This window comes from Sphingopyxis sp. UBA6723 (assembly GCF_002454115.1).
GTDB lineage: Bacteria > Pseudomonadota > Alphaproteobacteria > Sphingomonadales > Sphingomonadaceae > Sphingopyxis.
The window spans coordinates 742,748-827,471 of the sequence record NZ_DKIH01000013.1; the positions used below are offsets into that span (position 1 = coordinate 742,748).

Below are 84,724 nucleotides of genomic sequence, written 5' to 3' on the forward strand. Positions count from 1 at the left end.
GGCCGATCTCGACGCGGCGGCGCGCGCTGCGATGGTCGATGAGGTTCTGAGCGTGCTGGACGACCCGGCGCATGCGGCGCTGTTCGGGCCGGGCTCGCTCGCCGAGGTGCCGCTGTCGGCGGTGGTCGACGGCGTGGTGGTGGCGGGTATCGTCGACCGGCTGCTGGTTACCGATGATGCGGTGACGGTAATCGATTACAAGACCGGGCGGCATGTGCCGGAGAATGCGTCCGCGGTGCAGCCCACCTATCTGCGCCAGATGGCCGCGTATCGCGGCGCGCTGGCGGCGATTTTTCCGGAGCGGCGGATCGATGCGGCGCTGCTGTATACCGCCGGGCCGCGGCTGATCGCGCTGGACGATGCGCTGCTCGATGCGCACAAGCCCGGCTTGGCGGCAACCAAGGCGAATTTGGGCGGTTGAGGTCTTGAGCCGAAGGGTGCGACGCCTTAGCTTGAGGATAACCGAATTTCAGGAGTTTTTATCATGGGTACCAAGGCAATCAGCGACGACAGCTTTCAGGCTGACGTCCTCGACAGCGACACCCCCGTACTTGTCGATTTCTGGGCCGAATGGTGCGGCCCGTGCAAGATGATCGGCCCGTCGCTCGAGGAAATCGCCAATGAGCTGGGCGAAAAGGTCGTGATCGCAAAGCTGAACATCGACGATCACCCGAACGCCCCCGCCAAATATGGCGTGCGCGGCATCCCGACGATGATCCTGTTCAAGAATGGCGAAGTCGCCGACACCAAGGTCGGCGCGGCGCCGAAGAGCGCGCTCAAGGGCTGGCTCGAAGGCGCGCTTTAAGCCAATTTCCCCGACGTCGGATTGCCGACGTCGGGGGTCATCTTTTGGTCAGTCGCGCCAATAATTTAGCCGTTCAGAGCCGTCGAAATCGGCCCGATGTCAGGCAGCAATTGCGGAAACCTGAGGCCTGAGCCACACGGACACGGATCTTGGCGACCGAGTTTTTCGATGAGTTCCTTGTCGCCGTGGACGAAGCGGTGTCCCCGCTTGACCTGCGTTTCCGACGGATAACCTTTACGCCGCTTCGAACTGATCTCGAAAGCAGGGCAGGTCGGCGAAGTCTTTTTGGCGTACCATGACGGCCTCCTGTGGTCAGCGCGCCTGATCGCGCGCAGGCGGCGCCTTACCAGAATGTGCTCAGCTCCGATAGTCTGCGTTGATGCTGATGTAACCGTGCGTCAGGTCGCAGGTCCAGACGGTCGCGCGGCCTTCGCCCAAGCCAAGGTCGGCGCCGATGCGGATTTCCAGACCTTTGAGGTGCGCCGCGACGGGGGCCTCGTCATAGCCGTCGACCGGCAGGCCGTCCCTCGCCACCCAATGATCGCCGAAGCGGATCGCGAGCTTGTCGCGGTCGGCGGGTTCGCCGGCCTTGCCCACCGCCATCACGACGCGGCCCCAGTTGGCGTCCTCGCCCGCAATCGCGGTTTTGACCAGCGGCGAGTTGGCGATCGCGAGCGCGACGCGCTTGGCACTGTCGTCGCTGACGGCGCCGCTCACCTGAACTTCGATGAACTTTGAGGCGCCTTCGCCGTCGCGCACGACCTGCTGCGCGAGGTCGAGCGCGACCTGTCGGATCGCGGCGTAGAGCGCGTCGGCGCCGGGATCGTCGCGCGTGGTAAGAGGCGGATTGCCTGCCAACCCCGTCGCGAACAGCAGCACGGTATCGCTGGTCGAGGTGTCGCTGTCGACGGTGATGCTGTTGAAACTGCCACCGGTCGCTTCGCTCAGCATCGCCTGCAACAATGCGGGCGCGACCGCGGCGTCGGTGAAGATATAGCCGAGCATCGTCGCCATGTCGGGGGCGATCATGCCGGATCCTTTGACGATCCCCGCGACGTGAACGGTCTTGTCGCCAACGACCGCGGTGGCGGCCGATCCCTTGGCGAAAGTGTCGGTGGTGCAGATGGTTTCGGCGGCGGCTTCCCATGAGCAGGGCGCAGCGGTGAGCGCGGCTTCGACCCCGGCGCGCGCCTTGTCCTTAGGCAGCGGCACGCCGATGACGCCGGTCGAGCTGACGAAGACTTCGCTTTTCGCGCAGCTCAGATGATCGGCGACCTGCGCCATGATCTGTTCGACCGCCTCGCGGCCGCGATAGCCGGTGAAGGCGTTGCTGTTGCCCGCGTTGACGATCAGCGCGCGGCCGATACCGCCTTTGACCTGCTCGCGGCCGAGCTCGACTTCGGACGAGCAGCAGACGTTGCGGGTGAAGACGCCCGCGACCGTCGTGCCGGGCGCGAGCTCTACATAGGAGAGGTCGCAGCGGTCCCAATTCTTGTATTGCGCGCGCGCGACGCGGAGGGTGACCCCGGCGATGTCGGGGAGCTTGGGGAAGGATGCGGGGGCGAGGGGGGAGCGCGTGGTCATCGGAGGCGCATAATCGCTAATGGCCTAAAGCAAAACCCCTCCCGCTTGCGGGAGGGATCTGTAGATTTTCACGTCGCCCCCGCGAAGGCGGGGGCCGCTGGAGGTTTACGCATCGACGCCGCGTCAGGACGCCCGCGGCCCCCGCCTTCGCGGGGGCGACGACCGCTTACGCCGGAATGCCACTGATCGACTTTATTTCCATAAAGTCCTTCAGCCCGAACACGCCGCCTTCGCGGCCGTTGCCCGATGCCTTGTAGCCGCCGAACGCCGCGCCGGGGCCTGGTCCCCACGCGTTGACCGCGACCATGCCGGCGCGCAGCTTCGGCGCCACGGCGGCGGCCTGAGCGGGGTCGCCGGAGATCACCGCCGACAGGCCATATTCGGTGTCGTTGGCGATATCGACGGCTTCGTCGAGGTCGCCATAGGCCATGATCGTCGCCACGGGGCCAAAGATCTCCTCATTCGCAATCCGCATATCGCGGGTGACGCCCGAGAACACCGTCGGCTTGACGTAATAGCCGCGGTTGACGTTGCTCGGCAGGCCGGTGCCGCCGGTTTCCAGCGTCGCGCCCTCATCGATCGCTGACTGGATCAACCCCTGGATCTTGTCGAACTGCGCCTTGTTGACGACGGGGCCGATATGGCCGCCTTCGCTCATCGGATCGCCGACCGACGTGCCGTCGAACATCGCCTTGATCACGCCGACCGCTTCGGCCTCACGCTCTTTCTGCACCAGGATGCGCGTCGGCGCGATGCAGCTCTGGCCGGTGTTGACCAGCACGCCCTGCACTGTCGGTGGCAGCACCGCGGCGAAATCGGCGTCGGGCAGGACGATGTTCGGCGACTTGCCGCCCAGTTCCTGATGGACGCGCTTGACGGTGTCGGCCGCCGCCTTGGCGACGAGGATGCCGGCGCGGGTCGAGCCGGTGAAGCTGACCATTTCGATGCCGGGGTGCGCGCTGATCGCATTGCCGACGGTCGGGCCGTCACCCTGGACGAGGTTGAACACGCCCGGCGGGACACCCGCGGCGTCGAGGATTTCGGCAAAGATCGTCGCGTTGCCGGGGCATTCTTCGGAAGGCTTCAGCACCATCGTGTTGCCCGCGGCGAGCGCCGGTGCGACCTTCAGCGCGATCTGGTTGAGCGGCCAGTTCCACGGCGTGATCATGCCGACGACGCCGATCGGTTCGTACGCTATGACGCCCGCGGCATATTTTTCGGTGAAGTTGAAATCCTTGAGCGCAGCGATGGTGCCAAGGAAGCCGCCAATCCCGGCGCCGACCTGTGCCGTACCCGCGAAGCTCACCGGGGCGCCCATTTCGCTCGCCATCGATTTGGCGAGATCGGGGGCGCGCTTCTTATATTCCTCGACGATGCGATTGAGGAGGTCGAGCCGCTCTTCGCGCGTCGTCTGCGACCAGCTTTTCAGCGCTTCGCGCGCCGCAGCGACGGCATCGTCGACGTCGGCGGCGGTGCCGAGGACGATCGTCGAAGCCGCTTCTTCGGTCGCCGGGTTGATCACGTCGTGCGGCTTGCCGCCCTTGCTGTCGACCCACTGGCCGCCGATATAATTCTGCTTGAGGTGCGTTGCGGTGTCGCTCATTTTCTCTCTCCCAATCGGCGTGTCTGAATACGTCTCGGATTGCTACCTAATCACTGTGGCGGATGAATCAAGTTCATCGCTCCTTTATCGTCACCCCGGACTTGATCCGGGGTCCATTCCTCGTTCGTAGCATGGACCCCGGATCAAGTCCGGGGTGACGAAGCGGGAAACGACACGCGCTACCGCTTTTCAGCACTCAGCCGTGACATCAATATGGCAGCGCGGGTCGCCTGGCGCGCGATGCTGGGCAGGTCGACGGTTTCATCGGGACCATGATCGCCGGTGCTGTACGCGCCTAGCCCCGCGAGTGAGTCGACGAACGGCGCGACGAAGCTGATGTCGGCGGCGCCGCGCTTCAGCGGGTCGAGCGCCGCCATTTCGGGCAGGCCCAAGTCCCGGTTCACGGCGTTGAGCCGAACGAGAAGCGCGCGATTGCCGTCGGTCGGCGCCATCGCCGGATAGCCGCCGGGATCGAACGCGATCGTTGCTGAGGTGCCGGGCGCGTGGTCGGCGACGATCGCCGCCATCTTTGCCTTCACCCGCTGCGCCTGTTCGACCGACAGCGTCCGCAGGTCGCCGCGCGCGACCGCAGTCGATGCGATGATGTTGGTTTTGCCGGTCGCATTGGCGCGGATCTTTCCGCCGTCGAGCGCCGCCTGCTCGCCGCCTGCGACCAGCCCGACGTTGAAGGTCAGATTGGGTTCGGGCAGTTCGGTGCGGAAACGGTGGATCACCCGCGCCAGTTCATAGATCGCACCGTCGCCCGCCGCGGCGCTGAAGATGCCCGAACTATGCCCGGGTTTGCCGGTGGCGGTCACCGTCCAGCTCTCCGACGACCGCCGCGCGACCGAACTCATGTCGGCGCCATTCTCGCGGATCAGCCCTTCGAAACACAGCGCGATATCGCTGCGCTTGCCCGCGGCGATCAGGTCGGCGCGCGCGATGTCGATCGGGTCGCCCGCATCCTCTTCGTCGCCGGTCATGTGAAATTCGATATTGGCGTCTTTCAGCGTCCCCGCCGCGTGCATCGCGCGTAACGCCGCGAGCGCGACGACCATGCCGCCCTTGTCATCACCCGCGCCCGGTCCCTTGGCCAAGTCGCCCCTGCGCTCGAAGCGCTGGAACGGCGAATCGGATTCGAACACCGTGTCGAGGTGGGCAATCAGCAGCAGGCGCTTGCCATCGGGCTTCCCCTTGTGCGTCGCGATCAGATGCCCGGCGCGGCCGGTCTCGCGCATCGGTTTCCAGATTACCGTGAAGCCCAGTGGTTCAAGCTCGGCGCGCATCATCGCTCCGACCTTTTCGACGCCCTCCAGGTTCAGCGAGCCGCTGTTCTGGTTGACCAGCTTCTCCAGCAGCGCGATCGAGCGGGGTTGCTCGGCCTCGACCATTGTCGCCATCGCGCGTTCAGCCTGGCTCAACTGGGCCTGCGCCGCTGGGGCGAGTGCGAGTTGAAGCGCGATCAGGGCGGCGAACGGCAGCGATTTCATGGAGGACTCCTCTGGACGCCGCCCTTGTGCCGCCTGCACGGGCCGTGGGCAAGCGGTCAGCCGGGACGAACCATGAAAATGCTGCCGCCGATGCTGACGATAAACAAATTGCCCGCGCTGTCTTCGCCGAACGAGGCGATCGAGCTGAGCGTTCCGGCGTCGGGGGCAAAATCCTCGTTGCGCCGCGCAAAGCGCGACGAGGCGAGCGTCTGTCCGGCGGTCAGGCTGGAAAACGGCACCGACCAGATATTGCCCGAGACGAAATCGGCAAAGACATATTGGCCGGCCAGCGACGTCACGGGTCCGCGATAGACATAACCGCCGGTGACCGAACGGCCCTGCCGCGGCCCGGTCCCGTGGCCATATTCGGCGACGGGCGGCGTCAATCCGGCGGGGGCGGTGCCAGTGTAGCTCTGGGTTCCCTCCAGAAAGCGCCAGCCGAAATTCAGCCCGGGTTGCGATGTCGTCACCATGTCGATTTCTTCGACCGCGCCCTGACCAACGTCGCCGATCAACAGCGTCGCGCCCGAAAAGGAGGCGCGAAACGGGTTGCGGAGGCCAAAGGCAAAAACATAGGGATCGCCGCCGCCCGGCAGAAATGGATTGCCGGGGGCGGGGGCGTAACTGTTGCCGCCCGCGCCGACCGCAAAGCGCAGAATCTTGCCGAGCTGCACATTGCGGTTCTGGGCATTGTTGTTCGGATCACCACCGCCGCCGCCATCGCCGACCGCGACATAGACATGGCCATCGGGACCATAGCCTATCCAGCCGCCGTTGTGGTTGTCGAAGCCCGGGTGTGGAATGTCGAGCACGGTGTCATAGCTGGTCGAGCTGTTCGGCTGGCCCAATATATAACGCCGCACCTGGACATTGCCGTTGGTCGCGGTGGCGACGACAAACAGCCGCTGTGACGTCGCATGATCGGGATAGGTCGCCAGCCCCAACAGCCCGCGCTCGCCGCTGGTCGAAATGTCGGTGATGTCCAGCACCAGCGTACGGCTGCCGTTCGCCGGGTCGAAGCGATAGACGTCGCCCCCCTTTTCGACGACATACACATTGCTGCTGCCGGGGATGGGCGCGACATAAAGTGGCTGGCTGAAGCCGGTGCCCACGCGCACCACCGATATGCCCTCACGGCTGTTGGTAACGGTGATGTTCACCGCTTGCGTCACGCTCGCCTGACCGTCGCTGACGCGCAGCACGACAGCATAGACATTGTCGCCGTCGGCATCCCCGGGCAGGTCGAAATCGGGCGCGGGGCTGAAACTGAGCGCGCCCGCCGCGGTGATCGCAAAGCGCGCCGCATCGGCACCACCGTCGATGGTGAAAGTCAGCATGCTCCCGTCAGGATCGGTCGCGGTCGCCTGATAGGCGGCGGTGCTGTTCTCGGCGACGCTCGCGGTTTGCAGCGAGGTGAAGCTGGGCGGCGCATTGGCCGCAGGCGGGGTCCCGCCGCCGCTGCTCCCGCCACCCCCGCACGACACGAGCATCAGAGAGGTCAGGAGGAGAGAGACGCTTTTCCGCATGGCCAACAGCCTTTCGCGATCAGACCCACCCCTGCCGCAACCTGCCATTGGTCAAAGCCGACCGCAACCCCGCCGGTTTACCATGGTATCCCGGCATCCAGCGCCATCAGGCGGGCCCTTTTGCCTCTTCGAAATCGTCGAGTTTGCCCAGCGCGTCTTGCGCGATCTTGCGCAGTACCAAACGGTTGACCGTCAGCCCCTTGGCACCATCGCCGCTCAGATCGTCGATGGCAAAATCGACGCGGGTGCGATCGGGCGCCAGCTCTTCAAAGGTGAATTTGAGCCCCGTCGTCAGCGCACCGTCATCGACGTTGTAGATCAGATGCGCCTCACGGGGTATTTCCATCGCGACCGCCAGCTTGATCTTGTAAGCGTCGGGTCGCTCGTCGGGGACCATTTTGTCGAACCCCGGATCGCCTTTTTCCGCAACTAGCTCGTAAAGGCGCGTCGACCCGCCATTGGTGACCATCGGCATGCCGGTAAAGGCGCTGCCGTCACCGAACATTTTTGCGAACACCTCCTCACGCGGCGCCGCGACCGTGCGGGTTTGGTTGGCGAGTTCGGCCATCTTGCCGCAACCCGCGGTCAGCAGCATCGCGGCCATCAAAAAAGTCGAGCGTAGCATCGCAATCCCCCCTGAAATGCTGAATTCTTATAGCGATGACAGCTTACAAAAGCGTCAACGGCCGCTTTGGCCCGATGTAAAGAGTGTTGGCGTTATTATATTTGGCATACCCAACCCAGATCGGGGGTGCTAAGTGAGCACTCGTGATCAATTCTCAAGACTGATTGACGTCCTGCTTCCTCGTGGGGGATATGTTTTGGCGCTCTGGGAAGCCTACATCGACGAGAGCGGCGACGAGGGTAGCGACGATGTTTTCGTCGTGTCGGGTTACCTGTTCCGAAGCGATAAAGCCGTCGTAATGCAGGAGAAATGGGCACGCGCATTGCGCCGCGTGGGCGTCCCCTATTTCCACATGGTTGATTGCGCCCATGGAAGCGGAAAGCACTACAAAGACTTGAAACCTGAAAAGCGGGATTGGCTTGCCAGAAGGTGCATCGATCTAATTAAAAAGAATTCGGAAACTGGTATTTCATTTGTTGTAAATCCACCAAAATGGGGATTCAAATCAGGCCGAGAAGATTTTGATAACTCCTACGCATACATCATGACCATGCTCATTGGTCACTTTTTCACCCATATCAACCGTAACGATGCTGATCCTGACGCTGCCATTTTTATTGAGCAAGGCCATTCAACTCAGTCGTTGGCGCGGAAGCATTTAGACTTTGCGATTCTTCCTGACAAGGTTTTCCCAAGCGGTCGCCTGCCCTCATTCTCCTTCGTCGCCAAGGAACAGGCATGTCTTCTACAGGCGGCGGACTTGCTAGCTTGGCAAACTGCAAAATACGTAAAAGATGTCGTGAATGGAAAAGACACGATCAGAAAAGACTTCGAAGCCCTAAATGAAGTCGATCATCATACCTTCTATTTGTACCATCATGATGGTGTAAATGTCGTCAGGGATTATAGATTAATCGGCAACAGGCCAGCATTTCACAAACTGATCCGATCAATTTTCAGCGATGATGAAGCCGAAAAAGAGTTTCTAGATAAAGCCCACAAGATGCGTCACTTCGGCAAAGCCGAATGGAATGAAGAAAATATCAAAAAATTCCTTAATGGGAGTCGGTTTGCCTTTTGATTCCTTGGCTTCGCATTAGGCGCTCAAAATTATCGTCGGCTTCTGTGGGACTTAGTTCGCCAGCGTCGATTAGCTCGCGGACAGCCTTTTTGAACCGCGCGCTTTGCTCGGCTTGCGTCTCCTGATTTTTCTTCTTTGGCATGACACTTAGGCCCCTCGACCAGTCGTTTCATAGGTGAGCCGCTTGCCAACGACACCAGCCAACAGGCGGTCGGCGCGGTCGGAGTCGTTGCAGCCCAAAGCCTGACGATTGCTGTAGCGGAAGTCAAATTCGGCCAGATAGCGGTGAAGGTGCTTCTTCTGGCAGTGCTGGTAAACGCCCTTCATGCCGCGCTTAAAGATGCTGAAGAAGCCTTCGATGGTGTTGGTGTGGATAGTCGCGTCACCCTTGCGGACATATTCGCCATGTGCGTGGGCAACGCTGGTATGCACTGCATAGTCGCGACCGATGGTACGATAGTGGCGGGCTTCATCGGTCATCAAATGCGCTTCCGGCGAGACATACGCGGCGACGATCTGGCCAACGCTATCAGCCGAAAGATTGCCGGTGAAAACGACCGATGCCGAACGGCCAGTCGCGCGGTCGATCAGCGATACAACCTTGTTCATATGGCGGTGCGGGTGACGGGTTTTCACGGCGTCGGGATCGCGGCCAAGGAAGGTTTCGTCAGCTTCGACCATGGTGCCGCCCGCGCCGAAATCGCCGATGGTGTCATTGGTCATCGCTTCACGGATGCGATGCGACATGAACCAAGCGGTTTTTAGGGTGACGCCAAGGGTGCGGTGAAGCTGGTTGCTCGAAATGCCCTTCTTGCTGCCAGCGATCAGATACATCGCCTGCAACCAGATATGCAGGGCAACGTGGCTGCTTTCAAAGATGGTCCCGATGCGAACGGTAAAGGGCTTGCGGCACTGATAGCACTTGTAAAGGCCAAGGCGAGTGGACTTGCCACCCATCTTACCGATGCGTTCCACGCCACCGCAATGCGGGCAGGTCGGACCCTCCGGCCATACGCGCGCCTCGACATAGGCGAAGGCGGCTTCTTCATTGTGGAAGTGCGGGGCAGAAAGCGCGGAAACCATCGAATTAACTCCTTATGGGGAGTTTTTGGCAGTTTCACGTGGGTATGTCAAGTATAATAACGCCAGAGTGTTTGACAGGCGGGCATCATAACTGTAAAGAGCTCTTGACAGGCAAGGGAGCGACTGTGGAGAATCGGGTCCGCGAATATCGCGAAGCGGCGGGGTGGAGCCAGGGCGAACTGGCCCGTCGCCTTGGCGTGTCGCGCCAGACGATCAACGCGGTCGAAACCGACAAATATGACCCCAGCCTGCCGCTGGCGCTGCGCATGGCAGGCCTGTTCGCGCTCGAAGTGCGCGAGCTGTTCATCGACCATTGGACCGCGAAGGAGTAGCAAGATGACGACGCAGGCAAGCAAGGCGGCGGGATGGCGCAAGATGGCGATCCAGGCGATCATCGGGGCGATCGCCGGCGCCAGCGGCATGTTCGCGATGTTGGCGTTGATCGACGCGCAGGGCGGCCTCGACTGGGCGCCCTCGGCAATCATCCTGCTCGGGGTCGGGTTCATCTATGCGCTGATGGGGTTGTTCGTCGGCATCGGGACGGTGGCGCCGCGGCTGGTCGGGCAGCGCCTGCTCAACGTCGCCGACGCCGATGAAATCGTCGAGGAGCGCGCCAATATGGGCGCCAGCGCGATCGGCTGTATCATTATGGGGGCTGCGTTGATGCTGTTGGCGCAGGCCGTGGCGGCCGACGCTGCGGGCGCCGCAGCGCTGGTCAGCCCAGCCGCTGCCTTCTGGATCCTGCTCGCGGTGCTCGGCGGCTTCACTCTGGTATCGCTGTGGATGTGGAAAAGTTTCGACGAATTATGGCGCCAGCTTACCGTCGAAATCACTGCGTTGACCGGTAATGTCCTGCTGGTCGTCGCAACTGTCTGGGGCAGCGCGGCCGCGGCCGGTCTGGTCGCCGGTCCCGGGCCGCTCGATCTGGTGTCGCTGTCATTCGGATCGATGCTGCTCGCCTGTTTCGTCATCACCGCCCGCCGCGGCATGATGGTCCCGCGATAGGGCTGGTTTTGACCGGGCGTGGTGGACGAATCTTTTCCCCTCCCTGGAGGGGAGATGAATGTCTTAAGGCCACCCCAAAAAAGGTCTTTCCTACTTTTTCCGGCTATGCCAGCCTTCAACCGCCTCCTTGATGCTGCAGACCCACCGGTCGCTTGCGGACGGACAGGGCGATGTGAACCAGTCGCGTGCCTTGGCGTCTTCAACACAGCGCAGGGTCCGAATCGCGGTGTGCACAAGGCTGAACTTTGCTGAACTTTGGATCGTCACGCGGTTCGCGATGACCCATGTCCGCTTGCCATCCCAAGGCCGTCATCGGCACGATGGTAACAAAAAAGGGCGCCCGGTTCCCCCGAACCGGACGCCCCCCCTGGCGTCGCTGACCCTCGCGGATCAGGCGCTGTAGTACATGTCAAACTCGACCGGGCTCGGGGTCTGTTCGACGCGATACACTTCGTCCCACTTCAGCTCGATATAGGCTTCGATCTGATCCTTGGTGAACACGTCGCCCTTGAGCAGGAAGTCGTGATCGGCGGCCAGGCTGTCGAGCGCTTCGCGCAAGCTGCCGCACACGGTCGGGACTTCGGCCAGCTCCTCGGGCGGCAGGTCATAGAGGTTCTTGTCCATCGGATCGCCCGGGTGGATCTTGTTCTGGATGCCGTCGAGGCCCGCCATCAGCAGCGCCGAATAGCAGAGGTACGGATTGGCCATCGCGTCGGGGAAGCGGAATTCGACGCGCTTCGCCTTGGCGCCCGCACCATAGGGGATGCGGCACGAGGCCGAACGGTTGCGGCTCGAATAAGCGAGCAGCACCGGCGCTTCGAAGCCGGGGACGAGGCGCTTGTAGCTGTTCGTCGTCGGGTTGGTGAAGGCGTTGAGCGCCTTGGCGTGCTTGACGACGCCGCCGATGAAATAGAGGCACATGTCTGAAAGGCCGGCATAGCCGTTGCCCGCGAACAGCGGCTTGCCCTTTTCCCAGATCGAGATGTGGGTGTGCATGCCAGATCCGTTATCGTCCTTGATCGGCTTCGGCATGAAGGTTGCGGTCTTGCCATAAGCATGCGCGACCTGGTGCACGACATATTTGTAGATCTGCATACGGTCGGCGGTTTCGGTCAGCGTACCAAAGGTGAGGCCGAGTTCGTGCTGCGCCGCGGCGACTTCATGGTGATGCTTGTCGCATGGCAGGCCCATTTCCAGCATGGTCGAAACCATCTCGGCGCGGATGTCGACGGCGCTGTCGACCGGCGCGACGGGGAAATAGCCACCCTTCGCGCGGGGGCGGTGGCCGAGGTTGCCGCCTTCATAGCTGCGACCGGTGTTGGTCGGCAGTTCGATATCGTCGATTTCGAAGCCCGACTTGTTATAGCCGGTCTCGAAACGGACATCGTCGAACATGAAGAATTCGGCTTCGGGGCCGACATAGACGGTGTCGCCGACGCCGGTCGAGGCGACATAAGCCTCGGCGCGCTTCGCCGTGGTGCGCGGGTCGCGGGCATAGCCTTCGCCGGTCGAGGGTTCGACGATGTCGCAGAAGATGACGAGCATCGGGGTCGCCGAGAAGGGATCGTCATAGACCGCGTCGAGGTCGGGCTTCAGGATCATGTCGCTTTCATTGATCGCTTTCCAGCCTTCGATCGACGAACCGTCGAACATCAGCCCGTCTTCGAGCTCGTCCTCGCCAAGCACCGAGGCGACCATGGTCAGATGCTGCCACTTGCCCTTGGGATCGGTGAAACGCAGATCGACCCACTCGATGTCGTTTTCCTTGATCCGGGCGATGATGTCCTTGGGCTTCGTAGCCATGGTCTGAGCTTCCTTCTTGCGATGATGACCGGTTGCACCGGCTTAGTTGAACAGGGTGGGGAGCAGTTGCTCTAGAGCGCGTCCTCGTTGCGCTCGCCAGTGCGAATGCGCAGCGCCGTTTCGACCGGGATGACGAAAATCTTGCCGTCGCCGATGCGGCCGGTTTGAGCGGCGGCGGCGATCGCCTCGACAACGCGTTCGGCCATGCTGTCTTCGACGATGACTTCCAGCTTCACCTTGGGCAGGAAATCGACGACATATTCGGCGCCGCGATACAGTTCGGTGTGACCCTTCTGGCGGCCGAAGCCCTTCGCCTCGGTCACGGTGATACCGCTGACCCCGACTTCGTGCAGCGCCTCCTTCACTTCGTCGAGCTTGAACGGCTTGATGATCGCCTCAATCTTCTTCACGCTTTTCGTCCCCCTTTGGGCATTTCGCATCGCTCGCAGTCAGAGCCGGATCAGGCCTGCCTGTCCGGTTCGCACCTGTGAGTCGCTGCGAGGCCCCGTCATCTTGCACCAATCAAGAGCCGTGCCAATTGGCGAATCGCAAGCTTTCGGTAAGATTTGTGACAGGAAGTTGCGTGGTTGCTTAAGGGGTGAGCAATGGGCGCCACGCGGTGCCTAAAAAAGCGGCAAGCGCGTACTCATTCCTCCCTGTCGCGCAGCGAGGGGGAGGTGGCAGCGCGAAGCGCTGACGGAGGGGCGATAACGCTCCCGTTGCAAAGCCCCTCCACCATTCGCTTCGCGAACGGTCCCCCTCCCCATCGCTGCGCGACAGGGAGGATGTTCAGTTCACCGCCCCATCGGTGCCGCACTGTCCGCCAGGTTCGCCTTGGTCCAGTTCGACCGTTCGATGACATAGGCGCGGATCGCTTCGGCGTCCTGCGGGGTCAGCACCTTGGCAAAGCTGACCATGCCGCGGTCCTTCAGCGCGCCGTCGATCACCACGCCCTTCCACGCCTCGGCATTGGCGAGCGTGCCCGAGACGCGCAGGTCGGGGGTAAAGCCGTTACCGATTGCGCTGTCGCCGTGACACACCATGCAATAGCGCCCGAACTGCGCCTTGCCCGCGGCGACCGTGGCCGCGCTCGCGGTCATCGGCGGCGGGTTCCAGGCCAGCGTCGTCGTCGCGGGCGGCGCGGGCAGTTTGCCGGTGCCGCCGATCTTGAGCACGACGAGGCGCGGGATATTTGGAACCTTGCGCGTCGCGCCGCCCGCGACCCCGGCGACGAGCGGGAAGGCGCCGCCCTTGCTGGTCATGAACGCCACATATTGGATGCCGTTCACGCGGAAGGTCGACGGCGCGCTCACGATCCCCGACTGCATGTCGAGGTCGAGCAACTGCTTGCCGGTGTCGGCGGTGTAGGCACGGAAGCGGCCGAGGCTGGTGCCTTGGAACACGAGATTGCCCGCCGTGGTCATCGTGCCGCCGTTCCACGCGGCGGGATGATCGACCGCCCAGGCGACCTTGCCGGTGCGCGGGTCGAAGGCGACGAGGCGGCCGGTGGTCGCGGCGACCGCGGCGCGATACGCGGCCTTGTCGTCGGGCAGCATCGTCTTGTTCAGCGAGGCGCCGACATTGAAGCCCAGAACCTTGCGCCGGTCGAGCTCGTCCATGTCGGCGAGATAGCCCTGCGGGATCTGCTGCGCCGGAATATAGACGAGTCCGGTCGCTGGATTGTAGCTCATCGGGTGCCAGTTATGCGCGCCGAGCGCGCCGGGGATGGCGATGAAGGGCTTGCCGGTCTTGTAGAAGCGCGCCTCGGGATTTTCGATCGGGCGACCGGTGGCGAGGTCGTAGCCTGTCGCCCAGTTGATCCCGTCGACAAACGGCTTGGCGTCGATCAGCTTGCCGTTGCTGCGGTTGATGGTGAAGAAGAAGCCGTTCTTTGGTGCGTGGTACAGCACCTTGGTCGGGGTGCCGTTCACCGCCTGCTCGGCCAGGATGATCGGCTGGGTCGCGGTATAGTCCCATGTCTCGCCCGGGGTTTCCTGATAATGCCATTTATAGGCGCCGGTACTGGCATCGACCGCGACGATGGACGACAGGAACCAGTTGTCGCCTTGGCCATTCGACCTTGTGCCATGGTTCCACGGATTGCCGTTTCCGACGCCCAGATAGATCTGGTCGAGATCCTTGTCGTAAACGATCGCGTCCCACACGGTGCCGCCGCCGCCCGAGGTCTGCCATTCACCCGTGTCGGACCAGGTGGCGTTGGCTTTGGAAGCGAATATGTCGTCCGATGCGGCGCCGTCCTTGGCCTTGGTGGGATTGGGTGCGGTGTAGAAGCGCCAGCGCTCCTTGCCGGTATCGGCATCATAGGCGGTGACATAGCCGCGCACCCCGAATTCGGCGCCGCCATTGCCGATCAGCACCATGTCCTTCACGACGCGCGGCGCGCCGGTGATCGTATAGGGTTTCGAAGCATCGACCGTCAGCGTCGACCACAGCTCCTTGCCGGTCGCCTTGTCGAGCGCGATCAGGCGGCCGTCGATCGTCCCGACAAAAACCTTGTCGCCCCACAGCGCGACCCCGCGATTGACGACGTCGCAGCAGGCGTTGACGGCTTTCTCGCCCGGAACCTTGGGGTCGAATTTCCACAGCGGCTTGCCGGTCGCGGCGTCCCACGCGCTGACCTTCGACCAGGCGTGGCTGACGTACATCACCCCGTCGACGACGACGGGGGTCGCTTCCTGCCCGCGGGCATCTTCCAGATCGGTGGTCCAGGCGATGCCGAGCTCGCCGACATTCTTGTCGCTGATGTCGGTGAGTGGGCTGAAGCGTTGTTCGTCATAGCTGAAACCGATGCCGGCCCAGTCGTCGCCATTGCCGCCGGTCTTGAGTAAGATCTCGCTGGCCTTTTCGGCATCGTCGAGCGACCCGCTGGTGATGCTCTCATTTTTCGACGCGTTGCATGCCGCCAATGCCAGCGCCGCGCAGCCCAGCAGCGCGGCCTTCAAGACCCGTTTCGCCATTCATGCTCTCCCGTTCGACGCCTATGCTTGACGTTAACGTCAAGACTGCGCGCGAAGACTGATTGGTGCAAGCAGGAAAATGGAGTGGGGAAAGAGGCACCCGCTATTCGTCACCCTGGACTTGATCCCGGGTCCACGAAGGTCGGCGCGGCATTGAAAGTCATGGATCCCGGATCAAGTCCGGGATGACGAGGTGTAAACCGCTTTGTCGATCAGCACCAGGGCGGCGCGTTCAGACCCTTCGGGCTCGCGGTGAAAATCTCGCAGCCGGTCTCGGTAATCCCGATGCTGTGCTCGAACTGCGCCGACAGCGAACGGTCGCGGGTCACCGCAGTCCAGCCGTCGGCAAGCATCTTCACCGCATATTTGCCGGTGTTGATCATCGGTTCGATCGTGAAGAACATGCCGGGCTTGAGTTCCGGCCCGGTGCCGGGGCGTCCGGCGTGGACGACTTCGGGCGCGTCATGGAACATCTGGCCGAGGCCGTGGCCGCAGAAATCGCGAACGACCGAATAGCGGTGGCGCTCGGCGTGGGTCTGGATCGCGTGCGCTACGTCGCCCATCCGGTTGCCGGGCTTCGCCTGTTCGATGCCGAGCATCAGGCATTCATAAGTCACTTCGACGAGCCGCCGCGCCTTGATCGGCACGTCCCCGACCAGATACATGCGGCTGGTGTCGCCGTGCCAGCCGTCGACGATGCTGGTGACGTCGATATTGACGATGTCGCCCTCGCGCACCGGCTTGTCGTCGGGGATGCCGTGGCAGACGACATGGTTGATGCTGGTGCAGCAACTGTGCGTGAAGCCGCGATAACCGAGCGTCGCAGGAATGCCGCCGCCGTCGAGCATCATCGTGCGGACGAGGTCGTCGATTTGGGCGGTGGTCACGCCCGGCTGAACAAAGGGGACGAGCGCGTCGAGGATTTCGGCCGACAGCCGCCCCGCCTTGCGCATGCCGGCAAAGCCCGCCTCGTCGTGCAGCTTGATCGTGCCGTCGCGCACGGGGGTGGGCGCGCCGGCGTCGGCGGTGGTTACGGAGACATAGTCGTACATGGGAAAAGATATAGGCGATATGGCGCCTAATTGCGAGGGGGGCTTTTTAAGCCCCTCCCCTTCAGGGGAGGGGTTGGGGTGGGGTCTGTCAGCATAGCGCTAGGCCGATAGACCCCACCCCGCTCGACTAAAGGCCCGGCTACGCCGGACCAAGTCTCACTGCCCCTCCCCTGACGGGGAGGGGCTCAACTTAGCTTACTCCGCCGCCTTCTTTGTCTTATCGACCTTCGCCTTGCCCTTGCCCGCTTTCGGCGGCGCCGAGACGATTTCGAACGCCAGCGGGTTGCCGACCTTGGCGTCGTCGCCGGTCTTCATCTTGACCTTGACCTCGCCGCCGTGGACGAGCTTGCCGAAGAGCAGTTCCTCGGCGAGCGGCTGCTTGATCTTTTCCTGGATCAGGCGGCCCATCGGGCGCGCGCCGTACAACTTGTCATAGCCCTTGCCGGTCAGCCATTCGCGCGCCGCATCGTCGAGCTGGATGTGGACGTTGCGGTCGGCGAGCTGGAGTTCGAGTTCGAGGATGAACTTGTCGACAACGCGCGCGACGACTTCGGGCGGCAGATAGCCGAACGGGACGATCGCATCGAGGCGGTTGCGGAATTCGGGGGTGAACATGCGCTTCACCGCCTCTTCCTGCACATCCTCACGCGTCGACTGGCCGAAGCCGATCGATTCGCGCGCCATGTCGCTGGCGCCCGCATTCGTCGTCATGATCAGGATGACGTTGCGGAAATCGACGGTCTTGCCGTGGTGGTCGGTCAGGCGGCCGTTGTCCATTACCTGGAGCAGGATGTTGAACAGGTCGGGATGCGCCTTTTCGATCTCGTCGAGCAGCAGCACGCAATGCGGGTTCTGGTCGATCGCATCGGTGAGCAGCCCGCCCTGATCGTAACCGACATAGCCCGGGGGCGCGCCGATCAGGCGGCTGACCGAATGGCGCTCCATATATTCGGACATATCGAAGCGCTGGAGCGGAATGCCCATGATCGACGCGAGCTGTTTGGCGACCTCGGTCTTGCCGACGCCGGTCGGGCCGCTGAATAGATAATTGCCGATCGGCTTTTCGGGATCGCGGAGACCCGCACGGCTGAGCTTGATCGCCGACGAGAGCACCTCGATCGCGGTGTTCTGACCAAAGACAACGCGCTTGAGGTCGGTCTCGAGGCTGGCGAGAGTCGCCTTGTCGTCGCTCGACACCGATTTGGGCGGGATGCGCGCCATCGTCGCGATCACGGCCTCGATCTCCTTGGCGGTGATCGTCTTCTTGCGCTTCGACGGGGCGACAAGCATCTGCATCGCGCCGACCTCGTCGATCACGTCGATCGCCTTGTCGGGCAATTTGCGGTCGTTGATATAGCGCGCGCTCAGCTCGACCGCGGCGTTGATCGCGTCGGGTGTGTAGCGCACCTGGTGGTGGCTCTCGAAGGCGCTGCGCAGCCCGGCGAGGATTTTCTTGGTGTCCTCCAGCGTCGGTTCGACCACGTCGATCTTCTGGAACCGGCGCAGCAACGCGCGGTCCTTTTCGAAATGGTTGCGGAACTCCTTGTACGTCGTCGAACCGATGCAGCGGATGACGCCGCCCGACAGCGCAGGCTTGAGCAGGTTCGACGCATCCATCGCGCCGCCGCTCGTCGCGCCAGCGCCAATGACGGTGTGGATTTCGTCGATGAACAGGATCGCGTGCGGCAGGCCTTCAAGTTCGGTCACGACCTGTTTCAGCCGCTCCTCGAAATCGCCGCGATAGCGCGTGCCTGCGAGCAGCGCGCCCATGTCGAGCGAATAGATGACGGCAGGCAGCAACACCTCGGGCACGTCGCCCTCGATGATCTTGCGCGCCAGCCCTTCGGCGATCGCGGTCTTGCCGACGCCGGGATCGCCGACATAGAGCGGGTTGTTCTTTGACCGGCGGCACAGGATCTGGATTGTGCGGTCGACCTCGGCATGGCGGCCGATCAGCGGGTCGACCTTGCCCACCTTGGCTTTCTCGTTGAGGTTGACGGTGAACTGGTCGAGCGCGGTTTCTTTCTTGTTCTTGCCGCCGCTGTCCTTGTCCTTCGTTTCTTCCTTTTCCTCGGGTTCGGCCTGCGGCGAGGGTTTGCCGCCCTTGCCGACGCCGTGGCTGAGGTAGGAGACCGCGTCGAGGCGGGTCAAATCCTGCTGCTGGAGGAAATAGACCGCATAGCTTTCGCGTTCGGAGAAGAGCGCGACGAGCACGTTGGCGCCCGTCACCTCATCCTTGCCCGACGACTGGACGTGCAGGATCGCGCGCTGGACGACGCGCTGGAAGCCGCTGGTCGGCGACGGGTCGCTGTGCCCCTCGACCTTCAAACTGTCGAGTTCGGTGTCGAGATAATGGACGACCGCCGATTGCAGGTCGTCGATCGCGACGCCGCAGGCGCGCATCACTTCGGCGGCATGGTCGTCGTCGATCAGCGCGAAGAGCAGATGCTCCAACGTCGCATATTCGTGGTGACGCTCCGATGCGGCTTTCAGCGCATTGTGCAGGGTCTTTTCGAGGCTCTCCGAAAAGGACGGCATGGACTTTTCTCCTTGCGAGGCCCGCCGGGGGAGAGAGGCGGCCCCTAGGAACACAAGGTGGCGATGCCGCCGCCGCCCTGCAAGGGAAAAGCGGATGGCGTTTGTGAAATTACGATGACGGGGGTTGCGGTATGGTTAACGGAGCGTTGAGATTTGGCCGCCGCCAGGGCGGCGTGATATTCCAAAGTTCAGGAAAGTTCAGCCTTGTGCACCTCCCGATTTGGACATTGCGGCGTGCCGTCGCCGCATCGTAGGCCGGGCCGGGAACGCTTTATCCACCAAATGAAAGAGCGGGATGAAGGCTGACACAGCCGGGTAATGTAGGAAAGGCCTTTTTGACGGCGATGTCTGCTGGGGGTGGAAAGCGGACCCAAATCTTCGTCATCCCGGACTTGATCCGGGGGCCGTGACGCCTAGCACCGCGCTATGCCGAGAGCGCGGATGGATCCCGGATCAAGTCCGGGATGACGATATTAGAAGAACTTGGGCCGGAACCTTCTGCTGATACAGTGCGCCCTACGAAGGCTCGACATTTCCAGCCCGCCCGTCTTTTAGAAATTTGACGATGAACAGGCCAATTAGCACTGCTTTGCAGCCTGCATTCAGCAGGCGCGATCCTTCTATGCTGTAGAGGTATGCGTCGAGACAAATCACGGCGATCATCGAGAAGAACAGAAGAACATTCCACTTCGACCTCATCTCATTCTCCCTACTTTTTCCACGCATAGATTGAGATATGCCGGGGCTCCCGCTTTTTCGCAATCGGTCGATTTCGAAAGTTCAGGGTCCGACCTTACCGGCCCGATCGACCATATCCATGAAATCGCGCGCCACATTGCGCTCGCCCTCATCCTTGAACGCGACGTCGAGGTCGGGGGCGACGCCGAGCATGTACATCAGCGCCCACAAAGCGAAGCGGCGGCCGGGGTTGGCCTCCAAGCCGAAGTCGACGCGCATGCGTTCGGTGCCTGCGGCGTGCGCCTCTGGGTGGATTGCCGACAGGTCGGCGGTGCCGAAATAGCGGCGGAGCTGGTCGTCGAAATCCATGGCTCTAGTCTTTGGCGGGTTTTGCTCGATTGGCAAGCCAGCCGGGGTTCTGAGCCTAGCAATGTTCGCCGTTTCTAACAGACGTTCAAAGGCTGTGTGCCCCCGCGAAGGCGGGGGTCCATCATCTGTTGGTGCCATTTCGAACCCACCGGAGATGGATCCCCGCCTTCGCGGGGAAACGGCTCCGTGAGAAAACCGACCGCTTGGATTCTCGCCCGGTTGTCATTCCTACGGACGCCCGATAGGGCGGCCACCGTGAAGACCAGCATCGACATCGGGACCGACGCCGCGGGGCAGAGCGTGCGTATCGACGTGCAGGAACTGCTGGCGACGCGTCTGCTCGTTCAGGGCAATTCGGGATCGGGCAAGTCGCACCTGCTGCGCCGCATCCTCGAGGAAAGCGCGTCGTTAGTGCAGCAGATCGTAATCGATCCCGAGGGCGATTTCGTCACGCTCGCCGACGCGTACAGCCATGTCGTGATCAACGGCGGCGATTATGATGAGCGCGAGATCGCGGCGATGGGCGCGCGCATTCGCGAGCATCGTGCGTCGATCGTGCTCAGCCTGGAGTCGCTCGATATCGAGGCGCAGATGACCTGCGCCGCGGCCTTCCTGAACGCATTGTTCGATGCGCCGCGCGAGCATTGGTTTCCGGCATTGGTGGTGGTCGACGAGGCGCAGATGTTCGCGCCGAGTGTCGCGGGCGATGTGTCCGATACGGTTCGCCGTGCGAGCCTGTCGGCGATGACGAACCTGATGTGCCGCGGGCGCAAGCGCGGGCTGGCGGGGGCGATCGCGACGCAGCGGCTGGCGAAGCTCGCCAAAAATGTCGCCGCCGAGGCGAGCAATTTCCTGATGGGGCGCACGTTTCTGGACATCGACATGGCGCGCGCCGCGGATTTGCTCGGCATGGAGCGGCGGCAGGCGGAGGCGATCCGCGATCTGGAGCGCGGGCATTTCTTGGGGCTCGGCCCGGCGATTTCGCGCCGCCCGCTGTCGATCCGCATCGGCGCGACGCAGACCGTGACGCGGATGGGGACGCACAGCCTGATGCCACTGCCGGTGGCGGGGGGCGACGACATGCGGTCGATGCTGTTCACGGAAATGGACGCGCCAGTGGCGGCGCGCGTATTTGCACCCGAACCCGAACCCGTCGCGGCGAGCGAAGTGCTCGAACGCATCGCGGCGGTCGAGGGGCTGCATGAGGACCACGACGCCCCGATCGTACTCGACATCGTCGCCGCGGTCGAAGAGGCCGAGCAGAGCGACGCGGTTGTGATCGAAACATTGCGGGAGATGCTCGCCGACCCCGACAGTGCGTTTCAGCCCGAAGCCTTCCTCTATCAGGATTTCTCGGTGCGCTGCCGGATGGCGAAGCTGAAGAAGGTGCCGCTCGACCTCGCCGCGTTCCGCCGCCGCTTTGCGCTGGCCAAGGGCGGGGTGTTCGATCCGTCGGAGGGCCGCTGGGCGGAGGCGTTGCGCGTCGCCGAGCGGCTGCCCGACGATATGCTGGCGCCGTTTTTGCAGATCGCCCGTGCGGCGATCGACGGCGAACCCTGTCCCGACGACGATGTGCTGGGGCGGGCGTATGGCAGCCACTCGCCGGGGCGCATCCGGCGGCTGGTCGACTATATGGAAAAGCAGGGCGCGATTGTCGTGCGTTCGGATTTCGGCGGGCGGCGGTCGATCGGTATTCCCGAGCTGGGGCTGAGCACCGAGGCGGAGTAGCCGAGAGCGGCGACACGCCCCATCAGTCGCATATATATCCCCTGCCACCGCCCTCGCTGCAAACAAGATAGATGCCGTCTTCCGAACGACGGAGCCGAAGTTCGACCTCGCGATCCGTCGGCATATCGTCATGTGAGATGTACCGAATTTTGATAACCGGCGGCCTAAGGCGCCCTGTTACAACGCGCGATATCGTGAACCGCGCGGTAATCCGGACATTCATTCCGAATTCGTCGAGCACCTCATAAGCGAGGCCTTTTTCAACCTTCCCCATAACGACAAGATCATTCACCTGGCTGCCGGTCTCGGCGTCGGCTGTCGTGCCGGCAACCGATGCCAAGACTGCGGCTACCAAGTGCGCGAGCGGCCCCAAGGACATTCTACCCCTTTTTGAACAGTGCGTCGGCGATCGCCTTGTGGCTCGTTGCCGCGTTGCGGTGCGCCTTGACGCGCTCGATCTCACCCTCAAGCGTCGCGATACGGTCATCGAGTTCGCTCACCGACAGCGGGTCGAGCGGTTGCCGAGTCAGCGCCGCGAGCACATCGTCGCGGCGGCGGGGAAGGTCGTCATCGTCCATGGCGTATCCTCCTGAAAATCTGCGCGACTGTTGACCCGCGTCGTCCGGCTGTCAATAAGGTCGGGCAGGGGCGGGGAATTGACGGACCAGTGGGGGGACTTTCTGACGTGACCAGCTTGCCAGAGCGTATGACCGCCATCGCCATCAGCGCGCCGGGCGGACCGGAAGTGTTGCAGCCTGAACAACGCCCGGTGCCGCAGCCGGGACCGGGCGAGGTGCTGATCCGCGTCGCCTCCGCGGGGGTCAACCGCCCCGACGTGCTGCAACGCATGGGCTTTTATCCGCCGCCGTCGGGGGCTTCCGACCTGCCGGGGCTGGAGATTGCGGGGACGATCGTCGCGGTCGGGCCGGGAGGCGATCCCGAATTGCTGGGGCAGGCGATGTGTGCGCTGGTCGCGGGCGGCGGCTATGCCGAATTTTGCCTTGCGCCGGTTGGCAGCTGTCTGCCGGTACCCAAGGGCTTTTCGATGGCCGAGGCCGCGGCGCTGCCCGAAACCGTCTTCACCGTGTGGCACAATCTGTTCGAGCGCGCGTGGGTGAAGGATGGCGAGACGGTGCTGGTCCATGGCGGTACGAGCGGCATAGGCACGACCGCGATTGGCCTCTGCAAACTGTTCGACATCCGGGTCATCGTGACGTGCGGCAGCGCCGATAAATGCGCCGCGGCGCTGGCGCTCGGCGCCGATCTGGCGGTCGATTATTCGACCGAAGATTATGTCGAGGCGGTGAAGGCGTTCACCGGCGGCAAGGGCGTCAACGCGGTGCTCGACATGGTCGGCGGCGATTATGTGCCGCGCAACCTGGAGTGCCTTGCCGACGATGGCCGCCACGTCACCATCGCGTTCCTGCGCGGCGCGAAGGTCGAGATCGACATTTCGCAAGTGATGCGGCGGCGGCTGACGATGACCGGATCGACGCTGCGCGCGCGCAGCGCCGATTTCAAGGCGGCGCTGGCGGACGAGATTCACCGCACCCTATGGCCGCGACTGGGCGAGGGGGCCTGGAAGCCAGCGATGGACCAGAGCTTCCCGCTCGCCGAGGCCAGCGCCGCCCATGCGCGAATGCAGGCGGGCGCGCATGTTGGAAAGATCGTGCTGATGGTGTGAGCGTCGAAAATGGACGCTGCACCGCGCCCCCTTGCCCCTGTGGCCAATCCGGTTTACAGCCGCCGCCATTATTCGGCCGCTCCGTGAGGGGCGGCCCTTTTATTTCCGCTTGGAGAAAATCGCCATGGCCACCGCCGACGCCACCCCGTTGATGCCGCATGCGACCGCCGCCTGGCTGGTCGACAACACGGGCCTGACCTTTGTTCAGATCGCCGACTATTGCGGCATCCACATCCTGGAAGTGCAGGCGATCGCCGATGAGACCGCCGCGACCAAATATACCGGCCGTGATCCCGTCCGCGCGCACGAGCTGTCGATGGAAGAAATCGAAAAGGGTCAAAACGATCCGAACTACAAGCTCAAGATGAGCAAGCAGGCGCAGGACACGATCCGCCGCACCCGCGGCCCGCGCTACACGCCGGTCAGCAAACGCCAGGACAAGCCCGACGGCATCGCGTGGATCCTGAAGAACCACCCCGAAGTGTCGGACGGCGCCATCGGCAAGCTGATCGGCACCACCCGCAATACGATCGGCGCGATCCGCGACCGCAGCCATTGGAACAGCGCCAATATCGTCGCCAAGGATCCGGTGACGCTGGGCCTCTGCTCGCAGCGCGAACTTGACGCTTTGGTTGCCAAGGCAGCGAAAAAGGCGGGGATCGAAGCGCCGACCGACAACCGGTTCGAAGGCGACCGCGAAGCGCTGCTCGAAGAACTGCGCGCCGAACGCACCGCCGCCAACGAAGCGCGCGCGGCCGAAGAAGCGGCCGACGCGGCAAGCGACGCGGCGGCAGACTGACGCGTGGCAGCGGGGCAGGATGACGACAATATCCCGGCAGCCAGCGGCTCGCCGGACGCCTCGCTGACCCAGGACGACAGCTTTACATCGACCAGCCACGCCGGCCTTACCTACCCATGGGGCGATGCCGCGCCAGCGGCGGGTGAGACGATCCGCATTGCGCCAGGGATCAGCTGGGCGCGCATCCCGATGCCAGGGTCGCTCGGTCATATCAACAGCTGGCTGCTCGACGACGACGCTGACGGCGATGATGGCGTCGCGATCGTCGATACCGGCATCTGTCTGACCATATGTTCCGACGCGTGGAAGGCGCTCTATGCGGGGGCGCTGAACGGCAAGCGTATTACGCGCGTTATCGGAACCCACCTGCACCCCGACCATATCGGGCTCGCGGGCTGGATCGCGAAGAAGCGGGGCGTGAAGCTGTGGATGACGCGGGGCGAGATGCTGACGGCGCGGATGATCGTCGGCGACACAAGCGACACCGTACCCGACGAGGCACTGGCGCAGTGGCAGGGCGCGGGCTGGACCGAAGCAGCGATAGAGACGCATAAGGCAAGTGGTTGGGGCCGGTTCGGGATGATGGTTTTCCCGCTTCCGCGTTCATATGTGCGGATCGAGGATGGCGACCGGATCGACCTGGGCGCGCACCAGTGGCGCGTCGTGGTGGGGTCGGGGCATAGCCCCGAACATGCTTGCCTGTGGAACGAGCGCCAGGGTGTGCTGGTGTCGGGCGATCAGGTGCTGCCGCGGATCAGTTCGAACGTGTCGGTCAACATCACCGAACCCGATGCCGATCCGCTGGGAGAATGGTTGGCGTCGATCGACAAATTGCTCGCCACCGTTCCCGCCGATGTCACCGTTTGCCCCGCGCATGGCGAGCCGTTCAAGGGACTCCATGTCCGCCTGATGGCGCTGCGCGACGAGCATCGGATGCGGCTCTATAATCTGGCCGAGGCCGCTGCGAAGGCGCCGATGCGCGCGGTCGACAGTTTTCCGCTGCTGTTCAACCGCCCGATCGGCGAACATAATATGGGTCTCGCGACCGGCGAGGCGCTGGCGCATCTGAAGCGCCTGGAGGTCGAAGGCCGGGTGTGGCGTGAGGATCGCGACGGGGTGTGGTGGTATCACGGGGTAACGTGATGCCGCGGTGCCGATGTCGGTTTAGGGGTGGATACCGGACCATACTCTAATTCCGTTCGTGTCGAGCGAAGTCGAGACACCCTTTGGAAACGCAAGACGTCGAGGTGTCTCGACTTCGCTCGACACGAACGGAATTTAAGGGACGGCTTGTACGTATTCGGTCGCTAGTCGCCACCCACCCACCCTCAATCCCGCCGCTGCATGATCCAGCTGAACGCCATCGCGTTGAACATCGTATAGAGCCCGTACAGCATCAGCGCGGCGAACCAGTTTCGCGTCGCTATCGCCATTGCGCCGACCAGCAGCAGGAATTCGAAGATATAGGTGATGTGCGGCCCCGCCTTGTCGGCGAGCGGCTTGACCATTTGCTGGATCAGCGGGTCGTCGCTTTCCATAAAGGCGCGGTGCATCGCGAAATTGGCGATGCCGGCGCAAAAAATCGCGATGAGGGCTATAACCATAGGTTTGCAAATGGGGGAGGCGGGGTGGAAATGCCAGCCACTTTCGGGCTATAGCGAGGCATCGGACGCGCCGGGGCGGCGCCAATGATCGAACGAACCCGGCTTCTGCCTCCCCAGAGAAGGACTCTTCGATGGCATCTTTCCCCAGCTTGGCGGCTATCGGCCTGCTGGCCCTCATAATTCAGCCGGCGCACGCCGCGCAGGAACCCGCGAACCCGCCGCAGCCGAACCCCGCGCTTGCCGACCCGGTGCTGGCGAACCCGGTTCCGACCTTTGAAGTTCCGCTCGATCCGCCTTTGCCCGATGCGGTTCGCGCGATGATCGACGCCGCTTTCGCCAGCGGCCAGAACGACGATGTCGAAGCCGTCGCCAAATTCGCGCGCATGACGCACCCCCGCAATGTCGGGGAAATCGATGCGATGCTGGCCTTTTATCGCAGCGGGCATCCGCCAATCGTGCCGCCCGATCCGGTGCGCAATATGCTCGCCGCCGCGATCGCGAGCGGCAAGGATGCCGACGTCGAGGCGGTCGCCAAGCTGGCGATGGATACGCATCCCGACGATGCAGCGGAGATCGAGGCGCGGCTGGTCGCCTATCGCGCCGAACGCCAGCGGCTGAAGGACGAAGCGGCGGCGGCGGCGCGCGCCAAACTGGCGGCGGCGAAGTTCTGGCAGAACTGGAAAGGCGAGGGGCAGATCGGGGCGTCGCAGAGCAGCGGCAATACCAAGTCGGCGGGGCTGAGCGCGGGCGTGGCTTTGTCACGCCAGGGCATCGACTGGACCCACAAGCTGCGCGCGCAGGCCGATTATCAGCGCACCAACGGGCGCACGTCGGTCGAACGCTATCTGGTCGAGCTGGAGCCGCAATACCGGATCAACGATCGCGCCTTTGCCTTTGGCTTTGGGCGCTGGGAGCATGACCGGATATTGGGTTATGACACGCGCTGGAACGTGTCGGGCGGGCTTGGTTACAAGGTGATCGACGGCAAGACGGTATCGCTGAGCCTGAAAGGCGGGCCGGCGTGGCGCCAGACCGATTTCATCAGCGGGATCAGTGACAGCGAGCTGACGGCGCTCGGCGGGCTCGACTTTGGTTGGCAATTGTCGCCGACCCTGCGGCTGACACAGGTTGCTTCGACGATCGTCGGCGAAGCGAACAGCTCGACCAATTCGCTCACCGCGCTCAATGCGAAGCTGACCGGGGCGCTGTCGGCGCGCATTGCTTATGCGGCGCAGATCGACACCAGCCCCCCGCCGGGCATCGAACGGGTCGATACCCAGACGCGGTTTACGTTGGTCTATGGCTTTTAGAGCCTGAATCCTTCTTGTCGCGAAGCGATGGGGAGGGGGACCGTTCGCGAAGCGAAGGGTGGAGGGGCCTTGCGACGGTTGCGCCAATGCCCCTCCGTCAGTCCTGCGGACTGCCACCTCCCCATGGCTGCGCCACAGGGAGGAGCGATCGGCGCCTATTTGATCGCCGCCAGCGTGTAGAGAAACTCGGCATAGCCCATCGTCGCATCGACCAGGCCCGCGACCTTGGGGTTGGTCGAATCGATCAGATAATATTCGTCGGGGGCATGGGCGCCCGCGCCGTGGCCGGTGCCGAAATGCCCTGCCGGGATCGATACCGGCGGCGCGGTGAAGGTCGCGCCGGGCCAGCTGCCCGCGAGCCGTGCGTTGACGTTCGCCTGAACCCCCAGCTTTTTGTAGGTCGCCAGTTCGGTACGGATCAGGCGGCTGTTCTCGTCGGCCTCGGTCGGGTCATAGCCGCCGCTGACATTGACCTCGACATCGGGGAAGCCGCGTTTGTCGAGATGCGCGCGCAGTTTCTGTTCCGCCTCGGCGCGGGTCTGATTGGGGACGAGCCGCAAGTCGAGTTTGGCAACCGCGCGGCCAGGCAGGATCGTCTTGCCGCCGGGGCCGGTATAGCCCGCGACCAGCCCCTCGATATTGACGGTTGGTTCCTGCGCCAGGCGGATCAGCGCGTCGTCATAAGAGAGGTTGTCGATCCAGTGGGTGATACCAAGCGCCTGTTTCTGCTGCGCTTCGTCGCCCAGCTTGGCGGCTTCGCGGATCAACGCCTTTTCGCGGGGCGTCAGCGGGCGGACATTGTCGAACCAGCCGTCGATTGCCGGGGTGTTGCCGTCGGGCGTGACGAGGGTATTGAGCGCTGCGACAAGCCGCCATGCGGGCGAATCGACCATCGCCTTCAGGCTGGAATGCACATCGCCCTTGGGTCCACGGCCCCATTTTTCGCCGCTGGCAACCAGTTCGAGTTCGATGATGCCCTTCGATCCCAGGTTGACCGAGACATTGCCATTCTTGTCCTGCCAGCTGGCGGGAATGAAAATGCCTTCACATTTCCTGAGCGCGGCCAGGACATTGGGTTTGGTCGCGACCTGGCGAAAGTGGGGCGATCCGATCTCTTCCTCGCCTTCGCAGATCAGGACGATATTGACCGGCAACTTGGCACCCGCCGCGCGAATCGCGTGCAGCGCGGCGAGGAAGGTTGCCTCCGGCCCCTTTTGATTCACCGCGCCGCGGCCCATGATCGCTTGGCCGAAACCCGGTCGTTCGACCATTCGCCCTTCCAGCGGCGGCGACGACCATTCGGCGGGGTCATATTGTTTGACGTCATACATGAAATAGATGCCGAGCGTGCGCGGGGCGCCGACGTCGATCGTCCCGAACACGCCGGGATGGCCGTCGGTCGGTACGATCTCGACATTGCTGAACCCCGCATCGCGCGCGAGTTCGGCCATATAGGCGGCGCCCTCGGGCATGTTGAGATTTTCGGCGGCGATCGAGGGGAGGGCGATCCAGTCGCGGATGCGTTTGATTGACGCGTCCTTGCCGGCTTCGGCCGCTTTGCGGATCGCGGCCGTCTGGCTGCTCGCGGCGAGGACGGGGAGCGGGCGCATGACCGCGGCACCCGCGCCCAGCATGGCCGCACCGCGAATCAGATCGCGGCGGTTCGGTCGGTCGTTACGGAAATCCATGGCTTGCCCCCTTGCGGTATCTGCGTTGGGGGGAGTGTTGGCGGATTGCGAATAGAAGGCAAGTGTCGCGCGAATGAGGCGCCGATCACGCTGCGTTGTGAACCGCATAAATCTCTGGACGATAGCGCGGCTCGGGCGGCGCCTCACCCCGGTCGGCAGCGACTTTCAGCCACAGGCGCATAGCGATTTCGATCTCGTGCGCGGCCTCCTCGGCCGTGGCGCCATGCGCGCTGCAGTATTTCAGGTCGGGTACGTCGGCTATCCAGCAGTCGTCCGCTGCCGACCAGAACAGATTGATGTGATAATGAATGCTCATGGCTCGATCATATCCAGTCCGTTGCTGTCGATCATATCAAGCAGCTGCCGGATTTGATAGGGCTTCGCGTCCTTACCGCTGGACTGAAGGTTCAGATTGCCTGGCACATCGGGGTGCTGGAAGATGTGATGGCTGCCATTGGTGCGCTTGAGTTCGAATCCGAAGGCTTCGACGATACGGCGCAAATCCTTGAAACTGGCGCGTCCGTTCAAGCGGATGCGGGTGTAGAGTTTGGCGATGCTGGTCACGCGCGATGCTCCGTTTGAAGAGCATCATTCGTAAATGGCGAAGCTGCGGCGTTCGAAATTAAATGTTTGTAATCGAACGCTGACGCCCTCAAACCCCCGCCAGCAACCCCTCATCCTTGATCCGCTGCTGCCACAGCATCGGCGCGTTGACGTGGACGTTCTGGCCTTCGCTGTCGACCGCGACGGTGACGGGGAAGTCGTGAACCTCGAACTCGTATATCGCCTCCATGCCGAGATCGGCGAAACCGACGACCTCGCTGCCCTTGATCGCGCGCGCGACGAGATAGGCGGCGCCGCCGACCGCCATCAGATAGGCGCTCTTGTGCCTGGCGATCGATTGCGTCGCGGCGGGGCCGCGTTCGGCCTTGCCGACGCAGGCGAGCAGGCCTTGGTCCAGCATCATGTCCATGAACTTGTCCATGCGCGTCGCGGTCGTGGGACCTGCGGGGCCGACGATTTCCTCGCCGACCGGATCGACCGGGCCGACATAATAGATGACGCGGTCCTTGAAGCTGACGGGCAATTCCTCGCCCTTGGAGAGCATCTCGGCAATGCGTTTGTGCGCGGCGTCGCGGCCGGTGAGCATCTTGCCATTGAGGAGGAGGCGGTCGCCCTGTTTCCAGCTTGCCACCACGTCGGGGGTGAGATTGTCGAGGTCGACGCGGATCGCCGCGGCGTCGGGTTGCCAGTCGATCTGCGGATAGTCGGCGAGCACCGGCGGTTCGAGGAAGGCGGGGCCGCTGCCGTCGAGCGTCACATGCGCGTGGCGGGTCGCGGCGCAATTGGGGATCATCGCGACGGGCTTTGACGCGGCGTGGGTCGGCCAGTCGGCGATCTTGACGTCGAGCACCGTCGCGAGGCCGCCGAGCCCCTGCGCGCCGATGCCGAGCGCATTGACCTTTTCATAAAGCTCGATGCGCAGCTCCTCGGTCGGATTGCTGGGACCGCGCGCGAGCAGTTCGGTCATATCGATCGGGTCCATCAGCGACTGCTTGGCGAGCAGCATCGCCTTTTCGGCAGTGCCGCCGATGCCGATGCCGAGCATGCCCGGCGGACACCAGCCGGCGCCCATCTGCGGCACCATTTCGAGCACCCAGTCGACGATCGAATCCGACGGGTTCATCATCTTGAACTTCGACTTGTTCTCGCTGCCGCCGCCCTTCGCGGCGACGTCGATCACGACCTTGTTGCCGGGGACCATCTCGACGTTGAGGACCGAGGGGGTGTTGTCCTTGGTGTTGACGCGGCTGAACGCGGGGTCGGCGAGGATCGAGGCGCGGAGCTTGTTTTCGGGGTGGAGATAGGCGCGGCGCACGCCCTCATCGACCACCTGCTGCAGGCTACGCGGGCTGTCGAGGCGGCAGTCCATGCCCCATTTGATGAAGACGGTGACGATGCCGGTGTCCTGGCAGATCGGGCGATGCCCCTCGGCACACATGCGGCTGTTCGACAGGATCTGCGCCATCGCATCCTTGGCGGCGGGCGACACTTCGCGCTCGTACGCCGCGGCCAGCGCGCGGATATAGTCCATCGGGTGGAAATAGCTGATGTACTGGAGCGCGTCGGCGATGGTCTCGACGAGGTCGTCTTCGCGGATGATGACGGTGTTCATTTGCAGCCTTTCGCCCTGTTTGCGGGATTCGCCGGTTTCCCTAGACCTGCATCGCCGGGGTGGAAAGAGGGGTCAGTCGCGGCCCGGATCGACGAGCGGGCGTTTGCGGGCCAGCGCCCGCCAGCTTCCGACCGCGGCGAGCGCAATCAACAATAGCCAACCGCCCGCCGCCGAGGGGATCAGCGCCCAGGCAAAGGCGGCGGGGGTGATGAGTGCCATCACGGTCGGGATGGCGGCAAGGATGGCGACGGTACCGAACAGCGCCCACCAGCGCCCCAATTGCGTCGCCGCGGCCCCGATGACGACATTGGTCAGCGCAAGGAGCAGGAATTTCGCCGCGACAGGATAGGGCAGGCTGGCCATCGCCGGCGAATAATCGCCCGCGGTAAAGGCGGCCTGGATGTCGAACAACAGCCAGTTTTCATACGCATCGCATAGCGCCGCGGCGACCGGGAGCGCCGCGGCAGCGAGCAGCGGGCGCAGACGAAGTTCGCGCCACAGGGCAAGGCAGCCGCTGGCGAGAAAGCCCGCGTAGAGCAGCATATAGAAGTAATCCTGCTCGTTCCCCGCGCGCATCGCGGCCAGGCGGATGACTTGCTGCGGGTCGGTAAAGAAGCCGAAGATTGCTTCGAGGTCGGCTTGGCTGCCGGCAAATTCGAACGCGAGGACGGGCGGCCCATAGCCGGGAGCGATGTCGTGTCCGGTCTGCGGAAAGACCTGCGTCAGATGGAGGCCGAACAGCGCCGCCGCGATGCCGAGTGCCAGCGCCCAGTACCAGAAGCGTGTTGGTGCAAGTGGCCGCTCATGCTGCGCCTCGATCCAATGCTGGAACCCCCCGGCCATCGCTGAAGCCTACCCCGGTCGCACCAGTCGCTGTTCCCCGGCGAAAGCCGGGGCCCAGTGCGTTCGAACGCGACAGTTGGGCCGTACCGCCCTGGACCCCGGCTTTCTCCGGGGAACAGCTCTCACCTGTCTATAGACGATTGGCGCTGCCTCCGGAGCGCGGCGGCACACCCTATTGGCACTCGGCGCATTTGCCGCGCACTTCGATCACCGGGCGCTCGGCGGCGAAGCCGGTGGCGTTGGCGGCGGCGCGGACGCCGGTCGAGAGCTTGTCATCATCGACATGCACCGCGCTGCCGCATTCGTCGCAGATCAGGAAGATGCAGTCGTGCAGGCAGCCGGGATGGCTGTTGGCGACAAAGGCATTGGCGCTTTCGACGCGGCGGACCAGGTTGTTGGCGACGAACAGGTCAAGGATGCGATAGACGCTGTTCGGCGCGACGCGTTTGCCGCGCGCTTTCGACACCATATCGGCGATTTCATAGGCGCTGGCGGGCTTGCCGATGGCGGCGACGGCATCGAAAATCTGTGCGCGCATGTCGGTCCATGCTTCGCCCGCGCCTTCGAGCGCGGTTTGCGCTGCCTTGGCGAGCGAGGCGCCGCTGGCCTCGACGTGCGGATGATCATGCTTGCCCATGGGCGTTTCCTTGTGCCGCGCGGCGATCTGCGCCAGCTCTTGGAGTTAATGTAGGCGGTTTGGGGGGTGTCCGCAAGTTACGGACCAGTCCATTCCGGTGCCGTGATCGGTGGCGTCGTCAGCGTCCGCGTCAGTGTCTGGCGCGGCGGTTGAGATCGTGGCCGAGCGCAACAACGGCGACGCCGATCATCGTCGCCAGCACTTCGCTGCCATCATGCGGCCGCGACAGCGCGCCCGCCATCATGCCGAGCCCGAAGCTGCCGACCGCGAAGGGCATCACATAACCGTGGCTGAGCACGCCCGAGACGAGGGTGATGAGCGCAAAGCCGATCGCGATGATCAGGCCGATTTCGTGGAACAGGTGATTGTCGAACGCGACACCGACCGAGGCGATCGAGGCAAACAGGACGGTGCTGACGAGGCAATGGACGAGGCACAGCCCCGACAGGCCCATCGCCAGTTGGTCACCCGAAAGCGAGGTGAGCGGCCGTTTCTCGCGCGCAGCCCGCACGACCGCGCCGAGGCGCGTCAGAACAGGGGCAGGGCTGGCGACTTGGGTCACCCGATTCTCCGTTGGGGCAGTTGCGGGGCGGGATATGGCATAACATGACCGAGGTTACAATGTCTCATTGTACAATTGGCGATGCTTGTGCCTTCTCCGCCCTGAGCGCCTTGCGATCCAGCTTGCCGATCATCGTCTTGGGCAGGTTGAGCCGCACTTCGACCGCGTTGACCCGCTCGTGCTTGCCGAGCTGGGGGTTGAGCCAGGCGGCGAGGGCTTCGCCCGATATCTCATAGCCTTCTTCCAGCGTCACGAACGCTTTCGGCGCTTCGCCGCGATAGGCATCGGGAACGCCGAGCACGATTGCTTCCTTCACCGCAGGATGCTCGTAAAGATGCGCCTCGATCACGCTCGGATAGACTTTGAAGCCGCCGACCGCGATCATGTCCTTCAGCCGATCGACGATGCGGATATAGCCGCCGTCCTCGACCACCGCGACGTCGCCGGTGCGCAGCCAGCCGTCGGCGGTGAAGCTGTCGAGGTCGGCGTCGGGGCGATTCCAATAGCCCTGCATGACCTGCGGCCCCTTGACCGCGAGTTCGCCGGGTTCGCCGTCTGGGGCATCCTTGGTCGGGTCTTCCTTGTCGAGCAGGCGGATGCGCGTCGCGGGGAGCGGCTGGCCGATCGTGCCGGGACGCACGGGGCCATCATAAGGGTTGGTCGCGACGACGCCCGAGCTTTCTGTGAGGCCATAGCCTTCGACGAGCGAGGCGCCGGTTGTGGCGGTGAATTTTTCGCGCAGTTCGGCGGGCATCGGCGCGCCGCCTGAAATGCAGATGCGTAAGCTGGAGAAGTCGGTCTTTGCGAGGTCGGGATGGTCGAGCAGTGCCTGGTACATCGTCGGCACGCCGGGCAGCGCGGTCGTCTTGCTGCGGGTGATTGCCGCCAGCGCCTGCTTCGCATCGAAGCGCGGCAGCATGGTGATCGTGCCGCCATTAAGGATGGTGCGGTTGAGCACGCAGGTGTTGGCAAAGACGTGGAAGAAAGGGAGCACGCCAAGAATACGATCCTGCGCATCATGGTCTGGATCGATCGCGTTCACCTGCCGCGCGTTGGCGGTCAGATTCTGGTGCGTCAGCTTCGCTCCCTTGGGCGTGCCGGTAGTGCCGCCGGTATATTGGATCAGCGCAACATCCTGTTCGGGATCGATGGCAACCGGCTCGGGGCGGGCATCGTTGGCGATCAGCGCCGAGAAGCGGATGATGCGGGGGTCGGACGGGATAGTGGCAATGTCGGAGCGTTTGAACAGGCGGAAGAGCAGTGCCTTGTGGCAGGCGAGGCCGCCCGCGACCGAGCCGACGACGAGTCGCTGAAGGCTCGACCCGTCGAGCACCTTGATCGCGGTGGGCAGCAGCGCCGCGGCGCTGACCGTGAACAAGGTGTCCGTCCCCGAATCCTCGACCTGCTCCTCCAGCTCGCGCGCGGTGTAGAGCGGCGAAAAGTTAACCACCGTCGCCCCGGCGGCGAGCGCGCCATAATAGGCCGCGACATAATGCGGAACATTGGGGAGGAACAGTCCGACGCGGCGGCCCTTGCCGATCCCCAGCTGTTGCAGCCCGCGCGCGACCCGCGCGGCGCCGCGGGCAACTTCGGAATAGCTGAAACGGCGGCCCATGAAATCGAGCATCGCCGCCGCGCCCCGCCGCTCGACGCTGGCGGCGAACATCGCCGGCAGCGACAGCGGCGCGAACGACTGATCCCAGGCCGTCGGATGCTGATAATCGGTCGACCAGGAAAATTCGCTGTCCATCGCGGGAAAATATCCTCTCATTCTTGTGGCTTTCCTGACACTAGGGTCAGTAAGCCGACATCGCAACCGGGCCGCGCTTGCGGCGCGCGACTGCCGCGGCTAGTTGTGCAGGCAAGGACCAAGGGGACGATCATGAACTTATTGCATTGGCGTTCGACCATCGGAACTTGCGCGCTCGCGTGGGGGGTTTTGATTGCGACGCCGGTCGCGGCGAAGGACAACGATGCCCCGACCACCCCGGTCCAGGTCCAACAGCTTTATGACTGCCGCGCGGTTCCCGATGCCGCCGCGCGGCTCGCGTGTTTCGACCAGCAGGTCGCGGCGCTCGAACAAGCACAGATCGCCAATGACATCACCTTTTTCGATCGCAATTCGGCGCAAAAGGCAAGGCGCGGGCTGTTCGGTTTCACGTTGCGCGATCTGCCCTTCTTTGGCGGAGGCGACGACGACAAGGAAAAGATGACCCGGCTGGAATCGACGATCAAATGGGCGCGCCGCGAAGGTTATAACAAGATGCGCTTTGAAATCGAGGATGGCGCGGTCTGGATTCAGACCGACCAGACCGACTTGCCGCGCGACCCCAAGGCGGGCGAAAAGGTCGTGATCACCCCCGGCGCGGTGGGCAGTTATTTTGCCGAGATTGGCAGTCTGAAACGCATTCGCGTTCGCCGTGAGCGTTGACACCGTCGCGGGTAAAGCAGATCGGGGCAACCGTTGTCAGGCGATCTAGGCGTGCGCGCGACGGGCGATAACCCCCCGTTTGTCTTGCTCGATGACGCGCGGGCCGTTGGGGCGGCGCCCGCGCGACTGTTTCAGAACCCAGTGGAAATTCTGGTCGCGCGGGGCGCGGCGGAGGTTTCTGCCCTGTTCGATGCGCTGGAAATGGCGAGCGCCCGCGGGCTCCATGCCGCGGGCTATATGCACTATGAAGCGGGTAAGGGTTTGGCGTCTGCGTGGCGAGGTGCGCAGCGGCCCGTCGATGGGAATTGCCCGCCGCTTGCCTGGTTCGGGCTGTTCGAGCGGGTTGAACGAATCGACCCCGATGCGGTGCCGGGACTGCTGCCTGATCCCGAAGCTGCGTGGGTCGGCGCAGTGGCACCGCGGGTGTCCCGCGCCGATTATCTTGCGGCGGTCGAGGCGGTGCTGGGCTATATTGCTGCCGGCGACATCTATCAGGCCAATTTGACCTTTCGCGCCGATGTGCCGGTGCTGGGCGATCCGCTGGCGATCCACGCGCGGCTGCGGCCGACGGCGCGCGCGGGTTATGGCGGAGTGATCTGGACCGGCGAGCGGGCCATCGTGTCGCATTCGCCCGAGCTGTTCTTTGCGCTGCGCGATGGCCAGGTGATGGCGCGGCCGATGAAGGGGACGGCGGCGCGATTGCAGGATAGCGATGCCAACGCGGCGGCGGCACGCGCGCTGGCTGACGATCCTAAACAGCGTGCCGAAAATCTGATGATCGTCGACCTGATCCGCAACGACCTGTCGCGCGTTGCGGTGCCGGGGTCGGTCGCGGTGCCCGACCTGTTCCGCGTCGAGAGCTTTCCTACGATCCACCAGCTTGTCTCCGATGTCAGCGCGCGCCTGCCCGATGGCGTCGGCGCGGTTGATGTGCTGCGCGCCGCCTTTCCCTGCGGATCGATCACCGGCGCGCCCAAGGTGCGGGCGATGGAAATCATCGATGAACTGGAGGGCGACGCGCGCGGACTGTACACGGGATCGATCGGTTTCATCGACCCCGACGGCGACGCAGCGTTCAATGTTGCGATCCGCACGCTTGTGCTTGCGCGCGCGGACGACTTGCCAGGCGGTGCAAATCGCGCCACGCTGGGTTTGGGTTCGGGAATTGTCGCCGACAGCCAACCGGCTGAGGAATGGCGCGAATGTCTGGCGAAGGGGGAGTTTGTGGGGGCAGCGGGGGCGCGTTTCGACCTGATCGAAACCATGTTCTTTGACCCGATCGAGGGGGTGCAACGGGTGGAAGGGCATCTGGCCCGGATGAAGGCGAGCGCCGAAACGCTGGGTTTCGCGTTCGACCGGCACGGCGCGCGCAACAGCCTGCAATCAGCGACCTTTCGGCTGCGCAGCGCGGCGCGGGTGCGGATGCGGCTGGCGCCGTCGGGGGCGCTCGCGGTAGAGGTTTCGCCGCTGCCGCGGCTCGCCGAGCTGCCGGTGCCGGTCGCGGTGCGTCCCGCGCCGATGGCCGCCGACGATTTTCGGCTGGCGCACAAGACCAGCCAGCGAGCGGCTTATGACGATGCGCGCTTGGAAAGCGGCGCTGCCGAGGTTGTGTTTGTCGACGAGCCGGGTTTCGTGACCGAGGGTAGCTGGAGCAATATCTTTGTCGAACGCGACGGCCAGCTGCTCACCCCACCGCTGGCGCTGGGGCTGCTGCCCGGTGTGCTGCGCGCCGAGCTGATCGACAAGGGACGCGCGGTCGAATCGCATCTGCGGCTGGCCGATCTGGCGGATGGTTTCTTTATCGGCAATTCGTTGCGCGGGCTGGTCCCGGCGCGGTTGGCGGACGCTACGGCAACGGAATCGCCTGACCTGCACCTTGCATAGGTAAATTATCCCACGCTGCGCTTGCGAAGATCGGGCGGAGGCTTTAGGCGCGGCCCCGCGCAATTTCCGGTCAAATCACCGCCTGTCCGCGCAAGCTACGGAAAGTATCGTCATGTCGCTGAAGCCGCATATATCCGCCGCCCTCAACCGCATCCAGCCGTCGGCGACGCTCGCGATGACGGCACGCGTTTCGGCGCTGAAAGCCGCGGGTGTTGATGTGATCGGTTTGAGCGCTGGCGAGCCCGATTTCGACACCCCCGATTTCGTCAAGGAAGCGGCGATCGAGGCGATCCGCAATGGCCAGACCAAATATACTTTGGTCGACGGCACCGTCGCGCTGAAAGAAGCAATCCGCGGCAAGTTCCGCCGCGACAACGGGCTCGATTTCGGGCTCGACCAGATCACGGTCAATGTCGGCGGCAAGCACACTCTGTTCAACGCGCTGGTCGCGACCGTGGACAAGGGCGACGAGGTCATCATCCCGGCGCCCTATTGGGTGAGCTATCCCGACATTGTGGCGTTTGCGGGCGGCACCCCGGTGGTCATCGAGGGCGGCGCGGCGCAGAATTACAAGATCACCCCGGCGCAGCTTGACGCGGCGATCACGCCCAAGACGCGCTGGGTGATGCTGAACTCGCCGTCGAACCCGTCGGGCGCCGCCTATTCGGGCGAAGAGCTCGACGCGCTGGGCGAAGTCATCCGCCGCCACGACCATGTGATGGTGATGACCGACGATATGTACGAGCATGTCTGGTATGCCGATTTCCAATTCACCACCTTTGCGCAGCGTTGTCCCGACCTGATCGACCGCATTCTGACCGTGAACGGCTGTTCGAAAGCGTATGCGATGACCGGATGGCGCATCGGCTATGCCGGTGGTCCGGCTTGGCTGATCAAGGCGATGGGCAAGCTTCAGTCGCAATCGACGTCGAACCCCTGTTCGATCGCACAGGCCGCCGCCGCCGCCGCGCTCGGCGGCCCGCAGCAGTTCCTCGACGACCGCAACGCCGCGTTCAAAAAACGCCGCGACATGGTGGTCGCGATGCTCAACGATGCGCCGGGGTTGAATTGCCCGACCCCCGATGGCGCTTTCTATGTCTATCCGGACGCAAGCGGTTGCATGGGCAAGAAGACCCCCGACGGCGCGCTGATCGACAGCGACGAGAAGCTGATCGATTATTTTCTCGACAGCGCCAAGGTCGCGGCGGTGCATGGCGCGGCCTTTGGTCTGTCGCCCGCGTTCCGCGTGTCCTATGCGACGTCGGAGGCGGTGCTCAAGGAAGCCTGCGTGCGGATCCAGCAGGCGTGTGCGGCGCTCAGCTAAAGCGCCGCTCACCCTTCGCATAGGAATTCTGTACCGACCGGTCTTGTAATGCCGGGGACGGAACCTATCTGAACATGAACGGCGGTTAAGCGCCCGGTTCACCGGATAGTAAGCCATCCTGTCTAGGGTGACGGACATCACTGCACGGTTGGTCGGGGCGCGCCATATCGTCGGTGTAACCGCAGCGGCCTTGGCCGCGAACAACGATAGATGAAAAAAGAGGCTCCCCATGCTCAATCTCTTCCGCTCCGACTGGTTTTTGTCGATGCTCGCCGGTTTCGCGATTGGCGCGACCTATATCGTGCTCAACCAGCCCGCGCTGCCGATCCCGGCGTGACGCAAGCGCGCGGCGCACCGTTCAGCCGTATCATCGCGACACTGGTCGCGGGGGCGATCGTGGCGCAATGCGCCCCGGCGCAGGCCGAAAGCGTCGTCAAGCTACCCGCTGCCGCGGTCGATCCGGCGGTCAAGGCGAAGCGCTCCACCGCGGTGCTGGCGGGCGGCTGTTTCTGGGGCGTCGAGGGCGTCTTTGCCAACGTCAAAGGCGTGATCTCGGTCGAATCGGGTTATCATGGCGGCAGCGCTGCGACCGCGAAATATGAACTGACCCACGACGGCAAGTCGGGCCATGCCGAGGCGGTGCGGATTGTTTATGATCCGACGCAGGTCAGCTATGGCACCTTGCTGCGCGTGCTGTTTTCGGTGGTCGCCGATCCGACCTTGAAGAATCGTCAGGGGCCGGACGTCGGATCGCAATATCGCGCCGCGATCGTCCCGCTTGACGCGACGCAGCGCCAGGTCGCGACCAGCTATCTGGCGCAGATCGGCAAGGGCCGATATTTCGCCAAGCCGATCGTCGTGCCGGTCGAAAGCTACAAGCGTTTTTACCGCGCCGAGGCCAACCATCAGGATTTCATGCGCCGCAACCCGTCGAACGGCTATATCGTCCGCTGGGACGCGCCCAAACTTGCGGCGTTCAAGCGGCTATTCCCCACCATGGTGCGCGCGACCCCGGCCCCCTGAGCGCGCCGCATTGCCGCCACTCGTCGCGCGGGAAGAATCATTCGTCGCAAACCGCTGGTCCCCTATGCTCGCCTGCGAGACCAAGAATCGGGGATAATATATAAGTCGTCGGCTGCGGGGTTTGCATGGGTTTTCAGTTTTCGGGCCGACCATTCCTGGCGATGGTGACCAGCGCCGCGGTGCTCGCGGGCTGCGTCAGCAGCGCCGCGGTGCCGCCGCCACGGTCGCAGCCTGCCGTTCAGCGCCCCGCGGGTTCGGTAACGGTGCCGATCGGCCAGCCGGTGCGATCGACGATGCCGCGCCCGGTTGGTCCCATCGATCCCGGCTTTCGCCGCCCCCCCGCCGGACTCAGCGAGCGCATCCATTTCCTGTGGCGCGCCTTTCCGGGCAAGACCGGCATCGCGGTGCAGCGCATCGATGGCGAATGGGCGATTGCCGAGCGTGGCGGCGACCTGTTCCCCCAGCAGAGCGTGTCAAAATTCTGGGTTGCGCTGACCGCGCTCGATGCGGTCGATCAGGGTCGGCTGCGGCTCGACCAACAAGTGCGGATCGGTCCCGAAGACTTGACCCTGTTTTACCAGCCGCTCGCCGCGCGCGTCCGTGCGCAGGGGTCGGTGACCATGACCGTGCGCCGCTTGATCGAAACCGCGATCACGCAAAGCGACAATACCGCCAACGACAGCCTGCTGCGCACGATTGGCGGGCCGGGTGTGGTGCGCGCTTTCATAGCGAAAAAAGATTTGGGCGCGATCCGCTTCGGCCCCGGCGAACGCCTGCTGCAAAGCGGCATCGCGGGCATGGCGTGGCAGCAAAGCTATTCGGTCGGGCGCAATTTCGAGACTGCGCGGTCGGCGCTGTCCCCCGCGACCCGCCGCGCCGCGATGGACAATTATCTGGCCAACCCGATCGACGGCGCCAGCCCGACCGCGGTCGCCAGTGCGCTCGCCCGGTTGGCGCGCGGCACTTTGCTCTCGCCCGAATCGACCGAATATCTGCTCGATGTGATGAGCCGGACCAAAAGCGGGCCGAAGCGGCTGAAAGCCGGTTTGCCGCCGGGCTGGAAATTTCTGCACAAGACAGGGACCGGGCAGAATCTGGGCGGGATGACCGCCGGCTATAACGACATCGGCATCGCCACCGCGCCCGACGGCACCCGCTACGCGATTGTTGTATTCATGGGGACCACGACCTCGCCAATCCCGGCGCGCATGGCGCTGATGCAGGCGGTGTCGAGCGCCGTCGCTGAATTTCATGGAAGATAATCGCTGATGCGGATCGCTGTCCTGTCCTTGTCGCTGCTCGCGCTCGCGGCCTGCGCGACCCCCGAAGCGCGGCTGCGCACCGGGCTGGTCAATGCCGGCCTGTCACAATCGATCGCATCGTGCATGGCCGAGCGGATGGTCGACCGGCTGTCGCTGGTCCAGCTGCGCCGCCTGGGCTCGCTGTCGACGTTGAAGGACAAAAGGATGAGCGAGCTGTCGCTTAACCAGTTCCTTCACAAGGTCCGTGCGCTGAAAGACCCCGAGATATTGACGGTGACCACCAGCTCGGCGGCGCTCTGCGCTTTTCGCTAGCCAAGAATATCTGGGACGCTGCGGGGTAGCCTTGCCCGCCAACTTGTGCTTAGGCGGCGGCAATTCTCCCCGCCCCAAGACTCGAAAGGCCCGGCAGACCTCATGAACATCCACGAATATCAGGCGAAAGAACTGCTCGCGAAATATGGCGTCGCGGTGCCCAAGGGCATTGCCGCGATGAGCGTCGAAGAAGCCGTCGCCGCGGCGAAGCAGCTCCCCGGGCCGCTTTACGTCGTGAAATCGCAGATTCATGCGGGTGGCCGTGGCAAGGGCAAGTTTAAGGAGCTCGGCCCCGATGCCAAGGGCGGCGTCCGCCTCGCCAAGACCATCGAAGAGGTCGAAGCGCATGCGAAAGACATGCTCGGCAATACGCTGGTGACGATCCAGACCGGTGAAGCCGGCAAGCAGGTCAACCGGCTGTACATCACCGACGGCGCGGACATTAAGCAGGAATTCTACCTCGCACTGCTGGTCGATCGCGGTTCGAGCCGCGTTGCGGTCGTCGCCTCGACCGAGGGCGGCATGGACATCGAAACCGTCGCGCACGACACGCCGGAAAAGATCCACACGATTACCATCGATCCCGCCACGGGCCTCCAGCCGCACCACGGCCGCAGCGTTGCCGCGGCGCTTGGGCTGTCGGGCGATCTGGCGAAACAGGCTGCCAAGGTTCTGGCCGGTTTGTACGCCGCATTCCTCGGCACCGATGCCGAACAGATCGAAATCAACCCGCTCGCCGTGTGCGAAGGCAAGGATGGCGACGAACTGCTGGTGCTCGACGCCAAGGTCGCGTTCGACGGCAATGCGATGTTCCGCCACAAGGATCTGGCCGAGCTGCGCGACCTGACCGAAGAAGACCCGGCCGAGGTCGAGGCGTCGGAATATGACCTCGCCTACATCAAGCTCGACGGCAATATCGGCTGCATGGTCAATGGCGCCGGTCTCGCGATGGCGACGATGGACATCATCAAATTGAACGGCGAATTCCCCGCCAACTTCCTCGACGTCGGCGGCGGCGCTTCGAAAGAAAAGGTGACCGCGGCGTTCAAGATCATCCTGAAAGACCCCGCCGTGAAGGGCATCCTCGTAAACATCTTTGGCGGCATCATGAAGTGCGACATCATCGCCGACGGCATCGTCGCGGCGGCGAAGGAAGTGAATCTGTCGGTGCCTTTGGTGGTTCGCCTAGAAGGCACGAATGTGCAGCAGGGTAAGGACATCCTCGCCAATTCCGGGCTGCCGATCGTTGCGGCCAATGATCTGGGCGATGCGGCAAAGAAGATTGTCGCGGAAGTCCGCGCGGCTTGATTTACTTGTCTCTCCCCCTGGGGGAGAGGCAGCGAGCCCCGGATCAAGTCCGGGGCGCAGCGGTGAGGGCGGCAACGTCCAGACCCTCACCAAGTCCGACTAGGTCCTGTGGACCAAGTCTCCCTATCCTCTCCCCCACGGGGAGAGGAAGCTAGGTTGACGTTTACGTAAAGCGCAATTATGGCGCAGTGCACAATTTGCTGAGAGGAGCTTTAGGCCCATGAAAATCCTCGTCCCCGTCAAGCGGGTGCTCGATTACAACGTCAAGCCGCGGGTCAAATCCGACGGCACCGGCGTCGATCTGGCGAATGTCAAAATGTCGATGAACCCGTTCGACGAGATCGGGATCGAAGAAGCGATCCGCCTGAAAGAAAAGGGCGTTGCGACCGAGGTCGTGGCGATCAGCGTCGGCCCGGCGAAGGCACAGGAAACGCTGCGCACCGCGCTCGCGATGGGCGCCGACCGTGCGATCCTGGTCCAGACCGACGACGATGTCGAACCGCTGGCGCTCGCGAAAATCTTCAAGGCGATCGCTGACGCCGAAACGCCCGGCCTTGTTATCCTCGGCAAGCAGGCGATCGACGGCGACAACAACCAGACCGGCCAGATGCTCGCCGCGCTCACCGGTTGGGCGCAGGGCACCTTTGCCAGCGCGGTCAATGTCGAGGGCGATCATGTCAACGTGACCCGCGAAGTCGACGGCGGTCTTGAGACGGTGAAGCTCAAGCTTCCCGCGATCGTCACCACCGACCTGCGTCTGAACGAGCCGCGCTATGCCTCGCTGCCGAATATCATGAAGGCGAAGTCGAAGCCGCTCGATACCAAGACCCCGGCTGACTACGGTGTCGACACGGCGCCGCGGGTCAAGACGGTCAAGGTGTCGGAACCGCCCGTCCGCTCGGCGGGTGTCAAGGTCGCCGATGTCGATGAACTGGTTGCCAAGTTGAAGGCGATGGGAGTGCACTCATGAAAACGCTCGTTTGGGTCGAACATGACGGCAAGGCCGTCAAGGACGCCACGCTCGCGGTGGTCACCGCCGCGTCGAAGCTTGGCGAAGTCCATCTGCTCGTCGCGGGTAGCGGCGTCGATGCCGTTGCCAAGGAAGCCGCGCAGATCGCGGGCGTGGGCAAGGTGCATGTCGCCGACAACGCCGCCTTCGATCACAATCTGCCCGAAAATGTCGCGCCGCTCGTCGCCGAGCTGATGGCGAGCCATGATGCGTTCCTCGCGCCTGCGACGACGACCGGCAAGAATATCGCGCCGCGCGTCGCCGCGTTGCTCGACGTGATGCAGATTTCGGAAATCCTGTCGGTCGAAGGTCCGAAGACCTTCACCCGCCCGATTTACGCGGGCAACGCGATCGCAACCGTCGAATCGTCGGACGCGAAGCTGGTCCTGACGGTTCGCGGCACCGCGTTCGACAAGGCCGCGACCTCTGGCGGTTCAGGCACCGTAGAAGCCGTCGGCGCGGGCAGCGATGCCGGCGTCTCGAGCTTCGTCGGCGCCGAAATCGCCAAGCAGGATCGCCCTGAACTGACCTCGGCCAAGATCATCGTGTCGGGTGGCCGCGCGCTGGGTTCGAGCGAGAAATATCAGGAAGTCATCGTCCCGCTCGCCGACAAGCTGAACGCCGCGCTCGGCGCCAGCCGCGCCGCGGTTGATGCAGGTTATGTCCCCAACGACTATCAGGTCGGCCAGACCGGCAAGATCGTCGCACCGCAGGTGTATTTCGCGATCGGCATCTCGGGTGCGATCCAGCATCTTGCTGGGATGAAGGACAGCAAGACGGTCGTCGCGATCAACAAGGACGAGGACGCCCCGATCTTCCAGGTCGCCGACTTCGGCCTCGTCGCCGATCTGTTCAGCGCGGTGCCGGACCTGACGGCCAAGATCTAGGCCGGTCGTGGCTGGCCAACATCCCGGAGTGCCCGGACTCGGCGACGCCCCGTTCAACGCGGGGGGTCGCCGGTCGGCGCGCCCGGCGCCGCGTGGTGGCGAAGAGGATGACGAGACCGCCGAAGACGAAACCCACGGTCGCTCCCTAACGCTGGCGAGCGTTGCGCGCGATGCCCGGCTCGACAAGAAGTTCCTGCTGCTCATCATCCTGTCGTCGGCGATTGCGACGCTGGGCCTGCTGCAAAGCTCGGCGGCGGTGGTGATCGGCGCGATGCTGGTCTCGCCGCTGCTCGGCCCGATCATGGGCGTCGGCTTCGGACTGGCGACACTCGAAACCAATTTGATCAAACGGTCGCTGGTGACGATGGCGGCCGGGATGGCGGTCGCGATCATCGTTGCGATGCTGATCGTCTGGATGTCGCCGATCCAGGACGTTACGTCCGAACTGCGCGCGCGGACCCAGCCGACCTTGCTCGATCTGGGGGTCGCGGTCGTCGGCGGCATTGCGGGCGTCTATGCGATCATGCGCAAGCTGTCGGGGGTGATGGTTGGGGTCGCGATCGCGACCGCGCTGGTGCCGCCGCTCTCGACCGTCGGTTTCGGTCTGGCCACGGGTCGCTTCGACTTTGCGCTCGGCGCCGCGCTGTTGTTCCTGACCAACACGCTGGCGATTGCGTTCGCCGCGACCGCCGTCGCGCGGCTCAACCGCTTTGGGCCGTCGCTGACCCCGCAGCATACCGCGATGCAGGTGATCGGGATCATCGTCACGCTGGGCATCTTGTCGATCCCGCTCGCGCTGTCGCTCAACAATATCGCCCGCGAACTGCGCGCGCGCACCACGGTGCAGTCCGAACTTGATACCCTGCTCGGCGACGGCGACCGCATCGACACGCTGACCGTGCGGGTCGAGAATGACGATATCGCCGTGGACGGCGTCGTGCTGGTCGATCAATATGCGGCGCGGCTCAATCAGCGGCTGGCGGGCAATGTCCGCAGCGAGCTTGACCGCAATGTGCGCGTCAATATCGTTCAGCTGCGCCAGCAGACCAACGCCGCGGTGCAGTTCGAGGAACGGCTGAACCAGCGCATCGCGACGCTGGAGCAGCGCGAAGCCGACAGCCGCACGATCCTGGCCAGCCTGACCGTCGGCGAACTGGTGCGCCGCGACCGGGTGCTGATCGACGCCCAAGCTCGCCGCGTCGTTGTCCAGCGCGACCGCGAGGCCGAGGGCGATCAGGTTGCGGCTGCGGTCGACCGGATCATGGCGTCGGTGCAGGCAGATCACCCGCGATGGCTGATCCAGAATGGCGCGTTGACCGCGGCAGAGGGACCGGCGCCGGAAACGGAAGCCGCAGACGCGCCTTAGTCAAAGCGGCGTGGGACGCGCCGACAGTGTCATTCTTTTGTCATCATGATGCCCTTGAGCAGCCGCAAGGAGTCGATCATGCCCCAGTCCGACAAACGCGCCCTGCTGGCGGAAGGCCTGGCGGCCGGTGACGATGACGCGGCGCTGCACGCGCGGCTGGTCGCGGCGGGCGTTTCGGCGGCGGCGGCGAAATATGAGGTCGACCGGCTCGCTAAGGATCCGATGGCGGCCGAACTCCGCGCACAGGCGGCGCGGATGGCCAAGCAGCGCTGGTTGTTCGCCAACCAGCAGCGACTGGCGTTCGAGGCAGAGGGCGGATTTGCGCTCGACACGCTCGCTGCGCCCGACGCCGACCATTTCTATCGTCACTATTACGAAGCGAACCGGCCCGCGAAGCTGGTCGGGCTGATCGATCACTGGCCGGCGCTCACCCGCTGGTCGCTCGATCATTTCGCGGCGGTTGCGGGCGATGCCGTTGTCGAGGCGCAGGTGGAGCGCGAACGCGACCCGGATTATGAGCTTGCCAAAGACGATCATCGCCGCCTCGTGCGCTTCGCCGAACTGATCGACTGGCTGCGCCAGGACGATGCTAGCAACGACATTTACCTGACCGCCTACAACAGCGGAACCAACGCAGCCGCCTTGGCGCCGCTGTGGGACGATATGGCGCCGATCGCACTGCTCGACGATAACCGGCCTCGCGACGGCTTTTTCTGGCTGGGGCCGAGGGGGACGCTCACGCCCTGGCACCACGACCTGACCAACAATCTACTGGTCCAGGTGATCGGCCGCAAGCGGGTCCGGATGGCGCCGCCGTGGGCGTTCGATCGCATGAAAAACAGCCGTCATTGCTTCTCGGATTGGGGCAATGCGGCACTGCCAGCCGGACCCGGCGACGCCGACACGCCGCCGGTGCTGGAAACGATCATCGGCCCCGGCGAAGCGACTTTCCTGCCGGTCGGATGGTGGCATCAGGTCGAAGCACTCGACCTGTCGGCGAGCATGAGTTTCACGAGTTTTCGCCGGCCCAATGTGCATGTCGAGGATTATGCATCCTATGGCGCTATGTGATCGCGCGGCGCGTCATGGGGTTGGTCGGTTAGCCGGATCGTAAGCTCTATTCGCGATAGCGCACCGATGGCCCTGATCAGCGATTATCAGCAGCGGCAGATGCGCGACACCGAACTGCGGCGGTTCGACCGTTGGTTCGTCGATACCGCTATGGGGCCAGCCTATCGCGGCCGCGACGGAAGGGCGCGGGGGGTGAAGCCTGATGAGGTGGCGCGCTGGCGCGGCGAGGTCGAGGCGCATGTCGATGCGATGATCGCGTCGATCCCGGCGCAGGCCGCGTGGGCGATCGGCGCTCTGCTGATCATCGTGTTTGGCGGTGGGTGGCTGCTCGACCAGTTGGCGATCGCGCCGCGATACCATGCCCCTGCGATCGGGCTGGGGGTGTTCATCGTCGAGGTCGGCATGGTCGGCATCGAAGTCTGGGACTATGTCGCGGGCTGGCGCGCGCGCCGCGACGGCATCGAGGCGGCGGTCGCCGCGCGCGCGCCGCTGCCGATCGACCCGGCGCGGCTGCGCAGCGGGCATAACTGGTTCCAGACGGCATCGATTGCTGCGACCTTACCGATCATCGCGCTCGCCTTCTTCTCGCATCTCGACAAAAGCCTGATCGAGCGGACCGAGTGGTGGGGCTGGCTCGTGCTAACCGGCCCGCTCGCCTGGGCGCTCTATTTCGCGGGCAAATGGTATGACCGGCGGATCGGGAGCCTGCGGCGCTAGACACTTTGGGGCGCCGTCTGATCGCTCCTGCGCGCGTCCTTGGAGCAGTCGCGCTCGGGCGGGGCAAACAAATGTTCGCTTGCCGTTTACGTAAACTGCAAGCATCATCCGACAATGAACAGCCTGAGTCACGCCCTGTCCGGCTTGATGACCCGCATTGTCGGCCCCGGTGCATTGACCGGTCTGGCGCGCCTGTCGGGCGGCGCTAATATGGAAAGCTGGGCGTTCGACTGGGCGGGCGGCGCCTATGTTCTGCGCCGCGCGCCGTCGGCGGATTACATGGTGGGGCGGCCCTATGGACATGCCGACGAGGCGGCGCTGGTGATCGCAGCGCATGGCGCGCGGGTGAAGGCGCCGGAAGTCGTTGGGGTGCTGGCGGATGGCGACGGCATGGGCACCGGCTATGTGATGCGGCGGGTGATCGCGGAGGTGAACCCGGCGAAGATATTGGCCGATCCGCCGCCGTCGCTGCTGACCGATCTGGGGCGCGAACTGGCGCGCATCCACGCCATTCCCGCGGATACCATTCCCGCCGCGATCCCGCTGATGGACACCGCTGCCGCGCTGGCCGAGCTGAAGGCGCGCTTTGTGGACTATGGCGGCGACCGACCGGTGATCGCGCTGGCGATCCGATGGTGCGAGGATCATCTGCCGACGCCCGCCGACCCCGTGCTGGTGCATGGCGATTACCGGATGGGCAATATCATGGTCGATGCGGGCGGGCTCGCCGTCGTGCTCGACTGGGAGCTCGCGCATCGCGGCGACGCGCATGAGGATTTGGCGTTCGGGTGCATGACCGTGTGGCGGTTCGGGCGGATCGATCGACCGGCGTTCGGGGTGGGCAGCCTAGAGCAGTATTTCGCGGCCTATGAAGCTGCGGGCGGGGTAAAGGTCGATCGCGACCGTTTTCGCTTCTGGCTCGTCTATCGCACCCTGTGGTGGGCGCTCGGCTGTTTGCAGATGGGGCAGGCGTGGCGTAGCGGCGCCGATCCGACAATCGAGCGCGTCGTCATCGGGCGGCGAACTGCCGAGCAGGAACTGGACCTGCTGTTGCTCTTGGAGGCGGAAGCGCCCGCGGACGAACGCGACCGCCCGCTGTCGTCGTCGCCGCCTGATGCGCTCCCGCCGGCCGGCGAGCCGACCAACCGCGAGATGGTGCAGGCGGTGCGCGACTGGCTGGCCGAGGAGATCAAGCCCGGCGCCGAGGGGCATGGCAAGTTTCAGGTCGCGGTAGCGATGAATGCGCTGGGGATCGTGATCCGTGACCTGGATGCCGGAGTGCGCGCCGAGAATCGGGCGCTTTCGACAGCCTTGCTCAGCGGAGCGGTGACGCTCGCCGAACCCGGCCTGCTGGCACGGCTGCGCCGCGCGGTGCTCGATAAATGCGCGGTCGACAGTCCTAAATATGCCGCGCTCATGCGGGTGCGCGAAAGCTGGGTATCTTAGGGTGTTCGGGTTCCCTTTTTCCGTTCGTGCTGAGCTTGTCGAAGCACCGTTCTTTCTTTCGACGCTGAAGCGAAGAACGGCCCTTCGACAAGCTCAGGGCAAACGGAGGTAGTGGAACGAGTTCGATAATCGAACCAGGGAGAGAGACATGGATTTTGCGATGCCCGCCGACCTGCAGGCTTATCTGGACGAACTCGACGCCTTTATCGAGGCCGAGATCAAGCCGCTCGAGGACACCGAAGACAATATCCGCTTCTTCGACCACCGCCGCGAACATGCGCGCACCGATTGGGACAATCAGGGGCTGCCGCGCCACGACTGGGAACAGTTGCTCCGCGCCGCGACGCGCAGGGCCGATGCGGCGGGGCATTGGCGCTTTTCGGCGCCGAAAAAATATGGCGGCAAGGACGGGTCGAACCTGTGGATGGCGGTGATCCGCGAGCATTTTGCCGCCAAGGGGCTGGGCCTCCACAACGACCTGCAGAACGAGCATAGCATCGTCGGCAATTTCCCGTTCGTCGAGATGTTCGAGCAGTTCGCGACGAGCGAGGAGCAGAAGCAGGAGTTCATTCTCGGCGGGTTCGAGGGCAAGCGCCGCACTGCCTTCGGGCTGACCGAACCCGACCATGGCAGCGACGCGACGCACATGGAAACGCGCGCCGTCCGCGAAACCCGCGATGGGGTCGAGGGCTGGCGGATCGACGGGCGCAAGATGTGGATCACGGGTATGCATGTCGCGACCCACTGCGCGACCTTTTGCCGCACCGATGGACAGGATGGCGATGCCAAAGGGATCACCTGCCTGCTGGTGCCCACCGGCACGCCGGGGATGACGGTCGACGAATATATGTGGACCTTCAACATGCCGACCGACCATCCGCGGATGACCTTCGACAATGTATGGGTGCCCGACAGTGCGCGGTTGGGGCCTGAAGGCGGCGGGCTTTCCATCGCGCAGAGCTTCGTGCACCAGAACCGCATCCGGCAGGCGGCGTCTTCGCTGGGCGCGGCGGTGTTCTGTATCGAGGAAAGCGTGCGCTATGCGCGCGAACGCAAACCCTTTGGCGAGGCACTGGCGAAGAACCAGGCGATCCAGTTCCCGCTGGTCGAGCTGGCGACGCAGGCCGAAATGCTGCGCCTGCTGATCCGCAAGACCGCGTGGGACATGGACAACACCCCGCACAAGCAGATCGAGCACAAGCTGTCGGACAAGGTCAGCATGTGCAATTATTGGGCGAACCGGCTGTGCTGCGAAGCCGCCGACCGCGCGATGCAGGTGCATGGCGGCATCGGCTATTCGCGCCACAAACCGTTCGAACATATCTATCGCCACCACCGCCGGTACCGGATCACCGAGGGGGCGGAGGAGATCCAGATGCGCAAGGTGGGGGCGTATCTGTTCGGGTATCTGGGGCCAAGGCGGGGGGCGTTGGGTTAGGAGAATCCTCCCTGTCGCGAAGCCATGGGGAGGGGGACCGTCGCCGCAGGCGATGGTGGAGGGGCGGCGACGGTTGCGCCAAAGCCCCTCCGTCAGCCCTTCGGGCTGCCACCTCCCCATCGCTGCGCGACAGGGAGGATTGTTTCGCCCTACCGCTTCCTTACAAACTCCGCCCGCAGCACCAGCCCCCTGATCCCCTCATGGCGGCAGTCGATTTCCTGCGCGTCGCCGGTCAGGCGGATCGACTTGATCACCGTGCCGACCTTCAACGTCTGCCCCGCGCCCTTGACGGTCAGATCCTTGACCAGCACGACCGAGTCGCCATCGGCGAGCAGATTGCCGACCGCGTCGCGCACTTCGGGTCCGGCGGCATCGGCGGCGTCGCGCGCCGCGACGTCGCCCGCCGCCATCCATTCGCCGCTTGCCTCGTCATAGACATAATCATCGTCGGCCATGTTGGTCCTAACCGGGTTTGCGGAAGCGCAGGGCGAACTGGTCGGTCTTGCCGCGGATCGCGGGGTCGAAGACGTTCGTGGTGCGCGGGTCGTCGGCGCGTTTGTAGAGGTCGCTTTCGGCCTCCAGCTTGAACCCGGCCTTGGTCAGCGCGGCGACCACCGCCGCCTTGTCGATGCGGTGCAGGCTGTCGGCCAGCGTCGTGCCGGTGCCGTCGGCAGCGCTGTGATCGACGATCACCAGCGTGCCACCGGGTTTCAGCGCCGCGAACAGCGCGGCGCTCGCCTTGTCGCCGGTGCCTTCGGGAAAGGGCTTGAGGTACAGGTCGTGGAAATTCTGCACCGTGATGATCGTGTCGAGCGGTGCGGCAAAGGCGGGCGCGGCGAACGGACCGGCGACGGCATCGACATTGGCATAAGCGGCATCGACCGCGGCCTGATCGGTGCCATATTGCGCCCTGAAGGCAATGAACTCGGCGGGCTGGAAGGCGTGGACCTTGCCCGCCGACCCGACGGCAGCGGCGAGCAGGCGGGTGACATATCCCCCGCCCATCACAAAATCGCCGACCTGTTCGCCAGGCGCGATCTGCGCGAACGCCAGCAGCTCGGCGGGTTTGCGCGCCGCGTCACGTTCGCGATCGGCGGCGGGGCGCGCCGGATCGGCAAGCGCGGCGGCATAATCGGTCGCCGCGGCTTCTTTGGCGGCGACCGGCGTCGCCGACAGGGCGAGCAGCAGGGCGAGGGTAAGCGGACGGATCATGGCATCGACTCCCGTGGTGTATCGCATCGATATAACAGCATCGCGGGCCGTTCGCCCGTTTATTTGCATCTCGCGATTTTGATGATAGGTTTCTTCGTGAAACTAAAAAGATCGGGAGACTCGGGATGTTTGATCTGGTGATACGCGGCGGCACCGTCGTCGATGGTATGGGCGGCGCGCCCTTTGTCGCGGACGTCGCGGTCGATGGTGATCGCATCGTCGCGGTGGGCGAAAACCTCGGTGCGGGGCGCGACGAAATCGACGCCAGCGGAAAGATCGTCACCCCCGGCTTTGTCGATGTCCACACCCATTATGACGGGCAGGCGACATGGGACCAGGAAATGGCGCCGTCGAGCTGGCACGGCGTCACCACCGTCGTCATGGGCAATTGCGGCGTCGGCTTTGCCCCCGCCAAGCCCGACCGCCACGAATGGCTGATTTCGCTGATGGAGGGGGTCGAGGACATTCCCGGCACCGCGCTCGCCGAGGGCATGTCGTGGGATTGGGAGACCTTTCCCGAATATATGGACGCGCTGGAGAAATTGCCGCGCACGGTCGATGTTGCGTGCCACGTCCCGCACGGTGCGGTGCGCGCCTATGTGCTCGGCGACCGCGAGAAACCCGGCGCGATCCCGACCGAACAGGACATCGCCGAAATGTCGCGCATCGTCGAGGAAGGCATCCGCGCCGGCGCGCTCGGCTTTTCGACCAGCCGCACCGTGCTTCACAAATCGATCGACGGTGAACTCGTCCCCGGCACCACGGCTACGCCTGAGGAACTGATCGCGATCGGCCGCGCGATGGGCCGCGTTGGCTATGGCGTGTTCGAAATGGCGAGCGACCTGAAGCGCGAATGGAACGAGTTTCAGTGGATGGGTGATCTCAGCCGCGAAACCGGACTGCCGGTGACCTTTGCCGCGCTGCAATCGATCGCCAAGGAATTGCCGCTCGAAGAGCAGATCGAAGAGATGCGGCGTCAGAATGCGACCGGCGCGAATATCGTCGCGCAGATCGCGCTGCGCGGCAACGGCATCATCATGGCGTGGCAGGGGACGGTGCATCCTTTCCGTTTCAAGCCCGCGTGGAACGAGATCATCGACCTGCCGTGGGAGGCGCAGCTCGCCAAGCTGAAAGACCCGGCGTTCAAGGCGCGCATGATTGCCGAGGAGAATGTCTGGCCCGAAAGCGACATCATCGATTTCCTGAAAATCGTCGCGCTCGGCTGGCCGGTGCAGTTCGAAATGGACCCCGATTTCAATTACGAGCCGAAGATGGACGAAAGCATCATGGCGCGCGCCACCGCGGCGGGGGTGTCGCCGGGCGAATATGCCTATGATTTGCTGATGAAGGATGATGGCAAGGGCTTCATCTATTTCCCGATCCTCAACTACCGCGACGGCAACCTCAATTTCCTTGAGGATTTGCAGCATGCCGACGACACGGTGAACAGCCTGTCCGACGGCGGCGCGCATTGCGGGACGATCTGCGACGCCGCCTCGCCGACCTTCATGCTGCAGCATTGGGTGCGCGACCGCGCGGGCAAGCGCATCGCGCTCGAACATGCGGTGAAGCGCCAGTGCCGCGATACCGCCTTGCTCTATGGGCTGGAGGACCGCGGCGTGCTCGCGCCGGGCTATCTGGCCGACCTCAATGTCATCGATATGGAGCGGCTGAAACTCGGCAAGCCCTGGCTCGCCTTCGACCTGCCTGCGGGCGGCAAGCGCCTGCTGCAAAAGGCCGACGGCTATGTCGCGACGATCAAGTCGGGCGAGGTGACCTTCCGTGACGGTGCGATGCAGGGGCCAACCCCCGGCGGCGTGATCCGCGGCCCGCAGCGCGTCGAAATGGCGATGGCGGCGGAATAGGCCGATGTTCGACGGCGCCGGGCTGCTCCGCATTGCCTATGCCGCAAACGTCCTGATCCTTGTGCCCGTCTGCTGGGGCATGTTCCTCGGCGGCGGGGTCGCGAGCGTGTTTGAAGGTAAGGTCGAGGAATCGGCGGGACTGCGCCTGCTCGTCGGCAGCCTGTGGTTTGCGATCCTCGCGTGCAGCATCGCGGGGCTCGCGATGCCAAAACTGTTCGCGCCGCTGCTGGTCGTGCAGATCATCTACAAGAGCTTGTGGCTGCTCGTCTTTGGCGCGCCGCTCGTCGCGGCGGGGCGCAGCGGCGATGTGCCGTGGGGCATTTCGGCCAGCTTCATCGCGATCGTCGCTACCTATCCCTTTCTGCTCTGGAAATCGGGCGCGCTCTCCGCCGCCTGAACCATAACCCAAGGATGTCCCCATGAAAGCCATGCAATTGCGTGCCCCCGCCGCGCTCGACAATCTGACGCTGGTCGAACTCGCCGACCCCGGCGATCCGGGACCGGGCGAAATCCGGGTGCGACTGACCGCGTCGTCGCTCAACTTCCACGACTATGCGGTCGTGACAGGGATACTCCCCGCTGCGGACGGACGCATCCCGATGTCCGACGGCGCCGGGACGGTCGAGGCGGTGGGCGAGGGGGTCACGCAGTTCAAACCCGGCGACATCGTGGTGTCGATCTTCTTCCCCGACTGGATCGACGGCGCCCCGCCCGCGACGGCGTTCCGCGGCGTGCCGGGCGACGGCATCGACGGTTATGCGCGCGAAGTGGTGGTGACGCCGCAGCATTGGTTTACGCGCATCCCGCAGGGGTACAATGCCGCCGAGGCCGCGACGCTGACCTGCGCCGGCCTCACCGCATGGCGCGCGTTGTTTGTCGACGGGGTGACGCAGCCCGGATCAACCGTGCTCGTGCAGGGCAGCGGCGGGGTGTCGGTGTTCGCGCTGCAATTCGCCAAGGCCGCGGGCGCACGGGTGATCGCGACCAGCTCGTCCGACGCCAAGCTCGACCGGCTGAAGGCACTCGGCGCCGACGAGCTGATCAATTACAAAGAAGTTCCCGCGTGGGGCGCGAAGACGCTCGAACTGACCGGCGGACGGGGGGTCGATACCGTCGTCGAAATCGGCGGCGCGGGCACGCTCGACCAGTCGATGATGGCGACGCGGGTCGGCGGTCATGTCGCGCTGATTGGCGTCCTCGCGGGTTTTGCGGGGCCGGTGCAGACCGGGCTGCTGATGGCCAAGAATTTGCGCGTGCAGGGGCTGACCGTGGGCAGCCGCCAGCAACAGCTCGACATGATCGCGGGGATCGAAGCGAACGGCATCCGCCCGATCATCAGCGATCACTTCCCGCTCGACCGCCTGGCCGACGCGTTTGGGCATCAGGCGGCGAATGCGCATTTCGGTAAGATTGTGGTGGATATATAGACGTTGTGCCAGCTGCTGGGGTCAGTCGCGCAACCGATCAACGACCAAACAAACGATCTTTCATGTCGCGACATATGCCGTCTAGTCCCGGGAATAGCGATCCATAAGTCATGCCCATCAATTCCAGTTCTCTCATAATCTGTGGTGCGAACGAGGGATCTATATCGCATGCTGACAGGTATGTTGCTCCATCCTCACCCCCTCTCATTTGGATAAAGGCTTCAATGTCAGCTACGTTCGAGACCGTGGACAACGCCTGCTGCGGCGCTGATCTGGGATTGCCTACCGAAATACTCTCTAGGGCTACCAGTTGCGGCGGGGCAGCGTCGACGTAAAACGCCTGCTGACCGTATTTGGCTTCCCAACCCATCTTATCAAATATGTAGATTCTAGGCTTCCGATCGTCGTCGTGCGTGATGTTTTGAAATGCAAAGAATGCAGCTACGAAAGGCGAAAACGTCCAGTCGAGTAACGGTGTGGGGTAGCCGTGGTGTTGCAATAAGCTCCAAACGGCTGCGTTGTGTTCTAAGTTACCGAGCTGAAGCGGGTAACTTAGCTGTTCCATAATTGCCCCAAAGAGCATTCTCACGTCATCAACGATCCAAGCGTTTAGGTCGTTTCGCCATGTGCGATGAAAGGTGGTGGCGAGCTTGCGTGGTCCAGTTTGGCCACGAAAAATGAACTGCCGAGGCTTTTGATCGATTGCCCACTGTCTGAATGCGTCCCACGTCGTTAGGTCAGTACGAGCGACTAGCTGCGATGGGCCTTCAATCTCCGATTTTGTCAGGATTTCTGTTCCAGTATCGTCGCCAACAGTCCAGCTAACGGTCAGATTAGTGCCATTTTCTGAGAAGCTAACATGGATAGCAGGGGGAATTGGCAGCTCGCCGAAGCGCTGGGTAAGCGATTCCTCGGCGCGGCGTCGGTCGTCCACAGACATCCGACCGCCATTTGAGAACAAATAGATCGTATTAACTGTAGTCGAAAGAGGTGCCGTCGTCTGCATCCGGATAGGGAATAGCAAGCCGGGCAATTCGTGTTTCAGGTCGTAGAAAAGATACGCAGCACCAATGAGCACGTCATCACGGCGTTCGATTTCAATTCGGAGAGTACCTCCGAATTCTCCCTCGATTGCCCCAAGCCACTGGCCTTCCATGATACGTTTCTACCCCGCTTAGCCTGTGCGAAAACTAGCAATATACAACTTTATACCTTCACGGGTTGGGGGATGCCACGTCTTCGGTGAGGCGGCACGCAGTCATTTTTCTAAACCCCGCTGCCATGCCCCGCTTCGCCATGGCGGATGCTATCGCGCTTCACTCCGTATTCTGCCCCCCAGCGGTCGGTCATCTGCGCGCGGATCGCCCAGAGTTCGGGGAAGAAGCGATGCCGCGCGCCCGCGTCGAGCAGGTCCACTGCGCGGCCGCTGATCGCTTTCGATCCCATGCCGATCGAGCGGTGGACGAGGTAGATGTGGTGGGCGCGAAATTTCTGGAACAGCTCGTCGAATTCGATCAGCGCCTCGGCGACCATATAGGCTTCGTCATGGGCGTAGCCGGTGTCGTAGATGTCGGTGAGCGTCCGCCCCTGCGGCTCCAGATAGAGCGAGCGATAGGTGTCCCATAGCCCGGCGGGCAGGGTGAGCAGCATCTGAAACCCGGGGCTTTCCTGCCCCGATCCGTTGCCGAGCTGGAGCCGGATCGCCTGATAGTCATAGGGGCTCATCGTTTCGATCAGCGCCAGCTGGTCGGTCATCATCCGCAGCAGCATATGGACGCGGCCGAACAGGGTGATCGCGCGCATGATCTGGCCATCGCGCAAATGCTGATCGATTTCGGCGAGGGTGAAGGCGGCGAGCTTCATCCACAATTCCTCGACCTGATGGACGATCTGGAATTGCAGCTCATCGGGGGTGACGAGGGTGGCGAGGGGTTTCTGGCAGGCGAGCAGGCGGTCAACCGCGAGGTAAACGCCATAGTCCTTGAGGACGGGGGCTTCGAGGCGGGTGTGAATGTCGGTTTTGTCGAGCATGGGGATTTCCCTTGCAGATTGGATGCACTGTATCCCTCCCCTTCAGGGGAGGGCAGCGAGACTTGGAAACTTGTTTCCTAGTCGCAGCGGGTGGGGTTGATCGGGCTTACGCTACGCCGACAGACTCCACCCCAACCCCTCCCCTGAAGGGGAGGGGCTTTGGTCTGTCCCTCAACCCCGCGGATACACCCCCGCGGGCGGTCGCCGCGGCGATCCCGATTGGCCGAGCCATAGCAGGGGCGCGGCGCTCTTCATTTGGTCAACAGGTCCGCGGGCAGCGTCGGTTCGCTGACCAGCTTGGCCATCCGGCGCCACATCTCGTCGCGGCTCGGCCGACCGCGCTCGACATGGGCGCGGACCATCGCCTCGCCGAGGCCGTAGTTGATCACATAGCTGCGATACTGGTCGGTGAAGCTGACCGATTGTTCGGCGCGTTTTTGCGACACCAACAGATATTTCTGGGTCAGCGCGACCGCGGTGGGCCGGTCGATCACGCCGTCGAGATATTGCTGCGCGATCGTCAGCCGCGCGCCGCCCAGTGCCTTCATCGCATTGAGCAACTGCCAGTAGCGGTCGTCCGACGGCACGGCGATTTCGGCGAGCGGCATCAGCACGTCGCGCTCGGTCTCGGCCTTGCTCGCTCCGGGGAAGGCGAGATCGATGCCGTAATTGGCGGTCCCCTCGGCGATCAGGCTTTGCGGGCTATACAGTGGATAGACGCTGAATTCTGTCCAGCCGCGCTCTTTGACCAGTTTCTCCTCCAGCTTCATGTTGAGGAGGTGGTGGCCCGGATAGCCCTCGTGGCAGCCCAGATCGATGGCGCGCGACAGACGGATCGGCAGGTCGGTGTTGACCTGAATGAGGCTGTGATAGGCGCCCTGATAATAATTATAGCCGCTCCAGCTTTTCCCCGTGACGAACTCGAGCCGGAAGCTCTCGCCCTCGGGCATCGGGATATGCGCGAGGCTGCGGCCGCGGCAGCGGGCGATCGCGACGTCGAAGACCTTTTGCAAGCGATCCTTGGGAATGGTGAAGGCGTCGAGATAGGCCTCGACGCGCTCCGCCAGCGCGCCGTCGCCGGGGACGAGCGCCTCGACCGCGGCGAGATGCCGGTCATAGCTGGCGAGGGGTTTGAGTTGCGGGCGGACACCGAACAGCCGTTCGGCCTCGTCGGCGAAGGCGAAGCGGGTGCCCTCCATCATCATCAGCCGCGTTTCGGCGGCGCGCAGCTGGGCGCGCAGGAAAGCGGCGCGGCGGCGATCGAGCGGGTCGGACAGGCGGCGCGCAGCGGTGTCGAGCCGGCCGGTCAGGTCGCGCGTCGCGGCGAGCAACGCCATCTTGTCGCGCGGTGCCGCCTCCGCCGCGGCTTTCAGCTCGGGCGGGCCGTAATAGGCGTCGACATAGCCGTCCTCGTGGGTGCCGATTTCGAGCGTCAACCGGAGGTACGTCGCGGCAATGTCGTTCAGCGCCTGCGCCGAGGCCGGGGCGCGGCGCACGTCGATCGCGGCCACGTCCGATACGCCGGAGCGGGGCGCGGTCTGGCTGGTCGCGCAACCCGAGAGGAGGGTGGCGGCGGCCAGCGGCAGGGCTATCGACCGGAGCATCATGCGCGTACCGGCTCCTCATCTTCGGAGGTGTCCTCGACATCGCCGTCGGCGGCGATCTCGGCATCGGTTTCGCGCTCGACGGCATCATGGTCGGGGTGGAGCGGCGCGAAGCGAAGAACGGCAAAGCCCAGCAGAGCCGCGGCGAGGGATCCCATCAGGACACCGATCTTGGCCTCTTCGATCAGCAGGTCATTGCCGGGGAAGGCGAGCCCGCCGATGAACAGGCTCATCGTAAAGCCGATACCGCACAGCATCGCGACGCCATAAATTTGCAGCCAGGTGGCGCCGCGCAGCTTGCCGGCAATGCCGAACTTAACCGCGAGCCAGACGCTGCCGAAAATGCCGATCTGTTTGCCAAAGAACAGCCCCGCTGCGATACCGAGCGGCAGCGGCGCAAAAATCTGTTCGGCGGTCAATCCGCCGATATCGACCCCGGCGTTGGCGAAACCGAAGATCGGGACGATGGCAAAGGCGACCCAGGGATGGAGGCCATGCTCAAGCCGGTGGAGCGGCGACGTCTGGCTGTCGGGAGCACCGGGGGTGCGCTCGAACGGGATTGCCATCGCGGCCAGCACCCCGGCGATGGTGGCGTGGACGCCCGACAGCAGCATCGCATACCACAGCAGCAGGAAGGCGAGCAGATAGAGCGGCAGGCTTTTGACGCCCTGCCGGTTCATGACGAACATCGCGGCGAGGATGATGGCCGCGGCGCCAAGCGCCATCAGGTTGATTTCGGCGGTGTAGAAAAGCGCGATAATTGCCACCGCGCCCATGTCGTCGACGATGGCGACCGTCACAAGGAACAGCTTGAGCGAGGTCGGCGCGCGCCGACCGAGCAAGGCGAGAATGCCCATCGCAAAGGCGATGTCGGTGGCTGCCGGGATGGCCCAGCCTTGCGCCAGCCCGGGGGTCGACCATGCAAAGCCCAGATAGAGTACAGCGGGAACCACCATCCCCGCCGCCGCGGCGATGAACGGCAGGCGCCGCCGGTCCCAGCTGGCAAGGCGGCCATCGACGAACTCACGTTTGATTTCGAGGCCGACGAGCAGAAAAAACACCGCCATCAACCCGTCGTTGATCCACAGATGGACGGTCATCGGGCCCAGCTTGTCGGTCAGCACGGGACCGGTCTCGGCATGGACCGCGTGGTAATAAACCTCACCCAGCGCCGAATTGGCAATAATCATCGCCAATATGGCCGCGAAAATCAGCAGCATCCCCCCGGCGCTTTCGCTCGCAAGAAAATTGCGGAGCGCGGAAGGCGGGGGATTTCTGCCAATCATGGGTCTAGCATCACTCGTTTTTGGGTTAGGGTCGCCGATGTCCTAGCCCGGTGTCCTCATCTTTACAAATTGGCGCCGTGATTTAGCACTTTGCCATGGGTGGCGTGACGCCACGGTGGCACGAGGCTGGTGGGTGGCGCTATCGACCGCATGGCTGGAATGGCTGGTGCTGGGGGCCAGCCACGAACTGATGCTGTTCGCATCGGTGGGCATCCTGCTGATCGGGCTGGACGACCTGTTGTTCGATGCATTCTGGCTGGGGACGCGCGGCGAGGCCCGGGCGGCGGCGACCGACACAGTGCCGCTGGCAGGAACCATCGCCGTCTTCATTCCCGCGTGGGACGAGCATCGCATCCTGGCCGCGATGCTGCGGCGCGCGCTCGCAGCGTGGGCGGGCGAGGATGTCCGCATATATATCGGTTGTTACCCGAACGATGCCGCGACGCTGTTTGCCATCTCGCCGCTGGTGGCCGCCGACCGGCGGTTGCGGCTGGTGGTGAATGAGCGTGATGGGCCGACGACGAAGGGCGATAACCTCAACCGGCTGTGGGCGGCGCTGGGCGAGGATGAGCGCGCCGAGGATATGCGCTTTGCCGCGATCGTGCTCCATGACGCGGAGGATCATGTCCATCCGGGCGAGATCGCCCTGTATCGGCGTCATTTGACCGACGCCGCGATGGTGCAGATCCCGGTGGTGCCGATCATCGCGCGCGGCGCGCGGTGGATCGGGGGCCATTATGGCGACGAATTTGCCGAAGCGCATGGCAAGGAAATGGTAGTGCGGTCGCGGCTGGGGATGCCCTTGCCGTCGGCGGGCGTGGGCTGTGCGTTGACGCGCCGCACCCTCGCGCTGCTGGCGATCGAACGCGGCGGCGACCCGTTCCGCTGCAACAGCCTGACCGAAGATTATGAGATCGGCATGGTGATCGGCGCTTACGGACTCCGCGCGCGCTTTGTTGATGAAACCGGGCCGACGGGTGACCGGGTGGTGTCGCGCGGGGCGTTTCCCGATCGCGCCGATGCGGCGGTGCGGCAAAAGGCGCGCTGGATCGCCGGGATTGCATTGGCGGGATGGGACCATCTCGGCTGGCCGGGATCGCGCCGCGGCGTCATGGCGGCGCAGTCGGATCGTGTCTGGCTGGCCCGTTGGATGCTCTGGCGCGACCGCCGCGCGCCGCTGGCGGCGCTGGTTTTGCTGGCGGCCTATGCCGGTCTGTTTTTGACTGCTGCTGGCTGGCTGGGGCGCGCCGTTCTGGGTTGGGACGCGGTGATCGTTGGCGACGCAATGCCTATCCTGCTGGCGCTGGGCGCAATGCTGCTGGTCTGGCGGCTGGCGATGCGCAGCCTGTTTGCCGGACGCTGTTATGGCTGGCGCGAGGGGGTGTGGGCTGTACCGCGTGCTTTTGTCGCCAATATCATGGCGATGCTCGCGGCGCGGCGCGCGCTGGTCATTTACTGGCGTATGTTGCGGTCGGGCGAGGTCGTGTGGGACAAGACCGAGCATCGCGAAAGCGACATGACGCCCGACGTCGCCGCCGCACCAGTGATGGCGCGATGAGCGTGCGGCGCCTTGCCATCGGGCGCGACGCCCCGGCGCTGCGCTTTCTGCTGTTCTGCGTTGGTGGGTGGACCGTGCTGCGCGTTGCGGCGCATTGGAACCCCGACGTTCCGCCGCCGCCGCCCGAAGCGGCGACGCCGCCGTGGTCGGTGCCGACGTCCTTTGTTGCGACCGGCTGGCGCAATGGCATCGCTGCACCTGTTCACGATCCCACAGACGATATGGCGCCAGCGCCCCAGTTGGCGGGCTTTGCGCAGGGCGTTGCCGCGCAGCCTCGCACGTTCGACGCGGCTGCAATCGCGCATGCCGAAAGCGGGTTGTCCGGTGATTCCGGGGACGCAGATCGCCACGGCTTGCGCGCGGCACTGATCGCACGGCTTTTCTCCTCGCCACCGGGCGGCGCTATGCGGACGGCTGTGCGGCACAGCAGGGCAGACTGGTACCCGATCAGGGCGTCGGAACAGGCGACGCCCGGGCAAGGCCAGCCATTCTGGATGCGGCGGCAGATGGCGGGTTGGTCGCTCAGCGGCTGGGTTTATGTGCGCGGCGGCGGGGTGCGTTCGCCTGGCGGCGCGGCCGCGGCCAGCCAACTCGGCGGCAGCCAGGCGGGGTTACGCCTCGCCTATGGGTTTGGCGACAGCGGCCGCGCACGCGCCTATGGCCGCTCGACGATTGCGGTGCGGCGCCCGGCCCAGCGCGAGCTGGCCTTTGGACTGGCGTTCGCACCCTTGGCCCATTGGCCGGTCGATGCCGCGATCGAACAGCGTGTAGCGGTGGGCCGCGAGGGGCGCACAGCGCTGGCCGCGATGGTCAGCGGCGGCGTCGGCGATGTCGCGCTGCCGCATGGGTTCCGGCTGGAGGCTTATGGTCAGGCGGGCGTTGTTGGGGCGCAGCGCCGCGACGGATTCGCCGACGGCGCGGTCGTGATCGACCATCGGCTTGGACCGGACGAGGGATCGCCGTTGCGGCTTGGCGCGCTGGCGGTGGGTGCGGCGCAGCCGGGTGCGGCACGCGTCGATGTCGGGCCGCGCTTGACGCTGCGCCTGCCCGACGTTGGCGAAGGCAGCCGGATCGCGCTCGATTGGCGCCAGCGCATTGCGGGCGATGCGCGCCCCGCCAGCGGGCTCGCGCTGACGCTCGCGAGCGATTTCTAGGTCGCGCAAAAATAGCGGTCCAGCCGATTCCCCGCTCTGGAAAAATGGTCTAGGGTCATGGGACTCGGCGCAGTTTTACGCCGCAGACGCATGTTTCGAGGCCCATGGACCTTTATCTTCCCGTCGCCAATTTGTCGGTCAATGCGCTGGTCATCGTCCTGCTGGGCGGTGGGGTCGGGTTTCTGTCGGGCATGTTCGGGGTCGGCGGCGGGTTTTTGACCACGCCGTTGCTCATCTTCTATGGCATCCCGCCGACCGTCGCTGCGGCATCGGCGGCAACGCAGGTCACCGGCGCGAGCGTGTCGGGGGTGATGGCGCATCTGGAACGCGACGGTGTTGACCTGCGGATGGGGGCGGTGCTGGTCGCGGGCGGCTTGCTTGGATCGCTGATCGGTGCCGGATTGTTCGAACTGCTCACCGCATGGGGCCAGATCGATACGGTGATTTCGATCCTGTATGTGGCGTTGCTCGGCACCGTTGGTACATTCATGGGGCGCGAGGCGTGGGGCAGCTTTCGGGCCGCACAGGCCGGATTGCCCGCCCCGGCGCGCAAACGGCGCCACCATCCGATGGTCGCCAATCTGCCGCTGCGCTGGCGTTTCTACCGTTCGGGCCTGTATATTTCGCCGCTGGCGCCGCTGCTGCTCGGGATGATCGGCGGGGTGCTGACGATGCTGCTCGGTGTCGGCGGCGGCTTCATCATGGTCCCGGCGATGCTGTATCTGCTCGGCATGGGGACGCAGGTCGTGGTCGGCACGTCGCTGTTCCAGATCCTGTTCGTGACGATCGCGACGACGATGGTTCACGCGCTGACAACGGGGGCGGTCGATATCGTGCTGGCGGCGCTGCTGCTGCTGGGCAGCGTCGTTGGGGCGCAGTTCGGGGCGCGCTTTGCGCAAAAGGCGCGACCCGAATATCTGCGGCTGGCGCTGGCGGTGATCGTGCTGTTGGTGGCGCTGCAAATGGCGGTCGGGCTGTTCATTCGGCCTGACGAAATTTACTCGGTGCAATGACGCGCGGCGCTGCCTTGATCCTGTGGCTGGCGGCGCTGTTGCTGCCGTCTAGCCCAGCGCAGGCGGCCGATCCGCGGCTGGTCCCCGATGTGTCGAGCCGCGCGATCGACATCCAGTACAGCTTTACCGGCGAGGAATTGCTGTTGTTCGGAGCGATCCTGTATCCCGGCCAGCGGCTGCCCGACGACCGCGCCGACATCGTCGTCGTGCTGAAAGGACCGGTGCGACCGATCGTGCTGCGCGAAAAGCGGCGGGTCGCCGGAATCTGGGTCAACGCCAGCAGCATCCGGCTGCGTACCTCGCCCGGTTTCTATGCGATTGGATCGTCGCGCCCGATCGACAAGCTGGTCGATGAGCGTACCGCGGCGATTTTCGAGCTGGGGTTGGCCAATCTGTCGATGTCGCCGACCGAATTTTCGGAAGCGAGCAAGCTCGAACGTTTCGAGGCCGGCCTTACCGACCTCTATCGTCGCCTCGGTCTGTTCTATGAAAATTCGGCGGCGGTCGAGATTACCGAGGGCGTATTGTATCGCGCCCGCATTCCGGTGCCCGCGCGTGTGCCGGTGGGCACGTATCGCGCCGAGACCTTTTTGATCAGCCGCGGCCGCGTGCTTGCGGTCGCATCGCGCGACGTCCAGATCCGCAAGGCGGGGTTCGAACGCTTTGTCGCGCTGGCGGCCGAGCGCCACGGCTTTCTCTATGGTCTGACCGCGGTCGCGTTGTCGCTGCTGCTCGGTTATGCGGCATCGGCGATTTTCCGCCGTCGTTGAGCCTATATTTACCCTCGCCTGCGATACCCACCGTCGGGACCATTTCAGGCGGGGCATTTTGATGGATATGCAGGGTGGCGGATTTCCCGCCGGTGATTCGACCGCGGCGCAGCATGTGCGGCTCGCCGGTGGCGGCGTGGCCGCTTCGGTGGCGCCGGTGATCAACCATCATCGCGACGATCTGATGATCGGCGAAGTGATCGATATTTCGGGATCGGCCTCGCGCATCCTGCTCGACGCCGCGACGATCGGCAGATTGTCGGGGTCGAGCGATGCCGCGGTGGCGATGGCGGGGCAGGTCGGGGCGCAGGTCAAGGTTCGCGTCGGAAACATCTGGCTGATCGCCAGCATCCGCGACCAGCAACTGCACGAGCGTGGCGAAGGGCTGATCGTCGCCACCATCGACTTTCTGGGCGAAGGCGAAGAAGAAAAAATCACTGGCCGCATTTCGAATTTCCGCCGCGGCGTCACTCGCTATCCGATCCCGGGTAGCCAAGTGTTCGCGGCGACCAGCGCCGACCTCAAGCAAATCTATGCCGCCGATGAGCGCGCGCATGTGGAAATCGGCACCGTCTATCCGACCAAGGATATTCGCGGCTCGCTGTATGTCGATGCGATGCTCGGCAAGCATTTTGCGCTGCTGGGGTCGACGGGGACGGGTAAGTCGACGAGCGCGGCGCTGATCCTGCACAAGATTTGCGAACTGGCGCCGCAAGGCCATATCGTGATGATCGATCCGCACGGCGAGTATTCGGCGGCGTTCAAGGGCATCGGGGCGCTGTTCGATGTCGACAACCTCGCCATGCCCTATTGGCTGATGAACTTCGAGGAACATTGCGAAGTGTTCGTCACCGCCGAGGGCCGCGACCGTCAATCCGACTGCGACGTGCTATCGCGCTGTCTGCTGCAAGCGCGGATGAAGAACCGGCTGGCCGAGGGGATGACCAAGATCACGGTCGATTCGCCGATTCCCTATCTGCTGTCCGACCTGCTGAGCATCCTCACCAACGAGATGGGCAAGCTCGACAAGGCGACGTCGAGCGCGCCGTTCATGCGCATCAAGGGCAAGATCGAGGAAATGCGCGCCGATCCGCGCTATAATTTCATGTTCTCGGGGATGCTCGTCGCCGACACGATGGCGGGGTTCCTGGGCAAGATTTTCCGCCTGCCGTCCGACGGCCGGCCGATCTCGATCATCGACGTGTCGGGGGTGCCGTCGGACATCACCGGCGTTGTTGTTGCGGTGCTGTCGCGGCTGACCTTCGACTATGCGATCTGGTCGCGCGGCGAGCCGCAGCGCCCAATCCTGCTCGTTTGCGAAGAAGCCCATCGCTACATCCCCTCGAAGGACGTCGGGCAGGGGCAGGCGGTGCGCAAGATCCTGGAGCGGATCGCCAAGGAAGGCCGCAAATATGGCGTGTCGCTGGGCCTGATTACCCAGCGCCCGTCCGATCTGGCCGAAGGCGTGCTGTCGCAGTGCGGGACGATCATCTCGATGCGCCTGAACAACGAGCGCGATCAACATTTCGTGAAAGCCGCGATGCCCGAAGGCGCGCGCGGGTTCATCGATTCGATCCCGGCGCTGCGCAACCGCGAATGCATCGTGTGCGGCGAAGGCGTATCGATCCCGATCCGCGTCTATCTCGACACGCTGGCGGAGGACAAGCGGCCTGCATCGAGCGATCCGCTGTTCTCGAAGCTGTGGAGAGAAACCGGCGGCGAGGCGGAAATTCTGGAGCGGGTCGTCAAGCGCTGGCGCAGTCAGGGTCGGTGAGCCGAGTCACGCCCCACAAATTTGCGGCGTGACCGCGCTCTAATCACCCGTATCGGTGGCCAAGTCGCGCGCGACCTTTGGGTCGCGCAGCAATTTTTCGATATGGCTCGCCTCGTCAAAACTCTCATCCGACAGGAATTTCAGCTTCGCCGCATATTTCATCGCCATTCGTTCGGCGACGCTCTTTTGCAACCAGGCGGTGTTGGTGCGCAGCGCCTTCAGCACCGCCTCTTCTTCTTTGCCCAGCAACGACTTCACAAACACCGTCGCGTGGCGCAGGTCCGATGACATGCGCACTTCGGTGACGCTCACCGGATGCTTGGTCAGCTGATCGTCATGCACGTCGCCGCGCGCGAGGATTTCGGACAGGATATGGCGCACCTGTTCGCCGACGCGCAGCGCGCGAACCGTGGGGCCTTTAGTGTCTGCCGCTTTCATGCCGCACCTTTTTCCAGTTCATCCAGCTTCGCGACGATCCGCGCGATCGAGCGCATGTTGCGCGCCGTTCCCTTATGCTCCAGCCGCCGCTCGATCAGCCGCGCGGTCAATTTGCTCTCACCCACCCCGTCGCCATAATCAATATAGAGCGCACGGTCGCCGAGCGCGAGCCGCTCATTCGGCTTGATCCACTTGTCCGCCGCCAGTGCGTCGAATTGCGCCTGCGTCGGCTGCCCGTCGAGGAACATCGTGTGGACGAATTTGTCCTCATTGGTTCCCGCGAACGGATTGTCGGCGATCGCCGCGGCCAGCTCGTCCCGATCACGCACCAGCGCCGCGCAATGCATGTCGAACCGGTCGCTGACCATCAGCGTCAGCTTTTCCTCCAGCCCGCGCGTCGGCCGCGCGGGGTGCGAGAAAATGACATTGCCGCTGGCCACGACCGTCTCGACGTCGGCAAATCCCTCCGCCGCGAACGCCGCGCGCAGGTCGGCCATGGTCAGCCGGTTGCCCCCGACATTGATGCTGCCGAACAGGGCGACGTAGCGAGCCATGCTGACGCTCCTAGATCCGCGCGCGGCGGACGCCTGTTAAAGCGTCCGTTCGCGCATTTCGACTTCGAAGACTTCCAGATTGTCGCCCGCCTTGATGTCGTTGGTATCCGACAGAACGACACCGCATTCCAGCCCGGCGCGCACTTCGGCGACGTCGTCCTTGAAGCGGCGCAGCGATGCGATGGTGGTCGCCGACACGATGACGTCGTCGCGAGTGAGGCGCGCGTGCAGCCCCTTGCGGATGACGCCTTCGAGCACGAGCAGGCCCGCGGCCTTGTCGCGCTTGCCGGCCGGGAACACGTCCTTGACTTCGGCACGGCCGACCACGGTTTCGATCCGTTCCGGACCCAGCTCGCCCGCCATCTCTTTGCGGATTTCGTCGGTCAGGTGATAGATCACATCATGGTACATGAAGCGCACATTTTCGCGCTTTGCGATGTCGCGTGCCTTGGCGTTCGGGCGGACGTTGAAGCCGATGATCGGCGCCTTGGTCGCGGCCGCCAGCGTCACGTCGCTTTCGGTGATCGCCCCGGCGCCCGACTGGAGCACGCGAACGCGGATCTCGTCGGTCGACAGCTTGTTCAGCGCATTGACGATCGCTTCGACCGACCCCTGCACATCGCCCTTGATGATCAACGGGAACTGGATGACGTTGGTCTTGTCGGCCAGCGCCTCGAACATGCCTTCCAGGCTGACCGGAGCCTGCACGGTGCGCTTGCGCGTCGCCTGTTCCTGACGATAGCTCGCGACTTCGCGGGCGCGGGCTTCATTCTCGACGACGGTGAGCGTATCGCCCGCCATCGGGACGCCGCCGAGCCCCAGCACTTCGACCGGCATCGACGGGGTTGCCGATTTGATCTGCTTGCCCTGATCGTCGATCAGCGCGCGGACGCGGCCGCTTTCGGCGCCGCAGACAAAGATGTCGCCGACCTTCAACGTACCGCGACGCACGAGGATCGTCGCGACCGGGCCGCGGCCCTTGTCCAGCTTCGCCTCGACAACCGTGCCTTCGGCGGCGCGGTCGGGGTTGGCTTTCAGCTCCATGATTTCGGCCTGCACCGCGATCGCATCGAGCAATTTGTCGAGACCGGTCTTTTTCAGCGCCGACACTTCGACATTCTGCACGTCGCCGCCCATTTCCTCGACCACCAGCTCATGTTCGAGCAGGCGTTCGCGGACGCGCTGCGGGTTGGCGCCTTCCTTGTCGACCTTGTTGATCGCAACGATGATCGGTACGCCGGCCGCCTTGGCATGGGCGATCGCCTCGATCGACTGCGGCTTCAGCCCATCGTCGGCCGCCACCACCAGAATGACGATGTCGGTGACATTGGCCCCGCGCTGACGCATCTCGGTAAAGGCCTCGTGGCCCGGCGTATCGAGGAAGGTGACGAGCGACCCGTCGGGGGTTTTTACCTGATAGGCCCCGATATGCTGGGTGATGCCGCCGGCCTCGCCCGCAACGACATTGGCACCGCGCAGCGCGTCGAGCAGGCTGGTCTTGCCGTGATCGACATGGCCCATGATCGTGACCACCGGCGCGCGGGGCTTCAGATGCTCGGCGTCGTCGATATCTTCGTCATGACGGATGTCGACATCGCCTTCGCTGACGCGAATGATCTCATGCCCGAATTCGGTGACGAGCAGTTCGGCGATATCCTGGTCGATCGTGTCGGTGCTGGCCGACGGGCTGCCCATCTTGAACAACGCCTTGACGAGGTCGCCCGTCTTTTCGGCCATGCGGTTCGCGAGTTCGGCAACCGTGATGCTTTCGGGTACCACGACTTCGCGGACCTGCTTCTCGCGCGGACCCGACGAAGCGGTGTGCGAACGCTTTTCCTTTTCGCGGGCGCGCTTCAGCGCCGCAAGGCTGCGGGCACGGGCGCCTTCATCTTCGTTCAGCGCGCGCGTTACGGTCAGCTTGCCCGACTGGCGACGGGCGTCACCGCCGCGGCTCGGTTTCGGCTCGGGACGCTTGGGTTCAGGGCGCTTGGGCGCCTCGACCGGGGTAAAGCGGCGCGGCGCGGGTGCGGCGCTGGTGGGCGCGCGCGGCGCGGCGGCTTCAGCCTTCGGCGCTTCGACGGCGGGCGCTTCGGCAACCGGCTCGGCAGCGGCTACCGGCGTCGGTGCAGGTGTCGGCTCGGCGGGCTTGGCGGCCGACTGTTCGGCGCGCTGTTTTTCCTCTTCGGCAGCGCGCGCGCGCGCGGCCTCTTCACGGCGGCGATTGTCCTCGAGCGACGACATGCGCGCCTCTTCGGCCTCGCGCAGCAATTGTGCCTGACGCTCCTGGCGCGACAGCAGGCTGTCATTCTCGTTTACGCGCGGCGCGGCGGGTTTCGGCGCCGGAGCGGGCGCAGCAACGGGCGCGGGCGCCGGAGCGGGCGCGACTTCTTCGACCACCGGTTCGGGCGCAGGATCGCCGGGACGACCGAGCACGCGGCGACGCTTCACCTCGACCACCACCGTATTGCGGCGGCCGTGGCTGAATTGCTGCTGCACCTGTCCGGCCTCGACCGTCCGCTTCAGCCCCAAAGGCTTGCGGGTCAGGGTCGGTTTGTCCTGTTCGTCACTCATCGAAACTCATCATTCCTTCAAAACGCGTCCGAAGCGGCGGAGCCTGTCGGCGCCGCCCCCATTTTGTCCTCGCCAGCAAGCGGCGCGGCATGCGGGTCGGAATCGCGGTTGGCCGCGTCCCTACTCCATCCTGTAAAAAACTGCCAGCGGCTCAAATGCGCCAGCACCCGCGCCGCGGCGCGGGCGTCGATCAACGCCAGATGGACCGCATTTTCGCGGCCCAATGCCATAGATAGGGCGTTTCGGTCTACCGGCAATGCCAGTCCCTCTTGCCCCGATCCTTCGGTGTCCTGACCGACGCGCCAGGCCTGCGCCAGTTTCTTGCGCCCATCCTCACCCGCATCGCTGGCGTGAAGGAGCAGGCGCACCTGCCCCTTGCGCGCCGCGGTCTCGATTTTCTCGTTACCGCTCAGCAAGGTGCCCGATCGCGATTCCAGCCCCAGCCGGTCGAGCGTCGCGCGCGCCAGCTGCGCCTCGATCCGCGCGCCCAGATCGTCTGGGATCGTGAAATTGCTGTCCTGCAACGCGCGCGCGAGCCCGCCTTTCAGCTTGCCTTTCGCCTGCGCGGTTTCGAGCGTGGCGCGATCGACGCCGATCCACGCCCCGCGCCCCGGCGCCTTGCCCAGCACGTCGGGTGCAATATCGCCGTCAGGGCTGAGCGCCAGGCGCACAAGCCTTTCGGCCGGCGAAACCTCGCCGGTGATGACACAGCGCCGTTCAGGCACATGCTGGCCGCGCCGACCAGCGCGGTCTGGTTCGCTCAGCTGATCATTGTGCGGGGTCCGCATCAGCGGCCTCCCCGGTTGCCGGTTCGTCGTCGAACCAGTGGGCGCGCGCCGCCATGATGATCTCGTTGCCCTGCTCTTCGCTCAGGCCATATTCGCCCAAGACGCCGCCCTTGTCCTCGGCGCGCTCGCTGCGCGGCGGGCCGCGGCGGTTGTCGGTGCGCTTCTTGGCGATCAGCTCGTCGGTGGCGAGGTCGGCCAGATCGTCGAGCGTCTTGATCCCCGCCTTGCCCAGCACGACCAGCATCGCTTCGGTCAGGTGCGGGATCGCGGCCAGATCGTCTTCGACGCCCAATTCGCGGCGTTCGGCGCGCGATGCTTCTTCGCGGCGCTCCAGCCCTTCGAGCGCGCGGCTCTGCAGTTCCTGCGCCAGTTCCTCGTCGAACCCTTCGATCCCGGCGAGTTCCTCGATGCCGACATAGGCGACTTCTTCGAGTTCGGTGAAGCCTTCGGCGACCAGCAGCTGGGCGAGCGTTTCATCGACATCCAGCTCTTCCTGGAACATCGTCGAGCGTTCGACGAATTCGCGTTGGCGCTTTTCGCTCGCGTCGGCTTCGGTCATGATGTCGATCTGGCTGCCGGTCAGCTGGCTGGCGAGACGGACATTCTGGCCGCGGCGACCGATGGCGAGCGACAGCTGGTCGTCGGGAACGACGACTTCGATGCGGCTGTCATCCTCGTCGATGACGACGCGCTGGACCGTTGCCGGCTGAAGCGCGTTGACGACGAAGGTCGCGGTGTCTTCCGACCAGGGGATGATGTCGATCTTTTCGCCCTGCATTTCCTGGACGACCGCCTGCACGCGGCTGCCCTTCATGCCGACGCAGGCGCCGACTGGATCGATGCTGCCGTCATAGCTGATCACGCCGATCTTGGCGCGCGAGCCCGGGTCGCGGGCGGCGGCCTTGATCTCGATGATGCCGTCGTAAATTTCGGGGACTTCCTGCGCGAACAGCTTCTTCATGAAGTCGGGGTGCGCGCGGCTCAGGAAAATCTGCGGCCCGCGCGTTTCGCTGCGCACCGACAGGATCAGCGCGCGGACGCGGTCGCCGACGCGCATCAGTTCGCGCGGGATCTGCTGGTCGCGGCGGATGACGCCCTCGGCGCGGCCCAGGTTGACGACGATGTGGCCGAATTCGACCGACTTGACGACGCCGGTGATCAGCTCGCCCGCGCGGTCCTTGAATTCTTCAAACTGGCGTGCCCGGTCGGCTTCGCGGACCTTCTGGAAAATGACCTGCTTCGCCGACTGCGCGTCGATGCGGCCCAGATCCACGGCGGGCAGCGGATCGACGATGAAGTCGCCGAGCTGGGCGTCCTTCTGCAATTTCTGCGCCGCAGCCAGATCGACCTGCTTGAAATAATCCTCGACCGTCTCGACGACTTCGACGACGCGCCACAGGCGCAGGTCGCCGGTCTGGACGTCCAATTTCGCACGAATGTCATTCTCGGCGCCATAGCGGGCGCGGGCGGCACGCTGGATCGCTTCTTCGATCGCCTCGATGACGATCGTCTTGTCGATCATCTTCTCGCTGGCGACGCTGTTGGCAATCGCCAGCAGTTCGGCGCGGTTGGCGGAAATGGCAGTGGCCATCAGTCCTGTCCTTCTTCTTCCAGTTCGTCGGCGCCTTCGGTGGAAAGCGGGACGGTTGCAGCAATGAGTTTGTCGGTGAGCACCAGCTTGGCCGTGTCGATCGCGTCGAACGGCAGTTTGTGCTCGACTTCTTCCTTGTCCAAAATCGTGACGATATCGCCGTCGATCCCGACCAGCAGCCCATTGAAGCGCTGGCGGCCGTTGAGTTTTTCCTTCAGCGCAACCTTGGCCTCATGCCCCGCCCAGTCGGCGAAGTCGCTCGGCCGGGTCAGCGGGCGGTCGATCCCCGGCGACGACACTTCCAGCCGATACGCCTGATCGATCGGATCCTTGCCCGCTTCCTCCAGCGCGTCGAGCCGCACCGAAATGCGGCGCGACAGGTCGGCGCAATCGTCGATCGTCAGCTGGCGCGTCTCGGGCCGTTCGGCCATCACCTGCAGCGTCGGATCGCTCTCGCCACCAAAGAAGGCGACGCGCACAAGCGACAGGCCCATCGCCTCGGCTTCGGGCGCGATGATCGCAGTCAGGACGTCAAGATCAGCCAAGTCAGTCTTTCAAATCGGATGACCGGCAAGCATGTGGGTATAGCCGCCGCGGCCCGCGGCCCCGACGTCCCAACTGGCTAACCATGTCAAGAAGTGCGCTGCGTATACGTTGCGGCGGGTGAGTCGGCAAGGGGGAATGAGAGAGCGGGGTGCGCGATCTTCTGATATCGGCCTTATGCGGAGCGCCGCCCTCGCCGCCGGATGATCAAGGCGGCGATGACACCGAACAGGCTGATCAGGAACGCCGTGGACTTGATCGGCTGCGCCGCGGCGGCGATTTCGGCCAAGCGATCATCGCCCGCAAAGCGCAGTGCCTGGATAAATTGACAGATTGTTTCAATATAGTCGCCGACGCACAGAATGATCGCGGCAATCATGATCAGCCAGCCCAGCCTTTGCAGCGCCGGCTTTTCCGCGGCGCGAAACATCTGCCCGCCGCGATAGGCGCCAAAGGAATAGACCGCGATATAGACAAGGTCCAACGCGATCGCCCACCGCGCGATGTCCATCACCCCCGCCGCCTGCCACGCGGCCTGAATGGCATCAACGCGCATGGCGCTCCCAGCCGATTGATGGTCCCTGATCCCCCATGGCGAGACGTCGTTCGCAAACAGAGGATTCATCGCGATCATGATCGCCAGGATGAGCAATCCGCCCAACCAGAAGCACCAGAAATTTCGTTCGCGCCGCTGTGCGTCGGTCATGCCTACCCCCAATGATCGCATGCGTTCCCGCACACTGCGGACACGCGTTTCCTCTGCGCCAACCGTCCGGCCATGGCGCCCACCGACGCTTATGCAAAGCAACCGGTACAAAATACTGTGCTGCGCGCCGCCTCGACGACCTTGCGCCCAAACCGATTTTGCCCGGATCGGATATCGCTACGCAGCGCGCGACGATATCACCAAATCATGAGGCTTCGGCGCGACTGGGATTCGATGACCTGCGCAAAAGCTTGACTTTTCGTCAAATTTGTCGCAGTAGGATTTCGCTAACGTCGCCTGCGACGGAAATTTGATGCCTACGGCTGATACTTCCCTTCACGCGCTACCAGCTCCTCCGGTGCTTTTGCCGGTTGATTATCTGTTTTCGTGAAAGGAAACATCCCATGCCGATCGGCACCGTAAAATTCTTTAACACTGACAAGGGCTATGGTTTCATTGCCAATGAAGATGGCTCGGGCGACAGCTTTGTCCACATCACCGCCGTCGAACGCGCCGGCATGTCGACGCTGAACAAGGAACAGCGCGTTTCGTACGAGCTGGAAACCGACCAGCGCGGCAAGACCTCGGCTGTCAATCTTCAGCCTGCCTGAATGATCTTCGGCCCGGCGCCCTTGCGGCGCCGGGCCGAACCATCGCGGCGGATATGCCGCCGCGATCGATACCGTCAGTCGCTTCGTTCGACGACGATGTGCGGCCACGCTGCCGCCAGCCGCTCCGCCCAGCGCTCATAGGGCCACGGGATCACCTCCTCATCGAACCAGAACAGCCGGTCGCCGGCGCGGTCATAGAGATGCACCGCATCGTCGCTGTCGTCCTGTCGGACGATGCGCAACTTGCCGATCTGCGAGGGATGGATGCGGCCTTCGTCGCCGCCGCTGCTGCCGATCCGGCCCTGCCACCACACCAGATCGCCGGTCGCGGGATCGATAAAGCTGCCGCGGTTCGGATTGGCGAGCATGTTGAGCCCCGCGCCCAGCGCGACCAGCGCCCCGAATCCCTGCGCCAGCGGCACCAGCCAGGGCGCGCATTCGCGGCCATCCTCGCTGCAATTGTTGGCTGGATCAATGACCGATCCGGCCCACAGAAAGACCAGCCCAAACGCCAACAGCAACCACATGCGCCAATCGGTGCGCGCGCTGCGCCGATAGGATGGGATGCCGACGTCGGTCATGGCGCGACGTTATCCGAACGGCGTCAACAGGTCGCTAACGCCCGCCTATGAACCTTTCCGGGTCCAGTCTGGACGTCCTGCCGCCGCACATCGCCCACGACTGCAACATTTTATTGGCGTTTGCGCGTATAAGGCGGATTGGCACCCCGTTCGCGCGAATCGGCGCGGGCGGGGCGATGGAATTTGATGCGCGCATGAAGCCCGAACTCAACCTGACCGCCCGCTCGACGTGGCGCGACCCGGCGCCGGAGAAACCGGCGGGGCCGGGGCGCGCCTTTTGGGCCGCGATCGTTGCGGTGATGGCGGTCGCGTGCCTGGCGTTCCTGCTGTCGAGCGGGCAGCTCCGCCCGCCCGCGGTGTTTGGCCCGTACAGCGTTTCGGTGCCACTGGAGTTTCGCGCCTATGACCCGGCGCGCTGGGCAATCATGAATGCCGAGGATTATGAGGCGGCGCTGAAGATCGATCCGACGCTGCCCGATCCGACCAGTATCGGTTTTGGCGATGCCGCCGCGCTGCCCCCCGCCGACCCGGCGTTGCTGCGCGACGAGGCCTTTGTCGGGCCGCCCGCCAAGCCTTATGTCTTTCGCGGCGTCACCGCGCTCGACCGCGAACGCGCGCATTATTGCCTGACCGCCGCGATCTATTACGAGGCGGCGTCCGAGACCGACGACGGGATGCGCGGCGTCGCCCAGACGGTGATCAACCGCGTTCGCCACCCCAGCTTTCCCAACACCGTGTGCGGCGTCGTTTTCCAAGGATCGCAGCGCGCGGGGGTTTGCCAGTTCACCTTCAGCTGCGACGGTGCGATGGCGCGTGCGCCCAGCAAGCCCAACTGGCTGCGCGCCAGCCGCGTCGCCTCGGCGGCGCTCGGCGGCTTTGTTTTCCCCAAGGTCGGCCTGGCCACCCATTATCACACCCAGGCGATCTGGCCGCGCTGGGGCAAGAGCCTGGTGATGACCAATATCGTCGGCGCGCATATCTTTCACCGCTGGCGCGGCCGCTGGGGCATGCCCGACGCCTTCCGCGCGCCGTATCTGGGCCGCGAGCCGGTACCCGGCCCCTATCTGCCGCTCGCGCAGCAGCTGGCGATCCTGAAGGGTCAGGGGCTGCCGCCCGGTGCAGGTCCGGCCCCGATGCTGAGCGGCGTCGGTGCGCCGCTCCCCGATGCCGCCGCCGCGCCGCTGCCCGGCACGATAGCGCCTACCGCCCCCGTCATGACATTGCCCGTCGCCGCGCCAGTCCCGTCGCCGACCTACACCGACCCCCGGCTCAACCAGTCGGGCCAGGTCCGCGAAGAATTCCGCGGCAGCGGAGAGTGGAAACGCTGAGCCAATCGGGCTAGCCTGCCTGAAACAGGACAGGGAGGCTGAGATGGGACATGTCAAAGGCATCGGCGGACTGTTTTTCCGGGCGCGCGATCCCGACGCGCTCAACGCCTGGTACAAGGAACGGCTGGGCATCGGTGCGGGATGCAACGCCGACGACACCGGTGCGATCGACGAATGGACGTGGAGTGTCTCCGCCGGGCCAGTGGTGTTCGCGCCGTTCAAGGCCGACACCGACTATTTCGCCGCCGATCGCCAGTATATGATCAACCTGCGCGTCGATGATCTCGACGCCGTGCTGGCCCCGTTTCACGAAGCGGGCGACGCGGTGATCACCAAGGACGAGTGGAACGACCCGGCGACCGGCCGCTTCGCGCGGGTCCATGATCCGGAGGGCAACCCGATCGAACTGTGGGAACCGCCGAAAAGCGCATAGGATAACCATATAGGTTATTTGTACTTGACATCGTCACGCTGATATGGCACATGTCGTACATCATGAAGAATTGCGAGTCGGGCCGGTGGCCTTCCGTTTGGCGGGAGGCTGTTCCGGCCCGACTGGCGTTTGGGAAAGGATGATCGATGGCGCAAATCGGCAAGGCGGCGATTGGCGATACGCGCGGCGTGCGTCCAAGCGCGGCGCAGATGACGCAGTTTCTGGAAGCGTTGGCGGAATCGTCGAACGTCGCGGCGTCGGCGCGCGCGGCGGGGATGTCGGGCAATGCCATGTACCGCGAGCGGCGCCGCAATGCCGGGTTCGCGGCGCGCTGGCACGAGGCGCTGTGCGAAGGGTTTGCGCGGCTGGAGGCCGAGCTATTGTCGGAGGCGCTGGTGGCACCGAGCGGCAATGTGAAGGATGCGACGCTGAAATCGCGGGCGCAGAAATATCGGCTGGGGCTGGCGTTGCTGGCGGCGCATCGCGCGGCGGTGCGCGGGGCGAAGCTGCCGGGTGGTAGCGGAGGCGGGGCGACGCAAGGGAGCGCGAAGGAACGGCTGCGGGCGAAGCTGGATGACATTCGCGCGAAGGCCGCCGCCGAGCGCGGCGAAGCGGGCGACGATTTTTGAGGTGCCTGACCGAAGTCAGCGGCATCCCGGACAAGGACTATGACGCATGGTTCAAACGGATCCGCGAGGATCGCTATGAAACGCTGTTGACCGACTGGTCCTGGTGGCGGCGCGAGGACCAATGCCCGCCTGCGGGCGAGTGGCATGTCTGGATGCTGCTAGCTGGGCGCGGGTTCGGCAAGACGCGGACCGGGGCCGAGTGGGTGCGCGAATTTGCGGAAGCGACGCCGGGGGCGCGGATCGCGCTGGTCGCAGCGTCGCTGCACGAGGCGCGGCAGGTGATGGTCGAGGGCGAGAGCGGCCTGCTGGCGATCGCGCCCGATGCGCTGCGCCCCGATTATGAAAGCAGTTTGCGGCGGCTGACCTGGCCGAACGGCGCCGTCGCGACGCTCTATTCGGCGGCCGAGCCAGACAGTTTGCGCGGCCCCGAACATCAAGCCGCCTGGTGCGACGAAATCGCCAAATGGCCGCAGGGCGAGGCGGCGTGGGACAATCTGATGCTGACGATGCGGATCGGCGCGCAGCCGCAGGTGGTCGCGACGACGACCCCGCGCGGGGTGCCGCTGGTACGGCGGTTGATGAAGGAAAAGGGTGTCGCGGTGACGCGCGGGACGACGGCGAGCAACCGGCTGAACCTGTCGCCGCGGTGGCTGGCGACGATGGGGTCGATCTACGACGGCACGCGGCTGGGGCGGCAGGAGCTGAACGGCGAGCTGTTGGAGGATGTCGAGGGCGCGCTGTGGTCGCGCGCGCTGATCGAGCGGTGCCGGGTCGATGCGGATGCGATCGGCAAGCTGGCGCGGGTGGTGATCGGGGTCGATCCGCCGGCGAGCGCGCAGGGCGATGCGTGCGGGATCGTGGTCGCGGCGTTGCTGCGCGACGGGCGGCTGGCGGTGGTCGAGGACGCGACCGTCAAGCGCGCCGCGCCCGGGGTGTGGGCACAGGCGGTGGCGGCCGCAGCGGCGCGCTGGGGCGCCGAGCGCGTGGTGGCCGAGAGCAATATGGGCGGCGAGATGGTTGCCGCGACGCTGGCGCAGGCCGATGCCCGGCTGCCGGTGCGCGCGGTGCATGCGAGCGTCGGCAAGGCGCGGCGCGCGGAGCCGGTGGCGCTGGCTTATGAGCGCGGGCAGGTGGTGCATGCGGGAGCGTTCGCCGACCTGGATGACCAGCTGTGCGGCTTGCAGATTGGCGGGGGTTATGCGGGGCCGGGGCGGTCGCCCGATAGGGCGGATGCGTGTGTATGGGCGCTCGCGGCGTTGCTGGAGGGGGTGCGGATGGGGCGGGTTGTGGGGGTTAGGCGGGTTTGAGATTATCCTGATGGGATAATTTTTACTTGAGCGGTCGGCGGCGATATGCGAGTCCGCATATGCGGAATTTATCCCGTAAGGGTGACAGCCGCCCTACCCGTTCACCTCGACCTAGAAGTTGAACGACAACTGGTTAGGCCAGCGCCGGGTGTGAGCACTGACATGCTCCATCCGGCTGTGCCGCCAGCGCCAATACGCGCGTACATTTACACGGCGCATGACTTGCCTCTTTCTGACGGCGGGGTTGAGCCCGCGCTCCGGAAGGCCCGATGCCTCCGCGCCGATTCAGAGGCTACGGTTCCGGTCAGAAAGCCGAATAGGACGGCTGCCGAACACAGGCATAATCGAGTGAGAACAAATAGCCAACCATGAACAGCGGCCATTTCCACCCATTGGTCTCGCACATGTTGATGCAGATGGGGATAAGTGCCGTTCAGCGGGTGATCCCCTCACCCAGCTTCGCCTGGCGAGCAAGCTCGCAAGGCTTCGCAACCCTCTCCCTCAAGGGAGAGGGGAGTATGCAGGAGAACATCATGAACTGGTTTGGCCGGAAGGCTGCGCAGGGTGCTGCGCGGCCTGCTTTGTCGCGGGTGTATGGGACTTATGGGATCATGGGGTCGGCGCCCGCGCCTTTGTCGTATGAGGCGCAACTGCGCGAGGGGTATCTGGGCAATGCGATTGTCCAGCGCAGCGTGAAATTGGTGGCCGAGGCCGCGGGCAGCGCGCCGGTGGTGGCGAGCGATCCGGCGCTGGCGGCGCTGATCTCGGGGACGTCGGGCGGGCAGGGGCTGGTCGAGACGCTGGCGTCGCAGCTGCTGCTCCATGGCAATGGCTATGTGCAGATTTTGGCCGATGGCGCAGGGGCGCCGGTCGAGCTGTTTGCGCTGCGCCCCGAGCGGGTGACGGTCGAGGCCGATGCGCGCGGGTGGCCGGTCGCTTATCGCTACAAGGCGGGCGGATCGGCGGTGGTGCTGCCCGCCGAGGATGGCGCGGGGCGGACCGCGGTGGTGCATGTGAAGGCGCTGCATCCGCTGGACGATCATTATGGTGCGGGGTGCCTGGGCGCGGCGACGGGCGCGATCGCGGCGCATAATGCGGCGGCGGCGTGGAACCGCGCGCTGCTGGACAATGCAGCGCGGCCTTCGGGGGCGCTGGTGCATGACCCGGGCGACAAGGGAATGCCGTTGTCGGCGGATCAGGTCGAGCGGCTGCGCGAGGAACTGGCGGAGAGCTTTGCGGGCGGGGCGAATGCGGGGCGACCGTTGCTGCTGGAGGGTGGCCTGAAGTGGCAGGCGTTGTCGCTGTCGCCCGCCGAGATGGATTTCCTGGCGCTGAAGGAGTCGAGCGCGCGCGAGATTGCGATGGCGTTCGGGGTGCCGCCGATGCTGCTCGGGCTGCCCGGGGATGCGACCTATGCCAATTATCGCGAGGCGAACCGCGCGCTGTGGCGGCTGACGGTGTTGCCGCTGGTGGGGAAGATTTTGGGCGGCATCGCGCAGGGGCTGAGCGGGTGGTTCGAGGGGGCCGAGCTGCGGGTGGATTTGGACAAGGTGCCGGCGCTGGCCGAGGACCGGATGGCGCTGTGGCACGAGGTGTCGGCGGCGGACTGGCTGAGCGCGGACGAGAAGAAGGCGTTGTTGGGGGTGGGATAGCGTTCGCGGAGAGCGGGCCACCCCCACCCAGCTTCGCCTAGGCAGCAAGCTGCCAAGGCTTCGCAACCCTCCCCCATCCAAGGGGGAGGGGTTTTAGTGAGGAAATCGACATGGACGAGGAAGAGGCGCTGGCGCGGTTGATCGCGCTGGCGGGGACGGGCGCGCCCGACGCGGCGCTGCTGCGCGCGGTGGTCGAGGAGGCGAGCGAGTTGGGGGCGCGGCGGGCTTTGGCGCGGCTGGGGCTGGCCGATGCGGCGGCGCGCGAGGATGTGGGCGATCTGCGCCAGCTGCTAGGGGCGTGGCGCGATGCCAAGACGAGCGCGTGGAAGGCGGCGGTCGATTGGGCGGTGCGCGGAATGCTGGCGTTGCTGGTCGTCGGGCTGGCGGTGAAATTGGGGCTGCCGGGGTTGCTGCGGTGAGGGGGGCGGCATTTGCAAAGGGTTCACGCGGAGACGCGGAGGCGCGGAGAGAAGCTTACCTTTCTCCCTTTGTCCTGAGCTTGTCGAAGGACCGTTCTTCCTTCGACGACGTTGCAAAAAAGAACAGCCCTTCGACAAGCTCAGGGCAAGCGGGGGAAGAAAGGCTCCGCGTCTCTGCGTCTCCGCGCGAACCCCGCTCCATCCGATTTGCAGGATATGCCGCGGTGTTCGACCGGGTCGATCGGGGCGGTGATGTCGTGCGGGCGGGGGCGTTTGCGGCGAGCTTGGCTGAGCCGCGTGCGGTGCCTTTGCTGTGGCAGCATCGGCCAGGCGCCGTCGTCGGCGTGATCGAAACATTGGCCGAGGATGCGCGCGGGCTGCGGGTGGTGGCGCGGGTGACGCATCCGACGGCGGCGGCGCTGGTCGCGCGCGGGGCGCTGACGGGATTGTCTTTTGGGTATCGGGTGACGGCGGCGCGCGGGAGCCATCCGCGCGAGTTGCTGAGCCTGGATTTGGGCGAGGTCAGTTTGGTGGCGATGCCGATGCAGCCGCTGGCGCGGGTGATTGCGGTGGAAAATCAACTCGTCGCCCCCGCGAAGGCGGGGGCCACCTGACGGGCAGCGCAAGAACGACAGCGGCCCCCGCCTTCGCGGGGGCGACGGGATTCAACGAAGGAGTGACGGGCATGGAAGTGGATATGGAAGTAAAGGCCGATGCGCTGGACGGCGCGTTCGATGCGGTGCTGGCGGCGGAGGCGGTTGATGATTTGAAGGCGTCGGTGGCGGCACTGAAGGCGCAGGTCGACGCGCAGGCGGTGGCGGCGTCGCGCCTGCCGCTCGACGGGGCGAAGGCGGCCGATCCGGCGCGGGATGCGTTTGTCGAACGCTATTTGCGGCGCGGGATCGATGCGGGCGTCGAGATGAAAAGCCTGTCGGGGACGACGGGCGGCGAGGGCGGTTTTGCGGTGCCGCACGAGATCGATGGCAGCATTGCCGCGACGCTGAAATCGCTGTCGCCGATCCGGTCGATCGCGACCGTAGTGCAGACGGGGACGAGCGGCTATCGCAAGCTGGTGGCGACGGGGGCGATGGGCGCGGGCTGGGTCGGCGAGACCGCAGCGCGGCCCGAGACGGCGACGCGCAGCTTTGCCGAGATCGTGCCGCCGTCCGGCGAGCTCTACGCCAATCCGGCGGCGAGCCAGGCGATGCTGGACGATGCGATGTTCAACGTCGAGGACTGGCTGGCCGACCAGCTGGGGCGCGAATTTGCGGTCGCCGAGGGTAGCGCGTTCGTGACGGGCAATGGCACGAACCGACCCAAGGGCTTCCTGACCTATGCCACCACCAACGAGATCGACAGCGTGCGGGCGTTCGGGACGGTGCAGCATCTGGCGACGGGGACCGCGGGGGCGTTTCCGGCGGCGAACCCGCAGGACAAGCTGGTCGAGCTGGTCCATTCGTTGCGTGCTCCGTATCGCCAAGGCGCGGTGTGGGTGATGAATTCGGACACGCTGGCGCGCATCCGCAAGTTCAAGACGAGCGACGGCGCCTTCATCTGGCAGCCGGGGCTGGTCGAAGGGCAGGCGGCGACGCTGCTCGGCTATCCGGTGGTCGAGGCCGAGGATATGCCCGACGTCGCGGCGAACAGCCTGTCGATCGCGTTCGGCAATTTCCGCGCCGGCTATCTGGTCGCCGACCGCGGCGAGACGCGCATCCTGCGCGATCCGTTCAGCAACAAGCCGTTTGTGCATTTCTATGCAACCAAACGGGTCGGCGGTGCGATCATCGATTCGCAGGCCATCAAGCTGATGAAATTCGCCGCCAGCTGATTTCGCGCTGGCGCGATGGGCGCCCGGCCACGCTCTCACCCCCTTTCGGGCGAGGCCGGGCGCTGATTTTTCTTGATGGAGACATGGCGATGACGATGAGCCTGGTGCCGGGGGAGTCCCCGGTCAGCCTGAGCGAAGCGCGCGGGTGGTTGCGGATGGGGACGGTGATCGACGATGCCGTCGTAATGCAGTTGCTGCGCGCCGCGACGAGCGTTTGCGAGGCGTATGTCGGCCAGTGGCTGGTGCGACGGTCGGCGACGGAAGTGCTGGCGCTGAGCGGCGGCACGTTGCGGTTGACGGTGCGACCGGTCGTGGCGGTGGAGGCGGTGCGGCTGGTCGCGGCGGATGGCGGCGAGACGGCTCTTGCCGCCGATGCCTATCATTTGTCGGCGGCGCCGGACGGGAGCGGCCGGTTGGCGATCGAAACGCCCGGTCCCGCGGCGCGCGTCCGTGTCACCTACCGGGCGGGGATCGCTGACGACGGCGCGGGCGTGCCCGAGGCGATCCGGCAGGGGATCGTGCGGATGACGCAGCATCTATATGATGCGCGCGACGGCAAAGACCCGGCCCCGCCCGTGGTGATCGCGGCGCTGTGGCAGCCGTGGCGGGTGCTGAGCCTGGGCGGCGGGCGATGAGCGGCGCCGAGCAGGCGGTGCGGGCGAAGGCGCTGATGCTGCTCTCGGGCGATGCCGCGCTGGCGGGGCTGGTGCATGGGGTTTTCGACGGGGTGCCAGTGCGGGTGAGCGCGCCCTATGTTTCGGTGGGCGCCGCAGAGGGCGTTGATTGGGGCACCAAGGATCGCGCGGGGCGCGAGGTGCGGTTGACGCTGACGCTGGTGGGCGTGGGCGGCGCGGTCGATGACGCGGCGGCGGGACGGATCGATGCCATGGTCGCGGGGCTGCGCGGCGCGGCGGACGGTTGGTCGGTGGTCAGCGCTCGAGTGGTGCGGACGCGGTTCGGTTTCGGGCGTGACGGCGGGTGGCGGCACGAGGTCGTCGTGCGGTGTCGGTGTTTGGTGGGATGAAGAGCGGAGGCTTGATCCTCCCTGTCGCGAAGCGATGGGGAGGGGGACCGCTCATCGCAGATGAGTGGTTGAGGGGCCGCGACGGTAGCGCCAAAGCCCCTCCGTCAGCGCTTCGCGCTGCCACCTCCCCATGGCTTCGCCACAGGGAGGATTTTCTTACTCCCCCGGCATCGTGTTGTTGGATTTATAATCCTTGAACTTGTCGGTGAAATTGGCGTGGTAATCCTCGATCTGCATCTCGGCGTCTTCGGTTGCGATCTTCTCCGAATCGCCCCCTGAGCGGCCGAGCGCGATCACCGCTTTGCGAAACGCGTCGCGTTCGGTCCCGCAATTCGCCTTGAGCGTCATTTCATACTCGACCTCTTCGACCTTGGCCTCGAGCGCCTTTTTCATGTCGTCGCGCAAGCATTTGGTGAAGGCCGCGCGCGTCGTGTCGACCGCGGGCGACTGGATCATGGCGGCAATAAACAATGACGTAATCAGCATCCTGCGACTCCCCGTTCCGCATGTTTTTCTGATGAGGAGATTAGACGATGGCAATTGAAAATGGGAGCGCTTTTCTGCTGAAGGTCGGCAATGGCGCGGCGCCGCCGAGCTATCAGACGGTGGCGGGACTGCGCACAACGCAGCTGTCGGTGAACGGTGAGGCGGTAAACGTCACGACCAAGGATTCGGGCGGATGGCGCGCGTTGCTGTCGGGGGCCGGGGTGCGATCGGTTTCGGTAAGCGCGGCGGGGATTTTTACCGGTTCGGCGGCGGAGGTGCGGGTGCGCGGCCATGCGCTGGCGGGAACGATCGACGATTATGAGCTGAGTTTCGAAAGCGGCGAGCGGCTGCGCGGGCGGTTCCTGGTGACGCGGCTGGACTATGCCGGCGATTATAATGGCGAGCGCAATTATACGCTGAACCTGGAATCGAGCGGCGCGGTGGTGAGCCTGTGAGCGCGGCCAACGCGCTGCGCGGCGAGGCCGAGCTGCTGGTCGGCGAGCGGGTGTTCGTGCTGCGCCCGAGTTTCGCGGCATTGGTCGCGGCGGAGGGCGAACTGGGGCCGTTGTTTGCGCTGGTCGAGCGCGCGGCGGACGGGCGGCTGGGGCTGGGCGAGCTGGCTTCGTTGTTCTGGCACTGTGTGAAGGATCGGCCCGAGGCGCTGACGCGTGAGGCGGTCGGCGAGGCGGTGGTTGCGCAGGGGCTGGCGGCGGTGACCCCGGCGCTGCGGGTGCTGCTGGGGCAGATCTTGTCGGGGCGGTGAGGGGAGTCCTCCCTGTCGCGCAGCGATGGGGAGGTGGCAGCGCGAAGCG

Annotated in this window: 85 protein-coding genes; 45 read left to right on the forward strand and 40 right to left on the reverse strand. The window is 64.5% G+C overall.

Annotated elements, in window-relative coordinates; genetic code table 11:
- A partial coding sequence (locus B4F07_RS16780; RefSeq protein ID WP_293704917.1) for a PD-(D/E)XK nuclease family protein occupies nucleotides 1–421 on the forward strand: 421 nt, incomplete at its 5' end.
- 63 nt (nucleotides 422–484) lie between these two features.
- On the forward strand, nucleotides 485–805 hold the full coding sequence (trxA, locus tag B4F07_RS16785) for a thioredoxin TrxA (RefSeq protein WP_293701859.1): 321 nt from the start codon (nucleotides 485–487) through the stop codon (nucleotides 803–805).
- A gap of 65 nt (nucleotides 806–870) precedes the next feature.
- On the opposite strand, the gene B4F07_RS17465 is transcribed toward trxA, so the two are convergent.
- From B4F07_RS17465 to B4F07_RS16810, 6 genes are all read right to left on the reverse strand, one after another.
- On the reverse strand, nucleotides 871–1,173 hold the full coding sequence (locus B4F07_RS17465; protein WP_414711720.1) for an SEC-C metal-binding domain-containing protein: 303 nt from the start codon (nucleotides 1,171–1,173) through the stop codon (nucleotides 871–873).
- Entirely contained in the window at nucleotides 1,163–2,389 is a 1,227-nt protein-coding gene (gene argJ, locus B4F07_RS16790; protein ID WP_293701862.1) for a bifunctional glutamate N-acetyltransferase/amino-acid acetyltransferase ArgJ, read from the reverse strand. The genes B4F07_RS17465 and argJ overlap by 11 nt, the downstream gene beginning before the upstream one ends.
- Nucleotides 2,390–2,555: 166 nt before the next feature.
- Entirely contained in the window at nucleotides 2,556–3,992 is a 1,437-nt protein-coding gene (locus tag B4F07_RS16795) for an aldehyde dehydrogenase family protein (protein ID WP_293701865.1), read from the reverse strand.
- Nucleotides 3,993–4,171: 179 nt separating this feature from the next.
- Nucleotides 4,172–5,482 (reverse strand): M20/M25/M40 family metallo-hydrolase, encoded by a 1,311-nt coding sequence (locus tag B4F07_RS16800; protein WP_293701868.1) that lies wholly within the window; start codon nucleotides 5,480–5,482, stop codon nucleotides 4,172–4,174.
- A 56-nt stretch (nucleotides 5,483–5,538) separates the two neighbouring features.
- Complete coding sequence (locus tag B4F07_RS16805) at nucleotides 5,539–7,008, reverse strand: PQQ-dependent sugar dehydrogenase (protein WP_293701871.1); 1,470 nt, start codon at nucleotides 7,006–7,008, stop codon at nucleotides 5,539–5,541.
- Nucleotides 7,009–7,114: 106 nt separating this feature from the next.
- Nucleotides 7,115–7,633: an SRPBCC family protein gene (locus tag B4F07_RS16810; protein WP_293704919.1), complete on the reverse strand. Its 519-nt coding sequence runs from the start codon at nucleotides 7,631–7,633 to the stop codon at nucleotides 7,115–7,117.
- 133 nt (nucleotides 7,634–7,766) lie between these two features.
- On the opposite strand from B4F07_RS16810, the gene B4F07_RS16815 reads away from it, so the two are divergent.
- Nucleotides 7,767–8,714 carry a DUF3800 domain-containing protein gene (locus tag B4F07_RS16815; protein WP_293701877.1) on the forward strand — a complete coding sequence of 316 codons (948 nt, stop codon included), beginning with the start codon at nucleotides 7,767–7,769 and terminating at the stop codon, nucleotides 8,712–8,714.
- Nucleotides 8,715–8,861: 147 nt separating this feature from the next.
- On the opposite strand, the gene B4F07_RS16820 is transcribed toward B4F07_RS16815, so the two are convergent.
- Nucleotides 8,862–9,797, reverse strand: coding sequence for an IS1595 family transposase (locus B4F07_RS16820; RefSeq protein ID WP_293701879.1), 936 nt, complete (start codon nucleotides 9,795–9,797; stop codon nucleotides 8,862–8,864).
- A 125-nt stretch (nucleotides 9,798–9,922) separates the two neighbouring features.
- Here B4F07_RS16820 and B4F07_RS16825 point away from each other — a divergent pair, with 125 nt between their 5' ends.
- Together B4F07_RS16825 and B4F07_RS16830 are read left to right on the forward strand one after the other, a co-directional pair.
- A complete protein-coding gene (locus B4F07_RS16825) occupies nucleotides 9,923–10,129 on the forward strand; it encodes a helix-turn-helix transcriptional regulator (protein ID WP_088442821.1) in 207 nt (68 codons plus the stop codon).
- Nucleotides 10,130–10,133: 4 nt separating this feature from the next.
- Nucleotides 10,134–10,802 carry a hypothetical protein gene (locus B4F07_RS16830; RefSeq protein WP_293701884.1) on the forward strand — a complete coding sequence of 223 codons (669 nt, stop codon included), beginning with the start codon at nucleotides 10,134–10,136 and terminating at the stop codon, nucleotides 10,800–10,802.
- 390 nt (nucleotides 10,803–11,192) lie between these two features.
- On the opposite strand, the gene glnA is transcribed toward B4F07_RS16830, so the two are convergent.
- The 7 genes from glnA to B4F07_RS16865 all read right to left on the reverse strand — a co-directional run bounded on the left by glnA (nucleotide 11,193) and on the right by B4F07_RS16865 (nucleotide 20,220).
- Nucleotides 11,193–12,605 (reverse strand): type I glutamate--ammonia ligase, encoded by a 1,413-nt coding sequence (gene glnA / locus B4F07_RS16835; RefSeq protein ID WP_293701887.1) that lies wholly within the window; start codon nucleotides 12,603–12,605, stop codon nucleotides 11,193–11,195.
- A gap of 71 nt (nucleotides 12,606–12,676) precedes the next feature.
- Nucleotides 12,677–13,015 (reverse strand): P-II family nitrogen regulator, encoded by a 339-nt coding sequence (locus tag B4F07_RS16840; protein WP_037518110.1) that lies wholly within the window; start codon nucleotides 13,013–13,015, stop codon nucleotides 12,677–12,679.
- Between the two features lie 384 nt (nucleotides 13,016–13,399).
- Complete coding sequence (locus B4F07_RS16845) at nucleotides 13,400–15,583, reverse strand: PQQ-dependent dehydrogenase, methanol/ethanol family (protein WP_293701890.1); 2,184 nt, start codon at nucleotides 15,581–15,583, stop codon at nucleotides 13,400–13,402.
- Nucleotides 15,584–15,795: 212 nt separating this feature from the next.
- Nucleotides 15,796–16,635 (reverse strand): type I methionyl aminopeptidase, encoded by an 840-nt coding sequence (gene map / locus B4F07_RS16850; protein ID WP_293701893.1) that lies wholly within the window; start codon nucleotides 16,633–16,635, stop codon nucleotides 15,796–15,798.
- Nucleotides 16,636–16,830: 195 nt separating this feature from the next.
- Nucleotides 16,831–19,173: an ATP-dependent Clp protease ATP-binding subunit ClpA gene (gene clpA / locus B4F07_RS16855; protein ID WP_293701896.1), complete on the reverse strand. Its 2,343-nt coding sequence runs from the start codon at nucleotides 19,171–19,173 to the stop codon at nucleotides 16,831–16,833.
- Nucleotides 19,174–19,689: 516 nt separating this feature from the next.
- The gene (locus B4F07_RS16860) at nucleotides 19,690–19,872 is read right to left on the reverse strand and encodes a hypothetical protein (RefSeq protein WP_293701899.1); all 183 of its coding nucleotides are present in this window, start codon (nucleotides 19,870–19,872) and stop codon (nucleotides 19,690–19,692) included.
- Nucleotides 19,873–19,953: 81 nt separating this feature from the next.
- Nucleotides 19,954–20,220 carry a hypothetical protein gene (locus B4F07_RS16865; protein ID WP_293701902.1) on the reverse strand — a complete coding sequence of 89 codons (267 nt, stop codon included), beginning with the start codon at nucleotides 20,218–20,220 and terminating at the stop codon, nucleotides 19,954–19,956.
- A gap of 255 nt (nucleotides 20,221–20,475) precedes the next feature.
- Between B4F07_RS16865 and B4F07_RS16870 the strand changes: the two genes are divergently transcribed.
- Nucleotides 20,476–21,948, forward strand: a complete 1,473-nt coding sequence (locus tag B4F07_RS16870) for an ATP-binding protein (protein WP_293701905.1) — start codon at nucleotides 20,476–20,478, stop codon at nucleotides 21,946–21,948.
- A 22-nt stretch (nucleotides 21,949–21,970) separates the two neighbouring features.
- Here B4F07_RS16870 and B4F07_RS16875 read toward each other — a convergent pair whose 3' ends face one another.
- Both B4F07_RS16875 and B4F07_RS16880 read right to left on the reverse strand, forming a co-directional pair.
- A complete protein-coding gene (locus B4F07_RS16875) occupies nucleotides 21,971–22,327 on the reverse strand; it encodes a hypothetical protein (RefSeq protein ID WP_293701908.1) in 357 nt (118 codons plus the stop codon).
- 1 nt (nucleotide 22,328) lies between these two features.
- A complete protein-coding gene (locus tag B4F07_RS16880) occupies nucleotides 22,329–22,526 on the reverse strand; it encodes a DUF1192 domain-containing protein (RefSeq protein ID WP_293701911.1) in 198 nt (65 codons plus the stop codon).
- A 128-nt stretch (nucleotides 22,527–22,654) separates the two neighbouring features.
- Here B4F07_RS16880 and B4F07_RS16885 point away from each other — a divergent pair, with 128 nt between their 5' ends.
- From B4F07_RS16885 to B4F07_RS16895, 3 genes are all read left to right on the forward strand, one after another.
- A complete protein-coding gene (locus B4F07_RS16885; RefSeq protein ID WP_293701913.1) occupies nucleotides 22,655–23,632 on the forward strand; it encodes an NAD(P)H-quinone oxidoreductase in 978 nt (325 codons plus the stop codon).
- A 151-nt stretch (nucleotides 23,633–23,783) separates the two neighbouring features.
- A complete protein-coding gene (locus B4F07_RS16890; protein WP_293702069.1) occupies nucleotides 23,784–24,431 on the forward strand; it encodes a DUF1013 domain-containing protein in 648 nt (215 codons plus the stop codon).
- Nucleotides 24,432–24,434: 3 nt separating this feature from the next.
- Nucleotides 24,435–25,574, forward strand: coding sequence for an MBL fold metallo-hydrolase (locus B4F07_RS16895; RefSeq protein ID WP_293701916.1), 1,140 nt, complete (start codon nucleotides 24,435–24,437; stop codon nucleotides 25,572–25,574).
- A 185-nt stretch (nucleotides 25,575–25,759) separates the two neighbouring features.
- Here the strand turns inward: B4F07_RS16895 and B4F07_RS16900 are convergent, their stop codons facing one another.
- Entirely contained in the window at nucleotides 25,760–26,035 is a 276-nt protein-coding gene (locus B4F07_RS16900) for a hypothetical protein (protein ID WP_293701919.1), read from the reverse strand.
- A 131-nt stretch (nucleotides 26,036–26,166) separates the two neighbouring features.
- On the opposite strand from B4F07_RS16900, the gene B4F07_RS16905 reads away from it, so the two are divergent.
- Nucleotides 26,167–27,345: a DUF481 domain-containing protein gene (locus tag B4F07_RS16905; RefSeq protein ID WP_293701922.1), complete on the forward strand. Its 1,179-nt coding sequence runs from the start codon at nucleotides 26,167–26,169 to the stop codon at nucleotides 27,343–27,345.
- A gap of 155 nt (nucleotides 27,346–27,500) precedes the next feature.
- On the opposite strand, the gene B4F07_RS16910 is transcribed toward B4F07_RS16905, so the two are convergent.
- From B4F07_RS16910 to B4F07_RS16945, 8 genes are all read right to left on the reverse strand, one after another.
- A complete protein-coding gene (locus B4F07_RS16910; RefSeq protein WP_293701925.1) occupies nucleotides 27,501–29,033 on the reverse strand; it encodes a M20/M25/M40 family metallo-hydrolase in 1,533 nt (510 codons plus the stop codon).
- 85 nt (nucleotides 29,034–29,118) lie between these two features.
- Entirely contained in the window at nucleotides 29,119–29,349 is a 231-nt protein-coding gene (locus B4F07_RS16915) for a type II toxin-antitoxin system HicB family antitoxin (RefSeq protein ID WP_293701927.1), read from the reverse strand.
- A complete protein-coding gene (locus tag B4F07_RS16920) occupies nucleotides 29,346–29,597 on the reverse strand; it encodes a type II toxin-antitoxin system HicA family toxin (protein ID WP_293701930.1) in 252 nt (83 codons plus the stop codon). Before B4F07_RS16920 ends, B4F07_RS16915 begins: the two co-directional genes overlap by 4 nt.
- 88 nt (nucleotides 29,598–29,685) lie before the next feature.
- Nucleotides 29,686–31,209 (reverse strand): fumarate hydratase, encoded by a 1,524-nt coding sequence (locus B4F07_RS16925; protein ID WP_293701933.1) that lies wholly within the window; start codon nucleotides 31,207–31,209, stop codon nucleotides 29,686–29,688.
- 72 nt (nucleotides 31,210–31,281) lie between these two features.
- Nucleotides 31,282–32,052, reverse strand: coding sequence for a hypothetical protein (locus tag B4F07_RS16930; RefSeq protein ID WP_293701936.1), 771 nt, complete (start codon nucleotides 32,050–32,052; stop codon nucleotides 31,282–31,284).
- Between the two features lie 172 nt (nucleotides 32,053–32,224).
- Nucleotides 32,225–32,689: a Fur family transcriptional regulator gene (locus B4F07_RS16935; RefSeq protein ID WP_293701938.1), complete on the reverse strand. Its 465-nt coding sequence runs from the start codon at nucleotides 32,687–32,689 to the stop codon at nucleotides 32,225–32,227.
- Between the two features lie 130 nt (nucleotides 32,690–32,819).
- Nucleotides 32,820–33,251, reverse strand: coding sequence for a MerC domain-containing protein (locus B4F07_RS16940; protein ID WP_293701941.1), 432 nt, complete (start codon nucleotides 33,249–33,251; stop codon nucleotides 32,820–32,822).
- A gap of 64 nt (nucleotides 33,252–33,315) precedes the next feature.
- Nucleotides 33,316–35,001: a long-chain-fatty-acid--CoA ligase gene (locus B4F07_RS16945; RefSeq protein WP_293702072.1), complete on the reverse strand. Its 1,686-nt coding sequence runs from the start codon at nucleotides 34,999–35,001 to the stop codon at nucleotides 33,316–33,318.
- 132 nt (nucleotides 35,002–35,133) lie between these two features.
- On the opposite strand from B4F07_RS16945, the gene B4F07_RS16950 reads away from it, so the two are divergent.
- From B4F07_RS16950 to B4F07_RS17015, 14 genes are all read left to right on the forward strand, one after another.
- Nucleotides 35,134–35,682, forward strand: coding sequence for a hypothetical protein (locus tag B4F07_RS16950; RefSeq protein ID WP_293701944.1), 549 nt, complete (start codon nucleotides 35,134–35,136; stop codon nucleotides 35,680–35,682).
- A gap of 141 nt (nucleotides 35,683–35,823) precedes the next feature.
- Nucleotides 35,824–37,566 (forward strand): aminodeoxychorismate synthase component I, encoded by a 1,743-nt coding sequence (gene pabB, locus B4F07_RS16955; protein ID WP_293701947.1) that lies wholly within the window; start codon nucleotides 35,824–35,826, stop codon nucleotides 37,564–37,566.
- Nucleotides 37,567–37,678: 112 nt separating this feature from the next.
- Nucleotides 37,679–38,890, forward strand: coding sequence for a pyridoxal phosphate-dependent aminotransferase (locus B4F07_RS16960; RefSeq protein WP_293701949.1), 1,212 nt, complete (start codon nucleotides 37,679–37,681; stop codon nucleotides 38,888–38,890).
- 333 nt (nucleotides 38,891–39,223) lie between these two features.
- Nucleotides 39,224–39,913 carry a peptide-methionine (S)-S-oxide reductase MsrA gene (gene msrA, locus B4F07_RS16965; protein WP_293701952.1) on the forward strand — a complete coding sequence of 230 codons (690 nt, stop codon included), beginning with the start codon at nucleotides 39,224–39,226 and terminating at the stop codon, nucleotides 39,911–39,913.
- A gap of 125 nt (nucleotides 39,914–40,038) precedes the next feature.
- Nucleotides 40,039–41,175 (forward strand): serine hydrolase, encoded by a 1,137-nt coding sequence (locus B4F07_RS16970; RefSeq protein WP_293701954.1) that lies wholly within the window; start codon nucleotides 40,039–40,041, stop codon nucleotides 41,173–41,175.
- Nucleotides 41,176–41,181: 6 nt separating this feature from the next.
- Nucleotides 41,182–41,487, forward strand: coding sequence for a hypothetical protein (locus tag B4F07_RS16975; protein ID WP_293701957.1), 306 nt, complete (start codon nucleotides 41,182–41,184; stop codon nucleotides 41,485–41,487).
- A gap of 102 nt (nucleotides 41,488–41,589) precedes the next feature.
- Nucleotides 41,590–42,795 (forward strand): ADP-forming succinate--CoA ligase subunit beta, encoded by a 1,206-nt coding sequence (gene sucC / locus B4F07_RS16980; RefSeq protein ID WP_088442761.1) that lies wholly within the window; start codon nucleotides 41,590–41,592, stop codon nucleotides 42,793–42,795.
- A 220-nt stretch (nucleotides 42,796–43,015) separates the two neighbouring features.
- The gene (locus tag B4F07_RS16985) at nucleotides 43,016–43,765 is read left to right on the forward strand and encodes an electron transfer flavoprotein subunit beta/FixA family protein (RefSeq protein WP_293701962.1); all 750 of its coding nucleotides are present in this window, start codon (nucleotides 43,016–43,018) and stop codon (nucleotides 43,763–43,765) included.
- Complete coding sequence (locus tag B4F07_RS16990; protein WP_293701964.1) at nucleotides 43,762–44,691, forward strand: electron transfer flavoprotein subunit alpha/FixB family protein; 930 nt, start codon at nucleotides 43,762–43,764, stop codon at nucleotides 44,689–44,691. The genes B4F07_RS16985 and B4F07_RS16990 overlap by 4 nt, the downstream gene beginning before the upstream one ends.
- A gap of 7 nt (nucleotides 44,692–44,698) precedes the next feature.
- Nucleotides 44,699–46,057, forward strand: coding sequence for a TIGR00341 family protein (locus tag B4F07_RS16995; RefSeq protein WP_293704921.1), 1,359 nt, complete (start codon nucleotides 44,699–44,701; stop codon nucleotides 46,055–46,057).
- Nucleotides 46,058–46,135: 78 nt separating this feature from the next.
- Nucleotides 46,136–47,128 carry a cupin-like domain-containing protein gene (locus B4F07_RS17000; RefSeq protein WP_293701969.1) on the forward strand — a complete coding sequence of 331 codons (993 nt, stop codon included), beginning with the start codon at nucleotides 46,136–46,138 and terminating at the stop codon, nucleotides 47,126–47,128.
- Nucleotides 47,129–47,194: 66 nt separating this feature from the next.
- Nucleotides 47,195–47,845, forward strand: a complete 651-nt coding sequence (locus tag B4F07_RS17005; RefSeq protein WP_293701972.1) for a hypothetical protein — start codon at nucleotides 47,195–47,197, stop codon at nucleotides 47,843–47,845.
- Between the two features lie 114 nt (nucleotides 47,846–47,959).
- The gene (locus B4F07_RS17010) at nucleotides 47,960–49,291 is read left to right on the forward strand and encodes a phosphotransferase family protein (RefSeq protein WP_293701974.1); all 1,332 of its coding nucleotides are present in this window, start codon (nucleotides 47,960–47,962) and stop codon (nucleotides 49,289–49,291) included.
- Nucleotides 49,292–49,439: 148 nt separating this feature from the next.
- Nucleotides 49,440–50,729 (forward strand): acyl-CoA dehydrogenase family protein, encoded by a 1,290-nt coding sequence (locus B4F07_RS17015; RefSeq protein ID WP_293701977.1) that lies wholly within the window; start codon nucleotides 49,440–49,442, stop codon nucleotides 50,727–50,729.
- A gap of 149 nt (nucleotides 50,730–50,878) precedes the next feature.
- Here the strand turns inward: B4F07_RS17015 and B4F07_RS17020 are convergent, their stop codons facing one another.
- Entirely contained in the window at nucleotides 50,879–51,184 is a 306-nt protein-coding gene (locus B4F07_RS17020) for an alkylphosphonate utilization protein (RefSeq protein WP_293701979.1), read from the reverse strand.
- 7 nt (nucleotides 51,185–51,191) lie between these two features.
- Complete coding sequence (locus B4F07_RS17025; RefSeq protein WP_293701982.1) at nucleotides 51,192–51,941, reverse strand: class I SAM-dependent methyltransferase; 750 nt, start codon at nucleotides 51,939–51,941, stop codon at nucleotides 51,192–51,194.
- Nucleotides 51,942–52,066: 125 nt separating this feature from the next.
- Between B4F07_RS17025 and B4F07_RS17030 the strand changes: the two genes are divergently transcribed.
- Genes B4F07_RS17030 through B4F07_RS17040 form a run of 3 tightly spaced genes read left to right on the forward strand, consistent with a single transcriptional unit; the run spans nucleotide 52,067 to nucleotide 55,233 of the window.
- Nucleotides 52,067–53,806, forward strand: a complete 1,740-nt coding sequence (locus B4F07_RS17030; protein WP_293701985.1) for an N-acyl-D-amino-acid deacylase family protein — start codon at nucleotides 52,067–52,069, stop codon at nucleotides 53,804–53,806.
- 4 nt (nucleotides 53,807–53,810) lie between these two features.
- Entirely contained in the window at nucleotides 53,811–54,203 is a 393-nt protein-coding gene (locus B4F07_RS17035; RefSeq protein WP_293701987.1) for a hypothetical protein, read from the forward strand.
- A 22-nt stretch (nucleotides 54,204–54,225) separates the two neighbouring features.
- Nucleotides 54,226–55,233: a zinc-dependent alcohol dehydrogenase family protein gene (locus B4F07_RS17040; protein ID WP_293701989.1), complete on the forward strand. Its 1,008-nt coding sequence runs from the start codon at nucleotides 54,226–54,228 to the stop codon at nucleotides 55,231–55,233.
- Between the two features lie 37 nt (nucleotides 55,234–55,270).
- Here B4F07_RS17040 and B4F07_RS17045 read toward each other — a convergent pair whose 3' ends face one another.
- The 4 genes from B4F07_RS17045 to nhaA form a co-directional block, all read right to left on the reverse strand.
- Entirely contained in the window at nucleotides 55,271–56,389 is a 1,119-nt protein-coding gene (locus B4F07_RS17045; RefSeq protein ID WP_293701992.1) for an FRG domain-containing protein, read from the reverse strand.
- Between the two features lie 110 nt (nucleotides 56,390–56,499).
- A complete protein-coding gene (locus tag B4F07_RS17050) occupies nucleotides 56,500–57,264 on the reverse strand; it encodes a tryptophan 2,3-dioxygenase family protein (protein ID WP_293701995.1) in 765 nt (254 codons plus the stop codon).
- A gap of 251 nt (nucleotides 57,265–57,515) precedes the next feature.
- Nucleotides 57,516–58,871 carry a hypothetical protein gene (locus B4F07_RS17055; RefSeq protein ID WP_293701998.1) on the reverse strand — a complete coding sequence of 452 codons (1,356 nt, stop codon included), beginning with the start codon at nucleotides 58,869–58,871 and terminating at the stop codon, nucleotides 57,516–57,518.
- On the reverse strand, nucleotides 58,868–60,154 hold the full coding sequence (gene nhaA / locus B4F07_RS17060; protein WP_293702000.1) for a Na+/H+ antiporter NhaA: 1,287 nt from the start codon (nucleotides 60,152–60,154) through the stop codon (nucleotides 58,868–58,870). The genes B4F07_RS17055 and nhaA overlap by 4 nt, the downstream gene beginning before the upstream one ends.
- 133 nt (nucleotides 60,155–60,287) lie before the next feature.
- On the opposite strand from nhaA, the gene B4F07_RS17065 reads away from it, so the two are divergent.
- The 5 genes from B4F07_RS17065 (at nucleotide 60,288) to B4F07_RS17085 (ending at nucleotide 66,423) form a co-directional block, all read left to right on the forward strand.
- On the forward strand, nucleotides 60,288–61,712 hold the full coding sequence (locus B4F07_RS17065) for a glycosyl transferase family protein (RefSeq protein WP_293704923.1): 1,425 nt from the start codon (nucleotides 60,288–60,290) through the stop codon (nucleotides 61,710–61,712).
- Nucleotides 61,709–62,866, forward strand: coding sequence for a hypothetical protein (locus B4F07_RS17070; protein WP_293702006.1), 1,158 nt, complete (start codon nucleotides 61,709–61,711; stop codon nucleotides 62,864–62,866). Before B4F07_RS17065 ends, B4F07_RS17070 begins: the two co-directional genes overlap by 4 nt.
- Before the next feature lie 104 nt (nucleotides 62,867–62,970).
- On the forward strand, nucleotides 62,971–63,879 hold the full coding sequence (locus B4F07_RS17075) for a sulfite exporter TauE/SafE family protein (RefSeq protein WP_088442729.1): 909 nt from the start codon (nucleotides 62,971–62,973) through the stop codon (nucleotides 63,877–63,879).
- On the forward strand, nucleotides 63,876–64,649 hold the full coding sequence (locus B4F07_RS17080) for a TIGR02186 family protein (RefSeq protein ID WP_293702010.1): 774 nt from the start codon (nucleotides 63,876–63,878) through the stop codon (nucleotides 64,647–64,649). Before B4F07_RS17075 ends, B4F07_RS17080 begins: the two co-directional genes overlap by 4 nt.
- Nucleotides 64,650–64,710: 61 nt before the next feature.
- A complete protein-coding gene (locus tag B4F07_RS17085; protein ID WP_414711721.1) occupies nucleotides 64,711–66,423 on the forward strand; it encodes an ATP-binding protein in 1,713 nt (570 codons plus the stop codon).
- Between the two features lie 39 nt (nucleotides 66,424–66,462).
- On the opposite strand, the gene rbfA is transcribed toward B4F07_RS17085, so the two are convergent.
- The 7 genes from rbfA to B4F07_RS17120 all read right to left on the reverse strand — a co-directional run bounded on the left by rbfA (nucleotide 66,463) and on the right by B4F07_RS17120 (nucleotide 73,614).
- Nucleotides 66,463–66,861, reverse strand: coding sequence for a 30S ribosome-binding factor RbfA (gene rbfA / locus B4F07_RS17090; protein ID WP_293702013.1), 399 nt, complete (start codon nucleotides 66,859–66,861; stop codon nucleotides 66,463–66,465).
- Nucleotides 66,858–67,415, reverse strand: a complete 558-nt coding sequence (locus B4F07_RS17095; RefSeq protein ID WP_293702016.1) for a DUF1697 domain-containing protein — start codon at nucleotides 67,413–67,415, stop codon at nucleotides 66,858–66,860. Before B4F07_RS17095 ends, rbfA begins: the two co-directional genes overlap by 4 nt.
- A 36-nt stretch (nucleotides 67,416–67,451) precedes the next feature.
- Nucleotides 67,452–69,986, reverse strand: a complete 2,535-nt coding sequence (gene infB, locus B4F07_RS17100) for a translation initiation factor IF-2 (RefSeq protein WP_293702019.1) — start codon at nucleotides 69,984–69,986, stop codon at nucleotides 67,452–67,454.
- Nucleotides 69,987–70,003: 17 nt separating this feature from the next.
- The gene (locus B4F07_RS17105) at nucleotides 70,004–70,774 is read right to left on the reverse strand and encodes a DUF448 domain-containing protein (protein ID WP_293702021.1); all 771 of its coding nucleotides are present in this window, start codon (nucleotides 70,772–70,774) and stop codon (nucleotides 70,004–70,006) included.
- Nucleotides 70,755–72,365 carry a transcription termination factor NusA gene (nusA, locus tag B4F07_RS17110; protein WP_293702024.1) on the reverse strand — a complete coding sequence of 537 codons (1,611 nt, stop codon included), beginning with the start codon at nucleotides 72,363–72,365 and terminating at the stop codon, nucleotides 70,755–70,757. The genes B4F07_RS17105 and nusA overlap by 20 nt, the downstream gene beginning before the upstream one ends.
- Complete coding sequence (gene rimP / locus B4F07_RS17115) at nucleotides 72,365–72,910, reverse strand: ribosome maturation protein RimP (RefSeq protein ID WP_293702027.1); 546 nt, start codon at nucleotides 72,908–72,910, stop codon at nucleotides 72,365–72,367. Before rimP ends, nusA begins: the two co-directional genes overlap by 1 nt.
- 173 nt (nucleotides 72,911–73,083) lie before the next feature.
- Nucleotides 73,084–73,614, reverse strand: coding sequence for a hypothetical protein (locus tag B4F07_RS17120; RefSeq protein ID WP_293702030.1), 531 nt, complete (start codon nucleotides 73,612–73,614; stop codon nucleotides 73,084–73,086).
- Nucleotides 73,615–74,018: 404 nt separating this feature from the next.
- On the opposite strand from B4F07_RS17120, the gene B4F07_RS17125 reads away from it, so the two are divergent.
- Nucleotides 74,019–74,225: a cold-shock protein gene (locus tag B4F07_RS17125; RefSeq protein ID WP_120217235.1), complete on the forward strand. Its 207-nt coding sequence runs from the start codon at nucleotides 74,019–74,021 to the stop codon at nucleotides 74,223–74,225.
- Nucleotides 74,226–74,299: 74 nt separating this feature from the next.
- Here the strand turns inward: B4F07_RS17125 and B4F07_RS17130 are convergent, their stop codons facing one another.
- Nucleotides 74,300–74,806: a hypothetical protein gene (locus B4F07_RS17130; protein ID WP_293702037.1), complete on the reverse strand. Its 507-nt coding sequence runs from the start codon at nucleotides 74,804–74,806 to the stop codon at nucleotides 74,300–74,302.
- A gap of 47 nt (nucleotides 74,807–74,853) precedes the next feature.
- Between B4F07_RS17130 and B4F07_RS17135 the strand changes: the two genes are divergently transcribed.
- The 10 genes from B4F07_RS17135 (at nucleotide 74,854) to B4F07_RS17180 (ending at nucleotide 83,426) form a co-directional block, all read left to right on the forward strand.
- Nucleotides 74,854–76,134 (forward strand): cell wall hydrolase, encoded by a 1,281-nt coding sequence (locus B4F07_RS17135; RefSeq protein WP_293704925.1) that lies wholly within the window; start codon nucleotides 74,854–74,856, stop codon nucleotides 76,132–76,134.
- Between the two features lie 43 nt (nucleotides 76,135–76,177).
- Nucleotides 76,178–76,567 carry a VOC family protein gene (locus B4F07_RS17140; RefSeq protein WP_293702043.1) on the forward strand — a complete coding sequence of 130 codons (390 nt, stop codon included), beginning with the start codon at nucleotides 76,178–76,180 and terminating at the stop codon, nucleotides 76,565–76,567.
- Between the two features lie 146 nt (nucleotides 76,568–76,713).
- Nucleotides 76,714–77,196 (forward strand): hypothetical protein, encoded by a 483-nt coding sequence (locus tag B4F07_RS17145; RefSeq protein ID WP_293702046.1) that lies wholly within the window; start codon nucleotides 76,714–76,716, stop codon nucleotides 77,194–77,196.
- Nucleotides 77,193–78,503 (forward strand): DNA-packaging protein, encoded by a 1,311-nt coding sequence (locus tag B4F07_RS17150; protein ID WP_414711719.1) that lies wholly within the window; start codon nucleotides 77,193–77,195, stop codon nucleotides 78,501–78,503. Before B4F07_RS17145 ends, B4F07_RS17150 begins: the two co-directional genes overlap by 4 nt.
- Before the next feature lie 533 nt (nucleotides 78,504–79,036).
- Nucleotides 79,037–80,155, forward strand: coding sequence for a phage portal protein (locus B4F07_RS17155; RefSeq protein WP_293702080.1), 1,119 nt, complete (start codon nucleotides 79,037–79,039; stop codon nucleotides 80,153–80,155).
- A 110-nt stretch (nucleotides 80,156–80,265) separates the two neighbouring features.
- A complete protein-coding gene (locus B4F07_RS17160; protein WP_293702049.1) occupies nucleotides 80,266–80,574 on the forward strand; it encodes a DUF6127 family protein in 309 nt (102 codons plus the stop codon).
- A gap of 200 nt (nucleotides 80,575–80,774) precedes the next feature.
- Entirely contained in the window at nucleotides 80,775–81,188 is a 414-nt protein-coding gene (locus B4F07_RS17165; protein WP_293702082.1) for an HK97 family phage prohead protease, read from the forward strand.
- Between the two features lie 71 nt (nucleotides 81,189–81,259).
- Nucleotides 81,260–82,402, forward strand: a complete 1,143-nt coding sequence (locus B4F07_RS17170; protein ID WP_293702052.1) for a phage major capsid protein — start codon at nucleotides 81,260–81,262, stop codon at nucleotides 82,400–82,402.
- Between the two features lie 89 nt (nucleotides 82,403–82,491).
- Nucleotides 82,492–83,037, forward strand: coding sequence for a head-tail connector protein (locus B4F07_RS17175; protein ID WP_293702055.1), 546 nt, complete (start codon nucleotides 82,492–82,494; stop codon nucleotides 83,035–83,037).
- A complete protein-coding gene (locus B4F07_RS17180) occupies nucleotides 83,034–83,426 on the forward strand; it encodes a DUF3168 domain-containing protein (RefSeq protein WP_293702058.1) in 393 nt (130 codons plus the stop codon). The genes B4F07_RS17175 and B4F07_RS17180 overlap by 4 nt, the downstream gene beginning before the upstream one ends.
- Before the next feature lie 156 nt (nucleotides 83,427–83,582).
- On the opposite strand, the gene B4F07_RS17185 is transcribed toward B4F07_RS17180, so the two are convergent.
- On the reverse strand, nucleotides 83,583–83,912 hold the full coding sequence (locus B4F07_RS17185) for a hypothetical protein (protein ID WP_293702061.1): 330 nt from the start codon (nucleotides 83,910–83,912) through the stop codon (nucleotides 83,583–83,585).
- Nucleotides 83,913–83,959: 47 nt separating this feature from the next.
- Between B4F07_RS17185 and B4F07_RS17190 the strand changes: the two genes are divergently transcribed.
- Both B4F07_RS17190 and B4F07_RS17195 read left to right on the forward strand, forming a co-directional pair.
- The gene (locus tag B4F07_RS17190; RefSeq protein ID WP_293702064.1) at nucleotides 83,960–84,367 is read left to right on the forward strand and encodes a phage major tail protein, TP901-1 family; all 408 of its coding nucleotides are present in this window, start codon (nucleotides 83,960–83,962) and stop codon (nucleotides 84,365–84,367) included.
- The gene (locus B4F07_RS17195; RefSeq protein ID WP_293702066.1) at nucleotides 84,364–84,675 is read left to right on the forward strand and encodes a gene transfer agent family protein; all 312 of its coding nucleotides are present in this window, start codon (nucleotides 84,364–84,366) and stop codon (nucleotides 84,673–84,675) included. The genes B4F07_RS17190 and B4F07_RS17195 overlap by 4 nt, the downstream gene beginning before the upstream one ends.
- Nucleotides 84,676–84,724: the final 49 nt, after the last annotated feature.

Coding starts and splice junctions, on each gene's coding strand:
- trxA (WP_293701859.1), top strand. CDS start 485: ATGGGTACCAAGGCAATCAGCGACGACAGCTTTCAGGCTGACGTCCTC.
- argJ (WP_293701862.1), bottom strand. CDS start 2,389: ATGACCACGCGCTCCCCCCTCGCCCCCGCATCCTTCCCCAAGCTCCCC.
- B4F07_RS16795 (WP_293701865.1), bottom strand. CDS start 3,992: ATGAGCGACACCGCAACGCACCTCAAGCAGAATTATATCGGCGGCCAG.
- B4F07_RS16800 (WP_293701868.1), bottom strand. CDS start 5,482: ATGAAATCGCTGCCGTTCGCCGCCCTGATCGCGCTTCAACTCGCACTC.
- B4F07_RS16805 (WP_293701871.1), bottom strand. CDS start 7,008: ATGCGGAAAAGCGTCTCTCTCCTCCTGACCTCTCTGATGCTCGTGTCG.
- B4F07_RS16810 (WP_293704919.1), bottom strand. CDS start 7,633: ATGCTACGCTCGACTTTTTTGATGGCCGCGATGCTGCTGACCGCGGGT.
- B4F07_RS16820 (WP_293701879.1), bottom strand. CDS start 9,797: ATGGTTTCCGCGCTTTCTGCCCCGCACTTCCACAATGAAGAAGCCGCC.
- B4F07_RS16830 (WP_293701884.1), top strand. CDS start 10,134: ATGACGACGCAGGCAAGCAAGGCGGCGGGATGGCGCAAGATGGCGATC.
- glnA (WP_293701887.1), bottom strand. CDS start 12,605: ATGGCTACGAAGCCCAAGGACATCATCGCCCGGATCAAGGAAAACGAC.
- B4F07_RS16845 (WP_293701890.1), bottom strand. CDS start 15,583: ATGGCGAAACGGGTCTTGAAGGCCGCGCTGCTGGGCTGCGCGGCGCTG.
- map (WP_293701893.1), bottom strand. CDS start 16,635: ATGTACGACTATGTCTCCGTAACCACCGCCGACGCCGGCGCGCCCACC.
- clpA (WP_293701896.1), bottom strand. CDS start 19,173: ATGCCGTCCTTTTCGGAGAGCCTCGAAAAGACCCTGCACAATGCGCTG.
- B4F07_RS16860 (WP_293701899.1), bottom strand. CDS start 19,872: ATGAGGTCGAAGTGGAATGTTCTTCTGTTCTTCTCGATGATCGCCGTG.
- B4F07_RS16865 (WP_293701902.1), bottom strand. CDS start 20,220: ATGGATTTCGACGACCAGCTCCGCCGCTATTTCGGCACCGCCGACCTG.
- B4F07_RS16875 (WP_293701908.1), bottom strand. CDS start 22,327: ATGTCCTTGGGGCCGCTCGCGCACTTGGTAGCCGCAGTCTTGGCATCG.
- B4F07_RS16880 (WP_293701911.1), bottom strand. CDS start 22,526: ATGGACGATGACGACCTTCCCCGCCGCCGCGACGATGTGCTCGCGGCG.
- B4F07_RS16885 (WP_293701913.1), top strand. CDS start 22,655: ATGACCGCCATCGCCATCAGCGCGCCGGGCGGACCGGAAGTGTTGCAG.
- B4F07_RS16890 (WP_293702069.1), top strand. CDS start 23,784: ATGCCGCATGCGACCGCCGCCTGGCTGGTCGACAACACGGGCCTGACC.
- B4F07_RS16900 (WP_293701919.1), bottom strand. CDS start 26,035: ATGGTTATAGCCCTCATCGCGATTTTTTGCGCCGGCATCGCCAATTTC.
- B4F07_RS16905 (WP_293701922.1), top strand. CDS start 26,167: ATGGCATCTTTCCCCAGCTTGGCGGCTATCGGCCTGCTGGCCCTCATA.
- B4F07_RS16910 (WP_293701925.1), bottom strand. CDS start 29,033: ATGGATTTCCGTAACGACCGACCGAACCGCCGCGATCTGATTCGCGGT.
- B4F07_RS16915 (WP_293701927.1), bottom strand. CDS start 29,349: ATGAGCATTCATTATCACATCAATCTGTTCTGGTCGGCAGCGGACGAC.
- B4F07_RS16925 (WP_293701933.1), bottom strand. CDS start 31,209: ATGAACACCGTCATCATCCGCGAAGACGACCTCGTCGAGACCATCGCC.
- B4F07_RS16930 (WP_293701936.1), bottom strand. CDS start 32,052: ATGGCCGGGGGGTTCCAGCATTGGATCGAGGCGCAGCATGAGCGGCCA.
- B4F07_RS16935 (WP_293701938.1), bottom strand. CDS start 32,689: ATGGGCAAGCATGATCATCCGCACGTCGAGGCCAGCGGCGCCTCGCTC.
- B4F07_RS16945 (WP_293702072.1), bottom strand. CDS start 35,001: ATGGACAGCGAATTTTCCTGGTCGACCGATTATCAGCATCCGACGGCC.
- B4F07_RS16950 (WP_293701944.1), top strand. CDS start 35,134: ATGAACTTATTGCATTGGCGTTCGACCATCGGAACTTGCGCGCTCGCG.
- B4F07_RS16960 (WP_293701949.1), top strand. CDS start 37,679: ATGTCGCTGAAGCCGCATATATCCGCCGCCCTCAACCGCATCCAGCCG.
- B4F07_RS16970 (WP_293701954.1), top strand. CDS start 40,039: ATGGGTTTTCAGTTTTCGGGCCGACCATTCCTGGCGATGGTGACCAGC.
- B4F07_RS16975 (WP_293701957.1), top strand. CDS start 41,182: ATGCGGATCGCTGTCCTGTCCTTGTCGCTGCTCGCGCTCGCGGCCTGC.
- sucC (WP_088442761.1), top strand. CDS start 41,590: ATGAACATCCACGAATATCAGGCGAAAGAACTGCTCGCGAAATATGGC.
- B4F07_RS16985 (WP_293701962.1), top strand. CDS start 43,016: ATGAAAATCCTCGTCCCCGTCAAGCGGGTGCTCGATTACAACGTCAAG.
- B4F07_RS16990 (WP_293701964.1), top strand. CDS start 43,762: ATGAAAACGCTCGTTTGGGTCGAACATGACGGCAAGGCCGTCAAGGAC.
- B4F07_RS17000 (WP_293701969.1), top strand. CDS start 46,136: ATGCCCCAGTCCGACAAACGCGCCCTGCTGGCGGAAGGCCTGGCGGCC.
- B4F07_RS17005 (WP_293701972.1), top strand. CDS start 47,195: ATGGCCCTGATCAGCGATTATCAGCAGCGGCAGATGCGCGACACCGAA.
- B4F07_RS17010 (WP_293701974.1), top strand. CDS start 47,960: ATGAACAGCCTGAGTCACGCCCTGTCCGGCTTGATGACCCGCATTGTC.
- B4F07_RS17015 (WP_293701977.1), top strand. CDS start 49,440: ATGGATTTTGCGATGCCCGCCGACCTGCAGGCTTATCTGGACGAACTC.
- B4F07_RS17020 (WP_293701979.1), bottom strand. CDS start 51,184: ATGGCCGACGATGATTATGTCTATGACGAGGCAAGCGGCGAATGGATG.
- B4F07_RS17025 (WP_293701982.1), bottom strand. CDS start 51,941: ATGATCCGTCCGCTTACCCTCGCCCTGCTGCTCGCCCTGTCGGCGACG.
- B4F07_RS17030 (WP_293701985.1), top strand. CDS start 52,067: ATGTTTGATCTGGTGATACGCGGCGGCACCGTCGTCGATGGTATGGGC.
- B4F07_RS17035 (WP_293701987.1), top strand. CDS start 53,811: ATGTTCGACGGCGCCGGGCTGCTCCGCATTGCCTATGCCGCAAACGTC.
- B4F07_RS17040 (WP_293701989.1), top strand. CDS start 54,226: ATGAAAGCCATGCAATTGCGTGCCCCCGCCGCGCTCGACAATCTGACG.
- B4F07_RS17045 (WP_293701992.1), bottom strand. CDS start 56,389: ATGGAAGGCCAGTGGCTTGGGGCAATCGAGGGAGAATTCGGAGGTACT.
- B4F07_RS17050 (WP_293701995.1), bottom strand. CDS start 57,264: ATGCTCGACAAAACCGACATTCACACCCGCCTCGAAGCCCCCGTCCTC.
- B4F07_RS17055 (WP_293701998.1), bottom strand. CDS start 58,871: ATGATGCTCCGGTCGATAGCCCTGCCGCTGGCCGCCGCCACCCTCCTC.
- nhaA (WP_293702000.1), bottom strand. CDS start 60,154: ATGATTGGCAGAAATCCCCCGCCTTCCGCGCTCCGCAATTTTCTTGCG.
- B4F07_RS17070 (WP_293702006.1), top strand. CDS start 61,709: ATGAGCGTGCGGCGCCTTGCCATCGGGCGCGACGCCCCGGCGCTGCGC.
- B4F07_RS17075 (WP_088442729.1), top strand. CDS start 62,971: ATGGACCTTTATCTTCCCGTCGCCAATTTGTCGGTCAATGCGCTGGTC.
- B4F07_RS17080 (WP_293702010.1), top strand. CDS start 63,876: ATGACGCGCGGCGCTGCCTTGATCCTGTGGCTGGCGGCGCTGTTGCTG.
- B4F07_RS17085 (WP_414711721.1), top strand. CDS start 64,711: ATGGATATGCAGGGTGGCGGATTTCCCGCCGGTGATTCGACCGCGGCG.
- rbfA (WP_293702013.1), bottom strand. CDS start 66,861: ATGAAAGCGGCAGACACTAAAGGCCCCACGGTTCGCGCGCTGCGCGTC.
- B4F07_RS17095 (WP_293702016.1), bottom strand. CDS start 67,415: ATGGCTCGCTACGTCGCCCTGTTCGGCAGCATCAATGTCGGGGGCAAC.
- infB (WP_293702019.1), bottom strand. CDS start 69,986: ATGAGTGACGAACAGGACAAACCGACCCTGACCCGCAAGCCTTTGGGG.
- B4F07_RS17105 (WP_293702021.1), bottom strand. CDS start 70,774: ATGCGGACCCCGCACAATGATCAGCTGAGCGAACCAGACCGCGCTGGT.
- nusA (WP_293702024.1), bottom strand. CDS start 72,365: ATGGCCACTGCCATTTCCGCCAACCGCGCCGAACTGCTGGCGATTGCC.
- B4F07_RS17120 (WP_293702030.1), bottom strand. CDS start 73,614: ATGACCGACGCACAGCGGCGCGAACGAAATTTCTGGTGCTTCTGGTTG.
- B4F07_RS17125 (WP_120217235.1), top strand. CDS start 74,019: ATGCCGATCGGCACCGTAAAATTCTTTAACACTGACAAGGGCTATGGT.
- B4F07_RS17130 (WP_293702037.1), bottom strand. CDS start 74,806: ATGACCGACGTCGGCATCCCATCCTATCGGCGCAGCGCGCGCACCGAT.
- B4F07_RS17135 (WP_293704925.1), top strand. CDS start 74,854: ATGAACCTTTCCGGGTCCAGTCTGGACGTCCTGCCGCCGCACATCGCC.
- B4F07_RS17140 (WP_293702043.1), top strand. CDS start 76,178: ATGGGACATGTCAAAGGCATCGGCGGACTGTTTTTCCGGGCGCGCGAT.
- B4F07_RS17145 (WP_293702046.1), top strand. CDS start 76,714: ATGGCGCAAATCGGCAAGGCGGCGATTGGCGATACGCGCGGCGTGCGT.
- B4F07_RS17155 (WP_293702080.1), top strand. CDS start 79,037: ATGAACTGGTTTGGCCGGAAGGCTGCGCAGGGTGCTGCGCGGCCTGCT.
- B4F07_RS17160 (WP_293702049.1), top strand. CDS start 80,266: ATGGACGAGGAAGAGGCGCTGGCGCGGTTGATCGCGCTGGCGGGGACG.
- B4F07_RS17170 (WP_293702052.1), top strand. CDS start 81,260: ATGGAAGTGGATATGGAAGTAAAGGCCGATGCGCTGGACGGCGCGTTC.
- B4F07_RS17175 (WP_293702055.1), top strand. CDS start 82,492: ATGACGATGAGCCTGGTGCCGGGGGAGTCCCCGGTCAGCCTGAGCGAA.
- B4F07_RS17180 (WP_293702058.1), top strand. CDS start 83,034: ATGAGCGGCGCCGAGCAGGCGGTGCGGGCGAAGGCGCTGATGCTGCTC.
- B4F07_RS17185 (WP_293702061.1), bottom strand. CDS start 83,912: ATGCTGATTACGTCATTGTTTATTGCCGCCATGATCCAGTCGCCCGCG.
- B4F07_RS17190 (WP_293702064.1), top strand. CDS start 83,960: ATGGCAATTGAAAATGGGAGCGCTTTTCTGCTGAAGGTCGGCAATGGC.